Origin of the sequence: Enterovibrio coralii (assembly GCF_001559595.1) — a bacterium.
In the GTDB taxonomy this organism is placed as follows: Bacteria; Pseudomonadota; Gammaproteobacteria; order Enterobacterales; family Vibrionaceae; genus Enterovibrio; species Enterovibrio coralii.
On sequence record NZ_LNTY01000055.1, the window covers coordinates 115,344 to 230,686 of the forward strand.

Sequence of the window (115,343 nt, forward strand, 5' to 3'; positions counted from 1 at the left end):
GCCAATCGGAGACACACGGCGATAGATAGAAAAGATGGTGCCAACGGACACATTCACATCAATGTTGGAGGAACCATCGAGCGGATCCATCAAGATGACGTATTTGGCATTTCGACTGAGCTCAGAGTCAAAAATGACCGCTTCATCTTCTTCTTCACTGGCTACGCCACACACTTGATCGCGTGCAGCCATCGCCGCTTTAAACTTCTCATTGGCGTAAACGTCGAGTTTTTGTTGTTCTTCTCCTTGAACGTTTTCACCGCCAAATGCTCCGGTAATATCGGCCAAACCTGCTTTGTTGATCTCGCGGTTGACGATTTTTGCTGCCAGTCGAATGGATGAAAGGAGAGAGCTCAGCTCCCCGCTGGCATTCGGGTATTCATGTTGTTTTTCAACAATGAATTCACCCAGTGTACGCATATCGGACATTTCAGATCCTTTTGATGTCTGAGAATGGATTCTTGGGTAAGATGCTTTTAAAGCTGCAAGCAAAAAACATGAAAAAGCACCTGATAACTCGGCTGATTTCTCCATTGTTGACTGCAACTCTTGTCGCGCTTGGCTCAATTTCGCGTGAAAGTTCTGCAATAACTGGATAGAAAATCAACTTGTTACAAAGTTTATAGTGTAGAACTTTTTATTCGTAACGAAGTAATTTGGACGTATTCGGAACTGTGATCCGTAAACGAGGAAATGGCCGCTAAGGCGCATGTATTCTCACTAAACAGTTACGAACGCCCACTGTTTCTTGGCTGACTAGAACCTATGCATATACATATTTTGGGAATCTGCGGCACCTTTATGGGCGGCGCAGCGATTTTGGCGAGACAACTTGGTCACAAGGTGACGGGCTGTGATGCCAACGTTTATCCGCCAATGAGCACCCTGTTGGAATCTCAAGGGATCGACATCATTCAAGGGTATGACCCTTCACAACTCGACCCAGCTCCTGATTTGGTGGTGGTCGGTAACGCGATGAGTCGCGGTAACCCTTGCGTCGAGTACGTGCTCAACAAAAATCTCAATTACACCTCTGGCCCTCAGTGGTTGCTGGACTTCTTGCTCAAAGATCGTTGGGTGATGGCGGTTGCTGGCACACATGGTAAAACCACCACAGCAAGCATGCTGGCATGGGTACTGGAAGATTGCGGCTATGAGCGGGATACCTGATTGGTGGTGTACCGGGCAACTTTGGTGTGTCTGCGCGTTTGGGCGGGAGCATGTTCTTCGTGGTTGAAGCGGACGAATACGACAGCGCCTTCTTCGATAAACGATCCAAGTTTGTTCACTACCATCCACGTACGCTGATCTTGAACAACCTTGAATTCGATCATGCCGACATCTTTGACGATCTCGCAGCGATCCAAAAACAATTCCACCACTTGGTACGCACCGTACCGGGTATCGGCCGGATCATTGCGCCATCCAATGATGAAAACATTGCGGAAACGCTGAAAAAAGGCTGTTGGAGCGAGCTGGAATACGCTGGCGAAGACGGCATTTGGAAAGCGGAAAAACGTAAAGCTGACGGTAGCGAGTTTAATGTGTGGTTTGACGGTGATTGCGTCGGCACAGTGATGTGGGATTTGGTGGGTGACCACAACGTCAATAACGCGCTGATGACGATTGCAGCAGCGCGCCATGTCGGCGTGACGCCAGACTTGGCCTGTGAAGCCTTAGGCAAGTTCATCAACACCAAACGCCGTCTTGAGCACAAAGGCGATTTTGCGGGTGTCACCGTCTATGACGATTTTGCCCACCACCCAACGGCAATCAAAACTACGTTGGAAGGTCTGCGCGCCAAAGTCGGTGAGCGTCGTATTCTGGCGGTGTTAGAGCCACGCTCGAACACCATGAAGATGGGTGTTCACAAAGACGACATCGCGCCGTCACTAGATGCGGCAGACGAAGTGATCATGTTCCATCCTGAAGAGATCAAATGGAACGTCGCCGACGTAGCTAACCTGTGTAAAGCACCGTCATCGGTCTATCGTGACATTGATGCGCTGGTTGAAGGCGTTGTCGGCTCAGTAAACGCAGGGGATGTTATCTTGGTGATGAGTAACGGCGGCTTTGGTGGTATTCACGGTAAGCTGCAAGCGGCATTGGAAAATAGCGTTCAGGAAGTTCATGGCTAATTCAGATACCGATAAACGTATTACGCTGGCGTGGAGCGGCGCCTCTGGCGCGCCTTATGGGCTGCGACTATTGGAGTGCTTGCTAGCGGCCGATTACGAAGTCTATCTTCTGATTTCTTCCGCTGCGCGTGTGGTACTGGCCACTGAACACGGTTTGAAATTGCCATCTGGCCCTGACGCGGTGAAAGCGGCATTGGTCGAACACCTTAACGTGCCTACAGACAAGCTGGTGGTATGTGGCAAAGAAGACTGGTTCTCGCCCGTCGCATCAGGCTCAGCGGCACCCAAGAAAATGGTGGTGTGTCCGTGCTCTGCGGGATCGCTAGCGGCCATTGCTCACGGTATGTCAGACAACCTTGCTGAACGCGCAGCTGACGTGGTGCTGAAAGAGCGAGGCCAATTGCTACTCGTGGTGCGTGAAACACCATTCTCAACGCTGCATTTGGAAAACATGCTGAAGCTGTCGCAAATGGGTGTCACCATCATGCCCGCGGCACCGGGCTTCTACCATCAGCCTAAAACCATTGAAGATCTTGTCGACTTTATGGTGGCGCGGATCCTCGATCATCTTGGGATTGAGCAGGTGCTGGTGCCAAGGTGGGGATACGATCAAAGAAGCTAATGCGCAGCATCTTGGATCCAATAAAAAGCCATTCGGATGAATGGCTTTTTTGATCGCGTCTTCGCTTATTTGGTGTAGCGGTTCATCTGCATGGTCGAAGCATCAATCTTGTCCATAAAACCTGCTGCGGCAGGTGCCTCCATAAAGCTGTTCATTGACGCTTGGGCGTCACCTTCGCTCGCCCAATGCACGACAACTAACCATTCTCCGTTCTGACCTTTCGCCGATTCTCGACTCAAAAAACCAGGCTGTTTTGCAACGTGCTCAATTTCGACTTGTTTATCGAGTGGTGCAAAGGTTTCGTAGCTGACGCCATCTTTGAGTTTGAAGGTCGCGATTTCAATCACTTCCGCCATGCTGAAGGTTGACGCAAGCAGCGTGGCCAGTGCAGCACCTTTAGTAAGTTGAGCAATACTTTTTCTCATTGTTTTTCTCCAATCCCTGTTCGCAAAATTGTTCCGAGATATCAAAACGACCTGAGATTTCAGGCTATTTGACGATAAGACTTCTCGTCTGATGATTAAGTTACTCAGCAAGACCATGTTGATAAATGGCTATAGTGTTTAGTGACTATCAACAAGGTGTTGTCAGTATGGATAAGCTCGAAACCATGAAGGTGTTTATTGCGGTGGCGGAATTAGGGTCTTTTGCCAAAGCAGCGGACAGGCTTGGGTTCTCTCCACAATTGGTCAGCAAATACGTCGCGGCGTTAGAGGAAAATCTTCATACTCGGCTGCTGCACCGAACGACGCGGAAAGTGAGTTTGACGGACGCGGGGGCACTCTATTTTCAGCGTTGTCTGCAGGTGTTAGATGACATTACTGACATGGAGCATTCGCTGCTGGCAGAGCAGGTGCACTTAAGCGGTGAGTTAACCATTGCTGTACCAGTGTCTTTTGGCGTGAGGCATTTGCCCAAGCTGTTGTTGGACTTTCAGCGGCAGCATCCTGAGATAAAGATTGTCTTGAAACTGTCGGACTCAAAAGTGGATCTGATCGATGAAGGTGTGGATCTTGCGCTTCGCATTGGGCATTTGGAAAGCAGTTCGCTGATCGCGAGAAAGCTTGCGCCAGTTCGTATGGGGATCTTTGCCTCGTCCGCCTACCTGTCAAAACACGGCACACCGAAAACGCCGAATGATCTGAAGCATCACCGGTATCTGCAATACAGCTACTCGCACGCCAACATGCTGTTCTCTGAGTTCGACGTCATTGGACAGGATTTTGATTTTCCTGCGATGCTGGTAGCCAACAACGGCGACCTGTTAGTGAATGCGGCAGTGGAAGGGGCAGGCATCGCTATTCAACCTACTTTCATTGCCAGTGAGGCGTTTGCCAATGGGAAATTGGAAAAGATACTGAATGGGTATGAGCCTAAACCTTTGGCACTTTATGCCGTCTACCTCGCGCGCAAGTTTTTGCCGGGCAAAATTCGGGTTTTTATCGACTTTGCCAGTCAGTATTACGGCGAGCAACCTTACTGGGACCGGCCTTTTGGCAGTGAGTAGTGAGCAGTGAAAAAGGGCCATATAGGCCCCTTTATGTTGCCGCGTTTTGTCGCTTGGAAACGCACTGTTGGCTCAGCCTTGCGGCTTTAAGATCAATACATTGACCTTAGATTGTTCGAGCACCTTCGAGGCGACAGAGCCGATGATGAGCTTGTTGGCTTTTGAACGCTTATGGCTTGGCATAATAATCAAATCGCAACCTAATGCCTCAGCGGTTTTCACAATCGCCTTGTAAGGCTTGCCTTCAGCAACCGATAAGTCATAAGCCACACCTTCTGGCATCATGCGTTCGGCAAATGCTCTTAGGTTGTTGCGAACATCCTGCTTCATTTGACGTGCAGCATCTTCAGGGAAGTAAGATTGCACCATGGAGTTATGGATCCCCGGCAGCGCGGTGAGAAGGTGCAAGGTTGCACCCGTTTGTCCTGCCAGCCAAATCGCATGATCTACCGCTTTGTCTGCAAAGCTCTCATCATTCAAATCAACAGGGACAAGAATGTGCTTATACATGAATGACTCTCTCTATGTGTCGTGATGAAAGGGACCCGAAGGCCCCGGTAAATTACGCGGTTTGTTTCGCCCTGCGGCGTTGGTTCCACGCCAATGCGCCCAATAGCAAGAAGGTCGGTACGAATACCCATTCCTTGGATGGACGATCAGCAGGCGTGCTGACTTGAACGATTTCCCAGTCAAAGTCGATGCCCGCTTTAGAGGCAGGGCTACCCCACTGAACCATATCTACCACTTTCGCACCGTCTTCATCACGAAGCTCCAGACCCGTTGACATAACGCGCGCTAAACCTTCAGCTTGTGCCATGTCGACTGGCAGATGTACGTGTTTGGTGACGATATCGCCATCGATAGTTTCACCACGTACTTGCAGGTTCAACGTTTGACCATCAGGAAGTTTTTCAGCCACCTCGATCACAGCTGAACCCGGATAGTCGTTTGTTGGCGGATGGATTTGATCCCACCAATAATCCGGACGGAACAAGGAGAAAGTGATCAGCAGTAGGAAGAGGGTTTCCCACCATTTGTTTTTGGTAAACCACCAACCCTGTGTGGCTGCGGAGAACACCAACATGGCGACCGTGGCAGACACAATCGTCAGTATCAGATGAACGGGGCCACTGATGTCCATCAACAGCAATTGGGTGTTGAAGATGAACATAAACGGCAGAATTGCAGTACGAATATCGTAGGTGAAACCTTGAATACCGGTACGGATCGGGTCGGACTTGGCAATCGCCGCGGCCGCAAAGGCTGCAAGGCCAACAGGCGGCGTATCATCGGCCAGAATACCGAAGTAGAACACGAACAAGTGCACGGCAATCAGTGGGATGATGAGGCCTTCTTGCGCGCCCAGCGTCACAATAACCGGTGCCATCAGTGTCGATACAACGATGTAGTTTGCCGTTGTTGGCAGACCCATGCCCAAGATAAGACTGATGATGGCAGTAAACAGCAGCATCAACATGATGTTGCCGCCCGAGATGAACTCAACAAAGTCTGTCATCACCAGACCAATGCCGGTTAGCGTGACGACACCTACTACGATACCTGCCGCGGCTGTCGCCACACCGATACCAATCATGTTGCGTGCACCTGCGACAAAACCTTCTGCTAAGTCGACAAAGCCGTTTTTGAGGGCTTCACCAAAGTTTGATTCGCCTTTAAAGAAGGCAATCAGCGGACGCTGAGTCACAACGATAAACATCATGAACAAGGTCGCCCAGAATGCAGAGAGACCCGGTGAGAAGCGCTCAACCATCAGACACCATACCAAGACCACGATAGGCAGCAGGTAGTAAAGACCTGAGCGTACGGTTGGACCTGGATCTGGCAGCTCTGAAAGGTCGGTATCTGCGGGGTCTTCTACCGCCTCTTTTTTGTATTGCGAGGAGTAGCGAACCAGTGCGACGTAAGCAATAAAAATAGCTACAGCAATAATTGGACTTGCCGCGGCGCCAAACACATCTTTGGTCCAGCCGATGCCGTAGTAAACCGCAAAGCTCATTACGCAGATGCCAATCACGATGGTGACAAAGCTCAGAAGAGATTGCACAACGGTCGATTGGTGACGACGAGGAAGGCCCGTCATGCCCGCCTTACACGCTTCAAGGTGAACGATATAGATAAGGGCGATGTAAGAAATGATCGCTGGCAGAATCGCAGCTTTAATCACTTCGATATAAGGAATACCCACGTATTCCACCATCAAAAACGCAGCCGCACCCATGATAGGTGGCGTGAGCTGTCCATTGGTTGAAGCCGCTACTTCTACTGCGCCAGCTTTAGTGCCAGGGAAACCCACACGCTTCATCAATGGAATGGTGAATACACCGGTCGTGACCACGTTGGCGATGGAGGAGCCAGAAATCAGGCCGGAAAGCCCCGATGCCACCACGGCCGCTTTCGCTGGGCCGCCACGCATATGACCAAGCATGGAGAAGGCGACTTTGATGAAGTAGCCGCCAGCACCCGCTTTATCGAGCAGTGCACCAAACAAAACAAACAAGAACACGAAAGACGTAGATACGCCAAGTGCCACCCCGAATACCCCTTCGGTGGTTAGCCACATGTGCGACATCGCTTTATTTAGGCTTGCACCTTTGTGCGCGATGACGTCCGGCATATGAGGACCTGCAAAGGTATAAATCAAAAATACCAGTGCAACCACCATCAAAGGTGGCCCCAACGCCCGTCGTGTGGCCTCAAGCAGCAGGATCATCCCTGTGACAGCAACGACGATATCAAAGCTTGTTGGCGCACCTGCGCGCGATGCAAGCTCTGAGTAAAAGAGGAATAAATAGCCTGCAGAGAAGCTTCCAGCGAGCGCAAAGACCCAATCTTGCAGAGGGATGCGGTCACGCGGTGAATTCTTTAGAGCAGGGTAGGCGGTGAATGCCAAGAAGATAGCAAACGCCAAGTGTATTGAGCGCGCTTCGGTATCATTAAGCGCAACGGTGAATGGTGAGGCATACCAAAGCTGGAATATTGACCAGCACAAAGGAACAAACCAAAGGATTCGTCCCGGTATCCCGGATGGAGCACGGGCCCCGGTGTCCGCTTGTGCGACAATATCCTGCGCTTCTTGCGGTGTCTCGGTCGTCTTCGTCATGCCATTGTCCTTTAATTGGCAAGTAAAAGTGTAAAAACACCTGACATCAGAGGCTGACAATTCCAGTTTGACTGGCTTATCTTCACAGCGCGTTTTCTACGGCTTTTTTCTCCAGCTAATGACACTCGGTGTAAGGCGATGCCTTTTTTAAGGCTCAGTTTATTTTGTGAAAATTGGCTTTCTTTAATAAGGATGATAACAAATCCTTTTCCGAAATTTAAAACCGGAGAAATATTTTGTCATGACATTTCACATCGAAATGAGGTGTGAGGGTGGAGAAAAATACGAAAGTACCAATTGTGAGACAGTTATTGGTAAAAGAGGGGAGTAGTGCTGGATAAAAAAATAGGCAGAGCGCCTTGTATGGCAGTCTGCCCAGATAGTTTGTTTAAAACGAAATTAGCGGGTGTAGTCAAACAGACCGCATACAGCGTCAAACAGTTGAGATGTGGTGGTGGCACGTGTCGGTGTGATGAAGATGGTATCGTCACCCGCGACCACACCCAGAATGCCTTCCGCCTTGCCGAGTGAGTCAAGCAGACGAGCGATAAGCTGTGCAGCACCTGGACCCGTGTGGATCACAACAAGTGCGTCGTTGTAATCAATGTCCATCACCAGCTCTTTCAGCGGGCTGCTTGTGGTTGGTACGCCCAGCTCAACTGGCAGGCAGTACACCATTTCCATCTTGGCATTACGCGTACGCACGGCACCGAATTTCGTCAGCATGCGAGAGACTTTCGACTGGTTAATGTTTTCAAAGCCTTGCGCTTTCAGTGCATCGACGATTTCGCCCTGCGAGCTGAATTTCTCTTCTTTTAAGATCGCTTTAAACGCTTTTACCAATAGATCTTGTTTATCTGAATTGCGCATATGTCTTCTTTCTTCCCCATGTCAGGATGGCGCATTTTTGCATAGTGATTCAGGCTGGGGCAATAAAATCAGCAGTAAAGTGACGCACCTATCACCTTTCAACCCGCCTGTCTGGCCGAAGGCGGAAAAATGAGAGGCTGGCTTATCCTTAGAGTGATAAGCTTGTCGACATCCTTCCCAGCCACGTATGATGCATTCAGGTTGAAACACACGCACATATGCATCGCGAAAAAGTAAACCATATTACGGGCCATGTGCGTTAACCAAAGGTCTGAATTAAAAATCGTACATAAGGAGAACGAAATGAAAGTTGCTGTGATTGGCGCCGCTGGTGGCATTGGTCAAGCTTTAGCCCTGCTTTTGAAAAACCGTCTGCCTGCGGGTTCAGATCTGGCATTGTATGACATTGCCCCTGTAACTCCGGGTGTTGCTGTAGATCTTAGCCACATTCCAACCCCTGTAACGATCAAAGGTTACAGCGGTGAAGATCCATCTCCAGCACTGGAAGGTGCAGACGTGGTTCTGATCTCTGCAGGTGTCGCGCGTAAACCAGGTATGGATCGTTCAGATCTGTTCAACGTGAACGCGGGCATTGTTCGTTCTCTAAGTGAAAAAATTGCTGACGTGTGCCCGAAAGCACTGATCGGTATCATTACTAACCCAGTAAACACCACAGTTGCTATCGCAGCAGAAGTGCTGAAAGCGAAAGGTGTTTACGACAAGAACCGTCTGTTCGGTGTAACGACACTGGACATCATCCGTTCAGAAACCTTCGTTGCTGAGCTGAAAGACAAAGATCCAGGTCAAGTGCGTGTTCCTGTAATCGGCGGTCACTCTGGCGTAACTATCCTGCCTCTGCTTTCTCAAGTTGAAGGCGTCGAGTTTACGGAAGAAGAAGTGGCAGCACTGACGCCTCGTATCCAAAATGCTGGTACTGAGGTTGTTGAAGCGAAAGCGGGTGGCGGTTCTGCAACGCTTTCTATGGGTCAAGCGGCATGTCGCTTTGGTCTGTCTCTGGTACGTGCAGCACAAGGCGAAGAAGGTATCGTTGAGTGTGCATACGTGGAAGGTGACGGCAAGTACGCTCGCTTCTTCGCGCAACCAGTACGCCTTGGCAAAAACGGTGTGGAAGAGATCTTGGATCACGGCCCACTGAGCGCATTCGAGCAAAACGCTCTGGATGCGATGCTGGATACGCTGCGTAACGACATCAAACTTGGCGAAGAATTCGTTAAGTAAGCAATGTCAGCGAAATAAAAAAAAAGCGGCCAATGGCCGCTTTTTTTTGTCTTTACTATTTACTACTGAATGGCAATATTGCTTCCATGGTTCGACCAAGGCGGTTCACCCACCAGTTGATCGCGTCTTTCGCATCATCCAGTGAATCGATCATGGTGGAGAGATCTTTGTTGCCGACCTCGCGATCGATAGCGGCGAAAAGAGGACGATCATCGTTGGCATCGCTGACTAATAGCTCAACGGTCGCGCTACCAACATTGGTGTGCTCGCCGGTCGCGATTTTTGAAATCGTAGAAATTCCGAGTCCTACAGGCAGCAGGCTGCTTGTGACAGCGAGGATAGGGTTTGGGGTTTCCACATTGCTGATCGCGATGCTAAGGCGCAGTGTGTTCGCTTCTGGCTTGTCCACAATGCGTTTGAATGGCGCAATTTTCTCTTTGAGTTTTACCGACATGTAGTCAGTCAATTCTTCGATTTGTTCGTCGCTCAGTGGGTTGTCTTCATTAGTGAGGACATAAATGCGGTCAATCACGACGGCATCATATTTTGCCAGCTTGCGCTTAAGTCTTTCCTCACTGCGAAGGCCAACGCGCGCCCACACAAGGTCTACACCGCCTTCTGGACCAGCTTGAAAGTCTTCGTAAGAGGTAAATTGGGTTGCTGGGATTCGGTTTCCTGCGGCGCATCCAAACAATAATGCGCTGCTGAGCACGGCGATCGCCGCTTTTCTAAGAGTTGGCTTCAAAACGTCTTCCTTAAACTCAAGGTATAAAAAAACGCACCACTGAGGGTGCGTTAGGTATTGCTTACTTTTTGCGGTGGACCGCAATGAGCGCGAGAGCTTTGAGTGCTTCTTTTTGCTCTGATTCGGGGAGCGGTGCCAATGCGTCTATGGCTTTCTGAGCTTCTTCTTCAGCACGCCCTCGTGTGTAATCCAATGAACCGACTTCTTCCATGCAAGCAAGGATAGGGTCTAGCTTATCCAGACCATTGCCTTGCTCGATCGCTTCGCGGATCATCGCCGACTGCTCTGGGTTACCGTTTGCCATCGCATGCAACAAAGGAAGCGTTGGTTTGCCTTCGGCAAGATCGTCACCGGTGTTTTTACCCATTTCCTCGCCTTGTGACGTGTAATCCATCACGTCATCAATCAGCTGGAAGGCAGTGCCGAGGTAACGACCATAGTCTTGCAGCGCGACTTCGATCTCTTCATTAGCATCAGCAAGGATCGCACCGATCTGCGTTGCTGCTTCAAACAGGCGCGCTGTTTTGGAGTAGATCACCTGCATGTAGCTTTCTTCGGTGGTGTCCGGATCGTTGCAGTTCATTAACTGCAGGACTTCACCTTCTGCGATCACATTGGTGGCTTCACTCATGACATCGAGGATCCTTAACGATCGAAGCTCGGTCATCATTTGGAAAGCACGGGTATAAATGAAGTCGCCGACCAATACGCTGGCGGCATTGCCGAACATGGCATTGGCGGTTGCTTTGCCACGACGTAGGTCAGATTCGTCTACCACGTCATCGTGAAGCAATGTTGCTGTGTGAATGAATTCGATAAAGGCTGCAGCGGTCACATGGCCTTCACCTTGATAGTTGAGTGCCTTCGCTGCCAAAACAGCAAGCATAGGGCGCAAACGCTTACCGCCGCCGCTGATGATATAAAAACCAAGCTGGTTAATTAATGCGACGTCAGAATTAAGCTGCGCAAGTATTTTTTTATCCACTTTTGCCATATCATCGGCAGTAAGTGCTTGGATGGTGTTAAAATCCATTGATGCGTCCGGTCCAAGGGAAGAATGCAGTAAGTCTGCTGTCTTTTTGGCGATGATAGTACACTAAAAATTCGCGCTCTACACTGTGCTAACGGTGGTAATTGAACGGGTTAATTACAGTGAACAGGTTTTCACCAATTTTCTTTCAATACCCCCTTGCCAGAAGGCGATTCTTGCCGTAGAATTCGCGCCCTATTGATGAATTAAATGCGCACCCCTCACTGCACACTTTTTGAACGCGGTAGGCTGTGCGGAAATGCGGAGAAAACCATGTACGCAGTTTTCCAAAGTGGTGGTAAACAACACCGTGTAAGCGAAGGTCAAACAATTCGCTTGGAAAAGCTAGACATCGAAACTGGCTCAACTGTTGAGTTTGATTCTGTTCTGCTGGTAGCAAACGGTGAAGAAATCACTGTTGGCGCACCATTCGTAGCAGGCGGTAAAGTAACTGCTGAAGTAGTTACTCACGGTCGTGGCGACAAAGTGAAAATCGTTAAGTTCCGTCGTCGTAAGCATTCTCGTAAGCAAATGGGCCACCGTCAGTGGTTCACTGAAGTCAAAATCACTGGCATCAGCGCTTAATTTAGGAGAAGAGATAAATGGCACATAAAAAAGCTGGCGGTTCTACTCGTAACGGCCGTGACTCAGAAAGCAAACGCCTAGGTGTTAAGCGTTTCGGTGGCGAATCTGTACTTGCAGGTAACATCATCGTTCGTCAACGTGGTACTAAATTCCACGCGGGCACTAACGTAGGTTGCGGTAAAGACCACACTCTTTTCGCTCTGTCTGACGGCAAAGTGAAATTCGAAGTTAAAGGTCCTAAGAACCGTAAATTCGTTAGCATCGAAGCTGAGTAATAGCACTCGATTCTAATTTCGAAGCCCTGCCTTACGGCGGGGCTTTTTGTTGTATATCCAAGTGACATTTGCGCTACGTCACATTTATGATGTGGTTTAGACGTGACTTGGATAGATAGCGCTCATCGGCGACTGAACAGCTAAACTCGCGACATTCGTTACTCAACGAATACATGAAAGGAACTCGTCACGCGAACGTCACACCTGTCACGATTCATTGAGACCGTGTACTTAGGAAGACGAATCTGAACGCAGAGTGGTTTTTGATCCTAAGATCTTTAAGATCATCAGCCAGAAGTACTCCATCAGGGTGCTGCTAATTCGCCATTGTTAACCCAATGACACGTAAGACCTTTTCTCGCGGAAAGGATGTGCAGGGTATGGAGAAGAATAAATGAAATTTGTAGATGAAGCGGTGATCCGCGTCGAAGCGGGAGATGGCGGTAACGGTACCGTTAGCTTCCGTCGCGAAAAATATGTACCGAAAGGTGGCCCAGATGGTGGCGACGGCGGTGATGGTGGTGACGTATATCTGTTGGCAGATGAAAACCTAAACACCCTGATTGACTACCGTTTTGAGCGTTTCCATGCGGCAGGCCGTGGCGAAAATGGCCGTGGTGGTAACTGTACCGGTAAACGTGGTGACGATCTGGTGCTGAATGTGCCAGTGGGTACGCGTGCGATTGACGAAGACACCGGCGAAACTATTGCTGACCTGACCCATCACGGCATGAAAGTGATGGTTGCGAAGGGGGGCTGGCATGGTCTGGGTAACACCCGATTCAAGTCATCAGTAAACCGTGCGCCTCGTCAAAAGAGTATGGGTACGAAAGGCGAACTGCGTCACCTGCGTCTTGAGCTGCTTCTGCTGGCTGACGTGGGCATGCTGGGTCTGCCAAATGCGGGTAAATCAACGTTCATCCGTGCGGTCTCTGCAGCGAAACCAAAAGTCGCGGACTACCCGTTTACGACGTTGGTACCAAGCTTGGGCGTTGTGCGCATTGCGGACAACAAGAGCTTCGTGGTTGCTGACATTCCAGGTCTGATTGAAGGTGCAGCAGAAGGTGCGGGTCTGGGTATTCGCTTCCTGAAACACCTTGAGCGTTGTCGTGTGCTGCTGCACATGATCGATCTGATGCCAGTTGATGGTTCGGATCCTGTGGACAATGCGTTCACCATCATTGAAGAGCTTCAGCGCTACAGTGACAAACTGGCTGACAAGCCACGTTGGATCGTCTTCAACAAGCTTGATCTGATGACAGATGAAGAAGCCGAAGAGCGAATGGAACGTGTTCTAGAAGCTCTGGCTTGGGATGAACCTTACTACGCGATCTCTGCGATCAACCGTGGTAACACCCAACAGCTGACTTACGATCTGATGGAATTCATCGATACTCTGCCTGCTGAACTTGAACAACAAGTGGAAGAAGAAGGCAAAGTGGAATTCAAGTGGGACGACTACCACGAGAAAGAAATCAAGAAACAGTCTAAGTTCGATGATGATGACGATGACTGGGACGATTGGAACGAAGACGACTACGACGTCGAGATCATCTACCGTCCGTAAATCAATGATTTCAAAAAACCGCCATGTATTGGCGGTTTTTTTTTGTCCAAATCAAAGTAATCCTTTCAGACCTGGCGTAAAAACGTAGCTCATACACAGTCACAAGGAGAGAGACGGGTGCAGGAAGTGATAGGGATGAGCGAACCTGTTCAACGGGAGATTTCACGGCTGGTTAGCCATACGGGGCAAATGCTACTTCAACACGGTGCTGAAAGTAAGCTGGTCAGCGACATGTGTTGTCGGCTAGGTGAAGCTTTGGGGCTTGATAGTGTGGAGCTGTCTTTGTCGGCTAGCTCGATGGTGATCACTACAATCACGCATCAACATTGTATTACCACGGCGCGTCGCTGCCCGGATCGCGGGATCAATATGCGGGTGATCACCGAGATCCAACGTATTGTGATCATGGCTGAAAAAGGCTTGCTGGATAAAGATGCGGTGAAAAAGCGTTTGAGCAAGCTTTCCCCTGAACGTTATAACCGCTGGCTTGTGGCTGTGATGGTCGCGCTGTCGTGCGCGAGCTTCAGTCGCTTATCAGGGGGGATGCGGCGGTATTTATGGTCGCGTTTGTGTCGTCATTTATTGGTATGTTAGTGCGGCAAGAAATCGCACATCGCCACTTCAATCCCTTATTAAACTTCGGGATCACCGCGTTTGTTACTACCTTAGTTTCCAGCCTGGGTGCAATGCATCAAGTCGGTAATCAGCCGTATCTCGCCATGGCCTCTTCAGTGTTAATGCTGGTACCGGGCTTTCCGCTTATCAATGCCGTCTCAGACATGGTGAAAGGCTATATCAATATGGGTATTGCCCGTTGGGTGATGGCAAGCTTGCTGACCTTAGCTACCAGCCTTGGCATTATCGGCGCGATGAACCTGACGGGTATCTGGGGGTGGTTATGATGCTGATTGTTGAACTGCTACACGACATGTTGTTTGCCGCCATTCCTGCCGTAGGGTTTGGATTGGTTTTCAACGTTCCAGCAAAGGCACTGAAGTATTGCGCGTTGGGCGGCGCACTGGGTCACGGTAGCCGATTTCTGATGATGCATTTCGGCGTCCTCATTGAGTGGGCATCTTTGGGCGGTGCAACCTTGGTAGGGATGATTGGTGTTTATTGGTCTCAACGATTGTTAGCACATCCCAAAGTGTTTACTGTCGCTGCGATTATTCCCATGGTACCAGGGGTGTATGCCTTTAAGGCAATGATTGCACTGGTTGAAATCAATAGTCTTGGATACAGCGACGCACTTTGGACCATGCTGATTAATAACGCGATAAGTGCGTTGTTCATTATCGCCGCATTGGCGATCGGCCTCGCTATGCCGGGCTTGTTGTTTTACCGCCGCCGTCCTGTGGTGTAGCATGTGTCGAGCTTTTTACTGGGACAGGGTCTAAAAAACGCAATGAAGATCAGTATGATTGCCGCGATGGCAAAAGGACGAGTAATCGGAAAAGACAATGCTATGCCTTGGCACCTGCCTGCTGATTTTGGCTGGTTTAAGCAAAACACAGTAGGCAAACCTGTGATCATGGGGCGCAAGACCTATGACTCTATCAGTCGCCCTTTACCGGGACGTCGCAATATTGTCATCAGCCGCAATCCAGAGTGGTCGGCAGAAGGCGTTGAAAGCGTGGTGAGTATTGATGATGCGCTTGCATTGGTCAGTGATGTTGATGAAGCCGTGATCATCGGTGGTGGTGCGATTTACGCAGCGTGTCTGCCGCTGGCAAATCGCCTTTACCTGACGTTTATTGATGCCGATATTGACGGCGACACCCAATTCCCTGATTGGGGAGAGGGTTGGACGTTGAGCCATTCAGAGCATTACACCGCGGATGAGAAGAACCGCTATGACATGGAGTTTACGATTCTCGATCGTTAACCAGCATGAATAGGGCAAGGAAGACTGAATCTTTGCCCATCTTCCCATCTCACCATGGTCAGTGACCCACCCCAGACGCAGCCGGTGTCTAATCCCATATAGTGGTCATTGATGACACCGCCCAGTGCCGCCCAGTGGCCAAAGACCAGTGTTTCATCAATCGCTTTACGTTGCTCGAATGCAAACCAAGGGACGAGGCTTCCGTCTGTTACCTCTTCAGGTGGGAGCTTACAAGCCATGTCTAGGCCGCCGTCTGTTGTGATAAATCGCATGCGAGTGAACGCATTGATGGTGTAACGATAACGTTCGATGCCTTCTAGGTGACTGTTCCAGATTGAAGGTTCATTGGCGTACATGTTTTGCAACAGCCACAGATAGTTATCGCTTTGAAGAACCGCTTCTACTTCCTTCGCATGGCCTTGGGCATCGGCTAAATCCCAGCAAGGTGGAACGCCAGCATGGGTCATTACAAAGCCTAGTGTGTCACCTCTAGGCATTGCTTCATGGATAAGCAGGGGTTGATGTCTTAGCCAAGTCAGCAGTTCGTCACGATCATCCGCTTCCAAAATAGGGAGGGTCTTGTCTTTGGCTTTTGGCTTCATGATCCCTTCTGATACGGCAAGAAGGTGAAGATCGTGATTACCCAACACGGTGTGGCCGTGCTCGCCTAAGCCCTTCACAAAACGGAGGACATCCAGCGAATCCGGTCCGCGTGCAACGAGATCGCCAGCGATGTAGAGATGATCTTGGGTTTTATCAAACTGAGCGAGGTCGAGTAGATCGCGAAGATCGCGATAACAACCCTGAATATCGCCAACAAGGTAAGTCGCCACGCGAGCTCCTGATATCAGTGAAGGATGTTGGGCATTGCCAGACGAAAAGGTGTGACTTCGATGTCGAACTCTTTCTCGATAGGGCCGAGCATGGTGTAGAAACCTTGCATCACACCAACGGGGGTCTCGAGAACGGTGCCACTGGTGTAGGTGTACTCTTCACCTGACTCGATAAGCGGTTGCTCTCCTACTACACCTTCGCCTTCGATGACCAGTTTTTTGCCGTTGGCATCGGTCACCAGCCATTTACGGCGGAGCAGTTGAGCTTCACGATCACCATTGTTTTCAATGGTGATCGTGTAAGAGAAAACGTAACGTTTTTTATCCGGCTCGGATTGTTCTGCAACGTAATGCGTGAGAACGCGAACCGTAAAATTGTTATTAACCATCCTTGTTGCGTTTCCTTCTGTTACTTGTGGTTAGCATCCATCCAGTTTGCCAGTGCCACAAATTGTGCCAGCGTCAGACTTTCCGGACGCACTGAAGGGTCGATACCCAGTGATTCCAGCGTTTCTGCATCTACTAATGATTTATAGCAGTTGCGGACAGTTTTACGACGTTGGTTAAAGCCCTCACGACAAACACGCTCAAGCCACTTTAGGCTCGTCGTTGGATGCGGCAGCTCTTTGTGTGGTATCAGACGTACAACGGCAGAGTCTACTTTTGGTGCTGGTTTGAACGCAGTAGGCGGCACTTCCAAGACGGGAACCACTTTACAGTAGTACTGCGCCATAACTGTCAGACGACCGTACGCTTTGCTGTTTGGACCCGCTGCCAGACGATTTACCACTTCTTTTTGCAGCATGAAGTGCATGTCTTTCACTGCGCCGGCAAAACTGAAAAGGTGGAACATCAAAGGCGTAGATACGTTGTATGGCAGGTTACCAAAAATACGCAGTGGGTTTTCTTCAGAAGCCAGCTGCGTGAAGTCAAACTTCATCGCATCGCCTTCATAGATGGTCAGTTTGTCAGCCAGCTCTGGGTGATGGCGCAGACGTTCAGCCAGATCGCGGTCAAGCTCAACCACGCTCAGCTTGTCGACTTCGCGCGCAACAGGCTCAGTCAGTGCGCCGAGACCAGGGCCGATTTCCACCAGATTCTCACCTGGTAGAGGGTTAATGGCAGATACGATACCGTCGATGATGTACGGATCGTTCAGGAAGTTCTGACCAAAACGCTTACGCGCGCGGTGGCCTAGATGGACATTATCGCTCATGCTTTTTTATCTACTAACTCGATGGCGTGGGATAGCGCGGTCCGCAGGCTTCCAGTATCCGCCGTTCCGGTACCTGCTAAATCCAATGCGGTACCATGATCTACAGAAGTTCGGATGAAAGGTAAGCCAAGCGTAATGTTGACTGACTTTCCAAATCCCTTGAATTTTAACACAGGCAGCCCCTGATCGTGATACATCGCGAGTACCGCATCTGCGTCTTTTAAGTATTTATCTTGGAAGAGCGTGTCGGCAGGCAATGGGCCAATTAGCTTCATGCCTTGCGCGCGAAGCTTCTCGAGCGCAGGCTCAATCACTTCGATCTCTTCACGGCCTAAACAGCCGTCTTCACCCGCATGCGGGTTCAAACCACAGACATAAATCTTAGGTTCTTTAATACCAAACTTAGACTTCATATCTTCGTTTAGGATTTCAATCACTTGGAACAAGCGTTCTTCAGTGATCGCTTTTGACACATAGGCCAACGGGATATGCGTGGTCACCAAGGCGACACGCAGGCCTTCAGTGGCAAGCATCATGACCACTTGCTGTACGTTGGCATGATGCTGGAAAAACTCAGTGTGGCCGCTAAACGACACGCCAGAGCGGTTAATTACGCCTTTGTGCACTGGGCCTGTCACGACTGCCGCAAACTCGCCTTGCATATTGCCTTCGGCTGCGCGAGTGAGCGTATTGAGAACATAACGGCCGTTTGCTTCATTGAGCACACCTGGTACCACAGGTGCATCTAATGGCTCGTCGCAAACGACAAGCACGCCAGACTCATGTGCTTTTGGTGCTGCATTTGCGTCGTAGTCTTCAAAACGCACATCCAGTCCAAGTAACGCAGCGCGCGCTTCCAGCATGCTTTTGTTACCACAAATAACAAGCTGGTGAGGCCAATTGCCATGCGCCAGACTCAATACCAAATCCGGGCCGATACCCGCAGGCTCTCCCGGTGTGATGGCGATACGTTGTGGTTTAGCTGTTGTCATCAAGATTACCTACTTGTTCAACATAAGCACCTGCACGCAACTCTTGAAGCCAAGCTTGAGCTTCTTCATTGAACTTACGGTTCAACAGGATGCGATAGGCACGGTTTTGCATAGCAGCATCGGTGCGATCGGCTTGGCGACGATCTTCAACTTCGACGATGTGCCAACCATGAACGGTTTTAAACGGTTCGCTGATTTGTCCTTCAGGCAAGGTATCCACTTTATCTTTGAACTCAGGAACGTAAAGATCAGACGTTTGCCAACCTAAATCGCCACCTTTTACCGCAGAGCCTGGATCGGCACTGTTAAGCTCTGCCAGTTCGGCAAAGGTTTTCTGGCCGCTCTTGATCTGGGCAATCATCTGATTGAGCTGCGCCTTTGCGCCTTCATCACTCAAGATAATAGACGGCTTGATCAGTATATGGCGCGCTTTAACCTCAGTAACGGCAACGGATTCTAGCCCCTTCACATCGTCAATTTTCAAAATGTGGTAGCCCACACCGCTGCGAAACGGACCAATGATGGCACCTTTACCGTTGTTACCAATTTGGTCAGCAAAGATGGTTGGCATTTCTTCCAAACGCATCCAGCCCCAATCACCGCCTTCTAGGGCTTTCGGACCTTTTGAAAAGGCTAATGCCAAAGACGCAAAGTTTTTGCCTTTTTTCAGGTCGGCAATCAGTTGGTTAGCTTTGGCAAGCGTCGCGTCGCGCTGCGCTTTGTCGGCATCTTCATCAACGCGAAGCTGAATTTGACGGATGTGGTATTCAACTTTTTCAAGGTTTTGCGCATTAAGTTCTGCCGCCAACGATTCCACTTCTTGAGGCAGGATGTTGATGCGACGACGAACCTGAATATTGCGCGCTTCACCAATGGTCATTTCTCGGCGGATTTGCTCGCGGTAATCTGACCAAGTGATGCCGTTTTTCTTAAGTTCACTACGAAGGGCTTGAACCGACATTTTTTTTTCTTTGGCGATGCTGCAATGGCTTGCTCAAGGCGGGTATCGTCGATACGAATACCCAAACGCTGCGCTTCTTGGAGTTGAAGCTCTTCAATAATGAGCTGATCGAGAATTTGCTGCTCAAGAACATCTTCTGGTGGCAAGGTGTCCGCTTTTGCGTTCAAGGCAACGGTTTTTTTCAATGCTTCAATGTCACTTGAAAGGACAACGCCCTCGTTAACAACAGTGACAACATGATCCAATTCTGTGGGTTCTGCAGATACAGATAACGAGCTGGCAGACATTGCCACGGCCAGTACTGCTTTCGTCCATTTTTTCATTTGCAATTCCAAGTTTAAAATTAGTTGTTCAGACCAAATGGGTTGCTATAACCCAGAGCGTTGCCACTTGCGGTGCTATAGCCAAAGCCTGCATCCGCTCCAATTCCGAGAAGGCTAAACGATAGAGTGATATTGTTGTCGTACAACTCTGGGTCATTAATATTGTTGCGAGTCAGCAGGTATTTGTTATAGCTCAATCCAATTGCCCAACATGCTGATGTGTAGGTAATGCCAAATTGGTTTTCTAACAACAAATCCTGAGTTAAATCGTGGAAGTACTGTCCTTGGACACTCAGATTTTTAGTCAGTGGGAAGCCTGCAACGAGACCAAGTTGCGAGATTCCATCTTCTGTGATCGAATCCAAGTCTTCGTTACCCGTCGTGCTGGCAATATAGTTCTTAGACACGTATCGATAACTTGTCTGAACGAAGGTTTCATCTTTACGATATTCAATAGTTGCGTTTCCAAATTGCATGTTACTGATATTGCTATCGTACTCGACAGAACCTCTAACAAAAAAGTTGTCGAAAAGATTTAACTCACTTTCTACGGCCCATGCTGAGTAGTCAACCAAAGTGCCATTGTTGCTATCCGGTCTGTCCAAGTAATAAATTTGACCAAAAGCGATATTGAATCTCTCTTTAAACCCATCATCAAAGAAACGCGTCGCAGCACCGACCGTGAATTGGTTTGCAGGGTTGATGTAGTCGATACTACTAAATTGATTCGCGCGGAACAGGCCGTAATAGTCCGTCTGCAGTCGCGCCGTGTCGTAACCACCGCCTGCATAATTCACAGGGTTGTAAATACCACTTTGATCGACATCGTGGATATAAAGATATTGAATTTGGGGCTCTAACGTTTGCGTATATGCTTCGTTTAACAGTGTGCCACTTCTTTCAAGCGTAATTGCCGCATGCAGCCTCGCCATTGGCACAACGCGAGACACTGTCTCTTCAAGCTTTTCACCATTAACACCCGTTACGCCTTCAATATTCGATTGGTCGTAATAGGTGTAATACAACTTGCCTTCTGCGGACGCACTGAGCCATGGCAAGTTATATGGCAAAGTGAACGTTGGTGCGAGGTTAACGCGAACAGCATCCGGCTTGGTATTGTCATCTGTTGCGAATTTGCTGACTTGGAAGGGCATTTGGAAGTCAACGCCATAAGCCAAATCAGTGTGGTAATAATTCATCGAAAGCTGGGGCAGCAAGCGATAGACCGAGGTATTCTCGCTTAAAGCCTGGAAGTTTCTTACCGACAGCGTACTGTCCCAATTGAGATCGCGATAAGACACGTCACCCGTTTGCAGCAGGGTATTGTCTTCACGGCTACCTACACGAGAGTCGGTATGGCGAGAAAAGTAACTGATATCGCTAACTTTGCTATAGTCGATATCGTATTTCCAATGGTCCTGTATCCCGTTATGACGCCAGTTAAAGCCCCAACTTTTATCGAACTCGGGATAGAGGCGATCTTCGCCCATGTATTCAACAACCATGGTCCCGATGCCAGCTTTTGTTAAATATCTTGGCTCAAATGACATAAATAAGCCACGATTCGACATGTATTTGGGCGTGATAACCATGTCGGCTTGCGGGTGAATGTTCCAATAAAAAGGTGTTTCAAATTCAATGCCATCGCTGTCGTTCCAGCTGATTGATGGGTATAAGAAGCCCGTCAATCGTCCATCTTCAACGGGAACGCGGAGGTATGGCATGTAGAAGACAGGTGTATCAAGGACTTCAAAGCGTGCGTTGTAGAGATCAGCGAATATATCGCCGTCCTCTTTTTCGATTTTGCCTGCCACAAAGCGCCAACTGTCATCTTTTTCTGGACAGGTGGTGTAGGTGCCGTCTTCCAATTCGTAGAAGGTGGTGCCGTTTTTAAATACGCGCTTGGCTTCACCACGACCCGGTTCACACATCATCTGGTAATTGATGTCTGTGAGTGTGGTGTCCTCGTTGTCGAGGTTGGTTTGAAGCGATTTACCTCTGATGGCAATATCACCGTCGTGGTAATACACGTTACCTTCAGCGGTAACCACGTTTTCAGGCTGGCGAAGAATGGCTTCGTCAGCGCGCACGGTGCGGTGGCCTTGTTTGACAACCACGTCGCCGCGATAAATCGACTTCTCGTTTGCTTTAGCTTCAGCAGAGTCTGCCACAATCGTGATTGGTTGATTGTTTATATCGTCTGATTGTTCGGCCTTGGTCAGACAGCGGTACTCAGGTGCAAGGCAGGTGCCTTTGGGAATTTCCAAGGCATTGGGATTGCCCTGTGTGACACTCGTTTCACCCGCTACCGCTTGGCCGTACAAAGCAAGCCAAATCATAGTGGATAAAAAACTTCTGGCAGTCAGTGACATTAAAACTCAATCCTGTTGTTGGTACGAAGCGCTGGTATACTCTTGCGCTGTGTCCTGGCAAATTTTGCTGAAAAATGTGGGTTATGATAATGCAATTCATCCCAGACAGCACCTGCTTGCTGGCGTAAACGAGAGAAATTAAACAAATAGAGTAAGAAACATGGCAGTTTGGGGAAAAGTGCTGGGGGCATTCTTTGGCTTCCTGCTCGGAAAATGGGTTGGCTTAGCGTTAGGCCTGTTTTTAGGGCATAAGTTCGACAAAGCGCGTCAAAATGCGGCTTTTGGCGGAGGTTTTTTGGGAGGCAATCAGCAAGAAAGACAACAAGCTTACTTTCATGCCACCTTTGCGGTGATGGGACACGTTGCCAAAGCAAAAGGCAAAGTCACTGAAAATGAAATCCGTCTCGCGTCGAATTTGATGGATCGCATGGGCCTTCAAGGCGACGCCCGCCGCGCTGCGCAAGATGCTTTCCGAGAGGGCAAAGAAAGCGCGTTCCCTCTAGAAGAAACACTTCAGGAAGTGCGTAAAAATTGCGGTGGGCGCTCTGATTTACTTCAATTTTTCCTTGAGGTGCAAATTCAGGCTGCATACGCCGATGGCTCAATGCACCCAAGCGAACGCCAAGTGTTATATACCATTGCCGGTGTCTTAGGTTTTTCTCGTCAGCAGTTAGAACAACGGCTGATGATGCAAGAAGCCGCGTTCAAGTTCTACCAGCGACAAGGTGGTTCTGGACAACAGCAGCAATGGCAGGGGGATTTCTCGGGTTCTCGTTTAAAAGATGCGTTCAAAATTTTGGGTGTTGAAGAGGATGCCAGCAGTCAGACGGTGAAACGTGCTTACCGTAAGCTGATGAACGAGCACCACCCGGACAAGCTTGCTGCGAAAGGTCTGCCACCTGAAATGATGGAAATCGCGAAGCAAAAAGCGCAGGAAATACAAGCCGCTTACGATCTGGTGAAAAAAGAAAAGGGCTACAAATAGCCCTCTTATATTTTTCGCAACGTTGTTGAGGCTCAAAGTGTGTTTTGGGCCTCACCGTTCACAAAGGCATTGATATTGTCGACCAGCTGATTGGCCAGTGTTTGAATGCTGGAGTCTGAACCCCACGCGACATGCGGTGTGAGAAGAAGGTTTGGCATGCCAGCATTGGCCAGCAGTGGGTTGGTATTGTCCGCTGGCTCTTGCGTAAACACATCCACACCAGCACCTGCAATCTCACCATCTTTAAGTGCCTTCACTAACGCCTGTTCATCCACTAAGCCACCTCTACCTGTGTTGACCAATATGGCACTGGTTTTCATCGCCTTGAGTTCATCTGTACCAATCAGGTTTTGAGTTTGCGCGTTTAGCGGACAGTGAAGCGTTAGGACATCTGCTTGTTTGAGCACAGCTTCAAACGGAACGTATCCCTCTCTCACCGTGTTTGCGTTTTTGTGCTCGGCGAACAGCACTTTCATGCCGACGGCTTTTGCTAAGTTCGCGACAGCTTGCCCCAAACTGCCACCTCCAATGATGCCGAGTGTCGCACCGGCGATGTCACCAATGGGATGCGTAAAAAAGCAAAATTGATTTTTCTCTTTCCAAACACCGAGTTCAATATCCCTGTGGTAGGCATTCAGGCTGCGACGCAGTGAAAAAGCCATGGCCATCACATGCTCCGGCACGGATTGCGTGGCGTAGCCGCGAATGTTACAGACGGTTAGCGAGTGTTTGTGGCACCAGTCGATATCGACGTTGTTATATCCCGTCGCGGCAATGGCGATGAGTTTGAGATTGGGAAGTGCGGAAAGGATCTCTGGGGATAAAACGACTTTGTTAGTAATAACAATGGTTGCGTCTTTGAGCCGAGCGATAACCTCTTCGGGACGTGTTTCCTGATAGGTGGTCCACTGATGTTCAAAGCTTGGTACTGGGAGAGTGATATGAGCCGGAATCGTGGCTCTATCAAGAAAGACTATCTTTTCCATGGCGGACTTCCTTATTCAACGTCACCCATCGATGATGCCCGTATCCGCGCGATTACACCAGTAAACGCGCTGGAATTTGGTTTTTGGCTTAGTTTGATTGGCCGTGTTGCTCTCTTTTACCTTTCACTTTCTCGGGCGGCATCAGGCTTGCGTCGGCTTCAATACCGCGCTGAACCAAAATGTTGCTGGGTGCGCCAGAATAGAATTCACACGGTGCCGCCAAGTGCATGGGTTCGCCCGTGCCTGGATGGAGAAAGCAAAGCTCTCCCGCATGCAGTTGTAAGCGTGGCGAGTACCTCAATGCTTGAGGATGGGCGTAAAATTCATCGCCAACGATCGGGTGTTCGAGTGCCAACATGTGTACGCGCAGTTGATGGGAGCGGCCCGTGATTGGCAGCAAGCGAACCAGCGTGGTTTTCTTCTCACGTTTCACCACTTCATAGTCAGTGACTGACGGTTTGCCGTGCTCAAAGCATACCATTTGTTTGGGACGGTTAGGCCAGTCGCAAATCAGAGGAAGATCAACGCGACCTTCATCTTGCTCAACGCTGCCCCACACGCGCGCGTAGTAAAGTTTGTGCGTCACACGCTCTCGAAACTGCGCCTTTAAATGACGTTCTGCTTTCTTGTGCTTAGCAAAGACAATCAACCCTGAGGTCGACATATCAAGGCGGTGAACCAGCTCTGCTTCTGGGTACTCACTTTTAATGCGAGACCAGGCACTGTCATAGTGCGCAGGATCGCGGCCTGGATTAGTTAGTAGGCCACTTGGTTTGTTGATCGCAATGATGTCGTCGTCCTGATAAATAACGTCCAACCAAGGTTCCGTTGGTGGGTTGTAGATAAAGTCGCTGCTCATTATTTTGCTCGAAAGTTAGACGGCCGGAAGTGTAGCACGACAACTTTGAAAGGGAAGGGGAAGAAAAAGAAAGGCACCGCCGAAGCAGTGCCTTAAGGACAGGTAAATAGCCTAGTGCTTATATAAGCGAATGCTTATTGGTGGCTCACCACGATAACGCGCAGCGAGTCCAACTGAACCTGAGCTTGACTGATGTAGCGCGAAGTTCGCCCATTTGAGATTCAATCGCTTCCAGTTCGTCATCACGGATATTCGGGTTAACTGCTTTCAGAGCTTGCAGGCGATCCAGCTCTGCACGCAGTTTCGCGGTCATCTCTGCTTCAGCCGTTTCACGGATAGTGATCAGTTGTTTCTCCGCAAACGGTTCAGACAGTTCAATCAAACCGTGAATTTGCTTCTGCACAGAAGATACCAGCTTGCTTGCAAGGTGGCGGTTCACAGGGCTCAGTTGGCGGTGGAAGCTATCAAATTCAACCTGCGCCGCCAAGTCGTTGCCTTTGGCATCCAACAGCACGCGAATTGGGGTTGCTGGTAAGAACTGATGAATTCCCGAGCTCTTTGGTGCTTGTGCATCTGCGACATATACCAGCTCTAGGAACAAGGTGCCGACTGGCAGGGCTTTGTTCTTCAACAGTGATACCGCTGTAGTACCTACATCTTCCGACAGCAGAAGATCGATGCCACCTTGAATCATTGGGTGTTCCCAGCTGATGAAATGCAGATCTTCACGTGACAGCGCAGTATTACGGTCAAACGTGATGGTACAGCCTTCGTAAGGGAGACCAGGGTAGCTCGATACCAGCATGTGCTCTGAAGGTGTCACGACAATGGCGTTTTCGCCTTTGTCGTCTTGGTTCAGGCCGACGGTGTCGAACAAACCCAAAGCAAAGGTAACAAGGTTCGTGTCACCGTCCAGTGAACGGATGGTTTCAGCCAGTGCCTTGGCGTCATCGCCGCCGTTTGAATGCATTTCTAGAAGACGGTCACGGCCTTTCTCCAGCTCAGCCTTCAAGCGGTGGTGCATTTCTGCACTGGTTTCAATCAAGGTGTCTAGCGACTCGTCGATGCTACCTTTTGCCAGCAGTTGCAGAAGATCGTCTTGCACATGTTCGAAGATAGAGCGGCCTGTTGGGCAGGTTTCTTCAAACGCATTTAGCCTTCGTTGTACCAACGTGCCAGCAGTGCTTGAGAAGTGCCTTGCATGAACGGAACATGAATTTCGATATCACGCTTTTGACCAATACGGTCAAGACGACCGATACGCTGCTCAAGCAGGTCTGGGTTCATCGGTAAATCGAACATCACCAGTTGATTCGCGAACTGGAAGTTACGACCTTCAGAGCCGATTTCAGAACAAATCAGCACCTGCGCACCCGCTTCTTCTTGTGCAAAGTAAGCAGCGGCTTTATCGCGCTCAAGAATCGACATGCCCTCGTGGAACACTGTGCACGGATGCCTTCACGCTCACGCAGTGCTTGCTCAAGTGCCAGTGCAGTTTGAGCGCGAGAACAGATAACCAGCACTTTTTCCTGACGGTTTGATTTCAGCAGATCTAGCAGCCAGTCGATACGTGGGTCAAAGCCCCACCAGCTCGCGTTTTCGCCTTCAAACTGTTGGTAGATATCCTCTGGGTACAGCCACTGAACCGCTTTTTGTTCGATGCTTTGATTACCGCCGCCCATGATGCCAGCTACACGCATTGCTGTTTGATACTGCGAAGCAATGCCAGCGGGTACAGGTTCAGGTGACGCTGAGGGAAACCTTGAATCGCCGCGCGGGTGTTACGGAACAGTACGCGACCCGTGCCGTGACGGTCCATCAGGTTGTCAATCAGTTCATGGCGAGCATCACGACGTTGTTCTTCGTCCACATCGTCGGCTTCTACGATGCGCAGCAACGGCTCTACGTCTTGCTCAGACAAGAGTTCAGTGATGCTGTTCTTCGCGTCGTTGCTAAGCTTTTCGTTCGACAGCAGTTGGCTAACCGCATCAGCAACAGGTTCATATTGCTGCTCTTCTTCGACAAACGCTTGGTAGTCGTAGAAACGGTCTGGGTCGAGCAGGCGCAAACGAGCGAAGTGACTTTCGCGGCCAAGCTGCTCTGGCGTTGCCGTAAGCAGCAGCACGCCCGGGGTGTTCTCAGCAATGCCTTCAATAACTTGGTATTCGCGGCTGACTTTGTCTTCGCTCCACTCTAGGTGGTGCGCTTCGTCCACGACCAATAGGTCCCACTCGCCTTCTGCCGCTTGTTCTGCGCGCTTGCGGCTCTTGCGTAGGAAGTCCAGAGAACACAGTACCAGCTGCGCGGTATCAAATGGATTATCTGCATCGGCAAACGCTTCAACACAACGCTCTTCGTCAAAAATGGAGAAATGCAAATTGAATCGACGAAGCATCTCTACCAGCCATTGGTGTTGCAGGGTTTCTGGTACCACAACCAGCACGCGTGATGCACGACCAGACAGCACCTGCTGGTGGATGATCATGCCCGCTTCGATGGTTTTACCCAGACCGACTTCGTCCGCCAACAATACGCGAGGTGCGTGGCGGCGACCGACTTCGTGCGCGATAAACAGCTGATGAGGGATAAGGCCTGCACGCATGCCACAAAGACCACGCATAGGGCTCTTGTGTTGCTCGTATTGGTTTTTCAGCGCACGGTAACGCAGCGCGAAACGGTCCATACGGTCAATTTGACCTGCGAACAGCTTGTCTTGAGGTTTGTTAAAACGAATTTGGTGACTTAGCAGGATTTCACGCAGGACAACGTTCTCTTCGCCGGTGTCGGTACGCTGACCCACGTAGGTCAGAATGCCATTGTCTTCTTCAACGCGTTCAACGGTCAGAAACCAACCTTCATGGCTTTCAATGGTGTCACCCGCATTAAACATGACTCGAGTGATCGGCGCATCGTTACGCGCATACAAGCGGTTTTCTTCGCTGGCAGGAAACATCAGGGTAACTGTACGCGCGTCGAGGGCAACAACAGTTCCCAGACCTAAATCGCTTTCAGTATCGCTGATCCAACGTTGTCCGAGGGCGTATGACATAAAGGGAGAAACCTCTGGTTAAAGCTGACACAAATTGGAAATAAGCCGTGTGGCTTGTAGGGCAATTGCCCTTGCGTGCCTATCCGAGAACTACAGTGTAGGTCATCATGAGCACGGAGAAAATGGTTGCCAATGGTACTTGAAGATGTGAACGCGGTCACGGTCAAAGTAGGAAAAATGGCAGATGTAACATATGGGTAACAAATTAATGAAAATGTGGAGTAGACAACACGTTAAGACTGAAATTTGTCTTAGGATTAAGAAAGAAGCCCGATAGCTGTGTCGCATAGCCAAATGGCACAGTCATCAGGCGACGTGGGGAAACTCACTCAGCCTAAGCAACCAAGGAGGTGCCTATGGGCGATGCCGAACGGAAATTCTTTGTGCTGGACACTAACATCCTGCTTCATGAACCTTTCGCCATCTATTCCTTTCAAGAACACGACGTGGTCATTCCAATGACCGTCCTCGAAGAACTCGACCGAATCAAAGACAGCAAACGTGATGTTGCTCGCGATGCCCGTGTTGCTATCCGTGCGCTGGAAGATATCTTCAAAGATGCAACGCCTGATCAGATCTCCGAAGGCATTGTCGTCGGCAAAGAAGGTAACACCGGAACGGTATCCATCCTTGCTGACTTCGAAATTAAAGAAACCGTGCAGGCATTTGCGGATAAAGCGGGCGACAACCGCATCCTCAATGCTGTGCTTTACCTACAGGCAAAACGCTCGCCGCGTATGGTGGTGTTGGTCACCAAAGACATCAACATGCGTCTGAGAGCAAAAGGTGCCGGTGTTCGCTACGTAGAAGACTACCGCACCGACCAGTTGATTGACGATGTCAGTCTGTTGACCAAAGGCTTTCAGGTCTTTGAAGGCAGTTTCTGGGATCAAGTCGGTCAAGTGGAGTCGCAAAACAGTGGACGTACAACGCTTCACACTATGCCTCGAGACATGATTGAAAACACCTTTGTGAACCAATACATTCTTGATGAAAGTGATGAATTTGCAGGGCGTGTTGTTGGCCTTGAAGCCGATAAACTTCATCTGAAAGACATCAGTCGTGAACGCTTGATGCATCGCGAAGCTTGGGGAGTGCGACCAAAAAATATTTATCAGGGCATGGCAATGGATGCGTTACTGGATCCCCATGTCGACCTCGTCATCCTTACCGGTCCTGCTGGCTGTGGTAAAACCATCCTAGCGATGGCTGCCGCTTTGGAGCAGGTGGTGGAAAAAGGGATGTACGATAAAATCATCGTTACCCGAAATACACCGGAAATCGCAGAGTCCATCGGCTTCTTACCGGGTACGGAAGAAGAGAAGATGCTGCCTTGGCTGGGTGCGGTAACGGATACCTTGGAGGCGCTACACAAGAACGATGAGTGTGCAGATGGCTCTATGCGTTACATCATGGATAAAGCCAACCTGCAATTTAAGTCCATTAACTTTATGCGCGGTCGCTCGATTCAAAATGCGTTTGTGATTTTGGATGAGTGTCAGAACCTAACCGCGTCCCAGTTAAAAACCATTATCACGCGTTGTGGCGAAGGAACGAAAATTGTTTGTTCCGGTAACCTTGCGCAGATAGACAGTCCTTACCTGACACCTGTAACGTCGGGCCTGACGTACATTGTAGAAAGATTTAAGAACTTTGAAGGCAGTGCGTGTGTGTACCTTAATGGGGTCGTGCGTAGCCGCCTCGCAGAGTTTGCTGAAGAGAACCTCTAACAGGAACCGTAAGGAAAAGGGCAGCCGTTTGGCTGCCCTTTTGTGTTTATGCCCAACGCCTTTCAATCACGTTTGCATCGATATCTATGTTATTGAACATATTATTGGGTTTGTTTGCACGCATACGAGTCGTGGCAATCGTCACTAAGGTTTCGCCGTCTTCGCCATCGTAAGGGTAGCAGGCAATGCCTTCGCTGAATTTGACCGGGATGTTTTGCTGGTCGATGTGCAATGGGCTCAACTGCAGCACCTTTTGAAGCTGCTTGATACGCTTCAATGCTTGGCTGCTTTCCGTTAAATCGAACAACACACCAAACTCACCGCCACCCAAACGTGCAACCACAGTGCTGCCACTAAATTGCAGACGAACCAGTTTTGCCAGATGTCTCAGTGCCATATCACCAACATCCTGACCAAAGCTTTCATTGATTTGTTTGAGGCTATCGATATCAAGCACAGCCACCACATACGGCGATGGGGAGAAACGCTTTTCAGCCAGTAAGTTGTAAAACTGATGGCGTGTCTTGGCACCGGTGAGCGCATCGCTTTGTACGGCACATTCCAAACGTTCTTCCGAAGATTTCAAAGCCTCAACGGCAGATTTCAGCTCTTCCGTGCGACTTTTCAGCAGCTTACGGTAGAAGAACAAGCCCACCACCATCAACACCATAAAGCTGACCAAGATAGTCAGTTGTGCGTGCTTGTTCAGCCAAGGTAGCGCGTAATGCAGTTTGTTTTGCGGCAGCCACTTGTCGTAGATTGCTTTAACGTCATCTAAGTCAATCTTATCCAGACCGTTTTCGATGCTAGCAAGGCTGTCGTGGGAGTCTTTGTTCACCGCAAAGTGAAGTGGAAAAGAGTAAAGCTTGCGGCGAGCAGTAAATTCACCCGAGTTTCCGGTGTGGCGCATGTCATAGAGCGCGGTGCTCAAGTCATCGATAAACACATCGACGTCACCACGATACGCAGCGTCATTGAGCGAGCCAAAGGTCGGGAAAAGCTTAATGTTTTCTTCTGGCATGCGAGACATCAAAAAGGCGTGCTTGGTGCTGTCTTTTACCGTGCCAACAACCGCAGAGTCCAAAAGGTGAAGATCGTCAAAAGGCAGGTCTTTCTGGACAAAGAGGCTAACGTTGTAGTGACGCAGCGGGAGCTCACGAGAAAAGGACAGTGTTTTCGCTCTTGAGCCTGTATAGCCTAAACCGCCATGAACCACATTTTTAGTGTTCGCGACGTATTGAAGCGACTCGCTCCAAGGCAACAGATTAAATTCGATATCAAGGTTGTTTACCTTGGCGTAGAGGCGCCAATAATCAACCATAATGCCATCAGCTTCACCATCTCTATTGATAAAAGAGAACGGCTGCCAAGTGGAGGATCCCGTCACGATCAAAGGCTTGGATTCTGCCATTGATGAGATGGGAAATAGATAAGATAGCAACGTCAGTGAGATTGCGGCGAACTGGCGGGCGCTTGGCATAAATTTAAAACTCGATGGACCAACCTGTCTAGATTCTCTGTCGTGGATTATACGCAAGCGGCAGGGTTCTGGGAAATGGAAAAGTGGTTTTTTGTCAATGTCTTGATCTGTGTTAATTTGCAACCATTATCGCAAATTCGCGTACTTCAATTTGATTGAAGCACGCGAATGTTGGAGCTAGTTAGAAAAGTTCGACATCGTCTTCTGGGACAAGGGATTGCAACTCGCCCGCAGCAATCAAATCTTCATAGAAGGCAACTTGATTGCGACCGTTCTGCTTCGCTTTGTAAAGTGCTTGGTCTGCAAAGCCCAGTACTGTGATGGCGTTGAGTTCTTGATCGTTAATCGAGGCAGCACCCATGGAGATTGATACGTCTTTCGCTTGCCCATAATCACGCTCGTTTACGCTCTTAATGAAGCTGCGAATCGTTTTCTCCATGTCCTCACGCGGTTGAGGATGCATGATGACGACGAACTCATCGCCGCCGTAGCGGAAGAGAATATCCTCTTCATCGAAGGCTTGTTTCATCAGCGCGGTGATAAGCAAAATCACTTCGTCCCCGAATACGTGGCCAAGGGCGTCATTGATCTGTTTGAAATGATCTATATCGAAAATGCACACCCAATGGTGATGGCTTGGGTCATCTGTGATGCTGCTACCTTGGATCAAGAAACGATCGAGCAGCAAATCAATCTTAGTCGTCAGGACTTTGCGGTTGTAGAGACCTGTTAAGCCATCTCGTTCACTGGCAGAGATGATCTTCTGATAGTTCTCGTAGACTTTTGCCAACCCTTCAATGAGTTGTACTTCATCGCCCTTGAGCTGATCGGTTTTACAGAACACGACACCGTGGATTTCTTCTTTCTCGCCGTAGCGAATAGGCACGGCAAGCAAGGATTGGTTTTCAGCTTTACTGAATTCAACGACATTTTCGCCGGTTGCGATGCAATCACGCAAAATTCGCTCAATGGCATCTTTCTCTTCTTCATAGAGAAAAATGTCAGAGCAGGCGACAACCAGAAACTCGGGAGACGTCTCTGGGTTGTAGTCCAACACCAAAACCTGATTCGCCGGCGTAAGTTGAAGAACCGTTGTTATCAGGCTTTCAGAAATGGTATCGGACTCCGTTTGCGCAGTAATGTCTACCACTGAGTCCAGCACATCGATACTGGTTACAGTCACAATCGCATCTCTCTTTTGATATGAATGTCTTAAAAACAAGTATAGATGCGGTTGATTGATGCGCAATGTTTGACCAAGGCGCGAGTTTTATCTCTATGAAAGATAAGCGTTTATCTTTTCGTTTTTGACGCTAAGTTCTGAAATATCAATATGATGAGCAACTCGTCCTTGGTCGATGATTAGCACCTTGTCGGCAATGGCGACGGCATCTTCTGGATGGTGGGTCACCATTAAGATGGTGGTGCCAAATTGCGTTGCCAGCAGCTTCACCTGAGACAGCATGTCTTTGCGCAGCGAGGGATCCAATGCCGAGAACGGCTCATCCAGCAAAAGAAGAGGGCGTTCTCTGACCAAACATCTTGCTAGGGCAACGCGCTGCTTTTGGCCACCAGAGAGCTGGCCTGGGAGTCGGTCAAGGTAAGTATCCAAACCCACAGCGGCAGCCGCTTTTTGGATACGCTGCTTATCTTCGCTTGTCAGTGAAAGGCGAGGGCTGATACCCAGCGCAATATTGTCAAACGCCGTTAAGTGGCTGAAGAGGTTATGCTCTTGAAAAAGCACAGACAGTGGCCTTTCGTGAGCAGGCTTTTGGGTGAAGTCTTCGTCATCAAACAATACCTTGCCGCCACTCGGCGGTAACAGACCGCAGAGCAGCGTCAGAAGTGTGCTCTTTCCTGCTCCGCTTGGCCCTAAAATCGCGGTAATTGATCCCGCTTCTGCCATGAAAGAAAAAGACAGTGCCTCAGTTTGGTACTGATAGGACAACTCACTGACGTTAAGCATGACGTTTCCTCGAGATAAACGCTTCAATAAGGGCATAGCTGCCAAGCTTAATCCAAACAGCACCAGAGATGCTGCTGCGCCTGCTTCCATTTGGTAACTGCCAACGAGATGGAACAGGTATAAAGGCAGAGTTTGAAAATCTTGACTGCCTACCAGCGCAATCGCACCTAAGTCTCCGGTAGATAACACGAAACTGATGGCAAGTGCTCGACCGATTGGTGCGCGAAGAGCACGCCATTCAATAAGACGGAGTCGATTCAGCCCTTTTATACCTAAGCTGTTGCACAAGCTTTGATATTGCTGAGCAAGCTGAAAAGCGGGTTGGCTGAGCACTTTCACTATATACGGCAAAGCCATCAGGGTATTTACTGTCAGCACCAACCAATAGGGTGAGCTAAAGACATCAACGTGCTCTCGCAACATCAAAAAGAAGCCTGTGCCCAGTACGACACTTGGGACAACAAGCACTAAGGACGCTGTCATTTCGATGCCATCTGCACGGCGGGATTTGCCAGACAAGCGCCAAAAGCGACTGGTAAGGACAATCGTACTGCCAAGTGCAAACGCGCACATCGCCGTGCCTGCCGCGATCTTGATGGAATTTAAGGTTGCCGACCAAAGCGCAGGTTGGGTGAGAACGTCAAAGGCTTTGGGATTTAGACCACTTAACACCACAGACGCGAGCGGTGGCAGCACAAGAAGCAAAGCGGCACCAATCCAAAATCCATCCCACATCTTTTCTGGCGTGCTATCGAGCTTCATTGGCAGTGTGATATGGCTGTCTTTGCCTTGTTGAGAAATCGGGCGTGTGAAACGCTGAGCGACGAGATGAAACAAGCCGCAAAGCAGCAACTGCCACAGCGCGAGAATGGCACCAGTTTGCAAGTCAAAGTCGAAACGAATGGCTTGGTAAATTGCCAATTCAATTGTGGTCGCGCCGGGGCCGCCACCCAGAGCCATGACGGTGGCAAAACTGGTGAAACACAGCATAAACACCAGCCAATGGCGTGTGGCAATTGCTGACGCATGAAGGGCCATTCGAGCAATCGAAACTTGTGCCAGCCATGCATACCGAGTTGATAGGCGAGGCGTTGTTGATCGCTTGGGATCTGATCCAATGCCTGAACCAGAAGCTGAACGGAAAACGGCAGATTAAAGAAAACGTGGGCGAGCAGAATACCGGAAAGCCCGTAGATGCTGACATTCCAAGAAAGCCCGAAGATGGGCAGCCAATCAGCGAGCAAGCCGCTTTTGCCATAAATCGCCAGTATGCCGAACACGCCGACCAAAACCGGCAGCACGAGCGTCATGGAAAACAGGCGAAGCAATAGTTTCTTGCCGGGAAACTCGCGGCGTGACAGTGCATGGGCAACAGGAATCGCCAAGCCAACGGACAGCAGAGTAGACAGAAAGGCCTGCTTGATACTGAACAGCGTGACGTGTTGAAGATAAGGGTCTTGCCAAAGCGACCAGACATCGAGCGTCGGTGCTTGTGTTACCAAGGAAAATAAAGCGGCGCTAATGAGCACCGCTACCAATGCGGCCGAGATAACACCCGGCCATGTGCGAGAAGGGTTCAGCACGTTTTTTCTATCACTCAGAAAAGATTACTTCACCAGTGCCGATTGCCATTCACGGATCCAAGTGCGGCGGTTGTCTGCCACTTTCTCTGGAGTGAATTGCAAGCTCTTGGTTGGCACTGACAGGGTTTCAAAGCCTTGAGGCAGAGTAATGTCTGTCACTGGGTACATCCACTGACCTGTTGGAACCGCATTTTGAAAACCATCGCTTAAGATGAACTGCATGAATTCATCAGCGAGTTTTTGATTGTCAGAGTTTTTCACCTTTGCGGCCACTTCTACTTGCAGGTAATGACCTTCTTCAAAATTTGCGCTGGTGTAGTTTGGGTTATTTTCCGCAATCAAATGGTAAGCCGGCGACGTGGTGTAAGAAAGCACCATGTCGGATTCGCCGTTCAAGAACATGCTGTAGGCTTCTGACCAGCCTTTCGTTACGGTAACAGTTTTCTTCGCAAGTTGTTGCCATGCGTTAGCGACATCATCGCCATAGACCGACTTCATCCAAAGCATCAGACCTTGGCCTGGCGTTGAAGTGCGCGGGTCTTGGTAGATCACCGAGATGTCATCACGAGATTCAACCAGCTCTTTCAGGCTTTTCGGCGGGTTTTCCAGTTTGGTTTTGTCGTAAACAAAAGCGAAATAGCCAAAGTCATAAGGCACGAACGTTTGGTTGTCCCAGCCATCCGGCAGGGTCACGGTTTTGGTATCAACATTGTGGGTTGTTAATAAGCCTGTTTTTTCTGCTTCTGCCATCAAGTTGGTATCGAGACCCAAAATGACGTCCGCTTTGCTGTTTTTCCCTTCAAGGCGCAGGCGGTTCAAAATGGTCACGCCATCTTCCAGCGCAACAAGGTTTAAGGTGCAACCGCACTGCTCTTCAAAGGCTTTTTTTACGGCAGGACCCGGGCCCCAATCAGCGGCAAAAGAGTCATAGGTGTAGACAGTTAGCGTGTCTTTTTCGTCAGCCATCGCGGGACCGGCCATGGTCATCGCTACCATCAAAGCTGAAAGGGAATATTTCATTCGAGCCTCACGTCAATGTGTGGCGAGGTTGAGGGTTGTCAGCAGAGGATCTGAGACATCTCATTCCTACGCCAGCATTATCTGGATCAGGTTTATGGGTTTAGCGTTCGCATTCTCAGCCGACGATGTCAGCACCCCACGAGATGACAGTATTGTAAACTAAAGGTTGTGATAGAGATAGCAAAGGGCACGTGCGTGCCCTTTGTGACTTGGAATATGGCGGTCTTTTTTATGGCTGGTTCAAGTCCCAGTCGTAATCGTACTTAATCTTGCCACTCCAGCCTTCAAGCTTTTGCCCGTCTCGAAATACATCGATAGCCTTCAAAACGGCTTGCTCGTTGTTGCCAAAATCGACGCCATACCATTCGTAGATTGATGACAATGTCAGGGTGTTACCGTCAATTTTTGCGCCTTTATCACTGTTAGTGAACTGTTTGGCGGCTTCATTAAGAAGCTCTTCGGTGTTTTCACCCGTAAAGGCGGTTTGTGCGAGGTTAGGGCAGCCGAGGCTGGCACAGTTCACTGCGTAATGGATGCGCTCGTCATTCCAAATCGGACGCAAAATGCGGTGCTCAATGTCATTGAGAGTGAGTTTCTTACCCGCAATACGCGTCACGTCATCATCCCAAGGACCGAAGCTTAAAAAGCCGCCGAGCTTGGTGATGGACTTGACCGGATATTCATCGAGGATCAGCTGAACCGTGAGGGCATTGTAAAGGTTAACCCAATAAGCAAACTGCTCGTCCTTGCTGTAATTTCTAGGATCCAACGACGTCAGGTCGACGATGTATTGGTCCAACAAGGCTTTGTCTGATGGCGTGACAGCACTGTAGTTAAAAAGGTTATGCTGACCTTTAACAACCACGTATTTATCGAGGATCTGTTGCCATTTTTGATGATCAAAGCTTGCCGCATTTGCTTCGTTGCTTTGGTTCCACATCGGCCACAAATCGCTTTTTGGCGCGGCAAATGCTTGGCTAGCAAGCAGCATCAAGGCAACAAAAACCGAAATGCCAAACGGTAAAGGCTTACGCATGGTGTTTTCCCTAATAAAGTCTCTCTACACAAAGACCCGACATTGTGAGATTTACTTTCTGCCTGAGTAGGTTTCAATCAGCCGAGCCCAGTTGCGACTTTTTGTTTCGTAGTCCTCGACGCAGAACGCATCTCTTTCCATGTCTTTCAGTTCGACATCGAGGATGTCTTTGTATTTATTTGGGTTGCTGCCGTAAATAAGGCACAGCGAGGCGGCGTAACGCTGCGCATCCAGACTATGCTCATCCCAAAAATCGCTTTGCTCAAAATAGTCTGTATCCAAATCTTCAAGGGCGAATAAATCGGTGGCAATAAAGGCAGCGTCGTCATCTTTAAAATCGTTCAAAAGCAGCACGGTGGCGAAGTTGTCGACCGCGTCTTCTTCCTTGCCGACGATCGGAATGTCCCAGCTATAGATGTATGCGTGACCATATTCGTGCAGCAGAGTATGAAGTAGCGCAAACTGCGTCGCTTGCTCGGGTGTTACGCCTTCAAGTGCGGGCTCTGCTGCCGCATAACGGCCATAAACTTCTTTTAAAAACTGATAGGGAATATGGATGGTGAAGGTCTCTGGATCAAACAAGGGGCCATCTTGGTCATCAAAGCGGATCGTCAGCTTGTCCTCGATGCGAAGATTCTGATTAGCAAATTTCACCATTTCAGTCGCGATCGGTTTTGCTAACTGCTGCCATTGTTTGTCATCACCAGTTGCCGAATCCATGTGAAGTTGCGTCGTGGCGTGAACGGTGAGCGAGAAGGTGAAAAAGAAAAACGAAACAAAAGCGCGCATGACAGATACCTTAAACCAATAAACCCGACTTCAAGATAGAAAAAACCGACCACAAGGGTCGGTTTTAACAATAAAAATCAGCGATCACGCAAGGAATGCTGGGATCTTACTTTCGTACTCCGCGATCTTGTCTTCATGCTGAAGCGTCAAGCCGATACTGTCCAAGCCATTCAGCAAACAGTGGCGACGGAATTCATCAATCTCGAACGAGTAAGACTTGTCGCCTGCGGTCACGGTTTGTGCTTCCAGATCCAGTGCGATCTCTGCGCCTTCATTGGCGTCAACAAACGTAAACAGCTCATCGACTTCTGCTTCAGTCAGGCGTACTGGCACCATTTGGTTGTTGATGGAGTTGCCGTAGAAAATGTCCGCAAAGCTTGGCGCGATCATCACTTTAAAGCCGTAATCTGCCAGTGCCCATGGCGCGTGCTCACGCGATGAACCACAACCGAAGTTTTCACGGGCAAGCAGCACGCTCGCGCCTTTGTAGCGTGGGTGGTTCAGGACGAACTCTGGGTTGTCTTGCTGACCTGCGTCATCCAGAAAACGCCAATCGTGGAACAGGTGCTTACCAAAGCCCACGCGGGTGACTTTCTGCAAAAACTGCTTAGGGATAATGGCATCGGTATCGACGTTTGCTGCATCCAGCGGTGCCACCAAGCCTTTGTGTTGTTTAATTCCTGACATGGTGACTCCTTATAAGCTGTTTACGTCAACGAAGTGACCGGCAACGGCTGCAGCTGCAGCCATGGCTGGACTCACCAAGTGCGTGCGACCTTCACGACCCTGACGGCCTTCAAAGTTACGGTTACTGGTGGATGCGCAGCGCTCTTTTGGCCCCAAACGATCGTTGTTCATCGCTAGACACATAGAGCAGCCCGGCAAACGCCATTCAAAGCCTGCTTCGATAAAGATCTTGTCCAGACCTTCTTGTTCTGCCTGTGCTTTTACTTGCTCAGATCCCGGCACAACCAGCGCCTGAACGCCAGAAGCCACTTTACGACCCTTGGCGATAGCGGCTGCTGCGCGCATGTCTTCGATGCGTGAGTTGGTGCAAGAGCCAATAAAGACTTTGTCGATGGTGATGTCTGTGATTTTCTGGCCCGCTTCGATGCCCATGTATTTCAGCGCGCGTTCGGCTGAGTGGCGCTCGATAGGGTCGCTGAAGCTTTCTGGTGCCGGTACGACATCGTTCACGCCCACAACCTGACCTGGGTTGGTGCCCCATGTCACTTGGTTGCTGATGTCTTTCGCTTCCAGTGTCACCACTGCATCAAAGTTTGCGCCTTCATCGGTCTTCAGCGTTTTCCAGTAAGCAACCGCCGCATCCCAATCTTCGCCTTTTGGCGCAAACTTGCGGCCTTCAAGGTAATCAAAGGTTGTTTGGTCTGGTGCAACAAGGCCTGCTTTGGCACCCAGCTCGATGGCCATGTTACATACCGTCATACGGCCTTCCATGGTCAGATCTTCGATGGCCTGACCGCAGAACTCAACTACGTAACCTGTACCGCCTGCGTGACCGACTTTGCCGATGATCGCAAGCACGATGTCTTTCGCAGTCACACCTTCAGCAACCTTGCCTTTGACCTCAATTTTCATGGTCTTAGCACGACCTTGTTTGAGGGTTTGAGTCGCCAGTACGTGCTCAACTTCCGAGGTACCGATACCAAACGCCAACGCACCAAACGCGCCATGCGTTGCTGTGTGTGAGTCGCCACAGACAATGGTAGTGCCAGGCAGGGTGATGCCCAGCTCAGGCCCCATGACGTGCACGATGCCTTGGAAAGGGTGGTTGATGTCATACAGGGTGACACCAAACTCTTCACAGTTCTTTGCCAGTGTTTCCATCTGAATCTTGGCCATCTCGCCAGAAGCGTTGATGTCCTTGGTTTCCGTGGAAACGTTGTGATCCATGGTGGCGAAGGTTTTGCAGACCTGACGAACAGGTCTGCCATTTTGACGCAAGCCGTCAAAGGCTTGCGGAGACGTTACTTCGTGCACCAAGTGGCGGTCGATATACAGCAGCGGGGTTTCGCCCGGTGCTTCAACCACCACATGGGCGTCGTAGACTTTTTCGTATAATGTTTTTGCCGACATTGCCATGTCATCCTTGTAATTAGTTATTCGCTTCCAGTGCGCTTAGGCTTGGCTCACGTACGCTGCAATCTTGTCACCCATCTCTGAGGTGGTCAAAGGTGTGGCATCACCTGCCAGATCTGCTGTCAGTTCACCCGCTTCCAGCGCATGGCTTACCGCCGCTTCAATCGCGCGTGCTGCCTCTTCTTCACCCAAGCTGTAGCGAAGCATTAAGGCTGCTGACAGAATTTGTGCCACTGGGTTAGCAATGTTTTTACCTGCGATATCCGGTGCTGAGCCGCCTGCAGGCTCGTACAAGCCAAACTTGCTGTCGTTAAGGCTTGCTGAAGGCAGCATGCCCATGGAGCCCGTGATCATCGCGCATTCATCAGAGATGATGTCGCCGAAGATGTTTGAACACAGCATGACGTCGAATTGCGACGGGTCTTTGATTAGCTGCATGGTCGCGTTGTCGATGTAGATGTGTGATAGCTCGACATCTGGGTAGTCTTTCGCGACTTCCTCGACCACTTCGCGCCACAGGATAGAGCTTTGCAGTACGTTCGCTTTGTCTACCGACATCACTTTCTTACGACGAAGGCGCGCAGATTCAAACGCGATGCGAGCAATACGCTCGATTTCATAGCGGTAGTAAACTTCGGTATCGAACGCTTTTTCTTCAGGGCCTGAGCCTTCACGACCTTTTGGCTGACCAAAGTAAATACCGCCAGTCAGTTCGCGCACCACGACGATGTCAAAGCCGCGCGCAGAAATGTCAGCACGCAGTGGCGAGAACGCCTCTAAACCCGCATGAATTTGCGCAGGGCGCAGGTTACAGAAAAGCTGGAAGTGCTTACGCAACGGCAGCAGCGCACCGCGCTCTGGCTGCTCATTCGGTGGCAGGTTTTCCCACTTTGGGCCACCCACAGAACCAAACAACACTGCATCGGCGGCTTCACAGCCTTTCAGCGTCGCGTCTGGCAGTGGTGTACCATGATTGTCGATAGCGATACCGCCAACGTCGTATTCTTCTTTTTCGAAGGTGATAGAGAATTTCTTCGCAACCGCATCCAGCACTTTGTGTGCTTGTTGCATCACTTCAGGCCAATGCCATCACCCGGTAGAACGGCAATCTTGTAAGTACCTGCCATGGTTAAACTGTCTCCGTTTTCAATGTTGCTTGTTCTTTGATTTGTGCGATGCGATCGGCGCGGTAGATGCTGTTGATTACGTGCAGCAGTGCTTGTCCCGATGCTTCAATAATGTCGGTCGATACGCCCGTACCGTGGTACTTGCGACCTTTGTAGTTGGCGATGATGTCTGCCTGACCCAAACCGTCTTCGCCTTCGCCTTTTGCGGTCAGGTCAAATTTGTCCAGCACGATGTCGTAGCCAGTGACGCGGTAAATCACTTGATACAAGGCATCAACCGGGCCGTTACCGATGGCAGCATCGCTGATGGTCTCGTCGCCACACTGCAAGGTTACGCTGGTGGTCGCCATCACGCTGCCACTTTGTACGCTCAGGTACTTCAACTTGTAGAAGTCATCTTCTTCTTGCAAGTTGTTGAAGAACATCAGTGCTTCCAAGTCGTAATCGAAGACTTGGCCTTTGCGGTCCGCCAATTTCAAGAAAGACTCGTACAGGGTATCCAAGTTGTAGTCAGACTCGCTGTAGCCCATGGTGTCCATGTGGCTTTTCACGGCTGCGCGGCCTGAACGGCTGGTCAAATTCAGGGCTTTTTGACCCAAGCCAATCGACTCAGGTGTCATGATTTCATAGGTGTTTTTGTTTTTCAGCATGCCGTCTTGGTGAATACCAGAACTGTGACTGAACGCATTGGTACCGACAATCGCCTTGTTTGACTGGATAGGCATATTACAAAGCTGGCTGACCATTTTGCTGGTGCGGCTGATTTCTTTGTGGTTGATGCCCGTATCCACACCCAGCAGCTCGCCGCGGGTTTTGATGATCATGGCAATTTCTTCCAGCGCACAGTTGCCCGCACGCTCACCGATGCCGTTGATCGTGCCTTCAATCTGACGTGCACCTGCTTGAACCGCTGCAATGGAGTTGGCCACCGACATGCCCAAGTCATCGTGGCAGTGCACAGAGATGATGGCTTTGTCGATGTTCGGTACGCGATTAAACAGGGTTTCGATAATGCCGCCGAACTCACCCGGTACGGTGTAGCCCACGGTATCTGGGATATTGACGGTCGTTGCACCCGCCTTGATGGCTTCTTCTACCATGCGGCAAAGGTTATCAATCGGTGTGCGGCCTGCGTCTTCACACGAGAATTCCACATCATCCGTATAGCGACGTGCGCGTTTAACGGCATTCACTCCCATCTCAACCACTTGGTCATAACTGCGGCGCAGTTTGTCTTGAACGTGGATGGTAGAGGTGGACAGGAAGGTGTGGATTCGGAAGGCTTCGGCAACTTTCAGAGATTCAGCAGCAACGTCGATGTCTTTATCGACCGCACGGGACAAGGCACAGATTCGGCTGTTTTTGACCGTTTTTGCGATCGTTTGAACCGATTCAAAATCACCAGGGCTGGAGACAGGGAAACCCGCTTCAATCACATCTACACCCAAACGCTCGAGCGCGAGTGCAATCTGCAATTTTTCTTTAACCGTCAAGCTTGCAGACAGCGCTTGTTCGCCGTCACGTAATGTGGTGTCAAATATGATGACTCGGTCTTTCATGGTCGTTCCCTCTGTTGCCGTTGAGTACCAATGTCGCAAACAGTTTTTAACTACTTACTGAGATTGATATGAGTAATCCGCACTGCTGGCAGGTCATACGAAAAAACCCGCGCTTCTGCGCGGGTTTTTAAAAGTCTTTTGGATGTTATTTTCTGTCCATGACCTACCCGCGCGAATTGTTCACGAGAAGTAGAAGGTCTAGGAGGAAAATACGCATCATCATTTGTTACAGAATCCTTTAATGGTCTGCACAAATGAATACCAAACCGTTCACTAAAACGTCAACATCAAAATAGAAAATAACAAGAATGCATTATTCAAAATGTTAACTTTGGTGAAAAACACCAAAAAATGACTGTGCTACTGGTTTTATTCTCTGCTTGATTTTGGCGTTCGGAAATTCATCACAAAACGGGGTATTGTGGAATTAAAGTTTGAGAAATGTGGCAGTTAGCCGCGTACTATTAATTCATCAGTGATGAATTAAGGTGCAACATGACCAAGCGACCAGGACGTCCGACAGGTGCTTCCCGAGCCAGAGAAGCCCTCATTGAAGAGGCGACACGCTATTTTCTCTCCAAACCTTACGACAAAGTATCCACGCGGAAGATAGCCGAAAGCGCAGGTGTGGATGTGGCTCTTATCCGCTACTACTTTGGCAACAAAGCGGGATTGTTCGAGGCCACGGTCAGAGAAAATGCGGCACCAACCATCGCCAAACTTCGACAAGCCATTCAAGACGGAAAGGTCGAGACGTTGAACGATGCGGTGGAAGCTTCTATCGGGTGATGTCGTCTGGGCCTAATCTGCCGTCTCTCATCTTTCGTAGCATGATGTTGGATGGGCAAGATCAGCAGCGTTTGGCGGTCGAAAAACTCTTTCATGACATCATCCTGCCGGTGCAACAGATGCTGTTTACTCGCTTACAGGAAAAGGGTGTGTTGCGTGAAAACATCGATCCTGAGCTTGCTAGACTGAGCTTTTTTAGCCTGATGGTATTGCCGTTTATCATGCCAAAAGGCATGGCTGAGCTTCAGGGCATATCCTTTAGTGAGGAGTACTTACTCAAACTTGCGCAGCACAACGCTTCACTGCTTCAAACCGGGATCTTTAACGTTCAGGGAGAACACACACGATGACGCTAAAAAGAAAGCTCCTGTTCTTTCCTGTGCTGGCGATTGGCATTGCCGTTCTGGTGATGGCCGTTAAAACCCGCCCTGATATTCCGGTGAAACCGTCTTTATCAAAATCGCGTGCTGTTGATGTGATGACCTTGCAGCAACAAGCCATTTCACCGCAAGTGACAGGCTTTGGGCGTGTCACGCCTAAGCTGATTTGGCAAGCCATCGCAGAAGTGAACGGCAAGGTCATCTATCGCCATCCAGACTTAGCCAAAGGGCAGCTTCTTGAAGCGGGTACTGTGCTGCTAAAAATTGACCCGACGGATTATCAAATCGCAGTAGCCCAAGCGGAAGTAGACGTGAACGCCAAGCAGGCGCGGCTCGCCAAGCTCAATTTAGATGAGAAAAACCTAAAATCGACCTTGGCCATTGAGAAGCGAAGGCTGGCACTGAGCAAAGATGAGCTCGCCCGAAAAACCAACCTGCAACAAAGGGGCTTAACCTCGCAGTCTGAACTTGATGCGGAGCAGCAGTCCTTTTTGTCCCAACAGACGCGGGTTCAGGATCTCGATGCGCAGCTCAATGTATTGCCTGACGAAAAGAAAATCACCCAAGCAGAGCTAGCGGCGAGTGAACTGGCTCTCCAGCAAGCTCAAAGAAACCTAGAAAAAACAGAGATTACCTTGCCTATCGACAGCCGCATCGCGGAAGTGAATATCGAACAGGATCAGGTGGTCACACCGCAACAAGTCATGCTGGTTTCTCACGGGTTGGATGATGTGGAGGTGGATGCGCAGGTGTCCATTCACGACATGCAGACCTTGATTGATAGCCTTGAGAAAAAAGGCGTGTCGAACAATCCGCCACTCCATGCGCTCACCGCACACGTCACGCTTTCAAGTGGTTCGTTCCAAGGTGATTGGAAAGCCAAGGTGGCGCGCCTTAGCGACACGGTAAACCTAAACCAAGCCACAGTAGGGTGATTTTAGAAATTCCGCTCAACGGCACCGCTGTAAATACAGATTCTCTTTTGCCGCCGCTGGTCAATGGCATGTTTGTGAAGGCCACCATAGAAGGACAGCCGCAAGCGCATTGGGTGATCCCGGAGCAAGCCTTACGTGGTGACAAGGTTTATCTGATGGAAGACGGTGTGCTAAACGTTGTGCCAGTGAGTGTTTTGTTCAGAAAAGAGGGACTGGTTGCGATTGATGGGCCATTGAGGGCAGGACAGACCTTGGTTTTGAACGACATTCTCCCAGCTGTGCCGGGTATGGCATTGCGCGCCGTTACCATGGATGGCATTGCGGTAAATATCGCGGATGAGGCGAAAGGGGATGCATCATGATCCGCTTTTTTGCTCGGCACCCAACCGCCGCTAACCTTTTAATGCTGACTCTGATTTTGCTGGGGTTGACGGCATTGCCACAATTAAAGCGTGAAACCTTTCCTGAATTTGCGCCGCCTTACATTCTCGCCAGCGTTGCCTATCCGGGGGCAAGCCCTGAGCAGGTGGAGCAGAACATTTGTCTGTTGATGGAAGAAGCCATTGATGGGCTTTCCAACATCGAAGAAACCCGCTGTGAGGCGCTGGAAGGAGCGGCATCACTGGTGGTGAAGCTCACGCCTAATGCGGATATCTCCCGCATGCTGGTGGACATTCAAACGCAAATCAACGCCATCAACAACTTCCCCAGTGATATCGAACCGCCAGTTGTCAGAGAGCTCGACTGGAATGAACCGGTTGTTGATGTCGCTATCGCTGCGGACACTGATTGGGTGGGGCTGAAAGCGTATGCAGAAGATCTCAAACAGACCTTAAAGCATGACTACGACGTGCCGCTGGTCACTGTGGCGGGTTTCTCTGATAAACAAATTCGCATCGAAGTGCGCGAGAGTGCGCTGCGTCAGCTTGGTTTGAGCATCGCTGATATCGCGGCAGAAGTGACGGCGCAGAACATCAACTTGCCCAGCGGTAATGTGGAGCTGGCAGACAAAAGCTTATTGATCCGTTTCGATGAAAGGCGCATTGGTGCAGACACCTTAGGACGTATCGTCGTGGCGGCGGACTCAGATGGAGGTGTGGTCAGGTTGCAAGACATCGCAACGCTGACCGAACGCTTTGAGCTTGATGAACAAAAAGTGTGGTTTGATGGTAAGCCGTCCGCCATTCTCAAGATCAGCAAAAACAAAGCGGACGATGCGTTGCGCATCAAAGATCGCGTCTCTGAATTTGTCGCCGATCAGCAGCTCATTGCACCCACTGGCGTGTCACTGAACCTTACCAATGACTTCTCCTCACTGCTTTGGGACCGTCTCACCATGATGACGCGCAATGCGTGGCAAGGGGTGATCTTGGTGTTCGGCGTGATGTGGATGTTCTTCTCGCTGCGATACTCCTTTTGGGTCGCAGCGGGGTTGCCTGTTGCTTTCCTTGGCAGTTTCTTCTTGATGGCGCAGCTTGGACTTTCCATCAACATCATGTCTTTGGTGGCGTTGTTGATGGCCATCGGGATCATGATGGATGATGCCATCGTGATTTCAGAATCCATAGCTTCGCACATCGACAGGGGACAAAAGCTTGAAGATGCCGTGGTCAATGGCGTCAAAAAAGTGCTGCCTGGCGTAGTGTCTTCGTATCTCACCACAGTGTGTATTTTCGGTAGCCTGATTTTCTTGCAAGGTGAAATGGGCGCGGTATTGCGTGTCGTGCCCATGGTGTTGATTCTGGTGCTGACGCTTAGTTTGATTGAAGCCTTTCTGATCCTGCCACATCACTTGCAACATTCACTTTCCAAAGCAGGGAAACCTAAGCCCGATCTGGCATTCAAGCGGGCATTCCTTGAGAAGTTCGAAGCCTTTCGACAAGGGAAATTGGCAGAGCTTGTTACTAAAGCGGTGGCGTGGCGCTATGCCTTTGTCGGCGGTGTGCTCGCGATGCTACTGATTTCGGTGTCTTTGCTGGTGTCAGGCTCGGTGCGTTTTGTGGGTTTTCCAGAGCTGGATGGTGACATCGCTGAAGCAAGGGTGATTTTGCCGCCAGGGTCATCGCTAGCACAAACCGAACAGGTGGTGGAGGCACTGGTGGCTTCAGCCAATCGAATCGGGGCGCGCTGGAGTGAGGAGAAAGAAGGTGGTGAGCCACTTATCGAGCACATGACGGAGCAATTCAATTTCAACGCTGATGCTGATGAAAGTGGTCAGCACATTGCAACCGTGAGGCTGGATTTGCGCAGTGCGGAAGAACGCACAACCTTGATTGATGACTTTATCGCTGAATGGGAAAAAGAAACGGGTGTGCTGACAAATCCTGTTTCGCTGGTGTTTAAACAACCTGCCATGGGGCCAGGGGGCAGAGACTTTGATATTCGCCTCCAGCACGATGATTTGGATGAGCTGAAAGAGGCGTCGGTCGCGATTCAACAGTTTATCGGTCAATTCCAAGGGGTTTCTGGGGTGCTCGATGACATGCGTCCCGGCAAAGAAGAAGTGAAAGTCACGCTGCGCCCTGGGGCAGAAGCGTTCGGCATCAATGGCCAGATGATTGCGCGTCAGCTTCGTGCCGCTTACTTCGGCCAAACCGCCGATGAAATTCAGGTAGGGCCAGAGAGCATTGAAATTGATGTGAGATTGGACAATGCCGACGCGGCGAGTCTGCAAAGCTTTGCCAACTTTCCGATAGTCATGCCTGATGGCAGCCAAGTGCCGCTTTCTACTGTTGCAGAGCTTAACTACCAACGAAATTTTGTCCGTATTCAGCGCATTGATGGCCTGAGAACCTTGAGCGTGTATGGCGATGTAGTACAAAGCCAAGTCAGTATCGGGGATGTGTTGCTACAGCTTCGCCAAGATGTGGTGCCTGATCTTAACGCGCAATACCCGGGACTGCGGGTTTTGTTTGAAGGGCAGAGCCGCGATTCTGCTGAAACCGGACGCTCAATGGGCGTGGGCTTTGCGCTGGGGCTGTTTGGGATCTTCGTGATTCTGAGTTACCAATTCCGCAGTTATCTCGAACCTTTCGTGGTGTTGATTGCGATTCCGCTTGCCTTGATAGGTGTAATCTGGGGACATTGGCTGTTGGGGCATCCCCTGAGTATGCCAAGCATCATGGGCTTTGTGTCATTGGCGGGCGTTGTGGTGAACGATTCCATCTTGCTGGTGCAATACATTCGCCACCACCTCGATGAAGGGGAAGATGTTTACAGCGCGGTAGTGAGTGCCAGTCAGGAGCGTTTTCGCGCTGTCTTTCTTACGTCGCTGACAACGGCTGCAGGTTTATTGCCCTTGTTGCTCGAAACCAGTTTGCAGGCTCAGGTGGTGAAACCGCTGGTGATTTCCATCGTGTTTGGCATTTTCACCTCGACACTGCTGGTGCTATTTATGATCCCCGCGGCTTATGCCATTTTGGCCGACTTTGGTAAGGTAAAACGTCACGAAGTATTAACGGTTTAAAAGGTACAAGATTGCAGTAGAAAACTTCATCAATACGTCTGCAAAGCGTCACGGATTTGTCATTCGTCCCTCCTAAGCTGATGTTGAATCATCGACAAATGGGGTGGATGAATGCGAAGTCTCGTTGCTATTCAAAGGGTCGACCATGCGTTTTCGTCCCTTTGCTTAAGTCATAGATTTAGTGCCGATATTGCGCGCGTTTTTCGTTGGGTGTCGAGAAGCGGTGACGGTCACCTTTACGCCGCAATCGGTGTGCTTTTGGCAATCAGTGATGGCCTGCATGGGCTGTCTTTCTTGCTATGCGGTCTGGTGGCGTTTGCCATTGAAGTGCCGCTTTATATGTCGCTCAAGCGCCTGTTTCGTCGCGCTCGGCCTCAGCACTTACCCTCTTTCATTACACCTTCTGATCTTTACAGCATGCCCTCGGGCCATACGGCAGCCGCCTTTGTCATGGCTGCGTTGCTGAGCCATTTCTATCCCGATTTCAATCACGTGTATTGGACGTGGGCAGCAGCCATTGGCCTGTCTCGTGTCTTGCTGGGTGTCCACTTTATTTCTGATGTTTTAGTCGGTGCGCTGCTGGGGCTTGGCTGTGCGGCGCTTGCATTGACCTTCTGAACGGATTGCCTTTGGCAAGGTGCGTTCGACGAACCGTGAGAGCCTGAATGAAAATACTTTATGGTGTGCAGGGAACGGGAAATGGTCACATCTCCCGAGCAAGAGCGATGGCAGAAGCGTTTGCTGGCCATGATGATGTTGAGGTGCAGTACCTGTTCTCTGGCAGAGAGGAAAGTGCGTATTTCGACATGGCCGTTTTTGGCAACTATCAATGCCGCAAAGGATTAACCTTCGTCAGCCATGCTGGCAAAGTCGATGTGGTGAAAACCGCCCAACAAAATGACCTGTGGCAGTTTTTCAAAGATGTAAAGGCATTGGATGTGCGCGACTATGACTTGGTCATTTCAGATTTCGAACCTGTTTCTGCGCATGCCGCCAAGCGACATGGAATTCCGTCGCTTTCAATCAGTCACCAATCTGCGTTTACGTTTGATGTGCCCAAACGCGGTCAAGGGCTGCTGGATAAGTTCATCATGCGCCACTTCGCGCCCACGGACGTCAAAATCGGCCTGCATTGGTATCACTTCAACCAACCCATTCTGCCGCCGATTGTCGATTTAACGGATAAAGCCGCGAGCCGAGGCAAGACGGTTTTGACGTATTTGCCGTTTGAGCGATTAGACGATGTGATTGAGGTGCTAAATCACTTCTCGCGTCGTTTTTGTGCTTTCATCCTGATTGCACCTTGCCGATACAACATAAGAATGTCGCAGTGCGGCCGCTTAGTAAGGCTGAATTCCACCAAGCACTGCAAGAATGCGGGGGCGTGATTGCTAACGGCGGGTTTGAACTGCCATCGGAAGCCCTTTCTCTTGGCAAAAAGCTCTTGTTGAAACCGCTAAATGGGCAGTTTGAGCAGCAAAGTAATGTCGCGACGCTCGACATGCTGGGACTGGCATCGGTGATGGACACGCTAGATAAGGGCGCCATTGGGGAATGGCTGGATCAGGCGGAGAGCCATCGCGTTGTGTATCCTGAAGTGGCGACCGCCTTAGCTGATTGGCTGGCGCAAGGCGACTTATCGACCTTACCCGCACTTCGGGATGCGTTATGGTCTCAAGTCAGCTTTCCTGATCATGTGACCGACCTACTGTCAGATTTTTGGCCAAGCCAAAGCCGAAAACGTGCCATGTTCAGCATGCGCCTATCTTATGAGATCAATATAAAAACCTAACTCATTGATTTTGTGAATGCTTTATTGATAAGTTTGTCGATGGCTGTTTTTATAGCTAACTGCATGAAAATACGTAGATAATCTTGCCTCTATTTAGGTTTTTAACCTTTTAAAGGGACAAGTTTTTATAACAATTTACTGGGGTCATATCACGCCGCCATGTTACTAAGTTCTTGGTCTGGTTACCTTGTGTTCAGTTTTCTTCGTTACACTGGGCCCGACTTGAACGAACGTTTGACGTACACATGGCTGTATGGAATGTGACTCTTTGCCTCTGCTCTTTTGTTTATATTCTTCTTTAGAGGCTGGAAGCATACCTGCGGAACGAAATGACGTTTTACAAAATCACTCTCCCGCCAAGGTTTAGGTATGACACAGAAAGAATCGGTTCAAAATTTGGACGACCGCACCGATTTGACGCTAAGAAGCGTCGATCTTAATCTGATCACTGTTTTTGATGCAGTAATGCAAGAACAAAACATTACACGTGCAGCGCAAAGTCTGGGAATGTCGCAACCTGCGGTCAGTAATGCTGTGTCTCGCTTGAAAGTGATGTTCAATGACGAGTTGTTCGTACGTAACGGCCGTGGCATCAAGCCAACGCAGCGCGCTCGTCAGCTTTTCGGCCCAATTCGTCAGGCTATCCAGCTGATTAAGAATGAATTGCCGACCTCCGTCTTTGTACCGGAAACCAGCACGCGTACCTTCAGACTGGCAATTTGCAGCCCATCTGACATGCGTTTTGCTCCTCAAATTCTCAACACCATCAACCAACTTGCACCGAACGTAAAAGTGCAGGTAGAAACCGAGTTTAATCGCGACATCGCTAACAAGCTTCGTTACCAAGAAGTCGACTTCGTGGTGGATTACCTTCACTTTGGTGAAAGCGGCTTCTGCAGCACGGAAATGTTCAACGACGAACTGGTGGTTGTGGCTAACAAAAATCACCCAAGACTGGGTGAGGCCATCTCTTCGAAAGAGCTGGTTAATGAAGCACATGCAGTATTGAAGCGTAATGGTGAGATGCAAGGTTATGCCGAAGTGCTGTACCGCGACGGTCGTTACCGCGAAGCCTACCAAGGCGTTAGCCTGAGCAACATTCTTTACGTGGTGAGCCAGTCTGAGCTGATTGCTGTGGCTCCTCGCTGGATGGTTGAAGGCGGTCAATACCGCGATAACCTCAAAACCTTGCCACTGCCAAACGACAATAACCGTATTAGCGGCTATCTGAGCTGGCACGCGTCGGCTGAAAAAGACAAAGGTCACCTCTGGATGCGTGATCAACTGTTGTCCATTTGTGGCAACTCATTGGTGTAAATGTCACCAAAATGTGTTCAAAGCCAGCGCAAGCTGGCTTTTTTGTCGCTGCTGAAAATCCAGATACAGTCTGTTACAACTTAATTTACCATTGAGAGAACAGGTGTACTCTGAAATGAACGCTGTTCGTTATTTTTTCTGTCTACAATTCCACCGATCTGCCGTGGCTTTTTCTTGTAATTAACTGGTGAGTCATTACACTGCGTGCATGCTTTTAGCGTACATGTGTTCGCTAATTTTTTGAAAGCCCCATGAGCTGTTTTCCAACGGGGCGAAATGTGCTGAGAGAGAATTGAATGGCGCTGGAATTTCATATCGTTAACCGCATTCGCGAGCAAGTTAAAGCGCGTGGCGACAAGACTGCATTGCGTTTCCAAACCGGTAAGGGTTGGGGCGACATCAGCTGGCGTGAGTTCGGTGAGCGTATTGATAGCATTTCACGTGCGATGCTGGTTTCAGGACTGGCAGTACAAGACAAAATCGGTATTTTTTCGAACAACTGTGCAGAGTGGACGATCGCAGATATTGCTGCGCTTCAAATCCGCTGTGTACCTGTGCCTATCTACCCGACGAATACGGCAGATCAGGCTGCATATATCTTAAATGATGCGGGCGTTCGTATCCTGTTTGTGGGCGACCAGGCACAAGCGGATGCAGCGATGTCTATCGCTGATAAATGTCCTTCACTGGAAAAAATCGTCAGCTTCAATGACGCTGTCGATTTCGCAGGCAATGAGCTAGGCATGAGCTGGGCGGCATTTGCGCAATTGGGTAACGACAACGTTGAGCCAGAGCTGCACTCACGCATCTCCCAGGCGGCGATGGACGACCTGATGACCCTGATCTACACCTCTGGCACCACGGGTGAACCAAAAGGTGTGATGCTGGATTACTCAAACGTTGCTGCGCAGATTGAAAGCCACGACATGGTTCTGGCGATCACTGAAAGCGATGTGTCTTTGGCGTTCCTGCCTTTGTCACACGTGTTCGAGCGTTGCTGGAGCTTCTACGTGCTGCATCACGGTGCGACCAACTGCTACTTGGCAGATACCAACGGCATCAAAGACGCACTGCAAGAAGTGAAACCTACCGTTATGGCCGCGGTTCCTCGTTTCTACGAGAAAATCTACAGTGCCGTACACGAGAAAGTGGCAACAGCGAGCCCAGTGAAAAAGGGCATGTTCCGCGCGGCGGTATACATCGGCAACTTGATGGCTGAAATTACCCGTAAGGGTAAGAAGCCAGCACCTTGGCTGAAATCCGCGCACCGTATGCTGATAAGTTGGTGCTAAGCAAATTGCGCCAACTGCTGGGTGGCAACATCAAGATGATGCCATGTGGCGGTGCGAAGCTTGAGCCTGCGATTGGCCGTTTCTTCCATGCGATCGGTGTGAACGTTAAGCTAGGTTACGGCATGACCGAAACCACAGCGACAGTGTCTTGCTGGGACAGCGGCTCGTTCGATCCAGATTCAATCGGTATGCCAATGCCGACGGCTGAAGTGAAGATCGGTAAGAACAACGAGATTTTGGTACGTGGTCCAATGGTGATGAAGGGCTACTACAACAAACCAAAAGAAACCGCAGAAACGTTCACGGAAGATGGCTTCCTCAAAACTGGCGATGCAGGCCACATTGATGCAGCAGGTAATCTGTTTATCACTGACCGCATCAAAGAGCTGATGAAAACCTCTGGTGGTAAGTACATTGCCCCGCAGGTGATTGAAGGCAAGCTGGGTAAAGACCACTTCATCGAGCAAATTGCGGTGGTGGCGGATGCACGTCACTTTGTGTCTGCGCTGATCGTACCGTGTTTCGATACGCTGGAATCTTGGGCGAAAGAGCTGAACATTAAATATCACGATCGTATGGAGCTGATTAAGCACAGCGAAGTGGTGGAAATGTTTGAAAAGCGCGTTGAAGAGCTGCAAAAAGAACTGGCGAAGTTCGAGCAGGTGAAAAAATTCACCCTGTTGCCTGCAGAGTTCTCAATGGCGCAAGGCGAATTGACCCCAACCATGAAGCTTCGTCGTAAAGTGATCCTTGAGCGCTATAAAAAGCAAATCGAGGCCATGTACAAGAAGCGTTCGTAATCGATATATTTGCAAAAAGCCCGGTGACTATCGCCGGGCTTTTTCTTTTCAGCTTTTTGATTTTTAGCGAGCCACTCGTAAAGCCCTTTTGTCTGTAAGTGCTTTCTTCATTCCTTTCTTTGTATTTCGTCTCAAAGCCGCAATTTTTGAAGTTTTCCATCGGCAAATTCTGTCTCATCGCGAACAGTAAATTTTGTTAACTGGCGCATTTTTAGTTTTTGATTCTGATTGTGACTGTCGCAACAGAGCCTTTGGTGATGAATTTCTATTCACTCAGAGTTTTAGTGTGATTTTCGGTTAACCAATAGACACATTTGCTAGCAAAGCGTTAAAGTTGTTGATGCTCAGACAGCCTCACGTTGCTGGTGTATAACCAGACGACTAGGGTTGTTTAAGTATTGCTACTTTGGTCCTTGTTACGACCGGGATCAAAAGCATAGCTGGCATGGAAGTCAGCTAACAGGCAGTTACGCCGACTTCCATCACTAGGCTACAAATAAGTCCTAATACTATGCATACATGGAGGCATATAGTGGAAATGTTGTCAGGAGCCGACATGGTCGTTCGTTCGATGATCGATCAGGGCGTAAAACATATCTTTGGGTATCCAGGCGGATCGGTTTTGGATATCTACGATGCACTACACGAAAAGAGTGATATCGAACACGTGCTTGTCCGTCACGAGCAAGCCGCCGTTCACATGGCAGATGGTTATGCCCGTGCAACCGGTGAAGTGGGCGTGGTGCTGGTAACATCTGGCCCAGGCGCAACAAACGCCATCACAGGGATTGCAACCGCCTATTACGACTCAGTGCCTCTAGTTGTGCTGTCCGGTCAGGTAATGAGTAACCTGATTGGTAACGACGCATTCCAGGAATGTGACATGGTGGGTATTTCACGCCCCGTTGTAAAACACAGCTTTCTGGTGAAAAACACCGAAGACATTCCAAAGATCATCAAAAAAGCGTTTTATCTGGCATCGACAGGCCGTCCGGGTCCTGTGGTTGTCGACCTGCCAAAAGACATGCTAAATCCGGCGAACAAGTTCCCGTATGAATACCCAGAAAGTATGTCGATGCGTTCTTACAACCCAACCACCAGTGGTCACAAAGGCCAAATTAAGCGTGGCTTGAAAGCCCTGTTGGAAGCGAAAAAGCCAGTCCTTTACATAGGCGGTGGTGCCATCATCTCTGAATGTGGCGAACAGATTAAGACGCTGGCAGACACACTGAATATTCCTGTCATCAGCACCCTTATGGGGCTGGGCGCTTACCCGAGCACGGGTGACAAAGCCCTAGGTATGCTGGGTATGCACGGTACCTACGAAGCGAACATGGCGATGCACAATGCCGACCTGATCTTTGGTATTGGTGTGCGCTTTGATGACCGTACGACAAACAACCTTGAGAAATACTGTCCGAATGCCAAGGTCATGCACATCGACATCGACCCTTCCAGTATTTCTAAAACCGTCTCCGCAGACATCCCAATCGTAGGCTCGGCAGACGTGGTGCTTAACACCATGATCCGCATGCTGACCGAAATGGGTGGCACAAACGATACGGATGCGATTGAAACGTGGTGGAACAGCATCAACGTATGGCGCGAGCGCCAGTGCTTGAAGTATGAAACCAACAACGAGCGCATCAAACCGCAGCAAGCGATTGAAGCGGTGTACAAGATCACCAACGGTGACGCGTACGTGGCATCTGACGTAGGCCAGCACCAAATGTTTGCGGCACTTTACTACCCGTTTGACAAACCACGTCGTTGGATTAACTCTGGCGGTCTCGGCACCATGGGCTTTGGCTTACCGGCAGCAATGGGTGTGAAATTTGCCCTGCCAAAAGCGGAAGTGATTTGTGTGACCGGTGACGGCAGTATCCAAATGAACATTCAGGAACTGTCGACGGCATTGCAATACGATATCCCCGTTAAAATCATCAACCTCAACAACCGCTTCCTTGGCATGGTGAAGCAGTGGCAAGACATGATTTATCAAGGTCGTCACTCGCATTCTTACATGGATTCTGTGCCAGATTTCGCTGCGATTGCAGAAGCTTACGGTCACGTAGGCATTCGCATAAGCGACCCTGCGAAGCTGGAAAGCGAGCTTGCACGTGGCATGGCGATGAAAGACAAGCTGGTCTTTTTCGACATCAGCGTGGATGAAACAGAGCACGTTTACCCAATGCAGGTACGTGGCGGCGCAATGAATGAAATGTGGTTGAGTAAGACGGAGAGAACATAATGCGCAGTATTGTATCGATTTTGATGGAGAACGAACCGGGCGCATTGTCTCGCGTGGTAGGCCTGTTCTCTCAGCGTGGTTATAACATTGAATCTTTGACCGTATCGCCGACTGACGATCCAACGTTGTCTCGTTTGAACATCACCACCACGGTTGTAAAAGCCTCCGAGCGTGAGCAGATTGAGAAACAACTGCACAAGCTTATCGACGTATTGAAAGTCAGCAATGTGACTGACTCTGAGTACATCGAGCGTGAACTGGCAATGGTGAAAGTCAAAGCAACAGGCTTTGCTCGCGCTGAAGTGAAACGCACTGCCGATATCTTCCGTGGCCAGATTGTGGATGTCACCAACTCGCTATATACGGTGCAGCTGACGGGTACCAGTGACAAAATCGAGGCGTTCATTGCCACAATGAAAGAAGTGACAGACATTATCGAAGTTGCGCGTAGTGGTGTGGTCGGTATTGCTCGTGGTGAGCGCGCGCTGCGTCAGTAAACTTTACGTTACGTCTTAAAAGAAAACCGACGGCGAAAGCTGTCGGTTTTTTTATGGGTGGCTAACTTGCATTTCATTGCTCAAAATGTAGACTGACGCACTTCAAATTTTGACATCACATTTCATCACCGAGAGGCTGAAAGTGTTCCGTACAATCAATAAAGCACTGGTAAGGGTAACGACCTTATCGCTAGTGGTATTGTCAGTGAAGGTAAGCTGGATTTATCTGGTTCCGATGGCTGTATTGCTACGCACCCACAAAACGGAATTGACGCGCTGGTAATGGATTGCCAATCAACGTCTATCAATCAGTAAGATAGGCGAAAAGCAGATACAAAAAAGGAGCCGAAAGGCTCCTTTTTTTATGCGCTGTACGGTTCGATTACAGAACGTGCACAGATGCAGTGTTAGTAGTACCTGAAGCAACCAGTGCGCCAGAAACCATAACAACGATGTCGCCTTTAGCAGCCAGACCTGACTCCAGAGCGATTTCTTTACCACGACGGTAGAACTCGTCAGTGTTTTCGAACTGATCAACAACTACTGAAGTGATACCTTTGCTCAGACACAGTTGAGCAGCAGTTTTCTCGTTAGTTGTTACAGCCAGGATGTTCGCAGTTGGGAAGTACTTACGTACTGAACGTGCAGATTTACCTGCTTCAGTTGCAACAACGATCAGAGGCGCGCTCAGTTTCTCAGAAGTATCTACCGCACCTTTACATACTGCTTCAGTGATGCGCAGACGTGGGCTGTCCAGACGTGAACCCAGCTCAGCTTTCAGAACGCCGTCAGTACGTGCTGCGATTTGCGCCATGATGGTTACTGCTTCAACTGGGTATTTACCCTTCGCAGTTTCACCAGACAGCATTACTGCGTCAGTACCGTCGATGATTGCGTTAGCAACGTCGCCTGCTTCTGCACGAGTTGGACGTGGGTTTTTGATCATTGAATCCAGCATTTGAGTTGCAGTGATTACAACTTTACGTGCACGGTTACATTTCTCGATCATCATCTTCTGAGCGAAGATTACTTCTTCTGCTGGGATTTCAACACCCAGGTCACCACGAGCAACCATGATACCGTCAGACAGTTCCAGGATCTCGTCGAAGTTGTCTACACCTTCTTGGTTTTCAATCTTAGAGATGATCTGGATGTTTTCGCCGCCGTTTGCAGTCAGCAGTTCACGGATTTCTTTAACGTCAGATGCTTTACGGATGAAAGATGCTGCAACGAAATCAACGCCTTGCTCACAACCGAATACCAGGTCGCTCTTGTCTTTTTCAGACAGTGCTGGCAGGTTCACAGAGATGTTTGGCAGGTTAACGCCTTTGTTTTCGCCCAGGTCACCGTTGTTCAGAACTTTACAGATTACGTCTGTGTCTGTGGTTTCCAGAACTTCCATCTCGATCAGACCGTCGTCAACCAGGATAGTCGCGCCTTTTTTCAGGTCTTGTGCGAAACCAGGGTAAGTAACCGCTACACGCTCAACGTTACCAACAACAGTTGCGTCAGTAGTGAAAGTGAAAGTTTGACCAGCTACCAGAGAAACGTCGCTGCCGCCTTCCAGTTTGATGGTGCGGATTTCAGGACCTTTGGTGTCCAGCAGGATTGCCAGTTGTTTGCCGGTGTTAGCCATCACTTCACGCCAGTTCGCAATACGCGTACCGTGCTCAGCGAAGTCACCGTGTGAGAAGTTCAGACGCATTACGTTCATGCCAGCGTCAGCCAGCTTGGTCAGCATCTCAACAGATTCAGTTTTAGGGCCAATCGTACAAACGATTTTGGTCTTTTTCATTGTAGGGTTCTCTCCGGTCGAACTTTTACCCAGTGGATAAACGTCGCTGTAGTCACGATATCAGGTGCTTGCCGTTTGTAATAAAACAACAAGTTACTGCGTGGTGAGCGGCAGGATTGCACGATGCTCTTACAGCGTTAATTTGGTTCATGACAAAAACAATTGTGTTGTCCAAATGTCTTCCACCATTTGCACAACACAACTCATCCATGACGAAGCGGGCACAGTATACACTCTTAATATGATGGAATTTTGATCGCAGGCAATGGAAGGTGCCTTATTCCTATTAACATTTCAGAGTCAGCGCGTTTGGCTGGATTTACGACCCAGCTTCGGGGCCGTAAATTTACCACAAAATGTTAGCCAAATCACTAACTGACGACGGAGATTAAAAAAGCCTTGAAAGTGCGAAATAACGCCGCTTTCTGTGCATAAAGTCGCCGAAAGGACGGTTTTTTGTAAAAAAGAGAACTGAAATTAAATAACAGAATGAAAAAAAATTTCTGAAATTACTTCCATCTACCTTGAGGAAGTAGAGCTAGATCTAGGTTATTGATATTCGTCATGTGAATGGGTGGTAACTGTATTCATATTTGAGACAATAGGTGTCCACTTGCAACAGGGTTGAACGAGGCCAATGGCTAGCTGGCACAATAAAGCGACATCTTGGATTCATTGCTTTGCCGTCAGTTTCAGCCTTTTTCTCTCAACAATTTCTCTTGCTGATGCTCATCCGGAGACACTCGTCGTAACAAACTCCCATAGCTGGAAACCTTTCTCGTACGTCGATAAGGGCGTGCCAAGAGGCTTATTGGTTGATTTTTGGCGCCTTTATGGCAACGTCAATAACACCACCATTGAGTTCGTGCTTACTGATTGGAATGACTCCTTGCTCGCCATGAAAAACGGTGAGCGCATCGTGCATGCTGGCTTGGTGTATTCCTCTGAGCGCGATGTCTATCTTGACTACGTGGTGCCGATTTTCGAACTGTCTACTTCGCTTTATGTCTTAAACGATGAGGAGGGGCGTACCACAGAGCGTATCTTGCCGTGGATGGAAATTGGCGTCGTCAAAGGCGGGTATGAAGAAGAGTACATCAAAACCCACCACCCTTTAGCGGTCACCGTTCCCTACAAAAACAATGCGGCACTGATTGATGCTGCTTTGAATGGGAAGGTCAAACGCTTGGTGATCGATACCCAAGTCGCTAACTATTACTTTTCGATGCAAAGCGACCAGCACCTTTTTTTACCCATCAACAAGGTGTACACCAAAAGCATTTCTGTCGCAGTGCCTGACGGCAACTATGCCTTGCTACAAGAAATCAAAGCCGGAATTAAAAAAATTCCAGATGCTGAGATCCGGCGTATCGAACAAAAATGGCTGAACACCAGTACACGTGACACCTTGCCGTCTTGGTTGCTACCTACCTTTGTGGCTTTTTTGATGGGTATGTTTGCAAGCTATGTGTATTTATTAAAGCGCACGGTAAAGCGAAAAACGCAGGCTTTACGCATTGCTAATAAGCAGTTGGAAGAGTTTGCTTATACCGATTCTCTGACGGGATTGCTCAATCGTCGGGGGCTTGAGAAGGTCTATCACAGTGAAAAGGTCGAACAAATCATGCAAAGCGGTGCTTTACCGTTGTCATGATTGACGTTGACCATTTTAAGCGTATCAACGACAACTATGGGCACCTCAAAGGCGATACGGTATTGAGTACCATTGCGCAATCGCTGCGGGAAAACGTGCGTGAGGCGGTGGCGATTTCTCGCTTGGGCGGCGAGGAATTGTGCCTTTTCCTGTCGATTTGCAATGATGCCAAGCTAGAGCTGACCTGCGATTATATTCGAAGTTATTTGGTGCAAATGGCGTCAGAGCAGATATCGATTTGCACGTGACCGCGTCCATCGGTGCCATCATGGTGGATGAATATCTGCCGAACATGAGACTAGATGTGCTCATCCACTATGCGGATTCGCTGATGTATCAGGCGAAGCGGGCAGGGCGAAATAAAGCCGTTATTGCCCGCTATTCGAAGATCAGTGCCCGCCTAAGCAGCGAGCCAGCATTTTAAGAAATGGCTTTCGTATCCGCGATCATCTCGTCTTGCATCATCGCGGCTTCCGTCGCATTAAAAACCAATCGGTTTCTACCCGTGTTTTTGGCTTTATACAGTGACTCGTCCGCGCGAAGCGAGACAGATAGCAAAGGTTCGTCTTGCTTGATCTGCGTGGCACCAATCGACACCGTACATTTGATCGCGATAGGCTGACGTGAGGTGTGGCTAACGCGCACGATAAACCCTTCAATTTCTTGCCTTAGGGCTTCCAAACGCTCAATGGCTTGCTGTTCGTCATCGGCCATAAACAACAAGGCAAACTCTTCACCACCAAGGCGTGACGCGCATTCGCCCTGCTCGGAAAATGACTCAATCAGCTTTGCGACTTGTCTCAGCACCTGATCGCCTACTGGGTGACCCCAGCTGTCGTTAATGCGTTTGAAGTGGTCAATGTCGACCATCGCAAGGAAACGTCCAGGCGCGGGTGTGAGGTGCGCTTTTTCAAATTGCTTAGACAAGTAACGACGGTTGAAAAGGTTGGTGAGGTCGTCGCGGTTTGCCATGTCTCGCAGCGTGCGTTCACGTCGGATTTGATCCGTCACAACGCTGATAAAGGTGCACATGGCTTTTTGACCATACCAATCCACCACCTTGTCGGTGATTTCGGCAATCATTGGATTACCTTTCATATCGGTATGGTTGATCACTTCTGGTGGTGTTGCTTGACCCGTCTCAATGGCCTTTTGATAGCGTCGCTGCGCTTCAGGCCAATGCGCTTCTTCAAACAACACACGAATGCTTTCCAACTTTAATACGTCTTCGGCGGTTTCATGGCCGCTGAACCGTGCAAAGGCATTGTTCGCATATTGAGGAACAAAATTGATGTGTATAACACAGGGGTTGGGGTGGATATCTAAGATATCTTTAAAGTTGGGCATTATTGGATAACTGCTGACGACTGCTTATTGTTCATTATTTTTATCGCGACCATGTACAACTGATCGGTGTAATTACGTCCAACTTTTTAGTGCGAAAACCACATGGAAGCAATGCTTTTTACAAAATTTTAGGTAGAGATGCACAAAATAGTCGTGCTACTTCATGGAGTAAGCGCAATATCATCGTATAAAAGCGATCAAATCTCGCCGTATAAATCGCAAGCGAAAGGCTGGTGTGGCGGCTAATTTGGCGGATCTGATGCTAATAATCTCGGCTTAAATTCGAATAAATTATTTCGTGGTCAAATGTATTTACGTTAAAGGATTTTATTTGATGCGTGAATACAGCTTGGATGGCGTGAAAAATCGTGTGGGCAGGTCAACATGGCAAAAAAACTAGGCAACATCAGTGCAACGCACAGTTAATATGCGCTAAGAGTGCTTGGACGAAAGCAAAGACACGCAAGCAACTTGGTTACGCAGTTTAAGGTGATTGAGCGTTGCCTGTTTCTCTAACAGGGATTTAATCAAAGTTTCTAGCGTCGCCCAGTTATCAATCTTGGTTGTTCCTAATGTGAAAGACTTTCCCGTTAACTTGCCGTAGAGGCGGAGCTTGATGTCTTTTGTCAGATAATGGATCTCACACCGAATCGTTGGTGCGATAGGGTCAAGATCAAACGCTATGGCAGTCGTCGGCACGTCACTACGTGCTTGTCCCATGTTCACGCGCAGAACAACGGGTAACCCTTCGTCTGTGGTAAACATGTATATGGGCACTACGCGATTCACGTTCCCACTGGGTAACAGCTTTTGGAGATAGTCGAGTCTGTCTAACATCGCTGTGTAACCTCACTAAAAGTAAGACTAATTGCATCCTAGCCTACAGTTTGACTATAGCCATAAAACGGCTGTTTGAAATTTGAAGCGCCCGGAATGGGAGCTGTGAATCATTGTAAACAAGTACTGATAAGTGTGTGGTTGGATAGAAAAAGGCGCGATGTGCTGTTTACGCTTTCTTTCTCAAGCATCTCTCGACTTTCGCCGAGAGATGTTAGCACCAATGGTTTATTGGGCGGACGGTTGGTCAATTGTGAAGGTAAAGAACTGGCTTGTGCCATTGTCATTATCACTGACCACATAACCCGAGACCTGATTGCCCGTTTGCTCACCCACTGCGATAGATTCTGCTTTAGTGATTAGCGGTTGACCGCCACTTTCCATTCGCTGGCTGTATTGCGTCAGATCGATACTGGTTTGATTGTTCAATGCATCAATCGGTAACACGCCGACGAAACTGCCTTGAATCGCACCATCGTTGATGCTGCTTTGGTTATTCCCTTCAACAGACGCGGTGTAAATCAGGCTATTGCCGTCTTGCCAGTAATCCGCACCAGAGAAGCATGCCTGAACGCCATTGATGCTCGGCAGATCGGCGCGAACCACATGCAACGACGGAATGGTGGTCGCTTTACCTTGCAGGTAATTCAGCATGTCAGTGGTTTTCATCATAAAGACGGCGTTTTTTCCTTCGTTACCACGGTTGAAGATGTAAACTTCATCCGCCGTATTCGCCATGCCTTCAATGTTGATTTTTTCTTTATCTGTAAAGCCTGCCGCTTTGTGCAAATCACTGTAGAAGCTCGACAGTGACAGCTTGATGTTGTCTCCACCGTTGGCTGGAATGAGGTAGGCGTTTTCGCGCAGATCCTTTTTGCTGCCAGAGCCCACAACGAAGTAATAAGGCTGATCGTTGTAGTTGAGAAGCGTCATGGCCTCAAAGTCTGGTTTGATTTTGTGGTCAATCCGGTTGTCTTTATTGACCGGGTAGCTGTCGATAAGCGTGGTGCCATCAATGGCAAAGTCTTGGTTTACGTCGAACAGCCATGGCGAGTCGTCGCCGGAAACGATGATGTCGTCTTCATTTACGACCATCGCGGAACCTGATGGCAGATTTTGGTTAATGGTTGAGTCTGCAATCGCAACGTCAAACTGCTCGGGCTGAGCCGGTGTTTGTGAACAACCATTAACGAAAATCGCAACAGAAGCGAGAAGGCCGACAGTGGCACAATTTTTAGTTGTCGTTTTCATTTCAATTCCTACATTCGTGAAATGTCTGTGAGCGACTCGAATGTACACCCAGCGAGAGGGCTTGGAAGGGGTGAAAACTTAGATTGAGAGAACAGCTTTGCCTTAGATATCGAGGGTGTAGGTTTAATAGTTATCTAAAAACAGAACGTTAAAGGTACTTGGGCAGGATGTGGCTCTGTGACTAAAAATATAAGGTCAACGCTATCTTGCGTGTTCTTCAAGCATCACCTGCCTTTCAGTCGCGATGGAGTTGGGTTAATGTTTATCAAAGAGTAAAGCGTATTTTCTCTAGGCAGCCTGTGTCGGCGGAAAACATCAGCATGAGCTTATTGCCTTCAACAATAAACGTACTCCATGCTCCTACCATACCTAACAGCGGGATTTTCTGAGCGGGTTCTCCATCGATAGGGTGACCAAGCATTTCGGCTGCTTGTTCTCGATTAACCATGGTTGTTAAGCCATACATGAACAGGCCATTCGAGTCAGGTGACAGTGAAGCAAACTTGAGGGTATGCGAGGCCTTATCGAAGGTGAATGAAATATTCTTTGATGGTGATAGAATATGGAAATTCTTAGCATCCGTGGTTACTTGTTCAGGCACGTTCCCACCGATAGCTGATAAAAAAGTACTATCTTTCATTAGCTCTTCATATGTTTCACCAAGCATTTCGCTGTATTTGATGTCCATCAGTACGCTTCTATGAGAATCGAATGTTTGATTTAATGCCGTCAAGTTTTGTGTTCTTGTTGTTATCTTATACATGCAAAGCACGGAAGAGCGCTGTAGCACTATCAAATGGCTTGAATCGGGACTCAGCCTGCTTGTGAGGTTGGCTTCGGCGATAAAAGTGTGTGTCCCAGCTAGTGCAACGGGGTGTGACTCGTGTAGTTACGACCCTTTGCCTTGGATGGGGAAAAAGCTTTTAGCCTTGGGTTTCACAGATAAAGATGTCCTTTCCTTCACTGTTGAATGACTCTCCAACGATGCGCTCTATTTGTGCTAGTTGTTCATGGTTTACATCAGCACAGTCACCCTCTAAATGAAAACCAAATATTTTGTGAACGTCTTCAGGTGTGAGTGCGGTTAATGCGCATTCTTCGAGTAACTCTTCAGTCTTTTTGTCAAAAAATTCGAGTTCAAACATTCTACTTCTCTACCTTTCTTTTTGGGTCTTTGGGCTTGGTTTGCTCACCTGTATTATGATCAAATTCACCGATATGATTTCCATTTTTATCATAGACCTCAACTTTTCCGTGTTGCGAATCCCATTCGTAGATACGATTTTTGTCTTTCCAGCGAGCTCTCTTCTTTCCTCCACCTTGTACAGAGGTTTTAGGTTTTACTTTCACTGCATCGGGAAAAGCTGGCAAGGGCGGTGAGCCTTTGGGAGTCGGAACATAATTCAGGCCAGCAATGGGTTTACTAAACACCAAATACAACGGGTCGATACCGCTTCCCGCAGGAAACGTTACAATCAGCTCAATGTGCTCAGCTTCGGGGTTTGGGGAAACAAGCGTAGTGAGCTCTTGCCCATCCTCTTCTATGGGACGTACAAGAATATTGGTGATTTCTAGGCCACTGGTGTCTGGGTATTCAGTTCCCGGCGAGAAAACGTTATCGCTGTCATCTGGGTACCAAGTCAGTGTTAGGTCGTCATCAACCTTTGCTTCGAAATTCGCACCCACAGCGTCTGCAGATATCCGCCTAACAGTATCCCCATAAGGACTGCCTTCTCCCGTGTGAATACCAAGAACTTGAGGGTTGCCGTTCTCATCTTGGTAAAGTCGAAAGCGCACGCGCGTCGTGGCTTCGGGTAATTGTGCAAGTTCTTCTTCTGTATAAAGGGTGCCGTCGCCCAGCTGAGATGGCCAAAATACCAGTGCTAAAAAGTTAGCGCGAGAGGCTGCGCTTTTTACCATATCTCCCGCTAACGCCCAGTTAAGAGGCATTCTAGCCGTCGTACCCGCGACCTTGCCAAGTGGCAATTGACCGTTAGCAGTAACTGCTTTTGCCGGAACCATGGCCGCTACGACACCAAAATTCGAGGCTTTTATTTCTTCGTCACAGGCTTGTGAATCGCCATATGGTCGCGTACATGACTTGGCAAAGACTTTAGGACCTTGAGGTGCTCTTGAAAAACTGTCTGATATCGACGGAGGCTTGGGTTGGAAGAGCGGTTCTACAATCACGGGTTCCGGTGTGTATGCTGGCTCAGCAATGGCGGAAGACGCTTGTTGTTGAGTGGCATGAGGTGCACCCATTCGCCTTTTGGTCGGTAAAAAACGTTGTTTGGCGCCATTGAACGCTTGGTCTGTAACCGTAATTTGGTTGCTGGTATTGGCGATCAATTTGCCATCAGAATACTTAAAAAGTGGGGCAACGGGGTTGTCTGACACCACTACCCATTCTCCTCGATCAAGAGATGATTGCATGGATATGCCGCTCAATCCTGAAGGCAGCATCGCCAGCAAATCGGACTCACTATAACGGGAAAGACTTCCTTCAATTCGAACTGCTTCACTGGCTGAGAGGCTATCCAGCCTGACTATCTTTCCCATTTCCTTGAAAGACCTACAACAAACCACTCCTTAGATTCTGTAAGCAATTCACGTACCCTAAAAGAGGTGTCATAAATTCAATGGGTTGCAATGTTCATGGTGTTATCTGGGCGGATAGTTGCTTGGTTCCGAGCGGGTAATTGCCCACATTGGCGATTGCTTGCTATGTCAGCCTGTTGGAACAAGGTGAGGGTTGGGGTTTAGTCTAGTGTGAGTTTGATGGTAGGGAACTGATGTGATATGGAAACAAAAAGCCCGAACAGCGTTAACTGTTCGGGCTTTTCCAAATTTGGTGGCCCCTCCCAGACTTGAACTGGGGACCAATCGATTATGAGGGGGATTTTTCATTATTTTTCAATGAACAGTGATGAACGCGAGTGAATGAATTACATCACTAAAATCAGTATCTTGTCATGATTTGTGTGGTTTGCTGTTGTTCATCGAAATCCATGGGAATATGATTAATTTGCTACATATGTGCTACACAGCGAGCGCGGCAAGTTGCAGGGAAGCAAAAAATCATGCCTCTAAAAAAGAAAATCACCACCACCACGATCAAGCAACTTCGTGTTGAAGATAAGCGGATCAATGATACCGACATTCACGGTTTCCATGCGCGGATTTCTTCGGCGGGGCGCATTGTCTACTACCTCTATTATCGTTTCGATGGAAAACAGGTGAATTTCAAGCTGGGTTCAGCCAATGAGATAACGCCAGCACAAGCAAGAGATCTTGCCAAAGAAAAAGCAGGGCAAGTGGCAAAAGGCAATGACGTACACGAAGAGAAAAAACAGGTACGGCAGGAAAACCAACGCCGAAAGCACTTAAAGTTACCGGTTTACCTCGATGAACGTTATCTGCCCTTTTTGATGACGCGAAATCCTAAAACCGCCAATCGCATCGTTAATCACATAAAAAGCCGTTTTGCCTTTCTGATGGATAAGGAGCTGGATCAAATCACTCCGTGGGAAATTGAGAAATGGCGAAGTGAACAGCGAAAGAATGGGCGTACACCTTCAACCATCAATCACAGTGTAAACTCGCTAAAAGGTGCGCTATCACGAGCGGTTGAGTGGGGGCTGATTGATTCCCATGAAATGCATAAAGTGAAAACCATCAAAGCAGATAACATTCGCGTCCGTTATCTCAATGAAAGCGAAGAAAAGCGGTTACGCCATGCTATCAAGTTGCGTGATATGAACGCCCGCGCTGCTCGGCGTTCAGCCAACGAGCACAGAGAAATTCGAGGTTATGAGCAATTTCCAAGTTTGGACGATGTCACCTTCGTTGATTACGTAGAGCCGCTAATTCTCCTTGCCATGAATACAGGCTTACGCCGTGGTGAACTGTTAAGCCTTACTTGGTCTGATATTTATTTTACTGAGCGATACCTTCAAGTGCGTGGCGGGAATGCCAAATCAAAGCAAGGGCGAATCATCCCGCTCAACAATGAAGTCTACAACTCGCTTTTCAATTGGCGAGAGCAAAACCAGAAAGAGACTTATGTGTTTGAAGGGAAAATGGGCGTACCGCTCACTGAGGTGAAAAAGCGTGGGGCATGATAACAAAAATGGCAGAGATTGAAGGATTTAACTTTCACGACCTTCGCCACCACTTCGCCAGTAAGCTAGTGATGGCGGGGGCAGATCTGAACACAGTTAGAGAACTGCTAGGTCATGCCGACCTTAAGATGACGCTAAGGTATGCTCACTTAGCGCCAGAGCATAAGGCGGCAGCGGTTAGTTTGATAGGCTGAGACTATATAGAGCTAATTTAAGCTGCAACGTTGTGTATAGGCTCTCCAAAATGATTGTGTATCGATATTGAAGTAACAGCATTTTCTGTTGCCGTTTTTAAAACATTTAAAATGCTTTTTGGGTGAGTGGCAATTCTGGTTTTCTTAATGATATAACCATCCAGATTTTTCAAATGATACTTCTGAGAGTTCAAGTCTAAAGCATACGCAAAACTAGAATTCGGATGTTTATCCGGTGCTCTAAGTACAACAGCATACCTAATGTCGAGTTTGAAAAAGTCTTCCCTAGTAATTTCTGGTGTATGAACTTTGCAGAACGAATATAGAGTTGAGACAGCCTCATGAATTTTTAGTCTAATGTCATCCTTTTTCGATTTCCCCTCTTTAAACTCTATGAAATACAATTTTGAATTTGTATAGAAAAGAGAGTCAGGTGACTTTTCTTTATTGCAGCAGTCTGGGTGACAATTCTCAACTGTGTCAAAGTTAAATCCTTTAACATTCGATTCAACGAAGTTGGCGCTAGCATCACAATTAAAGCTTAGCTCAGTGATTGTTGCTAATGAGCTTGGATAAACTTCCAACAATTTTCTATAAATTTTTTCTTCATTAGAAATCATCATAAAGCTCTTCGTTGAGTTCAAATAAAGGTGAGGAAAGAGTTTCAACTGCTACTGAAATGTTATTTGTCACATCTGTCAATGTCGAAGATTCAGTGTGTTTTTTTGCGAGGTAAAAGTTATGGTAAAGGTCATCCTTTACACAAAAACCCTTCAATGCTTCAAGGATATAAGGGCTATGAGTGGTAACAATTATATTTGACCCTAATCGAATTAACTCGCAAATAGCTCGAGCATACTCTACTTGCCACTTTGGATGTAAGTTGATCTCTGGTTCGTCTAATATAAGTAAAGAACGAGGGCTGGCATGCCCAGATTGTACTAATATATCAAATATACCCAGAGATTTTATTCCAGAGGCGACATTACATGAGTTTACTTTGTAAGTGCCACGATCCAATAAAAACTCAGCAGAGTCTTTATCATAATAAAGCCTACCTTTGTAGGTATTACTTAGCTTATGGTTTACATGATGATAAGAGTCAAATAAGTTGTAAGTATATATAGATTCTTTTATTTTTGTGGAAAGATCTTTTATATGTAGTGGTACTGTGAATCCAGGATGATTGTTTGACTTATCAAATAAAGTTCTAGCCATGTCTGTAAAAGAATGGAACTGAATTATTGATGGCGTATCTACAAAAGTAGCATCATCAAAGCTTAGCTCATCAAAATAAGCGAAGTGGTTAACACCCTCTTTTGACCATTGAATGTCAATTAAAGGAGAAACACCATCTCTAATATATACTTGGCTGACATCAATACTAGCACTTCCTTTAGGGTATATTTCCCCTCTGAATTCAGAGTAAAAAGCCTTTTTTACAGCTTTTGAGATTGCGGTGAACCTGTCTTCTGTATCAAAGAGAGTATCCCTAATTTCCTGCATGTCATGGCGGAAATTATTATAGTCTGACTTTGATATTGAATTATCAATATAAAGCTTTTTTAATGCTTCTATTCGTTCATATATCGCAGCTTCTTGATACAGTCTGACTTGGTCGTGCAGTCTTCTAGGGTGAAATAACACTCTTAATTCGGCATTTTGATTGATGTTAAGTTTTTTTCGTAAAGTAAAGTAAATTCTCTCGGCTATCGAGATGATTTTATATTCTTTATCTTCTTGTAGATCATCCTCATAACGCGAGATTGCTTTTACAAGAGAGAAAAGTATTTTCCCTACTGTACTCTTGCCAGTATCATTCTCACCAGCAATCACAGTTAGCCCACCAATTTTGACATCAGCCTCAGAAATTGTGCCAAAATTTCTAATCGAAATATCCATCGCTGCTCATTTTTTTGCTCTTTGATTGCTAATCACTATACTACATATCTGGCTGAATATAATACAGAATATTGATCTGCAGGTGTGCTACGTAGCATAGGAATAGGTGAAAGATGTCCTTTACGCTGCTAGTTCGCTCTGTCCTGTTGTGTCTATCTTCTATCTTCTATCTTCTGACGAATGTAGTGGTCAGCTGTTCGGCTTACAAACCTAAAGACCTTTCGACTTCTTAATTTTATACAACCATTGAACATTGACTTTGCGTGACTTGGAGAGAATACGAGTCAGATCGCGTGCTGTGACGTTACGTCGCTATCAACTTGCCTTAATCTAACCGGATGTAAAGTCGGTTTGGAAGGCGGCTCCTTAACCGAACCAACAAGAGTATTAAACCGGTCAACTTCGATTAGATTGACCTTTAGGCCTCCTCTTACGGTCAAAAAAAAATCGTTCGGCTTCTTAACCGACGAGGCCGGATAAACACTAGGACTCTAACCGAAACGGGTAGGCCTAAAGGTCTAACACTGTCGGCCTCTAGGCCTAAAGGCCAAAATGGAGCAAGGATGCAAAAAAGACGTTTCTATCGATTAGATGAAATCAGCGATGTAAGCACTGTTACTAAAGGGGATTTGCTCGAAGCAATAGATAATGACAAATTATCGTTGTGCGCATTGATTGAAGGAAAGAGTCTTGGTTATTTCCATATGTCAAATGTGCTTGCTAATGTTTTTGATTACAAAGGCGTGGTTAGGCTATCTCTTGAGGTTACTAAAAAACTACTGACTGAGGGGAAGGCGGATACCAATATTGTATCCATTCTTGAACCAGAAAAAATCGAGAACTGGAGACGGGTTGAAGTAGCTTATCCTGATGTAAGCACTGAGCGTTTCGAGCAGGTATTGGCTTTCACTCCACCGGAGACTCCTATTCGGGCTTATGCCTCTATTCAACAGATTGATGATTGGAGGGGGCATTTCAAAAACACTTTACGAAGGAAAATGCTGACTCAGGAAAGGGACACGAGGTTTTTTCTGCATTTTTTGACGATGTTAATAAAAAACGCCAAGTGATAGCCGCAAGAACTATTGAACTGAAGCAGCATCAATTACGTTTCGATTTAGATGCAATACAACGAATTTTTGATGCGGAATTCGTCGATAGAAAAAGTATATCTGCCTTAGTATCCATTGGAGATGAGTCTTTTGAACATCCAATATATGAAATGATTCGTCTCGTTCTTTTAACTGCTCCAGACTCCAAACCGAGACAAATTTGGAATGCCATTAAAACGGACTTTATCTCTGGTGGCCGAGTTTTAGATACAGCAGGTTTAGTTTCAAGTATGGATAGCGATAGTTTGGATTGGCTTAGTTCAGGTGTTAGAGACAGTATGACATTTGATTCATTCCGAGTGGCTACCTCAAAAATCCGCTCGGGAAAAATAAAAGGCAAAAAAGTGTAGCGAGTTCCGTAGCGAGGCATTTTGCGGATTTAACGTGTTCCTCAGTAATCAACGAGGAACACTACAGTGCATATTCAAAACGCGAATAAACGCGCATACACAGAGCAAGAAACTTCCGCCTATATCGCATGAGCCGTTCCTTTCTTCGTCAATCACGCATGGAAGGGCATCGCCTAAACCGAACTGAAGCACCACCATTTATCAAAATCGGTCGTGCTGTTCGTTATCTAAAAGAAGACCTCGACCAATGGCTTGATAGCCATCAAAAGCTAACTCACCTCGTCTGTGATGGAGGTGAGCATGCCTAACCCTACTAAGCCAAAGCTAAATAAACACCTTCGGGACATCATCCTAGCCCTTCAGGAAGGGCATTGGTTCGAGCTATGTAACTCTCCAAAACCGTCAATTCATGGTCGTTACGCCAGCTCTGAGGGATTTGGTATTAGAGTGATGCACCGAACAATTATCAAGCTGCAACGTGAAGGGATTTTGACTAGCAGAAAGGTTTTTTATTACGGCATTTCATGGCTTCGCTATGAACTCACCGAAGCAGGGAGGGCGTTAGATGTTAGCCATTCCTGAAAGCGAACTGGCGAAAATTGATTGGGATGACAGGGCGTTCGTAAAAGAGCGCCTTTCCTTATTGCCCGCCAAAGCACAGAAGATTCTATTCGCTCGTTACAAGGCAATCTCAAACAAGCAGGTTAAAAACACAGACCTACGTGAATTAGTTGATAGCCTAAAGGCAAAGCTTACCGTTTCCCCTGAAATGCTTAGTCTCAGCATGTCAGAAGATGAGCTTCGTGAAGAAGCCGAAAATCTGGTTGATGCTGCGTTGTCGATTCGTCGAGCCTTGATGGGCAACGAGGAAGAAACGCTTTCATCACTGACCGCACTTTGCCTCAGCTATGGAATCACGCCACCAGAAGAGAAGAAATACACGCTTGAAGGACGTTTACGGCGCTGTCGGATAAGTCTTGGTGGCTGCGTAAACTTCGCAAGGCATTGTGAGCAAACATAGAAACCACTATGCGCCACTTTGGGGAAGTGAATCGCTGTAAAGCTATCTATTGTTCGGACGAGACACTTACCGCCAGGGCTGCACAGAAATTCCATCAAACGGAATATCTTTCAAAGACTGTCATGACCAACCAACACGGCCAAAGCTTTAGCCTGTTGGAGCTTTCACAAAAGGGCGTATCAGACCCGAAAATCCGCAAAACCGAGTTGATGGTTCGTGCGCGTGGTTTCGAAGACCTCGCCAACGAGCTAGGCCATGTTGCTACCTTCCTCACCATCACTTGCCCATCAAAGTATCACCGCAGCTATGCGAAGACGGGAGACGATAACCCTAAATGGCAAGGCTACACGCCAGCAGAAGCCCAAACCTATCTGAACGAGAATTGGAAACTGGTTCGCGCCAAGTTGCAGCGTGAAGATGTACGCTTCTATGGTTTTCGCGTCGTAGAGCCACAACATGACGGCACACCGCATTGGCACTTACTGCTGTTTGTTGAACCTCGCCACTATGACACCTTGATAAACATCATGCGTGATTACGCAATGCGTCAAGATGGCGACGAGAACAGCGCAGATCAACACCGTTTCACCGAAGTGAGGATTGACCCTAATAAATGTTAAGCAACGGGTTATATCGCTAAATACATCTCTAAAAACATTGATGGTGAGAACCTTGAAGCGGGTGTTTACGGTGAAGACCCAAAATGCGCAGCAGCAAGGGTGGATGCGTGGGCGGCCTGTTGGAGCATTCGCCAGTTCCAGCAACTTGGCGGCTGTTCGGTGACTGTTTGGCGAGAATTACGCCGTTTAAAGGCCATCATGGGCGAAAGCAAGTTGGTAGCAGAAATCCATGAGGCAGCGGATAAAGGTTGTTGGAAGACCTTCACAGACCTAATGGGGGGTGTGTTCTGTAAGCGCACTGAACAGGCTATCGCGCCGCATTATGAGTTAGCCGTTGATACGGCAACAGGCGTTGTGAAAACTTCGATGTATAGCGAAGAGGAGCTTTTGAAGGTACTGAAAGGCATCTCAACGGGTGGCAAAACTATCATCACCCGAACCAACGAGTGGCATCTGTCCTAGGGACAGATGCGCTTTTACTTGGAGTTCTGTGAATAACTGTATTTTAGGCGTTTAATCAAAAAGCCCAAAAGGTATTTGGTAAACCGAAGCAATAGCATAACAACTGAGATGATGTACTTTAGAGTGTTTACCGAACATGACAGAATTAGCTTTATTACTCTCCGCTTTTCTTTACCTTCTCTTTTGTCCATTTCGATTACTTTTGTTGTCGTATTGGCAATCTTTGCGCCAATGAAAACGGCGAATGCTAAGAGGTACATCCATCTGTAGTGCTTTGAGATAGATACTGCTGCTAGTTTGTCGCTGAGTTTTTCCTGTTTGTATCTTGATTGGACAAGAGTCGGTATTAGACATTCAGATGCCAATGCTACTGGTCTTATCAAAACCTCTTTTATTGGAGTCTTGCTAGCTTCAGGGTACGCGTTGCAGTAGGTTGTTGGAGTTAGAATGCAATGGGCGGTCAAGGTAGCTATGCTTTGATTTTCTGTATGAGAACATAATAGGTCGTTGTATTGCTGCACTTCTATTCTGATTTGTTGTTTGATCTCATCTGAATTTGGGAGGTGTTTTACTCGGTACAATTCTTCTGTACTCTTTGGCCCGAAACTAGCAAACAAACTCGGTGTAGCGAGCCCGATATAGTTGTAGAGTGTGTTTTGAACTCTGGCAGACCACTTACACGACTCTATGTGTTCAAGGTTATTTGACTCGCAGTATTGGTCATAGGCTTTTAGTTGTATTAGAAAGAAGCTGCTTAAATCTTTGGATATTTGCCTCTCCTGATTGAGTTTAGCTGAGTCTGTGTTTACTCCAGTGTCATAAATGAAAATGACACCTGCGACTAGTGCTGCAGCATACCAAGCATGATCAAATAAGCCTTTAAACTTTTCACCTAAGCAAAAAGTGTCGTTAAGAACTACAAAAATCGACCATCCGCTTAAGCAAGCAAGTATAGCGAGAGCCAGATATCCATTGATATCACCCAATGAGCCTGTACCCATTAAATTATAGCTTTCAGGTGTGTAGTTAATGTTGGGCCACAGTCCCCACACATTCATTAGACCTGGCAGCACGATAACACCTACTGCTATCCATACCCCTTTTACTCGACCCAAAGCATATCCAGCCAAGAGAGTCATCAGCACTAAGAATAGGAAATAGATTGATAAGAGTATAAAGACTGCGAAGTTAGCTTGGGCAGGCGACCAATAGCTGCCTACTATACTTCCGTCTTCGGCGTACTCTAGAAAGTTTGTTGACACTAGTCCAAGTGCATCGAGGGTTTGAAGAACGTTGTAAGCTGCACCATATAGGAATGCAATATATGGCTTTAGTAGTTCGAACACTTTTTCTTCCCTTGATATTCAATATGTTACCTACGAATAGTTTTTTATACAGCAATGTCTAGTTCAAGGCGAGCAGGAAAAGTGGAGGGTGAATTTGCTATAACAGTGCTATAACGGGGCAAAAAAGCAAAAGGCCTGAGTGGTTATTAACCTCTCAGGCCTTTAAATTTGGTGGCCCCTCCCAGACTTGAACTGGGGACCAATCGATTATGAGTCGACTGCTCTAACCACTGAGCTAAGGGGCCGTGTAGGCGAACGATTATAGGGGATGGGGGCTAGGGTGTCTAGCCACAAGCGGCCTATGTTCGGTATGGTTTTTAAGCACTTAAACAAGAAAAAAGGCGAGCATGTGCTCGCCTTCTCATTTTTCGCTTAAATCGCGTCTGGATTACTCGTCCAGGAAGCTGCGCAGTACTTCTGAGCGGCTTGGGTGACGCAGCTTACGCAGTGCTTTCGCTTCGATCTGACGGATACGTTCACGCGTTACGTCAAACTGCTTGCCGACTTCTTCCAGCGTGTGGTCGGTGTTCATGTCGATACCGAAACGCATACGCAGAACTTTTGCCTCACGCGGTGTCAGACCAGCAAGTACTTCGCTGGTTGCCATGCGCAGGTTGTTCATGGTCGCTGAATCCATTGGCAGTTCGAGGGTGGTATCCTCGATAAAGTCGCCAGATGTGAATCTTCATCGTCACCGATTGGGGTTTCCATGGAGATTGGCTCTTTGGCGATCTTCAGCACTTTGCGGATCTTGTCTTCTGGCATTTGCATGCGCTCTGCCAGTTCTTCTGGCAGTGGCTCACGACCCATCTCCTGAAGCATCTGACGAGAGATACGGTTCAGTTTGTTGATGGTTTCAATCATGTGAACAGGGATACGGATAGTACGCGCCTGGTCTGCGATTGAACGGGTGATTGCCTGACGGATCCACCATGTTGCGTAAGTCGAGAACTTGTAACCGCGGCGGTATTCGAACTTGTCTACCGCTTTCATTAGGCCGATGTTACCTTCTTGGATCAGATCCAGGAATTGCAGGCCACGGTTGGTGTATTTCTTCGCGATAGAAATAACCAGACGCAAGTTCGCTTCAACCATCTCTTTCTTCGCACGGCGTGCTTTCGCTTCACCGATAGACATGCGACGGCTGATGTCTTTGATGCGTTCTACGTTCAGGCCGGTCTCGTCTTCAACGATTTTCAGCTTCTGAATACAACGACGCAGATCTTCTTCATACTGCTTCAGACGGTCTACATATGGCTTTTCAGTTGCCAGTGCAGCGTCCAGCCAGTTGTCAGAAGATTCGTTGCCGCTAAACAGTTGAACGAAGGTTTTCTTCGGCATCTTCGCTTGGTCAACACACAGGCGCATAACGATACGCTCTTGTGTACGTACGCGATCCATTGTTTCGCGCATTTCGTTAACCAGGCGGTCAAATTGTTTTGGTACAAGACGGAATTGCTTGAACACTTCTGACAGCTCAGCGATCGCCGTGTGCGTGTCATCGTGGAAGCGGCCGTGCTTGTTGATAGCAGCTTGCATCACTTCGTAAGACTGACGAAGTTCAGTGAACTTTTCACGCGCTAGCTCAGGGTCGATGCCTGCATCTTCTTCTGAACTATCTTCGTCGTCATCGCTGTCATCGTCGCCGTCATCGTCTTCATCATCCAACTGTTCTTCAGTCAGTTCTGAGCCGATGTGCGTCGCGGTAGGTGCGATGTCTTCTTGGCTTGGGTCTACGAAGCCAGAAATGATGTCAGTCAGACGAAGCTCTTCAGCTTCGACTTTGTCGAATTGGTCAAGCAGGTAAGAAATAGAGCCTGGGTATTCGGCTACAGAGATCTGTACTTGGTTAATACCATCTTCGATACGTTTGGCGATGTCTATTTCGCCTTCACGGGTAAGCAGTTCTACAGTACCCATTTCACGCATGTACATGCGGACTGGGTCAGTGGTGCGACCTATTTCAGATTCTACGCTGGACAGTGCTGCCGCTGCAGCTTCGACGGCATCTTCGTCGGCTACAGTTTCAGACATCATCAGCTCATCGGCATCAGGAGCAGTTTCCACTACCTGAATACCCATGTCGTTGATCATCTGAATAATGTCTTCTATCTGATCAGAATCGACGATGTCTTCTGGTAGGTGGTCATTTACTTCTGCATAGGTTAGATAGCCTTGTTCCTTACCTTTTGCGACAAGCAACTTTAGCTGTGACTGCGGATTTTGATCCATAGACGATATCCAACTTCGGGTCTGAGTGAAGAATTTAGTATGCGGAAACGCAAACTGCCAATTTTATCAAATCACAAGTGTGCTGGCTAGTTTCTATTCGGGCCGGTTGAGGATTAACAACTGCAATTCCCGCTTCTCTTCGACTGATAAGCCGACGGTATTTGATTTAGCTTGCAACTTGGCTATTTGTTGTTGGACACACTGAGCCAGAATCTTGTCCAGTGAGTCTAAAAATACATCTAAAGCATTGTCGTCCGTGATGGGAAGTTCCCAGCTAGCTAGTTTAGCTAACAATGCTTCTTGTTCAGTGCCTCGCCAATGTTCGAGCAGCTGTCCTGTCGTAATATTGGGACGATGTCGACAAAGTTCAAGCATGGTAGTGAACAAACTTAAACCCGGCATAGCAACTTCTTGCAGCCCTTCGAGCGGTGGCACGGATTCGACGTAACCCGGATTCTGCAAAAGCAGGGTGATGACTTCACGCATTGGGGTGCGTTTCATTTCCGGCAGCGGCTTGCGCGTTTGCGTCTGCCCGTGCTCGCTGATGAGCTTGGACAGCTGCGCTTCGTCCGGCAGGCCGAGCTTTTGTCCGAGCATGTTGCGCAGGTATTGGCGCAAGGTGCCACCCGGCACTTTGTCAATCAAAGGCACGGCCAGTGTGGTTAACTTGGCTTTGCCTTCGCGGCTGCTGGTGTCGACTTGTTCCATCAGGTTGGAGAACAAAAACTCTGACAGTGACATGGCATTGCCCATGCGCTGCTCAAAGCCTTCTTTGCCTTCCTGACGCACGATGGAATCTGGGTCTTCGCCGTCTGGCAGGAACATGAATTTAAGCTGTCTGCCGTCAACGAGGTGAGGCAGGGCTTGTTCCATGGCGCGCCATGCTGCGTCGCGACCTGCGCGGTCACCGTCGTAACAGCACACCACGTTAGATGTTTGGCGGAACAGGGTTTGAATGTGCTCAGCCGTGGTCGATGTACCCAGCGAGGCGACGGCGTAATCAACGTCAAACTGCGCGAGGGCAACCACGTCCATGTAACCTTCTACAACCAAAAGCTGTTGTGGTTCACGGTGCGCTTGCAGCACTTCATAAAGGCCGTAAAGCTCACGGCCTTTGTGGAATATAGGCGTCTCTGGGGAGTTCAGGTACTTAGGTGTGCCTTCGCCAATTACGCGGCCACCAAACCCTATGACTCGTCCACGACGATCACGAATGGGGAACATAACGCGACCACGGAAGCGGTCGTAGCGGCGTCCGTTGTCGTTTTCGATCAGCATGCCGGCAGACACCAGTGCTTGCTGGCTGGCATTGTCTTGACCGAAGCGCGAGCGCACTTGATCCCATTCGTCAGCGACGTAACCAATCCCGAATTTTTGTACGATCTCGCCAGACAGTCCGCGACCTTTGAGGTAATCAATGGCATGTTGGCCAGCGGTGTTACGCAGGCTGCTTTGGTAGAACTTGGCGATTTGTCCCATCATCTGGTAGAGGTCGCGCTTTTGATCACTTCGAGCGTAAGGGCCTTTCGGACCATTGCCGTCATTTTCACGCGGAACATCTAAGCCAAGTTGGGACGCCAGCTCTTCAATGGCTTCGACAAACTCTAAACGGTCAAACTCCATGACGAAGTCGATGGCGTTACCGTGCACACCACAACCGAAGCAGTGGTAGAACTGTTTGTCTGGGCTGACAGAGAAAGACGGGGTTTTTTCGTTATGGAAGGGGCAGCAAGCACCGTAGTTTTTGCCTTGCTTCTTGAGTTTTACCCTCGCGTCGATCAACTCGACTATGTCCAGTCGGGCCAGAAGATCGTCAATGAATGCGCGTGGGATTTTTCCTGCCATAAACCTATATACGTAAGCTATTTAGAGAAGAGATTAGTCTCAGTATTTGCTACTGAGCGAATACGAACAAGCCGCGCACTCCAAAAATGGATAGCACGGCTTGTTTGCAGGTTGGATAAAACTTACGCCAGATTCGCTTTAACGAGTTGGCTGATTTTACCCATGTCAGCACGGCCCTGAACTTGTGGTTTCAGGATGGCCATGATTTTCCCCATGTCTTGCATGGAGCTTGCGCCTGAAGTTGCGATGGCTTCTTTAACCAGAGCATCAACTTCTTCATCGCTGAGTGGCTGTGGCATGAATTCTTCCAATACGGAAATTTCAGCCAATTCCACGTCAGCCAGATCATCACGGCCCGCTGACTGATATTGCGCTACGGAATCACGACGCTGTTTCACCATCTTTGTCATCACTGCCAGCACTTCGTCTTCGTTCAGAGTTTTCTGACCGTCAACTTCTTGCTGTTTAATCGCAGCCATGATCAGGCGGATAGTGCCAAGACGAGGTTTGTCCTTCGCCTTCATCGCCGCTATTTGTTCGCCTTTAAGACGCGCAATCACTTCCATATCGCAATCCTGTATTAATCGTAATTAGTACAGGCGAACGCGACGTGCGTTTTCGCGAGCCAGCTTCTTCAGGTGGCGTTTAACTGCAGCTGCTTTAGCGCGTTTGCGAACGGTAGTCGGCTTTTCGAAGTGCTCACGACGGCGAACTTCAGAAAGGATACCTGCTTTTTCACAAGAGCGCTTGAAGCGACGCAGTGCTACGTCGAATGGTTCGTTTTCACGTACTTTAACTACTGGCATGTGCCTTTCACCTCAGGGGTTATCTAGTTAACGCTGGTGACAAAATGACCAGCTTTGATTAAAAATGGTGCGGAATTCTAATCCGATACATGGGTGCTTGTAAAGCATAACTGGTGAATTTGATCGTGCCCATGTAATATTGCCGCCTGTTTTAGAAAAGACAGAACGAATAGTAACGAAATGAGCTGAGGTGTTATGCGAATTCTGGGCATCGAGACATCGTGCGACGAGACCGGCGTTGCGATTTATGATGATGAAAAAGGGCTACTGGCTCATCAGCTGTACAGCCAGGTAAAGCTGCATGCTGACTACGGTGGCGTGGTTCCAGAGCTGGCATCTCGCGATCACGTGAAAAAGACCATTCCGCTGATCAAAGCGGCGATGGCAGAAGCGAATCTGACACCAGCGGATTTGGATGGCGTGGCTTACACGGCAGGTCCCGGTCTGGTGGGTGCCTTGCTGGTAGGTGCAACCATTGGTCGCAGCCTTGCGTATGCGTGGAATGTCCCTGCTGTTGCGGTTCATCATATGGAAGGTCACCTTCTGGCACCAATGCTGGAAGATAACCCGCCGCCGTTCCCGTTTATCGCGGTGCTGGTATCGGGCGGTCACACCATGCTGGTCGAAGTAAAAGGCATTGGCGAATACCAAATCCTTGGCGAGTCCATTGATGATGCTGCGGGTGAAGCGTTTGATAAGACAGCAAAACTGATGGGCTTGGATTACCCAGGCGGTCCGTTGCTGTCGAAATTGGCAGAGAAAGGTGACAGCAGCCGCTTTACTTTCCCGCGTCCAATGACAAACGTGCCGGGTCTGGACATGAGCTTCTCTGGCCTGAAAACCTTCACGGCAAACACCATCGCAGCAAACGGCAATGATGACCAAACCCGTGCAGACATTGCTCGCGCGTTTGAAGATGCTGTGGTTGATACGCTAGTCATCAAATGTAAGCGCGCCCTGAAGCAGTGCGACATGAAGCGCATTGTGATTGCGGGCGGCGTGAGTGCGAACCGTCACCTTCGCGCTAAGCTGGAAGATCTGGCGAAGTCTATCGGTGGTGAGGTGTATTACCCACGTACTGAGTTTTGTACCGACAACGGCGCGATGATCGCGTACGCGGGCATGCAGCGGCTGAAAAATGGCGAGCACAATGACTTGGGCGTAAAAGCGTTCCCACGCTGGCCGATTGATACCCTTAAGCCTATCAAGGCGTAAGCGTTTCACGAGCAATAAAAAAAGAGGCGACATCGCCTCTTTTTTTGATCCTATCTTTTTATTACACGATTTATTAACTTTCCGCTTCTTCGCTTTCTGCCTGTTTCTTCTTTTTATTCCAAATCTTCTGCTCGCTACCGTTGATGAGTCTTTTAATGTTTTCCTGGTGTCGGAAAATGATAAGACACGACAACATGGCCACAGGCATAGTGAATTGTGGTTTAACCAGCCAAGTGAAAAGCGGTGCGAAAAGCGACGCCAAAATGGCACCGACAGACGAGTAGCCCGTGACAAGAAGGGCTGCTAACCAAGTACCTAACATCATACCGGTGAGATCGAGCCCGATAGGTGCAATGGCACCGAGTGCGGTAGCAACGCCTTTACCACCGCGAAAGTGGAAGAATATAGGGTAGATGTGGCCCAAACAGGCCGCGATACCAATCAGGCCTAGCAGGAATGGGTTGATGCCCATTAAATAGCTTGCCCAGACCGGAATGGTGCCTTTTAGCATGTCGCAAAGAAGGACAAGCCCAGCCGCAAGACGTCCGCCAAGGCGGAACACATTGGTGGCACCTGGGTTACCAGAACCTTGCTCGCGAGGGTCGGGGAGACCGTAAATTCGACAAATAAGGACAGCACTGGAGATCGAGCCCAGAAGGTAGGCAATTACAATCATCAGCATTCCAAGTGCAGTCATTTGGTCTTCCAACGTGAACATTCGCTAGGGCGGCGAGAACTTGCTATAGTTCGCGCACCAGACACAAAGTATCCAATTTATAAGGAATACTTTGTTTCTTTAACGCTAAATTAAAGCGTTAGTTCAGCGATGTTACGTGCTTTTGCGCTTAATGGGTATCCGACCTCTGAATTTTTTGAGTGAACATGGATTTAGTATTTATTGAACAGCTCGAAGTGATCACGACAATCGGTGTGTATGACTGGGAGCAGCAGATCAAACAAAAGTTAGTGTTTGATATCGAAATGGCGCATGACAACAAGCTGCAGCGACAAGCGATGATGTGGCTTATGCATTGGATTACGCCGCTGTCAGTGGTGCGATCATTGATTTGGTTGAAAATGGCCGCTTTTTGCTGGTTGAGCGTGTTGCAGAAGAGATTGCGACGCTGATCCAAGTACAGTTTGGTGTGCCTTGGGTACGCGTAAAAGTCAGCAAGCCTGGCGCCGTGCCACAAGCACGCACTGTAGGTGTTGTGATTGAGCGAGGTACACGGTGACACAAGTTCTGGTGAGTGTAGGGTCGAACATCGAACGTGAGCACCACATCCGCGAAGGGATTGCGGCACTGAAAGAGCTGGATCCGAATTGCCGTTGCTCGCGCATTTTCGAAGCGGTGCCTGTCGGATTCGAAGGGCCTAATTTTTATAACTTGGTGGTTGAGCTGCACACGGATCTGAGCCTTGAGGGCATTATGGATGCGCTGCGCGAGATTGAATCTCGTTGGGGACGTGAGCGTGATGCGATTAAGTTCCGTGACCGTACCTTGGACATTGACTTGCTGACCTACGGCGAGTTGAGCCAGCCAGCAGGGCCAACCTTGCCACGCAAAGACGTGTACAAGTTTGCGTTTACTTTGTGGCCGTTGGCAGAGCTTTGCCCAGAACAAGTGATTCCGGGTGATAACCAAACCTATCAACAGGCGTGGGATGCGTTCAGTGAGGAACAGCCTCTTTGGCCAGTAACAGACTTCTCTTTTTAATATAACTAAGTGAATAACAATGAGTATGTTTGAAGCCTTTGCGCTGGCTTTGATTCAGGGATTGACCGAGTTCTTGCCTGTTTCCAGTTCTGCGCATCTTATTCTTCCGTCAGAAATTCTAGGTTGGCAAGATCAAGGTTTGGCGTTTGACGTGGCTGTTCACGTCGGTACGCTGCTTGCGGTGGTGCTCTACTTCCGCAAAGAAGTGACGCAACTTCTTGGTGCTTTCTTTCGCTCAATTTTCAAAGGTGAGCGTTCGGCAGATGCCACGCTGGCGTGGATGATTGCGCTAGCGACCATCCCGGCGTGTATCTTTGGCCTTTTCATGAAAGACATCATTGAGATTTACCTGCGCTCAGCGTGGGTGATTGCGGCGACCTGTATTATCTTCGGTCTCCTGCTGTGGTGGGTCGATGTCAAAGCCAAGTGCGAGATTGATGAGTACAAGACCACGCCAAAATCGGCGATCTTGATTGGTCTTGCGCAGGCGGCCGCGATGATCCCGGGTACGTCGCGTTCAGGCGCAACCATGACCATGGCACTTTACTTGGGTTACACCCGTGAAGCTGCAGCGCGTTTCTCCTTCCTGATGTCGATTCCAATCATTTTGCTGGCTGGCTCTTACTTAGGGCTGGGTCTGGTGCAAAGTGATACGCCAGTGATGTGGGCACCGATTCTGACGGGTGTTGTGGTGTCATTTGTCAGTGCATACATCTGTATTCACTGGTTCTTGAAACTTGTCACCACCATGGGCATGAAGCCGTTCGTGATTTACCGCGTACTGCTTGGTGTGGCACTGGCTGTGTTCCTCGCCACCCAATAAGTCAGGCGAAATAGCCATAAAAAAACGCTGCACAAGGGCAGCGTTTTTTGTTTCTGCAAATTGTCGCCAGACTTACTCAGGTTTGTGCGGTCTTTCTACTGCAAGAAAGGTTTTTACCGCGTCAATGCGTCGGTTAGTTAACTCTTCTCGAATCGCTGGGCCTTTAAAGCTTCTGCCACAATCGGTTTTACGTCAACCTGACTTGCTGCATCAAACGCCCCTAGCAGCCAATGAGCTTGCGGGTACTCTCTTTCTTCAAACCCGGTGCGACCTTGGTGGTCAGCTTGACTGGCAATCGCGAGTTGCGGCACTTTCTCTGGCTTTCGCCAGCAATCGTTGCGGTCAAACATCTTCACAAAGGTGGCGGCTTTGAGCTCACCCGCGTTATGAACGTTGGTGTGTTCGGCGCAAACGAGCAGAGCTGCATCGCGGTAGGCATTCGGCACGCGAATTCGCTCACACAAGGCTTTGATAGGCTTAAGGCCAAGTTTGGTGTGCAGCTTGTGGCTTGGCCATTCCGATTCCGGTGTCAGCCTTTGCCCAAATCATGCACTTGCGCGGCAAAACGAATAACAGGATCGTCGGACAGTTTTGTTGCCTGCTCGGCCACCATCAAGGTGTGAATACCGGTATCAATTTCTGGGTGCCATTGCTCAGGTTGAGGAACGCCAAACAAGCAATCGATTTCAGGTAATACAACGGCCAGTGCGCCACACTCTCGCAGGACCTTCAGAAACACTTCAGGGTTTTGGTACGACAGTGACTTTTCCCACTCCTTCCACACACGTTCTGCGGTCAAGGCGGCCAACTCACCGCTGTCGGCAATCTCGCGCATCAAGGTCATGGTCTCGGGTGCGACTGTAAAGCCCAAGTGCGCAAAGCGCGCAGCGAAGCGGGCAACACGCAACACGCGCAGCGGATCTTCGACAAACGCCGGGGAGACGTGGCGAAGCAAGCGATTTTCTAGATCAGCCTGACCACCGTAAGGGTCAACCAAGGTGCCATCTTTGGCTTCTGCCATCGCGTTAACGGTGAGGTCACGTCGCTGCAAGTCCTCTTCGAGCGTTACGTCAGGCGTGAAGTCGCAAACAAAGCCAGTGTAGCCTTTGCCGGATTTACGCTCTGTACGTGCAAGGGCATATTCCTCGTGGGTTTTCGGGTGCAAGAACACCGGAAAATCGGAGCCGACTTGCTGGTAGCCAGCATTGAGCATGGTGTCGATGTCTGCGCCGACCACCACCCAGTCTTTGTCCTTTACGTCCAGCCCGAGCAGTTTGTCTCGCACTGCGCCGCCAACAAGATAAGTATTCACAATTCAATCCAATACATGATCGATAATGGAAGTATGATATACCCATCTGCCCCATCGGTGCGAACCTGTGCTCGAATAGGGTGTCTCAGCTTTACAAGCATTTACCGCCAATATACGGTGACGGATTGGCGAAAAGGGATTAAGGACTCAGAGAAAGCCCCATGTATCAAGACTTCTTCAGGCTATCAGAATCACCGTTTGCAATCGTGCCAAACCCCAAGTTCTACTTCTTGAGTGAGCGACACAAAGAGGCACTTAGCCATGTGTTATCTGGCATTGAAGACGGCGGCGGTCTGGCACTTTTGACCGGGGAAGTGGGGACGGGCAAAACCACCACCATGAAGCATTGCTTGGGCGACTGCCAGAGCAAAGCCAAGTAGCCACCATCCTTAACCCAAGCATTTCTGTGTTGGAGTTGATGCAAACCCTGTGTGATGAACTGGGTATTGCTTATCAGCCTGAGGATGGCTTTAAAGCCCTCAATGATGCGATTTCTGCCAAGCTTTACGACAACGATGCCAATGGTATTCAGACCGTTCTTCTGGTGGATGAAGCGCAACATCTGATGCCAGATGTTCTGGAGCAGCTTCGCCTTCTGACCAACATCGAAACGGCAAACCGCAAACTGCTTAAAGTCATTTTGATCGGCCAGCCTGAGCTGCAACAACTGCTACGCCAGCCCCAGCTTCGTCAGCTTGCGCAGCGCATTACCGCTCGCTACCACTTGATGCCGTTGGTCACGGAGGAAGTCCGTCAGTACATTCTTCACCGCCTAAGCTGCGTGGGTCGTCTCGACAAATTGTTCGATGACGGAGCCATCAAGGTTATCGCCAGAGAGACAGGCGGTGTGCCACGCTTGATTAACCTTGCCTGTGACCAGTCCTTAAAGCTTGCCTATCGCGCGTCAAAGCAAACGGTGTCAGCGAAGATTGCCACGCAAGCGTGCAAAGACGTACTTGAGTGGCAAGATATGGCGACGCCACAAGCCAGCAATGGTGGACGCTATTGGCCGTATTACGTGGGTGCCATTGGGGGCGCAGCATTGTTGGCAGTAGCAATTCGATTTGGCTTAAGTGGCGAGGAGCCACCTGTTTTGGCCAGCGCACCCGTCACGCAGCCCCAGACGGTGGTTGAGGTTGTGCCGGTGTCGCCAAACTCGGTTGCAGCTCCCGTTACCGACGTTACTGTTGTTAATACGCCAACGGCTAATGAGCCTTTGGTTGCCACGCCAGTCCCACCTGAGACCCGCTCTCCGATGGCGGAAACCGCGCCTGCAAACGTGGTTGTTGCAGAGCCTACTGCGCCAGAGACCTTGTCTTTTGGCTCGCTGGTGAGCCAAAGCCTCAGTGCAGGCTCAGCCATGCAATCGCTTTATAAGCTTTGGGGCTTTGATGCCGATGTGCTGGCGGCGAGCTGTTCAACCGATGTCCGTGGCGACTTGGCCTGTTACAAGAGCAAGCTGCCGTTTGATCAACTGATGACGATCAACCGCCCTGCAGTATTGGCGATGAACGGCCCAGAAGGGCGCAGCTGGTTCACCTTGATGACAGGGAAAGGACAGGGACAGATTGAACTGCTGTCTGGCGATCAGCGCGTGTTGGTGAGCGAAGACTTCTTAAAGCAATACTGGAGTGGTGAAGCCCTTATCCTCTGGCGTCCGCCGCTGGGTAACAGCGCGGCGATTAAATCCGGTCAACGTGGTGAACGTGTTCGCTGGCTGGATCAGCGATTGAATTTGGTGCTTGGTAATACCGATCCGGTCTCGAACCGATTTGGCTCAACCCAGCGATCTAAAGTGCGAGAGTTTCAACGCTCAAACGGGCTGGATGCAGATGGTATTCCGGGGCCAATTACCTTTATGGTGTTGGACTCTGTTCTGGAAATGCCGGGGCCAACACTGACAACGAGTATTGATGCAACAGCCAATGAACGTGCTCTTATCAACGAGGGAAGCATTGTTGCCCTGCCGGAGACGGACTTGTTTACGCTGGCACTTAAACCCTTGCCGCAGGTGGTTTACCAAGAGGTAGTAGAAAAAACGCCAAGTACACCCAAAGAGCCAGAGGTTGTGACCATTTCATCCGGTACCATTGAAGCCTCTGAGCAGGCAAAAGCGCGCCAAGTGGATACGAGCGAGCTGACACTGGAAGACTTGGACCTTTCGGTATTGTCTCCAGAGCTGGCATTGAAAGTGGAATCGGCCATGAGTGCTGATAAGTCACGCGGGTTAGATGCAAAGCTTGAGCGCGCGCAGCCTGAGCAAAATGTGGTGTCGATTTCAGACATTCCGTCTGACATGCTAAACCGACTGCCGAAGCTGGATTTTCAAACCCATATTTATGCCTCAAATGAGAGCTCGCGTTGGGTGAAAGTGAATGGCACTGATTCGCGCGAAGGAGAGTTTATCGCTGATGGTGTGTTGCTTCGTGGCATTGAACCGCAGCAGGTGGTGGTGCAATTTGAAGATGCGTTGATTGCGATTCCTGCGCTGACGACGTGGTAACCATCACCCAACATATCGCTATATAACAGACAAAAATAAAGCCGCTTTCGCGGCTTTATTTTTTATGAAGCGTGAGAGCTTATGCCCAACCGTTGTTACGTTTCTTACGACGTGGGATCAGGTGAGGCAGGATCAGACCAAACAGCAGACCACCGCCAGCAACCATACCGCCGTACATGAAGTAGCGCATCAGCAGGTCATCTTTTTGGGTGTCGATACGTGCGCGCAGCTCGCGGATTTCGGTTTGCGCGTCGATCAGTTTCTGGTTCAGTTCACTGGTGTGTGATTCCAACTCTTTTACTTGAGAGTTACGCTGATCCAGAGACTCAATCAGCCCCTTGGTTTTTGCTTCCGCGTCGCCTTGTGCGCTTGCCAGAGCCGTCTTAACTTGCGTTAGCTCTTCTTCCAGCGCAGGTACGCGCGTTTTAAGGCCTGGTTGATTAGTGACGAACTTGGTTTCAACCCAACCTTTACGGCCGCGCTCATCAAGAACTTGTGTGTATCCAGCACCCTTATTGCGATCAACCACTGTCACTTTCGCGCCGGCATCGACACTACCAATGATGCGGAACTGAGTGCCCGGACCTGAATGCATGTAAGTGAAAAGCTCATCAGAGATGTAATTGTCCTGCGCATTCGCAGCTGGCGCAGCAAGCACCATCAAAACGGCTAGGGCAGAAAAAAGTCGCTTCACGGGTTATTCCTTTGGTTGGTCGTGAGAATATTTTTTTAGGTAACAAATACTAAAAAATTTTGGGGTTCAGGTACAACAAAAGGGAGGCGAAACCTCCCTTTTTTGACCAAAGGCTGACATCGCTGCACGAAAACGTGACGGAAATGCCTTTCTTATGCCCCGAACGCTGCTTTCATCACGTAGAAGAAGATGACAGCAAGCAGTGCACCCGCAGGCAGTGTTACTACCCAAGATGCCACAATGTTACGTACCACACCCAGATTCAGTGCGCCGATACCACGAGCGAAACCTACACCCAGTACCGCACCAACCAGTGTTTGCGTGGTTGAGATTGGCAGGCCAGTACCTGAAGCCAGTACAACGGTAGATGCGGTTGCCAGCTGCGCTGCAAAACCACGGCTAGGCGTCAGTTCAGTGATACCTGTACCAACCGTTGCCATTACCTTGTGACCCAGTGTTGCCAGACCTACAACGATACCAATACCGCCCAGTGGCAGAATCCACCAAGCAATGGTGCTTTTCTCAGCAACCTGACCCATGTGCTCAACCGTAGATACGATTGCAGACAAAGGACCAATCGCATTCGCCACGTCGTTAGAACCGTGTGCAAACGCCATCGCACATGCCGTTACCACCATCAGCAGGCTAAATACACGCTCTACACCTTGGTAGCCGTTTTCGCTCGCTGAATCGTCTTTGTATTTGCGGCCGATGTACACATAACCAAATGCCATCACCAGTGCCGAAATCACGACAGAGACCAGCACAGCTTCGTTGGTGGTCAGGTGAAGCCCCACATGCTTCAGGCCTTTTTTGATGGTCACCAGCGCGATGATCATCGAGGTCAGGAACATGTAAACAGGGACAAAACGTTTGGCATTGATAAGCGGCTTGTCGGTATCAAAAATGAGTCGCTGTGCGCTCACGAAAATAACATATGCAAAGACACCGGAGATCAACGGCGTGACAATCCAGCTGCCGACGATGCCTGAACAGAGCTCCAGTCAACCGCTTCAGTGCCTACAGAGACGCAAGCGAAACCGATGATCGCACCGATAATAGAGTGCGTAGTCGATACCGGCCAGCCCATGAAAGACGCAAGCAGCAGCCAAGAACCTGCTGCCAGCAGGGCTGACATCATGCCGTAAACCAGAATTTCTGGTTGATGGGCGTAGAGTGAGGTTTCAATAACACCTTTACGAATGGTGTCTGTCACTTCACCACCGGCCAAGTATGCGCCGGCAAATTCGAAAATCATCGCGATGATGATTGCTTGTTTAACGGTAAGTGCTTTCGAACCTACCGAGGTGCCCATCGCATTGGCAACGTCGTTTGCACCAATACCAATAGCCATCATGAAACCAAAAGCAGCCGCCACCAAAATAATAATGGTGCCGTAATTCGCTAGGATTTCCATTGTGTTACCTTGTTGTTTTGTTAGAGCCTAAGCACGTTTTCTTTGTGTGTGCTTAAGGGCTATGAACGAGACAGCATCAGTTCTAGTCGAGAACCAACACGTTGTGCCTGATCAGCGATTGCGCCGACCCATTCCAGAATTTTGTACAGGAACATCACATCGACCGGGTTGTATTGGTCTTCGATTGACATGAGTTTCTGACGCAATTGGATCTGCATTGAATCAGTATCGTCTTCAATGGTATCCAGCTGGTGGATCATTTCTTCAACCAGCGTGACTTCACGTCCCTTAAAGCCAGTTTCTAACAGTTCATCCAATTCACTGATGACACGTCGAGCTTGATCAGCTGCATCAAGGCAACGCTGCACGTAGGCAACAAAATCGACGTAAAGGAGGGATGGTATTTGGAGCTTGCGACCGATAACGCGGCCAGCAATGTCTTTTGCCAGGTTGGCAAGTTTGTCTTGTTGTGTGAGGAGGTCGAGCATGTCTGTGCGGTCGACAGGGAGGAAGAGACCGCGAGGAAGTTTGAGGCGAATTTCGCGTTTTAGCGTATCCGCTTCTTTCTCAATCGTGGAGATCTCATGGCGTAGTTGCTCTGCACGTTCCCAGTCGCCTTTCTCACACGCTTCGAAGAAAGGAACTAGCAGCGCACAACAGTCGTTTACGCGACTCACATGTCTTTGCAAAGGTTTCAAAGGGCTCTTTGCAAACAGCCCAATAATTGTATTTACTGGCATAGCCGTATCTACCTAAAAAGCCGCCCCCGAAAGGTTGGCTAAAATTCACACGATGGTGTTTAGGCCGCGAATGTTATCGCAATCACATTTGTAATGATACCGTTTCAGATCAATGAAAGACGCTTGCTCGTCTAAGCAATTCCCCATATCCTTGTTCTGCTATTGATTATGGGCCCCTTTATGGAAACTGAGATAGAGTTAAAATTTTTTGTCTCTTCAGATTTTTCACGCCAAATTCGAGACAAAATCTCCGACCTAAAGGTATTGCAGCAACGTCAACGACAGCTAGGCAATATCTACTACGACACCTCGGACTTTCTTTTGCGTCAACATGATATCGGTCTCCGCGTGAGACGTTATGACGACGTGTACGTTCAAACCTTGAAGACAGCCGGGCGCGTGGTTGCAGGTCTTCATCAGAGACCCGAGTACAACGCAGAGCTTGAAACGCCGGTTCCTGATCTCTCACTTATCCCTGAGGATGCATGGCCTGAAGGGCTAGATGTTGAGGCACTTAGCACTCAGCTGAATCCTTTGTTCTCTACAGATTTTGAGCGTCAGCAGTGGCTTCTCGCCATGCCTGACAGCAGCCAAGTTGAGCTGGCTTTCGACAGTGGTGAAGTCACCACAGAAGCGGGCGGCTACGACCCAATTTGCGAAGTGGAAATCGAGCTGAAGTCGGGTCAAACCGACGCGCTATTTGTGCTGGCACGTGAGCTGGCAGAAAACGGTGGCTTGCGTTTGGGTAACCTGAGCAAAGCCGCACGTGGTTACCGTTTGGCAACCGACTACCAAGGCGATGCAGTGACACCACTGACCATTGTGCAGGTAAACAGCCAAATGTCTGCTGAGCAGGCGTTTGTGAAGGTGCTTGAGCATGCGCTTGAGCATTGGCATTACCACGAGCAGATTTATGTTGAGCGTCCTGAGCAGGAAGCGATTTTTGAAATCTGCAATGCAGTGGGACTGATCCGTCAGGCATTGTCACTCTACGGTGGGCTGATCCCACGTCGCGCAAGTGCACTGCTTCGCCAAGAGCTTCAATGGCTGGAAGGCGAGTTGAGCTGGATTTACGAGTCGCGCTCGATTGAGCGTCTTTGTGAAGATAAAGGCTACTTCCTACGTAAGCTCAATGCACAGAAGCAGCTTCGTCAGAAACTCGAAGCGCGTTACGAAGCGTTGCCAGAGCGCAGTGAAGTGCTCGAGCTGCTTCACTCCTCGCGTTACTGCAACCTGCTACTGGATCTGAGTCGCTGGATTTTGACCCGAGGTTGGCAGCCATTCTTGGATGACAAATCCCGTGAAAAGTTGGCTGAACCAATCCGCAACTTTGCAAACCGTTCGCTCGCCCAATCTTGGGAAGAACTGCTAAGCGTGTTTGCTGTTAACAACGAGCTGGATCGTTTCGGTTATCTGGATCAACTGCCGCGTTTGAATCGCAACTTGCTTTCAGGTTGTTGCGTGGCGTCGCTTTACGATGTCGAAGATCGTGAAACTTTCCGTCTGCCATGCTGGATCTTCTGCAAGGTATCGAGGATATCATGCTGCTTGAGCCTGTTCGTTCGCTGGTGGATGATGAAGATATCGAGGAAGACGATCGCGCCCAGATTGAGAAATGGCTGAGAAGGAAAGAAGAGTCCTTGTTACATGCCATGATGCAAAGCCGCCAAATCGGCTTGACGCTCGACCCATATTGGGACATCTAATCGTAGAAAAAGCACCGTAAGGTGCTTTTTTCTTATCTGAAGCAGAGTGCTTGGCTGCCGAGCTTTATAGATATCTGCTTCGAACATGGCCTTTCACTTTCCCTTGCTGACCTACCAAGCTGTCTACCTGCGAAGACACTTTTTTGCAGATTGGTGATTTTGTTAACATTTATTAAAAAAATAGTCTTTATCAACACCATAAAATCCATACAAACGTCGATGTCTTTCTCGCCGAATGAGGTATAAAGGAAACCGCTTCCCAATATTGAGATTTTGGAGCACGAGCTCAAAACCGGGAGTGATTGAATTCAATACCGAATCAGACAGCCGATCCAGCTCCCACTTTTTGTCGCCGCTTGTTGGCGTGTATTCAATTCTTGGGTCGATGTGCCGATTAAATAGACGTACACATTATTGCTTGCGTTCCCGACGCTGATGCGGGGATTTCGTATCAATATCAAGGAGATTACTAAGAATGTCCCAGATGATATTCAAGCCTTGGGAAAAGGCTATCAGTAACATAAAGCTCGTTCCCAAACTGGTTTTGCTGATGGTGTTTAGTACCGTCCTTCTCAGCGCAAAGCAGCTGTGGGATGCGAATACCTTCCGTGATTCTGTCACACAAGTTACGGAGTCCAACAGCCGTAGCCTCGCGGTTCGAAGCGCAGAGCTTAGCCGAGAGCTGTTAGCTCAGCCTGATGGCAAAATTCTCCTTGAGCGCGTCTTGAATGCAGAAAACGCCACCAGTCAGGAAAATGACTACGTCTTCATGGTCAACAAGAACAGTGGTGAGGTACTCGGACACCCTCGTATCGCCGACTTTGATGGTTTAAACCTGCCACTCGAAAACGGCAACATGCTGTCAGAGCAGCTTCGCAATGAAAGTGGCGAGTTTATCTATCACCTTCAATCTGAAGCGCGTCACGGGATTGTGGTGCCTGTGTCAGGCACAGATTGGGTGAGCATTGCCTCAACACCGGACTCGGCGGCAAGCAACTATTATCAAGCCTATCTCACGCAAGTGGTTTGGCAGACGTTGGCAATGATTGTGGCTTCATGGTGATCTTGCTGGGTGCATCGAGCATGATGCTGCGTCAGATTAACTACCTGATTAACGGTATTCGCAACATGGCGGGTAAGAACTTGAGCGTGCCCATCGAAATGGATTGTCGCGATGAGTTCGGTGAGCTTGCCAGAGAACTTGAGAAAACCCGTTACCAATTGGCGGGCGTGATCAAAGCGCAGCGTAGCTCGTCAGAAGAGCTGTCTGAGATTGCTGAAGTCATGACTATCAGCATGGATGAAACCCGAGAGTCAGCCAAAGAGCAATTTGGTGAGATTGACCAATTGGCATCGGCGATGAGCGAAATGTCTTCCACGGTACAAGAAGTGGCAGGTCATGCGCGTGCGGCGTCCCAAGCAACCGAAAGCTCTCGCGAGCAGGCGATTGCCGGTCAACAGTATGTGGCGAACACCATAGGCACGATCAACAAGCTGTCTCAGGACATTCGTGATTCAGCGGGTGTGGTCAACCAAGTTGAAGAGCGCGTAGAGAAAATCAGCTCTGTGGTAGTGACCATCCAAGGTGTTTCTGAGCAAACCAACCTGCTGGCATTGAACGCAGCAATTGAAGCGGCGCGTGCTGGTGAAGCGGGCCGTGGTTTTGCGGTGGTTGCTGATGAAGTGCGTAACTTGGCGCAAAACACCCAGAAAGCGACGGTGGAAATTCAAGAGATGATCACCCAGCTGCAATCAGCGGCGCAGCAAGCCGTTGGCTTGATGGAGCAAAGCGTGATTGAAGCGGAGCAAAGCGTTGAGTCTGTGAGCAAAGCGGGTGAAGAGTTGAACCTGATTGTCACGCAGATTGACCAAATCAACGACATGAACTTCCACATTGCGTCTGCAGCAGAACAACAAGCGTCTGTTGCTGATGAGATGAACGCTAACCTTACCAACGTACGTGAGATTGTTCAGGCGTCGGTGATGGTAGTAACAGAGCTTGCCGAGACATCGGGCAGCATGCAAAACAACGCGGCGGAACTTGATCTGAAAATCAAAGAGTTTGCCGTGTAGACGCTACACAGAAATCGGAAGCCCACTCCATGAGTGGGCTTTTTTTATGGTATTTTAGGTGGAAATGTTCAGGCAATAGGAAACGGAACACATGGCGTTGCCCACGGAATTGGAAGCTGCGTGACACGCAGAATGGAACAGCTTGAAGAGCGACAGGCTGAAAACTTGGCGCAGTGGCAAGGCGAAGCGAGAGAGACCTTGTCCCGAACCCTTGCGCTAAGTGATTTTATCGCTGAGTCCATCATTCACGATGAGACCTTGTTGCCTTGGTTGCTAGAACGCCAAGTGCCTAAGCTTCGTGCTCCGCATTACCGCAAAAAACTTAAAGCCATTTTGGACACCCAATCCGATGAAAATGGCTTGATGCGAGAATTGCGTCGATTCCGTCGCCGTGAAATGTCCTGGCTCGCTTGGCATGATTTCAACAACACGCTGACCTTGGATGACAGCCTGTCTCATATCTCCAAGTTGGCAGAAGCATGATCATGGAAGCGTATGGCTGGCTTTACACCAAATGCTGCGCGGAGTGGGGAACGCCTTGCGATGCTGAGGGGAATCCGCAGCCAATGTTGATCCTCGGTATGGGGAAATTAGGCGGTGGCGAGCTTAACTTCTCATCTGATATCGACCTTATCTTCACCTACCAGAGAACGGGGAAACGCAGGGCGCGCGCCGCAGTATTGCTAATGCGCAGTTCTTTACCCGTTTGGGACAACGTCTTATCAAAGCGTTAGACCAACAAACCTATGACGGCTTCTGTTACCGCGTCGACATGCGTCTTCGTCCGTTCGGTGACAGTGGTCCTCTGGTCATGAGCTTTGCCGCGTTAGAAGATTACTACCAAGAGCAAGGGCGTGATTGGGAACGTTACGCCATGATCAAAGCGCGCGTGATGGGCAAAGAACAGTTTGCTTGTTACCAAACCTTGCGCCAGTTGCTGCGCCCTTTCGTATTCCGCCGCTATATCGACTTCAGTGCCATTCAATCGCTACGCCGTATGAAAGCCCTGATCCGAAGCGAAGCGCGTCGTCGAGGGGTGAACAACAACATCAAAATTGGTGCGGGCGGTATTCGAGAGATTGAGTTTATCGCCCAGTCTTTTCAGCTCATCCGTGGTGGGCGCGATCCGATCCTTCGAAAGCGCGGCCTTTTCATCACACTGGAAGCCATTCGCGAACTCGCCTTGTTGCCTGAAGCCGACGTGGATACTTTGGAAGCCTCGTATCGCTATTTGCGTCGCCTGGAGAACTTGCTGCAGGCTATCGATGATAAGCAAACCCAAACGCTACCAGACACGCCAAGGGATCAATGGCGCTTGGCGGTTGCCATGGGCGAGGAAAACTGGGAACAACTCATGGATACCCTTGGCCAGCACATGGCCGGCGTCCATGGCATCTTTGATGCTCTGATCGGTGATGAGGATGAAGGTGAAGACGAGCAGATCTCACCAGACTTTCGAGTGATCTGGGATGCTGCGCGCGATCCTGAATTGGTCGAGAAGATCCTGTCCGATATGTCTGCACCGAATGCGGAAGACAATGCGAAAGCTTTGTTGAGGTTCAAAGAAGAGTTGGCGAAACGCACGCTGGGCCCTCGCGGCCGTGAAGTGATGAATCGCCTGATGCCAGTGCTTTTAAGCCACATAGTGTGTCGTGAAGATGGCAGTGTAGTGTTAGCGCGCATCATCAAGCTTTTGATGCGTATCGCGACAAGAACCACGTATCTTGAACTCTTGGATGAGCACCACGGTGCAATTGTGCAGTTGGTTCGCCTTTGCAGTGCGAGCCCGATGGTTGCGGATCAGCTAGCGAGCTATCCGATCCTGCTCGATGAGCTATTGGATCTGCAGCATCTCTATAACCCGACCCCGTTCGAAGAATACGGCAACGAGTTGTTTGAGTTTCTCGCGCGTATCCCAGAAGAGGATATGGAGCAACAGATGGAGATGATCCGTCAATACAAGCAAACCCAGTTGCTGCGCATTGCGGCCGCAGACATCGCAGGCGTGTTGCCTGTGATGAAAGTGAGCGACCATCTGACGTATCTCGCGGAGGCCATTGTCGGCGCGGTCGTGAATCAGGCGTGGTATCAGATGGTGTCGAAATACGGTCAGCCATCTCACCTTGCTGGGCGCAATGGTCGCGGCTTCGGCGTGGTCGGTTATGGAAAGGTCGGCGGCATTGAGCTCGGCTACGGTTCTGACTTGGACGTGGTCTTTCTGCATGACTGCCCGGAAAACGTGTATACCGACGGGCCAAAAGAAATCGATGGTCGCCAGTTCTATCTGCGTTTGGCTCAGCGTATTGTCCATTTGTTCTCGACTCGCACTGCATCAGGTGTGCTTTATGAGATTGATACCCGTCTGCGTCCGTCCGGTGCGTCTGGCATGTTGGTGACCACGGTCGATGCCTTTGAAGATTATCAGAACAAGGAAGCGTGGACGTGGGAGCACCAAGCTTGGTGCGCGCACGAATGATCTACGGCGATGCCGCCTTGCAACAAGGCTTTGCCAAAGTACGCAAGTCGGTGCTGACCAAGGCGCGCGATGTTGACCAGCTAAGACAAGACGTGGCTGACATGCGCGTTAAAATGCGCGACCACCTCGGCAGTAAACAGGCAGATAAATTCCATATCAAACAAGATCCCGGCGGTATCACGGATATTGAATTCATCACCCAATATCTGGTGCTGGCTAACAGCCATGATGAGCCAGCTTTAACGCGTTGGAGTGATAACGTCAGGATCTTAGAAGACATGGCGCAAGCGGGCATTGTGAGTACACCGCAAGCGTTAGCGTTGCGCGATGCGTATGTGCTAATGCGCGATGAAATCCATCGTCTCAATCTGCTGGATGCATCCGTGGAAGTGGCGGACAGCGAGTTTACGGCGCAAAGAGACGTGGTGCGCGAGGCGTGGTCAATGTGGATGCAATCGAAGTAAGCTCAAACAGATAAACACAAAAAAGGCGCATGATGCGCCTTTTTTCTTGTCTGCCAGGGAGCTATCAATCATACAGTGATGGTTCGCCTTCAGGGCGGCTCTTGAAGCGGCGATGAAGCCACATGTATTGCTCTGGCGCGCGCATAATTGAACGTTCGACGAACTTATTGGTGTAGACCGCTGATGCTTCCGCATCATCGTAAGGGAAAGCTTCCATCGGTGGATCGAAGGTCAGCGTATAACCTGTGCCATCTCGGTCTCTCGTAAAGCTTGCAGAGCTGACGAGGCAATGACTTGCGTGAGCAAGAAGGTGAGTGCCAGTTGTGGTACAGGCTTTCTCTACCGCAAAGAAAGGTGCCCACGCATAACGGTGCCGACCGTAGTCATGGTCCGGTGCATACCAAACAAACTCACCTTCACGAAGACGACGGATCATTTGCTTTACGTCACGTCGCTCGATGAGTGAGTTCTCTCGACCACGTCCTCGATATTGGAACCAATCGTACACCGGGTTGGTGTTTGGGCGATAAACGCCATGGCCCGGAGTATGAAGGCCGAATGCACGACAGCCCAACTCCAGATTAAAAGAGTGAACGGCGGTAACCAAAACACCTCTTCCTTCTGCTTTGAGCTTTTCAATTTGCTCGAATCCCACGTATTTGACGTGCTTTTTCACTCGCCATGCCGGCCAGAACCATGCCATGCAAGTTTCAAAAAAGGCGAGGCCCATGTGCTCAAAGTTTTCGCGCAGCAGTGTTTCACGCTCTGCTCCTGTCATTTCAGGGAAACATAGCTCTAGGTTACGCTTGGCTATTTTTTTGCGGCTTTTGAAAAACTTCATAATAAGAAGTCCCAACTTTTTGCCTAAAAAGCGTTGCGTGCGGTACGGCAACCAACTCAGAAGGAACATTAAGCCAATGCCGATCCAAGTATGGAGATACTTTGGATGCAGAAACGACCATTGAAACGTTGGTGCGTCAGATTTGCTACTCATGACAGTTCGGTATTTCCTATCAAATATGCGAGTAAATTAAGGGCGTTATTGTATACCGAAATGTGGCTGTTATGCATATTTCAGTGACGCCAGAGAGCCTAATGTCAATTGTTAGACAGGAAAGGTTCAGGAGCGAACCCGTACGGCTGTTGCTTTATTGTCTTTATGGTAATATCGCGAGCAATATTTTATGGGCAGTGCCGGAATCTTATTATCGAAGACGGCACAGGCTTGCCCAACGCTTGAAAGATTAAAGCAAACGACATAGCAGGGGCGCAGACCCTTAGGCTTGGAGAATACGATGAAACTGACTTTGCCTGACTATCAGCTAGCGAATGTTCTGGTTGTTGGTGATGTAATGCTTGACCGCTACTGGTATGGCCCTACAGGTCGCATTTCACCGGAAGCACCGGTGCCAGTGGTACAAATCAATCAGACAGAAGAACGCCCAGGCGGCGCAGCTAACGTAGCAATGAACATCGCTGCGCTGGGTGGCAAGGCAAGACTTATTGGTTTGGTTGGTCAGGACGAACAAGCGAATGTCCTAAACGACAAACTGTGTTCACTGAAAGTGGATTGTGATTTCGTTGGTTTGGAAAACTTCCCAACCATCACAAAGCTGCGTGTCATGAGCCGTAACCAACAGCTGATCCGTTTGGACTTTGAGGAAGGATTCCACAACGTGGATCCTCAGCCAATGTTGGACCGCATTGAAGCGGCCCTGCCAAACACAAAAGCGATGATCCTGTCGGATTACGCCAAAGGTGCACTGGTAAACGTTCAGCCAATGATCCAACTGGCACGCCAAGCAGGCGTTGCCACACTGGTTGACCCTAAAGGCACTGATTTTGAACGTTACCGCGGCGCGACGCTTCTGACACCGAACATGAGCGAGTTTGAAGCGGTTGTTGGCGCATGTCATTGCGAAGAAGACATCATCGAACGTGGTCTGGCTCTGATTGAGAAGTTCGAGTTTGAAGCACTGTTGGTTACGCGTAGCGAAAATGGTATGACACTGCTGCGCGCAGGCCAAGAGCCGCTGAACCTGCCTACGCTGGCAAAAGAAGTGTATGACGTAACAGGTGCAGGCGATACCGTGATTTCTGTTCTGGCAGCCTCTTTGGCGGCGGGTAAACCAATTGAAGATGCATGTGCGCTGGCAAATGCAGCGGCAGGCGTGGTTGTTGGCAAACTGGGCACCTCGACCTTGTCGACGATCGAACTGACCGAAGCCGTTCACGGCAGCCATCAGTCAGGTTTCGGTGTAGTAACCGAAGAGCAACTGAAAGCGTCTGTTCAAATGGCGAAGGCACGCGGCGAGAAAGTCGTGATGACCAATGGCTGTTTTGACATTCTGCACGCTGGCCATGTGGCTTACTTGAATGAAGCCGCGAAGCTGGGTGACCGTCTGATTGTTGCGGTAAACACAGATGAATCTGTACGTGGTCTGAAAGGCCCTGGTCGTCCGGTAAACCCAACAGATCGTCGTATGGCGGTACTGGCAGGTCTGGGCGCGGTTGACTGGGTAGTGCCTTTCAACGAAGAAACCCCACAACGTTTGATCAGCGAAGTGCTGCCAAGCCTGTTGGTCAAAGGCGGTGACTACAAGCCTGAAGACATTGCTGGTGGCAAAGAAGTGATTGCAGCGGGCGGCGAAGTATTGGTTCTGAACTTCGAAGATGGTTGTTCAACCACAGAGATCATCAACTCGATTCTGAGCGGTCACAACAACTGATTGCATCAGATGAAAGATATAAAAAAGGCACCGAAAGGTGCCTTTTTTATTTGGAGTGTCATCTAAGTTTTGCGAGTGCGATTACTTAGGTGCAACCAGACCGTTGTTGATATCAACCAGATCTTGCTCGCTCAACGTACCTACCGCTTGGCGCAGTTGCAGTACGTTTAAGATGTAATCGTAACGTGCGTCAGACAGGTTACGGTTCGCATCGTACAGACCACGGGTCGCATCCAGTACGTCAACGATGGTACGTGTACCTACTTCAAAGCCCGCTTCGGTTGCTTCCAGTGCTGAGCGCTGAGAAACCACTGTTTGCTCATAAGCTTTCAGTGCACCGATGCTTGCATTGATGTTGTTGTAGAACGCACGGACATCTTTCACTGTGGTGCGGTAAGTGCCTTCCAGCTCTTCAGACGCCGCAACATAGTTGTATTGTGCTTGTTCTACGCCAGCATCAATTGCGCCACCTTGGTAAAGCGGCATAGAGAAGTTGATGCCACCCGTAAACTGGTTGTTAGTCGTGTCAGTGTTGCGTGTTTTGTTGTCTTGATCTGTGTAGCCGTAACCTGCGTTCAGCGTCAGCGATGGCAGGTGACCTGCTTGTGCCAAAGAAATACGCTCTTTAGCCGCATCACGGGTAATGCGTTGCGCCAGCAGCGTCAGGTTTTCTTGCTCAGCCTTTTTCACCAGCTCATCAACCACTTGCTCAGGACGGCTAGCAGAGAAGGACTTGGTGTTCAGCTCGAACAGATCGGCATGGCTTTGACCTGTGATTTCGCGAAGTTCCTCGTAGCTGTTCGCCACTGAGTTTTCAGACAGGATTTCTTGAGCCAGAACAGAGTCATACTGCGCTTGGGCATCATACACATCAGTGATGGCAGACAGACCCACTTCGAAACGTTGTTTGGTTTGTTCTAGCTGACGGCCTACAGCCGCTTTCTCTGCACGAACAAAGACCAAATCGTCTGCTGCTCTCAGTACGTTAAAGTACGCTTGAGACACGCGCAGGATCAGGGCTTGTTGTTGTGCTGCGTATGCTGCATCTGCTTGACGCGCTGTGATTTCAGCGATGTCCAGATTGATCCAGCTATTTTGGTTGAATAGCTGCTGACTTACGTCAACGCCCGCAGACAGGGTATTCGTGTCAAAAGGACCTGACGTGCTTTCTTCGCTGTTACGTGCGATGTTGTAACCCGCGGTCAGGTTGATTTGTGGCAATGTCGTACCGCGGTTCACGCCAACTTGCGCGAATGCTGCATCACGTGTCGCAGCAGATTGCAGAAGCGTTGGATCGCTTTGTTTTGCTTGCTCATATACTTGTAGCAGATCGTCTGCACTTGCAAACGGAGCAGCGGTGCCTAGCGCAACCCCGATAAAGATGGGAAGCAATTTCTTCATAGTAGGTAGTCCCTGAACTTGTCGTATTCTAATAAATTGCTGGTATACCCAAATTACCTGAACTCTGCATCTTCAGGTTGCTTGGGTATAGAGGTATCCGACTCTAGTGTAAACCAAGCTAGCTTACTTGAAACTGACAATGTGATGGTTTCTTGAGAAAAAGTGATTGTAAAACCATCAACGCAATAAATATATTCAAATAATTCTGCAATCCATACCAAAAAAGTAAAGGTTTTAGATTGCAGTCGCTTGCGCAACGCCTCTATCATTTGCCTCCATCCTTCAAGGTAGGGGAAGCTTTCGTGCCACAGACCACACAGTTTGACCAATTTGGAACGGGTGACGTTGAGATTGAAACGACCGACGTTGTCTATAATGGTTACTTTAAGATGGTAAAGTATCGCTTCCGTCATCGACTGTTCGCCGGTGGTTGGAGTGACGTGATTGATCGAGAGCTTTTCGAACGTGGTCATGCAGTTGCAATGCTGCCGTATGATCCGAAAACGGATGAAGTGGTTCTCGTTGAACAAATCCGTGTTGGCGCGATGGTGGCGAGTGACTCTCCTTGGCAACTGGAGATAGTGGCTGGCATCATCGATAAAGATGAAACACCCGATGAAGTCGCGATTCGCGAGACTGAAGAAGAAGCAGGATTGCACGTGCAGTCACTGATTCCGATGACGAGCTATCTATCAAGTTCTGGTGGATGTTCAGAACGCATTCATCTGTATCTTGGTATGGTGGATGCGTCAGGTGCGAAAGGTGTTCACGGGCTCCCTGAAGAAGGTGAAGATATTCTGGTGCATGTGGTTGAAAGATCACGTGCAATGGAGTGGGTAGCGAATGGTAAGATTGAAAACGCTGCCTCAATTATCGCATTGCAATGGCTGACATTGAATCGAGATAAACTCGACGCGCTGTCAGGAGAGTAGTTCACAGGACGTTGTATGTTGAGACGAGAGTATCAGGTTGATTTAAGTGCCCTGATGCGAATGTATGAAACAAATTACGCCAAGTTGGTAAGACTGATGCCGCGTCAAGATGACGTTGGCGAGTTCTGTGTATACGAAATCCAAGGGCAAGAGTTTCAACTCGATGTTGTTGAATCCACGCGATACACCACACTGATTGATATTTGGCAGCGAGGTGAGGTGCCAAGTTATTTGCGACCGAGGCTGACAGTTCGACTGTATCACGATGCACGAGTCGCTGAAGTGTGTACCAGCCAGCAGATTTCCCGAATTCAGCCGCGTTATGATTACCCGAATCCGCGCATGCACCAGCGCGATGAAAAGCGTCAGGTAAATGCTTTTCTCTCGGATTGGCTGGCGCTGTGCCTGAAAAACGGTATAACAAAGCACAACATAATTTATTAATATTCGCGTTTGAGTAATAACGCTAGTTTAAGATCAGGGTTTTCAAGACGTTGCGGATTTGCCATCTACCAAAACAACACAACCAGACCGTTAGGTTGTTGCAGATTACAGATACACACCTCTTTGCTGATCATGCCGGAAGCTTACTCGGCGTGAACACTTGTGCGAGCTTTAACGCCGTTGTTAATGAAATAGTCAAAGAAGGCGTAGACTTCGATGCGATCATTGCCACGGGTGACCTCTCTCAAGACCACACCGCTGAATCTTATCAGCGTTTTGTCGACGGCATCGCCCGTTGGAGCCAGCCTTGCTACTGGTTGCCAGGCAACCATGACTACCAGCAAGAAATGAAAAAAGTGTTGGAGCAATCGACACTTGAGCGTTGCGAACACGTGCTGGTGGGTGAACACTGGCAACTGATTATGCTAGATAGTCAGGTGCCAGGTGTACCACACGGCCGATTATCAGGCGAGCAATTAGCCTTGCTAGAAAACACCCTGCGCGATAACCCAGAGCGACATACGCTTATCCTTCTTCATCACCACCCATTGCCAGCGGGCAGTGCGTGGCTTGACCAACACAAATTGCACAACCAAGACGAGTTTTGGGCGGTTGTCGCTAAATACGACACGGTAAAAGGTGTGGTGTGCGGTCATATTCACCAAGCTTTGGATACGCAGCATCAAGAACGCCGCGTGATGGCCGCACCTTCAACGTGCATCCAATTCCAACCAAATTCTGACGACTTCGCGTTAGATCTGACGAACCCAGGATGGCGTGAAATTGCTTTGCACGCAGACGGTACAATTTCGACCACTGTTGGTCGATTGAAAGGAAATGAATTCCAGCCAGATATGACCTCATCTGGGTACTAAACATGCCACCGTTACTGATTTATATTCACGGGTTTAACAGCTCGCCATTGTCCGCAAAAGCCCAGCAGATGCGGGATTGGTGCGAAACGCACCGTCCTGACATAAAGCTGGAAGTTCCCCGTCTCGCCTGTTACCCTGCCGACGCTGCCAATCAGCTAAAAGCATTGGTAGGTGCGTATCAGGGTGACTATCGTATCGGTTTGGTAGGTAGTTCGTTAGGCGGATATTTGTCGACGTGGCTCAATGCGCAGTTTGGTTTCCCTGCCGTGTTGGTAAACCCTGCGGTGAAACCCTATGAGCTTCTTGTTGATTATTTAGGCCCTCAGGAGAATCCTTACACTGGGGAGCAATACACGCTAGGCGTTCAGCATATGGACGAGCTAAAAGCGTTAGATACCGAATCGATCCTGCATCCCGACACGATTTGGTTGTTGCAACAAGAAGGCGATGAAGTGCTCGACTATCGTCAGGCCGTTGCCAAGTATCAGGGATGCAAGCAAACAGTAGAAGCGGGAGGCGATCACGCTTTTGTTGGCTTCGACAGATACCCCGCTGAAATCATCCAATTCCTAGGACTGTGAGGGTAACTCACAGAATAACCTCGTCAGCACTGTCTTTATTTGACAAGCTGGCGGGGCATCACAGACCATGTGACAAACTTTAGAAAACCATTCATCTATGACAGAGCAAGTTTATAACGCGGGCTCCATTGAAGTTCTCAATGGCCTGGAACCGGTGCGTCGTCGTCCCGGTATGTATACAGACACGACCCGTCCTAATCACCTCGGTCAAGAAGTCATTGATAACAGTGTCGATGAGGCATTGGCAGGACATGCGCGCAAGGTAGAAGTCATTCTGCATGCGGATCAGTCACTGGAAGTTATCGATGACGGCCGTGGTATGCCGGTCGACATCCACCCTGAAGAAGGGGTGTCAGGTGTCGAACTGATCCTTTGTAAGCTGCACGCGGGCGGTAAGTTCTCAAACAAGAACTACCAGTTCAGTGGTGGTTTGCACGGGGTAGGTATTTCGGTTGTAAACGCCCTGTCTAAACGGGTTGAAGTCTCGGTTAAACGCGATGGCCAAGTCTACGAAATCGCGTTTGAGCATGGCGAAAAAGTGCAGGAGCTGACTGTCGTTGGCACCTGTGGTCGACGCGCGAAAGGCACAAGCGTTCACTTCTGGCCGGATGCGTCCTACTTCGACTCGCCAAAATTTTCGGTTTCTCGCCTGAAAAACAATTTGAAAGCCAAAGCGGTATTGTGCCCGGGCCTTGAGATTGTCTTTACCGATAAGAACACCAATGAAACCATCACCTGGTGCTATGAAAGTGGCCTTAAAGACTACTTGGCCGAAGGCGTTAAAGGTTATGAGTTGCTGCCTGCTGAACCGTTTGTCGGTGACTTCAATGCACCGCATGAAGCGGCTGATTGGGCGGTGATCTGGCTGCCGGAAGGCGGGGAGCTGGTGACAGAAAGCTACGTGAACTTGATTCCGACTGCACAAGGCGGTACCCACGTTAATGGTCTGCGTCAGGGCTTGCTAGATGCCATGCGTGAATTCTGTGAATTCCGCAACCTGTTGCCGCGCGGCGTGAAGCTGACCGCGGATGATATCTGGGAGCGCTGTGCCTACGTGCTGTCAGTGAAAATGCAGGACCCACAATTTGCCGGTCAGACCAAAGAGCGTCTGTCTTCACGTCAGTGTGCAGCATTCGTTTCCGGCGTGGTGAAAGATGCGTTTAGCCTGTGGCTGAACGAGCGACCGCAGCTAGCCGAACAACTGGCGGAAGTCTGTATCGCGAACGCACACCGCCGTATGCGTGCAGCGAAGAAGTTGTACGTAAGAAAGTGGCCTCAGGCCCAGCACTGCCAGGCAAGCTGACCGACTGTTCTATGCAAGATTTGGCGCGCACCGAACTCTTCCTCGTCGAGGGTGACTCGGCAGGCGGTTCTGCCAAGCAAGCACGCGATCGTGAATTCCAAGCCATCATGCCGCTTCGCGGTAAGATCCTGAACACGTGGGAAGTGTCTGCGGATCAGGTTCTGGCGTCTCAAGAAGTGCACGACATCTCTGTTGCGCTGGGTATCGACCCAGACAGCGAAGATTTGTCCGGCCTGCGTTACGGTAAAGTATGTATCCTCGCCGATGCGGACTCGGATGGTCTGCACATCGCAACACTGCTGTGCGCACTGTTCGTGAAACACTTCCAAGCACTGGTGAAAGCGGGCCACGTATATGTGGCGATGCCACCGCTGTACCGTATCGACTGCGGCAAAGAAGTGTATTACGCGCTGGATGACGAAGAGAAAGCTGGCGTCCTCGAACGCCTAAGCCAGAAGCGCGCCAAAATCGACGTACAGCGATTCAAAGGTCTGGGTGAGATGAACCCACTGCAATTGCGCGAAACCACGATGGATCCAAATACCCGTCGTCTGGTTCAGCTGACCATTGACGATCAGGAAGAAACCGATCGCATGATGGACATGCTGTTAGGTAAGAAGCGCGCAGAAGACCGCCGCCATTGGTTGCAAGACAAAGGCGACATGGCTGAGCTGACTGAAATTTAAGAAAGCATTTTAGAATCGGACGTTTTCAATGACTGATATCACTTATGACGGTGTCGAACAGCTTCCGCTAAGGAAGTTTACTGAGGATGCATACCTCAACTATTCGATGTACGTCATCATGGACCGTGCACTGCCGTTTATCGGTGACGGCCTGAAGCCAGTACAGCGTCGTATTATCTATGCGATGTCTGAGCTGGGTTTGTCGGCAACGGCGAAATACAAAAAATCTGCGCGTACCGTGGGTGACGTGCTGGGTAAATACCACCCGCACGGCGACTCTGCGTGTTACGAAGCCATGGTATTGATGGCTCAGCCGTTTTCTTACCGCTACCCGCTGGTAGATGGTCAGGGTAACTGGGGTGCGCCGGATGATCCAAAATCGTTCGCAGCGATGCGTTATACCGAATCGCGTCTGTCGCGCTTCTCGGAAGTGCTGCTAAGCGAATTAGGTCAGGGCACGGTTGAATGGCAGCCAAACTTTGACGGCACCATGAAGGAGCCGAAAACACTGCCAGCACGTCTGCCACACATTCTGCTGAACGGTGTGACAGGTATTGCCGTTGGTATGGCGACCGATATCCCGCCGCACAATGCCCGTGAAATGGCGAATGCGCTGGTGGCCTTGATTGACGAGCCGAAGCTGGATCTCGACGGTATTCTGGAGCATGTAAAAGGCCCAGACTATCCGACCGAAGCGGAAATCATTACCCCTCAAGTAGAGCTGAAAAAGCTGTACCGTGAAGGCCGCGGCTCAGTAAGAATGCGTGCGGTTTGGCACAAAGAAAACGGCGATATCGTGATCACCGCGCTGCCGCATCAGGTGTCTGGTGCTAAGCTGCTTGAGCAAATCGCCAACCAAATGCGCGCGAAAAAGCTGCCGATGGTTGACGATCTTCGTGATGAATCTGATCACGAAAACCCAACCCGTATCGTGATCGTGCCGCGCTCGAACCGTATCGACTGTGATCAGCTGATGAATCACCTGTTTGCTTCGACTGACTTAGAAAGAAGCTACCGTGTTAACCTGAACATGATTGGCCTTGATGGTCGTCCTCAGGTGAAAGGCCTGCAGCGTATTCTGACTGAATGGTTGGAGTTCCGCCGCGAAACCGTGCGTCGTCGTCTGCAATACCGCTTGGATAAAGTGCTGGCACGCTTGCACATCCTCGAAGGTTTGTTGGCTGCGTATCTCAACATTGATGAAGTGATTGAGATCATCCGCACCGAAGACGAGCCGAAGAAAGAGCTGATGAGCCGTTTTGGCCTCAGCGAGAAACAAGCAGAAGCGATCCTTGAAATCAAACTTCGTCAATTGGCGAAGCTGGAAGAAATCAAGATCCGTGGTGAGCAAGACGAGCTGAATAAAGAGCGTGAGCAGTTGGAGAAACTGCTGGGTTCTGAGCGTCGCATGAACACCTTGCTGAAAAAAGAAATCATTGCTGATGCAGAGAAATACGGTGACGAACGTCGTTCGCCATTGGTAGAGCGTGCAGAAGCGAAAGCACTGACTGAGCGCGACTTGGTGCCAAGCGAGCCAATCACTGTGGTGCTGTCTGAAAAAGGTTGGATCCGCCATGCGAAAGGGCACGACGTTGACCCTTCAACCTTGAGCTACAAGTCGGGCGATGGCTACATGGCTGCCGCGCGCGGTAAGAGCAACCAGCCTGCGGTGTTTATCGGCACCGATGGACGCAGCTATGCGCTTGAGTCGCACAGTCTGCCGTCTGCACGAAGCCAAGGTGAGCCAATCACAGGGCGCTTGAACATCACTGCGGGGACCTCCATTCGTCATGTGCTGATGGGGGAAAACAGCAACCTGATGTTGATGCGTCGGATGCGGGCTACGGTTTTGTGTGTAAGCATGACGATCTGCTGTCGAAAAACCGCAGCGGTAAAGCGTTGCTGAGTCTGCCGCAAGCCGCAGAGGTGATGCCTCCACAAAAAGTGGCGGATATCGACAGCGATGACATCATGGCGATTACCAACGAAGGCCGTATGCTGGTCTTCCCAGTGAAAGAGTTGCCGCAGTTGGGTAAAGGCAAAGGGAATAAGATCATTAATATTCCTGCTGCCCGCGCCAAAGCGCGTGAAGAGCTGTTGTCACAGCTGTTTGTGATTCCTAAAGGTGCAACGGTCACCCTGCATGCAGGTAAGCGTAAACTGTCACTGAAACCAACGGACGTTGATAATTTCCGTGGTGAGCGTGGTCGTCGAGGCTCTATGTTGCCGCGTGGCCTACAGCGTGTGACGGCGATTGAGATTTCGACGCCGCAAGAGGCGCCGGAAACGCCAGAAGAGTAATAGCGAAACCCTCCACTCGGAGGGTTTTTTCTTGGCTCAAGACACCCTTAAATTCGCGCGAATTCAGCCTGTTTTGATATATCGGTTAAAAATGTTTCGACAAAGAGTGATGAATTTTATTGTCGGACACGTATACTAGGGCCAGAAATTTTTAGCGCACACCTGTAAGCTTAAAATTAAAAGCGATTCTCAGGTAACAATTCCCAGACCTTTCCAGCGGTTAACTGGCGTTAGGAGATAAGAATGTACTTTATACTGCGACTGTTGGCTGTCGCGTTGTTTGCGATTTTCATGCTTGTATTCGGTTGTGGTTACTGCCTGTTCAGCCCTCGTAATCCAAAACACGTTTATACCTTTGGCCGAATGTTCGGCAAGCTGTCTTCTCTGTTTGGTATCAAGCTTGACCTGCGCCAATCTGACGCGTCAAAAGACGTCGGCACCTGTGTTTACATCGCTAACCACCAAAGCAACTGGGACTTGGTCACTGTGTCTAACGCCGTGCGTCCTGGTGCGGTTACCGTGGGCAAGAAAAGTCTGGCGTACATCCCTATCTTTGGCACCTTGTACTGGCTGACAGGTAATATCCTGATTGACCGCAATAACCGCAGCAAAGCGATGGGCACCATCGGTCAGGTGGTTGACCAAATCAAAGATAACGACGTGTCCGTATGGCTGTTCCCAGAAGGTACGCGTTCGCGTGGTCGTGGTCTGCTACCGTTCAAAACTGGCGCATTCCATGCGGCAATTGGTGCGGGTGTGCCGATCGTACCTATCGTGTGTAGCTCAACCGGTCACTTGGAAGTGTCTCGTCGCGACAACGGTCATATCATCGTGGAAGTGATGGATCCTATCTCGACGGAAGGCTTCACCAAAGACCAAGTGCGAGAGCTGGCGTCTCATTGTCATGATTTGATGGCAGCGAAGCTGGCAGAACTCGACGCAGAAGTAGCCGAGCTGAACAAGAAGTAATAAACTTCACATACAGATTGAGTCAAAAGGATACGCACATGCGTATCCTTTTGCTTTTTATGCTGAGCGTAACTTGTAAGAGAAGTAAGACAGATATGCTGAAAGATCAGGTAGTACTGGTAACCGAGAAGGGCGAGCCGATTGGGTTAGCAGAAAAGATGGCAGCGCATCAGGAAGGGTTGTTGCACCTTGCGTTTTCGGTGATGATTTACCGAGATACTCAAGCTGGCAGAGAGTACCTGCTTCAGCAACGTGCGCTCAGCAAATACCACAGCGGTGGTTTATGGACTAACACCTGCTGTTCTCACCCAATGCAAGGCGAAGCGTTTGAAGCCGCAGCGAAAAGACGTTTGTTTGAAGAGTTGGGTATCGAGATGCCGTTGGAGTTCGCCATGGGCGATCTATTTTGTTATCGCGCAGAGCTTGACAATAACCTGACCGAGCACGAACTTGATCAAATCATCTTGTGTAAAGCGGATGATGTGCCGCTAAACCCTAATCCTGATGAGGTGATGAGCTGGCGTTGGTGGCCCCAGCAAGAGCTTGTTTCTGAAATGCAGGCGTCTCCTGAGCGATTCACTGCGTGGTTTTCGCAAGTGGTTGAGAAGGTTGAAAACCAACTGCAGCATTAACGCGACATTTCGTCAGGAATAGAAAAGCACCGTCAGTCGGTGCTTTTTTGTTTTGGCTCCTAGGCTGGGATCAGCTCTTGGAAATGGTAGCCAGGGTGGTCCGGAATTTGGTTGCCCGCATACTTCTTCGTCACGACTTCCCCTTTTGTGAAAGCAACCGGCTGTTTGAAGTCAGGGCCATCGTACACAAAAGTATGGAACTCGCCGTTTTCACCACAAGGGTCAACGCCTTCTGGTAGGCTGTCTAGGAAGGCTTGGTCGAGCTCTCGACCGACAAAGTCTTTGCTGAGCTTGCTGCCGTCTACAGCCACTACTACTGCTTTAATGCCTAGCTCAAACAAGGTTTGCATCAAGGCGCGTGTGTCCTTTTTCCAAAGCGGAAATAGGGCTTTAACGTCAACGGTAGCAAGTTGCGCTTCGCGTTTGGCGCGAAGGTCTTCTAGGTAGATATCACCAAAAATGGCGTGGGTGCAGCCCATGTCTTTCAGCTCGGCAACCGCATTCGACATGATGGACTCATACTGCTCCATGGTTACGGTTTCTGGCAGCCAAACCGTTTTCAAAGGCAGCCCCAAGGCGTCTGCTTGCTTTTCTAACAGTGAAACGTGCACGCCGTGCATGGAAACGCGTTGGTGCGCTTCGTTGGCAGAAGTCAGTAGTGTCGTCACTTTTAGGCTAGGGTCACGAAGGGCATAGTAAAGTGCCATGGTGCTGTCTTTACCGCTGCTCCAGTTAAAGTAAGTATTGAGGATAGTCATCTCGGATATACCGTGTAGGAATGGCAAAATTTGGCATTAAAAAAAGCGCCACTTTGTCAGCAGCGCTTTCTCTGTAAAACGAATTACTTACGAACAGCAATCGCTTCGATTTCGATGCCCACATCTTTTGGAAGACGTGCAACTTCTACACAAGAGCGTGCTGGGTAGTGTTCAACACCGTGCTCATCAAAGAATTTACCGTAAACCTCGTTAACGGTGCCGAAATCGTTCAGATCTTTTACGAAAACAGTCATCTTAACGATGTCGCCAACTTTCAGGCCAGATGACTCAACAACCGCTTTCACGTTTTCCAGAGACTGACGCGCTTGCACAGCGATATCTGGAGAGACTTCGCCGGTCACAGGGTTTACTGGGATTTGACCAGAAGTCAGAACCATGCTGCCCAGATCAACACCTTGAATGTATGGACCAATCGCTGCAGGAGCGTGTTCAGTGTGAAGCACTTTAGTCATTTACCTATCCTTACTTTTATCATTTCACGGAAACAGGGTATACCCGCTTGAGGCTTTGGGTATAAGACGCTTAGTCTGCATCTTGCCAGCAATTACGTAAACCCAGAACATCACATTTTAACGCGGATTGTTTCTCGGTGAGTGCCTTAACCGCGATAAAAAAGCCGGTGCATGCACCGGCTTTTCCATTCAACTCAAAATCAGTGACTTTCGGTCATGATTTCGCGAGAGAACACCTTCTCACAGTATTTGCACTTGAGTTGGACGTCATCCGCTTTGGTGATCACGTTGAAGCTACTTTCCACGGCTTTCTCGTCGTGGGTGATACAGTTGGTATTTGGACAACGGAACACGCCAAGGATGCTGCTTGGCAGTGTCAGCGGTATTTTCGCAACCACTTCGTAGTTTTCAATCTGATTAACCGTCGCATTTGGTGCGTAAAGTGCCAGTTGCTGTGCCTGCTCTTCGGTCACAAAGATGTTTTCAATCTTGATCAGATCTTTCGCGCCAAGCGCAGATGATGGCAGGTTCAAACCTACAGTCACGCGCTCGTTAGTTTTATGAAGCTTGAACAGCTTCATCACCTTAAAGCCGACATTGGCAGGGATATGGTCGATAACGGTACCGTTCTTGATCGCTTCAACCTGTAGTTTGTGTTCTTTAACCATCTTGTTTTACTCCCGCCTTAGATGTTGCCGTTAATAACCAGTGCCAGCAGTGCCTGACGTGCATAGACGCCATTTTCTGCTTGCTGGAAGTAATACGCGTATGGTGTCTTGTCGACTGCAACCGTGATTTCATCGACGCGTGGCAGTGGGTGAAGCACTTTCAGGTTGTCGCGCGCATGTTCTAGCTGCGGTGTATCCAAGATGAATGCCGACTTGATGTGCGCGTACTCAGACTCATCAAAACGCTCTTTCTGTACGCGGGTCATGTACAGAATATCCAGCTCTGGCACCACTTCTTCGATGGTGGCGTGCAGGCTGTAAGGAATGCCCGCTTCTTCCAAGTCTTCCAGAATGTAGTCAGGCATCGCCAGTGCATCTGGGGCGATGAAGTAGAAGCGGTTGTTGTCAAACTTCGACAATGCTTGGGTCAGCGAGTGCACGGTGCGACCGTATTTCAGGTCACCGACCATGGCGATGCTGAGGTTATCCAGACGCCCTTGTGTTTCGTAGATGCTGAACAAATCAAGCAGGGTTTGTGATGGATGCTGGTTAGCCCCGTCGCCACCGTTGATGACAGGAATGCCTTTAGAGAATTCAGAGGCGAGGCGTGCTGCTCCTTCTTTAGGGTGGCGCATCACAAATGCATCAACGTAGGAAGAGATAACCTGCACAGTATCTGACAAGGTTTCGCCCTTTTTACCGGAAGAGGTGTTGCCACCGTCTGGGAAACCAATCACGGTGCCGCCAAGGCGTTGAACCGCGGTTTCAAAGGAAAGGCGAGTACGTGTTGAGGCTTCGAAGAAGCAGCTCGCCACGACTTTGTTTTTCAGCAGCGTAGGATTCGGCTCGGCCTTTAGCTTGCCCGCCGTTTCGACGATAAGTTCCAATTCTTCGCGGGACAACTCCGGGATGGAGATAATGTGCTTGTTGTACAGCGAGGTCGCCATGTCTTCTCTTCCCTCAATGGATGGTAGATTTTGGACAAAAAAAAGCCTCCAGATCTGGAGGCTTAATTTATAAATACATTAAAAACAAAAACGGCGGCCGATGCGAGATTCGGCAAGTTTTAGCAACTGAATGTGATACTAAATGTGGCATTCCGGTTCGTTTTTTTGACAAATTGCGAAGGATTATACGCCCATTTGCACACCTTGCAAGAACCAGTCGTTGAGAGCTTTATTAATGTATGTTTTGGAAAAGCATAAAAAAACCGCCCATTGGGCGGCTTCTAGCGAATATCAGTAATTTAACTACCCAGTGTCGCCACCATCACGGCCTTGATGGTATGCATGCGATTTTCTGCTTCATCAAAGACGATGGAATAGTCGGACTCAAACACATCTTCTGTCACTTCTAATCCATTCATGCCATATTTCTCGGCCACTTCCGCACCAATGGTCGTTTCGTCGTTGTGGAATGCAGGCAGACAGTGCATGAACTTCACGTGCGGGTTGCCTGTTGCTTTGATGACGTCCATGTTGACTTGATACGGCTTCATCAACGCCACACGCTCATCCCATGCATCTTTTGACTCACCCATGGATACCCACACATCGGTATAGAGGAAGTCACACCCTTTGACGCCTTCGGAAACATTTTCCGTTAAGGTGATTTGGCCACCAGTGGCTTGTGCAATGGCTTTGCACTGTGCAACCAACGCATCTTCTGGCCAGAATTGTTTGGGGGCCACAAGGCGAATATCCATGCCCATTTTGGCGGCTCCTACCATGAGTGAGTTACCCATGTTGTTGCGCGCATCGCCAAGGTAAGCAAAGGACATTTCATGGAGTTGTTTGCCGCGGCCGTGCTCTTGCATCGTCAGAAGATCGGCAAGGATTTGTGTCGGGTGGAATTCATCCGTCAGGCCATTCCAGACAGGCACACCAGCATACTGACCGAGTTCTTCCACGATAGCCTGGCCAAAGCCACGGTATTGAATGCCGTCGTACATGCGACCCAGTACGCGTGCGGTGTCTTTCATCGACTCTTTATGGCCAATTTGAGAACCTGATGGGCCAATGTATGAGACTTGGGCACCTTGGTCGAAAGCTGCGACTTCGAATGCGCATCGGGTACGGGTTGAGGCCTTCTCAAAGATCAGAGCAATATTCTTACCTTTCAGGCGCGGCTGCTCGCAACCTGCGTACTTGGCTTTTTTCAGCTCTGCAGATAAAGACAATAAGTGCTCAATTTCACGGGGGGTGAAATCAAGCAGCTTGAGAAAATTCCGGTTGCGCAAATTAAAAGCCATGATGAGTTCCCTTTCAAAAATCCTTGAGCGTCCGAATGGCGAAGAAAATAATTACTACGACAATAATCACAATTCTTACTGATTTGCGCATCAAAATGCAACCATGATGAATAATTAATTATTTTTATTGGGTTGATATTCAATTTTTATCGATGAAAAGAAAAAGGCCTCAGAGAGCTGAGGCCTTCATTACGCAGAAAAGTGAAACGGGGTTAGTCGAGGCCGTCTCGCTCAATCGGACAGCTCATACAGCGCGCGCCACCTCGACCTCGACCCAACTGATCGCCCGGGATGGGCAATACGGTGATGCCCGCTTTGTCATATTTCTCGTTGGTATAGACGTTGCCTCATACCCGATAACCACACCCGGACGTACTGTCAGTACGTTATTGGCATCATTCCACTGTTCGCGCTCAGCCTCAAAGCTGTCACCGCCAGTGGTGATGATATTAAGGTGCGGCAGGTTCAGGGCTTTTTCGATAGCAGTGAGGAAGTAGTCGACTTCTTTGACATCCACTTCGCCATTGCCTTTGTCGACCAAACGCCAGCATTGTAGATCTTTGCGCATGACCTGCGGATAGACAGAGAAGGTATCAATGTCCATGTGGGTCATTACCGTGTCGAGGTGCATACAAGAGCGGTGTTTTGGCAAGTTGATGGCAATGACTTCTTTTGCCTGTCCATGTTGGAACAAGCTGGTGGCTAAGGCTTCAACGCCTTGTGGTGTGGTGCGCTCTGACATACCAACTAACACGGTGCCGTTACCAATAACCAATACGTCACCGCCTTCAACCATGGTGTTGTCATAGTCACGTTGTTCTGCGCCCAGATACGTAATGAAGTCTTGCCCGGCAAACAGAGGATGCCAGCGATAGATAGCGCGGAGGTGGTTGGTTTCACGCTGACGCGCAGGCATGGCCATTGGGTTTAGCGACACGCCGCCATATACCCAGCAGGAGGTATCTCGGGTAAACAAATGGTTGGGCAGTGGGTCGATGATGAAATCTGTTCTTTCATGCATCGCTTGCATCATGGATGACGACTGGCGTGGGAAGTCGATGTAACTCAAGCCACCGAGCAGAATATGAGAAAGCTCGTCATCACTCAGCGTGCGGAGATATTCGCGAACATCGTGTGAGAACTGGTGACCCAATCGGTAATCACCGACCTGAACATTGAGCAGCCATTCTTTGGCTTCTGGCACGGCGAGGTTTGTGCTAGCAGATCATGAAGCAGTAAGACTTCAACATCTTGGTCGCGCAGCGTCTGCGCAAATTGGTCGTGTTCTTCGCCAGCGCGCTCGACCGCCAACACGTCATCGAACAGCAAATCTTTATAGTTGGAGGGTGTAAGGTGGTTCAGTGCACGCTCAGGGCGATGGAGCATAACCCGTTTCAGTTGACCGACTTCAGAACCTACATATAACTGACTCATTATCGTTTCTCTCTTGAATAATTATTAGTTCCCAAAAAACGCTGGCACCTTGCATCAGTGGGGGGAGACGTCACTGTGCTGTGAGGCCAAGGCTGATTGGGAAAAATGAATATAGAGCGACAGAATTCTGTAAGAAGGGCGTTGAGTAGCGAGAACGCCTGAATACGTGTCGTAAATCCATTTATCTCAATAACACTGCGATTCAGGCAGTTAGCGTGCCTACAGCCCGGTTGGGCCGACAAGGAATGCAGTTTCTTCCGTATCTAGTGCGTATCTATGCATCAAGCTTGCACACTATTCCAAAATATAGGGTTTTGTTGGCGCAAGATTTTGCGAAACTTTGGTTTCTACAGAATCTTGTGTTGTTATCACCCTGTTCTCAAATAATGACAAGCTTGTAGGTGAAGGTCAATTTTACTTTTGATTAACATGCGCCGGAACCTATCGGTGACATGTCATTTTCTGGCAATGGTCGCGCGAATTCGACGTGGTAATACATGCCATTCCGTGCGATAGTGCCACCGTCTTAATTCAGTCTGGAGTTTTCCAATGTCTTACGCTGACATTATTGAAGAACAAAAAGCGGAAACCCGCGAAATCATTGCTGCTTTGCTGGAAGATGGCAGCGATCCTGATGCGCTTTACACCATTGAGCATCACCTGTCTGCAGACAGCTTTGAAGAGCTGGAAGGCGCAGCAGTTGAAGCGTTCAAAATGGGCTTTGAAGTGCTGGAAGCGGAAGAGCTAGAGCTGGAAGATGGCAGCACCGTTATCTGTTTTGACGCAGTAATGGAATCGGCTT

89 protein-coding genes, 1 tRNA gene, 20 pseudogenes and 1 riboswitch (2 of these 111 cut by a window edge) are annotated in these 115,343 nt (G+C 49.2%); of the genes and pseudogenes, 54 read left to right on the forward strand and 56 right to left on the reverse strand.

The annotated features are described in order from the left end of the window. Positions 1-429: the 5' portion of a class 1 fructose-bisphosphatase gene (gene fbp / locus ATN88_RS20695; protein ID WP_067419596.1), read on the reverse strand. 588 nt of this gene lie to the left of the window's left edge; only the first 429 of its 1,017 coding nucleotides appear in the window; the start codon lies at positions 427-429; its stop codon lies off the left edge, out of view. A gap of 336 nt (positions 430-765) precedes the next feature. On the opposite strand from fbp, the pseudogene mpl reads away from it, so the two are divergent. Further along, positions 766-2,138 (forward strand): annotated as a pseudogene (gene mpl, locus ATN88_RS20700) (UDP-N-acetylmuramate:L-alanyl-gamma-D-glutamyl-meso-diaminopimelate ligase). After that, positions 2,131-2,760: a flavin prenyltransferase UbiX gene (locus tag ATN88_RS20705; protein ID WP_067419510.1), complete on the forward strand. Its 630-nt coding sequence runs from the start codon at positions 2,131-2,133 to the stop codon at positions 2,758-2,760. The pseudogene mpl and the gene ATN88_RS20705 overlap by 8 nt, the downstream one beginning before the upstream one ends. Positions 2,761-2,825: 65 nt before the next feature. Here ATN88_RS20705 and ATN88_RS20710 read toward each other — a convergent pair whose 3' ends face one another. Further along, entirely contained in the window at positions 2,826-3,185 is a 360-nt protein-coding gene (locus ATN88_RS20710; protein WP_067419511.1) for an antibiotic biosynthesis monooxygenase family protein, read from the reverse strand. A 167-nt stretch (positions 3,186-3,352) separates the two neighbouring features. Between ATN88_RS20710 and ATN88_RS20715 the strand changes: the two genes are divergently transcribed. Then, positions 3,353-4,267: a LysR family transcriptional regulator gene (locus ATN88_RS20715; protein WP_067419512.1), complete on the forward strand. Its 915-nt coding sequence runs from the start codon at positions 3,353-3,355 to the stop codon at positions 4,265-4,267. Between the two features lie 72 nt (positions 4,268-4,339). Here the strand turns inward: ATN88_RS20715 and ATN88_RS20720 are convergent, their stop codons facing one another. The 3 genes from ATN88_RS20720 to argR all read right to left on the reverse strand — a co-directional run bounded on the left by ATN88_RS20720 (position 4,340) and on the right by argR (position 8,258). Next, a complete protein-coding gene (locus ATN88_RS20720) occupies positions 4,340-4,777 on the reverse strand; it encodes a universal stress protein (protein WP_067419513.1) in 438 nt (145 codons plus the stop codon). Between the two features lie 52 nt (positions 4,778-4,829). After that, complete coding sequence (locus tag ATN88_RS20725; protein ID WP_067419514.1) at positions 4,830-7,388, reverse strand: TRAP transporter permease; 2,559 nt, start codon at positions 7,386-7,388, stop codon at positions 4,830-4,832. 399 nt (positions 7,389-7,787) lie between these two features. Next, on the reverse strand, positions 7,788-8,258 hold the full coding sequence (gene argR / locus ATN88_RS20730; protein ID WP_067419515.1) for a transcriptional regulator ArgR: 471 nt from the start codon (positions 8,256-8,258) through the stop codon (positions 7,788-7,790). Positions 8,259-8,561: 303 nt separating this feature from the next. Between argR and mdh the strand changes: the two genes are divergently transcribed. After that, positions 8,562-9,497: a malate dehydrogenase gene (gene mdh, locus ATN88_RS20735; RefSeq protein ID WP_067419516.1), complete on the forward strand. Its 936-nt coding sequence runs from the start codon at positions 8,562-8,564 to the stop codon at positions 9,495-9,497. A 55-nt stretch (positions 9,498-9,552) separates the two neighbouring features. Here the strand turns inward: mdh and ATN88_RS20740 are convergent, their stop codons facing one another. Both ATN88_RS20740 and ispB read right to left on the reverse strand, forming a co-directional pair. Next, positions 9,553-10,242, reverse strand: coding sequence for a DUF3313 domain-containing protein (locus ATN88_RS20740; RefSeq protein WP_067419517.1), 690 nt, complete (start codon positions 10,240-10,242; stop codon positions 9,553-9,555). Positions 10,243-10,303: 61 nt separating this feature from the next. Further along, a complete protein-coding gene (gene ispB / locus ATN88_RS20745) occupies positions 10,304-11,275 on the reverse strand; it encodes an octaprenyl diphosphate synthase (RefSeq protein ID WP_067419518.1) in 972 nt (323 codons plus the stop codon). 270 nt (positions 11,276-11,545) lie between these two features. Between ispB and rplU the strand changes: the two genes are divergently transcribed. The 6 genes and pseudogenes from rplU to folA all read left to right on the forward strand — a co-directional run bounded on the left by rplU (position 11,546) and on the right by folA (position 15,584). Beyond that, positions 11,546-11,857, forward strand: a complete 312-nt coding sequence (gene rplU, locus ATN88_RS20750; protein ID WP_002536481.1) for a 50S ribosomal protein L21 — start codon at positions 11,546-11,548, stop codon at positions 11,855-11,857. A 17-nt stretch (positions 11,858-11,874) separates the two neighbouring features. Further along, positions 11,875-12,132: a 50S ribosomal protein L27 gene (gene rpmA, locus ATN88_RS20755; RefSeq protein WP_002536479.1), complete on the forward strand. Its 258-nt coding sequence runs from the start codon at positions 11,875-11,877 to the stop codon at positions 12,130-12,132. Positions 12,133-12,526: 394 nt separating this feature from the next. After that, entirely contained in the window at positions 12,527-13,699 is a 1,173-nt protein-coding gene (gene cgtA / locus ATN88_RS20760; protein ID WP_067419519.1) for an Obg family GTPase CgtA, read from the forward strand. A 135-nt stretch (positions 13,700-13,834) separates the two neighbouring features. Next, positions 13,835-14,601 (forward strand): annotated as a pseudogene (locus tag ATN88_RS20765) (threonine/serine ThrE exporter family protein). Further along, the gene (locus tag ATN88_RS20770; protein ID WP_067419520.1) at positions 14,598-15,062 is read left to right on the forward strand and encodes a threonine/serine exporter family protein; all 465 of its coding nucleotides are present in this window, start codon (positions 14,598-14,600) and stop codon (positions 15,060-15,062) included. Before ATN88_RS20765 ends, ATN88_RS20770 begins: the two are co-directional and overlap by 4 nt. 42 nt (positions 15,063-15,104) lie before the next feature. Beyond that, positions 15,105-15,584, forward strand: coding sequence for a type 3 dihydrofolate reductase (folA, locus tag ATN88_RS20775; protein ID WP_067419521.1), 480 nt, complete (start codon positions 15,105-15,107; stop codon positions 15,582-15,584). Here the strand turns inward: folA and ATN88_RS20780 are convergent. The 6 genes and pseudogenes from ATN88_RS20780 to lptD all read right to left on the reverse strand — a co-directional run bounded on the left by ATN88_RS20780 (position 15,581) and on the right by lptD (position 22,281). Further along, positions 15,581-16,417, reverse strand: a complete 837-nt coding sequence (locus ATN88_RS20780) for a symmetrical bis(5'-nucleosyl)-tetraphosphatase (protein WP_067419522.1) — start codon at positions 16,415-16,417, stop codon at positions 15,581-15,583. The genes folA and ATN88_RS20780 overlap by 4 nt on opposite strands. Positions 16,418-16,431: 14 nt before the next feature. Next, the gene (apaG, locus tag ATN88_RS20785; protein WP_067419523.1) at positions 16,432-16,806 is read right to left on the reverse strand and encodes a Co2+/Mg2+ efflux protein ApaG; all 375 of its coding nucleotides are present in this window, start codon (positions 16,804-16,806) and stop codon (positions 16,432-16,434) included. Positions 16,807-16,826: 20 nt separating this feature from the next. After that, positions 16,827-17,633, reverse strand: a complete 807-nt coding sequence (rsmA, locus tag ATN88_RS20790) for a 16S rRNA (adenine(1518)-N(6)/adenine(1519)-N(6))-dimethyltransferase RsmA (RefSeq protein WP_067419524.1) — start codon at positions 17,631-17,633, stop codon at positions 16,827-16,829. Continuing rightward, positions 17,630-18,625 (reverse strand): 4-hydroxythreonine-4-phosphate dehydrogenase PdxA, encoded by a 996-nt coding sequence (gene pdxA, locus ATN88_RS20795; RefSeq protein WP_067419525.1) that lies wholly within the window; start codon positions 18,623-18,625, stop codon positions 17,630-17,632. Before pdxA ends, rsmA begins: the two co-directional genes overlap by 4 nt. Then, positions 18,612-19,831: pseudogene (surA, locus tag ATN88_RS20800) on the reverse strand (peptidylprolyl isomerase SurA). Before surA ends, pdxA begins: the two are co-directional and overlap by 14 nt. A 98-nt stretch (positions 19,832-19,929) precedes the next feature. Beyond that, positions 19,930-22,281, reverse strand: a complete 2,352-nt coding sequence (gene lptD / locus ATN88_RS20805) for an LPS assembly protein LptD (protein WP_067419526.1) — start codon at positions 22,279-22,281, stop codon at positions 19,930-19,932. A gap of 160 nt (positions 22,282-22,441) precedes the next feature. Here lptD and djlA point away from each other — a divergent pair, with 160 nt between their 5' ends. Then, a complete protein-coding gene (gene djlA, locus ATN88_RS20810) occupies positions 22,442-23,266 on the forward strand; it encodes a co-chaperone DjlA (RefSeq protein ID WP_067419527.1) in 825 nt (274 codons plus the stop codon). A gap of 32 nt (positions 23,267-23,298) precedes the next feature. On the opposite strand, the gene ATN88_RS20815 is transcribed toward djlA, so the two are convergent. The 3 genes and pseudogenes from ATN88_RS20815 to rapA form a co-directional block, all read right to left on the reverse strand. Further along, complete coding sequence (locus ATN88_RS20815) at positions 23,299-24,252, reverse strand: D-2-hydroxyacid dehydrogenase (protein ID WP_067419528.1); 954 nt, start codon at positions 24,250-24,252, stop codon at positions 23,299-23,301. A gap of 88 nt (positions 24,253-24,340) precedes the next feature. Further along, positions 24,341-25,111, reverse strand: a complete 771-nt coding sequence (rluA, locus tag ATN88_RS20820) for a bifunctional tRNA pseudouridine(32) synthase/23S rRNA pseudouridine(746) synthase RluA (protein WP_067419529.1) — start codon at positions 25,109-25,111, stop codon at positions 24,341-24,343. 134 nt (positions 25,112-25,245) lie between these two features. Then, a pseudogene (gene rapA / locus ATN88_RS20825) lies at positions 25,246-28,160 on the reverse strand (RNA polymerase-associated protein RapA). Between the two features lie 356 nt (positions 28,161-28,516). Between rapA and ATN88_RS20830 the strand changes: the two are divergent. Beyond that, the gene (locus tag ATN88_RS20830) at positions 28,517-29,890 is read left to right on the forward strand and encodes a PhoH family protein (RefSeq protein ID WP_067419530.1); all 1,374 of its coding nucleotides are present in this window, start codon (positions 28,517-28,519) and stop codon (positions 29,888-29,890) included. 46 nt (positions 29,891-29,936) lie between these two features. Here ATN88_RS20830 and ATN88_RS20835 read toward each other — a convergent pair whose 3' ends face one another. From ATN88_RS20835 to leuA, 11 genes and pseudogenes are all read right to left on the reverse strand, one after another. Continuing rightward, a complete protein-coding gene (locus ATN88_RS20835; RefSeq protein ID WP_067419531.1) occupies positions 29,937-31,370 on the reverse strand; it encodes a transporter substrate-binding domain-containing diguanylate cyclase in 1,434 nt (477 codons plus the stop codon). A gap of 181 nt (positions 31,371-31,551) precedes the next feature. Continuing rightward, a complete protein-coding gene (locus tag ATN88_RS20840; RefSeq protein ID WP_067419532.1) occupies positions 31,552-32,553 on the reverse strand; it encodes a GGDEF domain-containing protein in 1,002 nt (333 codons plus the stop codon). A gap of 93 nt (positions 32,554-32,646) precedes the next feature. Then, entirely contained in the window at positions 32,647-33,336 is a 690-nt protein-coding gene (gene thiQ, locus ATN88_RS25670) for a thiamine ABC transporter ATP-binding protein (protein ID WP_083539552.1), read from the reverse strand. Next, positions 33,329-34,919 (reverse strand): annotated as a pseudogene (gene thiP / locus ATN88_RS20845) (thiamine/thiamine pyrophosphate ABC transporter permease). The gene thiQ and the pseudogene thiP overlap by 8 nt, the downstream one beginning before the upstream one ends. A gap of 24 nt (positions 34,920-34,943) precedes the next feature. Further along, entirely contained in the window at positions 34,944-35,939 is a 996-nt protein-coding gene (thiB, locus tag ATN88_RS20850; protein WP_067419533.1) for a thiamine ABC transporter substrate binding subunit, read from the reverse strand. Positions 35,940-35,985: 46 nt separating this feature from the next. Beyond that, positions 35,986-36,088, reverse strand: a riboswitch (TPP riboswitch). A gap of 80 nt (positions 36,089-36,168) precedes the next feature. Next, entirely contained in the window at positions 36,169-36,975 is an 807-nt protein-coding gene (locus tag ATN88_RS20855; protein ID WP_067419534.1) for a DUF547 domain-containing protein, read from the reverse strand. A 51-nt stretch (positions 36,976-37,026) separates the two neighbouring features. Next, complete coding sequence (locus tag ATN88_RS20860; protein ID WP_067419535.1) at positions 37,027-37,764, reverse strand: DUF4344 domain-containing metallopeptidase; 738 nt, start codon at positions 37,762-37,764, stop codon at positions 37,027-37,029. An 84-nt stretch (positions 37,765-37,848) separates the two neighbouring features. Then, complete coding sequence (gene leuD, locus ATN88_RS20865) at positions 37,849-38,451, reverse strand: 3-isopropylmalate dehydratase small subunit (RefSeq protein WP_067419536.1); 603 nt, start codon at positions 38,449-38,451, stop codon at positions 37,849-37,851. A 9-nt stretch (positions 38,452-38,460) separates the two neighbouring features. Further along, entirely contained in the window at positions 38,461-39,861 is a 1,401-nt protein-coding gene (leuC, locus tag ATN88_RS20870; protein ID WP_067419537.1) for a 3-isopropylmalate dehydratase large subunit, read from the reverse strand. Positions 39,862-39,903: 42 nt separating this feature from the next. Further along, a pseudogene (leuB, locus tag ATN88_RS20875) lies at positions 39,904-40,991 on the reverse strand (3-isopropylmalate dehydrogenase). A gap of 2 nt (positions 40,992-40,993) precedes the next feature. Continuing rightward, on the reverse strand, positions 40,994-42,550 hold the full coding sequence (gene leuA / locus ATN88_RS20880) for a 2-isopropylmalate synthase (RefSeq protein WP_067419538.1): 1,557 nt from the start codon (positions 42,548-42,550) through the stop codon (positions 40,994-40,996). A 495-nt stretch (positions 42,551-43,045) separates the two neighbouring features. On the opposite strand from leuA, the gene ATN88_RS20885 reads away from it, so the two are divergent. From ATN88_RS20885 to ATN88_RS26250, 11 genes and pseudogenes are all read left to right on the forward strand, one after another. Further along, entirely contained in the window at positions 43,046-43,339 is a 294-nt protein-coding gene (locus tag ATN88_RS20885; RefSeq protein WP_067419539.1) for a TetR/AcrR family transcriptional regulator, read from the forward strand. Continuing rightward, complete coding sequence (locus ATN88_RS20890; RefSeq protein ID WP_157490782.1) at positions 43,336-43,689, forward strand: hypothetical protein; 354 nt, start codon at positions 43,336-43,338, stop codon at positions 43,687-43,689. The genes ATN88_RS20885 and ATN88_RS20890 overlap by 4 nt, the downstream gene beginning before the upstream one ends. Next, positions 43,686-45,016: pseudogene (locus ATN88_RS20895) on the forward strand (efflux RND transporter periplasmic adaptor subunit). The gene ATN88_RS20890 and the pseudogene ATN88_RS20895 overlap by 4 nt, the downstream one beginning before the upstream one ends. Then, entirely contained in the window at positions 45,013-48,120 is a 3,108-nt protein-coding gene (locus ATN88_RS20900; protein ID WP_067419541.1) for an efflux RND transporter permease subunit, read from the forward strand. The pseudogene ATN88_RS20895 and the gene ATN88_RS20900 overlap by 4 nt, the downstream one beginning before the upstream one ends. Before the next feature lie 111 nt (positions 48,121-48,231). Beyond that, positions 48,232-48,738: a phosphatase PAP2 family protein gene (locus ATN88_RS20905; protein WP_067419542.1), complete on the forward strand. Its 507-nt coding sequence runs from the start codon at positions 48,232-48,234 to the stop codon at positions 48,736-48,738. 47 nt (positions 48,739-48,785) lie between these two features. Continuing rightward, a pseudogene (locus tag ATN88_RS20910) lies at positions 48,786-49,912 on the forward strand (MJ1255/VC2487 family glycosyltransferase). Between the two features lie 369 nt (positions 49,913-50,281). After that, positions 50,282-51,229: a transcriptional regulator LeuO gene (gene leuO / locus ATN88_RS20915; protein WP_067419543.1), complete on the forward strand. Its 948-nt coding sequence runs from the start codon at positions 50,282-50,284 to the stop codon at positions 51,227-51,229. A 296-nt stretch (positions 51,230-51,525) separates the two neighbouring features. Further along, positions 51,526-53,321, forward strand: a pseudogene (locus ATN88_RS20920) (AMP-dependent synthetase/ligase). A gap of 532 nt (positions 53,322-53,853) precedes the next feature. Then, positions 53,854-55,572 carry an acetolactate synthase 3 large subunit gene (locus tag ATN88_RS20925; RefSeq protein WP_067419544.1) on the forward strand — a complete coding sequence of 573 codons (1,719 nt, stop codon included), beginning with the start codon at positions 53,854-53,856 and terminating at the stop codon, positions 55,570-55,572. After that, the gene (gene ilvN / locus ATN88_RS20930; RefSeq protein WP_067419545.1) at positions 55,572-56,069 is read left to right on the forward strand and encodes an acetolactate synthase small subunit; all 498 of its coding nucleotides are present in this window, start codon (positions 55,572-55,574) and stop codon (positions 56,067-56,069) included. The genes ATN88_RS20925 and ilvN overlap by 1 nt, the downstream gene beginning before the upstream one ends. Positions 56,070-56,211: 142 nt before the next feature. Beyond that, positions 56,212-56,352 carry a hypothetical protein gene (locus ATN88_RS26250; protein WP_198158433.1) on the forward strand — a complete coding sequence of 47 codons (141 nt, stop codon included), beginning with the start codon at positions 56,212-56,214 and terminating at the stop codon, positions 56,350-56,352. 99 nt (positions 56,353-56,451) lie between these two features. Here the strand turns inward: ATN88_RS26250 and pykF are convergent, their stop codons facing one another. After that, the gene (gene pykF, locus ATN88_RS20935; RefSeq protein ID WP_067419546.1) at positions 56,452-57,864 is read right to left on the reverse strand and encodes a pyruvate kinase PykF; all 1,413 of its coding nucleotides are present in this window, start codon (positions 57,862-57,864) and stop codon (positions 56,452-56,454) included. A 637-nt stretch (positions 57,865-58,501) separates the two neighbouring features. On the opposite strand from pykF, the gene ATN88_RS25675 reads away from it, so the two are divergent. From ATN88_RS25675 to ATN88_RS28435, 3 genes are read left to right on the forward strand one after another with little or no spacing between them, the layout of a single operon-like run. Further along, positions 58,502-59,518 carry a transporter substrate-binding domain-containing diguanylate cyclase gene (locus ATN88_RS25675; RefSeq protein WP_157490783.1) on the forward strand — a complete coding sequence of 339 codons (1,017 nt, stop codon included), beginning with the start codon at positions 58,502-58,504 and terminating at the stop codon, positions 59,516-59,518. Beyond that, the gene (locus ATN88_RS28430) at positions 59,515-59,766 is read left to right on the forward strand and encodes a GGDEF domain-containing protein (protein WP_067419548.1); all 252 of its coding nucleotides are present in this window, start codon (positions 59,515-59,517) and stop codon (positions 59,764-59,766) included. Before ATN88_RS25675 ends, ATN88_RS28430 begins: the two co-directional genes overlap by 4 nt. Beyond that, complete coding sequence (locus ATN88_RS28435; RefSeq protein ID WP_067419549.1) at positions 59,763-59,942, forward strand: nucleotidyl cyclase domain-containing protein; 180 nt, start codon at positions 59,763-59,765, stop codon at positions 59,940-59,942. The genes ATN88_RS28430 and ATN88_RS28435 overlap by 4 nt, the downstream gene beginning before the upstream one ends. Here the strand turns inward: ATN88_RS28435 and ATN88_RS20955 are convergent. From ATN88_RS20955 to ATN88_RS20980, 6 genes are all read right to left on the reverse strand, one after another. Further along, positions 59,939-60,865, reverse strand: coding sequence for a GGDEF domain-containing protein (locus ATN88_RS20955; RefSeq protein ID WP_067419550.1), 927 nt, complete (start codon positions 60,863-60,865; stop codon positions 59,939-59,941). The genes ATN88_RS28435 and ATN88_RS20955 overlap by 4 nt on opposite strands. Before the next feature lie 432 nt (positions 60,866-61,297). Next, positions 61,298-61,702, reverse strand: a complete 405-nt coding sequence (locus ATN88_RS20960) for a hypothetical protein (protein ID WP_232313457.1) — start codon at positions 61,700-61,702, stop codon at positions 61,298-61,300. A gap of 228 nt (positions 61,703-61,930) precedes the next feature. Continuing rightward, on the reverse strand, positions 61,931-62,953 hold the full coding sequence (locus ATN88_RS20965; protein ID WP_067419551.1) for a DUF6929 family protein: 1,023 nt from the start codon (positions 62,951-62,953) through the stop codon (positions 61,931-61,933). Between the two features lie 265 nt (positions 62,954-63,218). After that, complete coding sequence (locus tag ATN88_RS20970; protein WP_067419552.1) at positions 63,219-63,641, reverse strand: hypothetical protein; 423 nt, start codon at positions 63,639-63,641, stop codon at positions 63,219-63,221. A 235-nt stretch (positions 63,642-63,876) separates the two neighbouring features. After that, positions 63,877-64,098, reverse strand: a complete 222-nt coding sequence (locus ATN88_RS20975; RefSeq protein ID WP_067419553.1) for a DUF7683 domain-containing protein — start codon at positions 64,096-64,098, stop codon at positions 63,877-63,879. Between the two features lies 1 nt (position 64,099). Further along, complete coding sequence (locus ATN88_RS20980) at positions 64,100-65,512, reverse strand: colicin E3/pyocin S6 family cytotoxin (protein ID WP_083539553.1); 1,413 nt, start codon at positions 65,510-65,512, stop codon at positions 64,100-64,102. 521 nt (positions 65,513-66,033) lie between these two features. Here ATN88_RS20980 and ATN88_RS20985 point away from each other — a divergent pair. Both ATN88_RS20985 and ATN88_RS28440 read left to right on the forward strand, forming a co-directional pair. Next, positions 66,034-67,074 (forward strand): integrase arm-type DNA-binding domain-containing protein, encoded by a 1,041-nt coding sequence (locus ATN88_RS20985; protein ID WP_269748224.1) that lies wholly within the window; start codon positions 66,034-66,036, stop codon positions 67,072-67,074. A gap of 8 nt (positions 67,075-67,082) precedes the next feature. After that, on the forward strand, positions 67,083-67,268 hold the full coding sequence (locus ATN88_RS28440; RefSeq protein ID WP_269748225.1) for a tyrosine-type recombinase/integrase: 186 nt from the start codon (positions 67,083-67,085) through the stop codon (positions 67,266-67,268). 17 nt (positions 67,269-67,285) lie between these two features. On the opposite strand, the gene ATN88_RS20990 is transcribed toward ATN88_RS28440, so the two are convergent. Together ATN88_RS20990 and ATN88_RS20995 are read right to left on the reverse strand one after the other, a co-directional pair. Beyond that, a complete protein-coding gene (locus ATN88_RS20990; protein WP_067419554.1) occupies positions 67,286-67,891 on the reverse strand; it encodes a hypothetical protein in 606 nt (201 codons plus the stop codon). Continuing rightward, positions 67,878-69,170: an AAA family ATPase gene (locus ATN88_RS20995; RefSeq protein WP_067419555.1), complete on the reverse strand. Its 1,293-nt coding sequence runs from the start codon at positions 69,168-69,170 to the stop codon at positions 67,878-67,880. The genes ATN88_RS20990 and ATN88_RS20995 overlap by 14 nt, the downstream gene beginning before the upstream one ends. A gap of 563 nt (positions 69,171-69,733) precedes the next feature. On the opposite strand from ATN88_RS20995, the gene ATN88_RS21000 reads away from it, so the two are divergent. The 7 genes and pseudogenes from ATN88_RS21000 (at position 69,734) to ATN88_RS27845 (ending at position 72,735) form a co-directional block, all read left to right on the forward strand. Further along, positions 69,734-70,240 (forward strand): hypothetical protein, encoded by a 507-nt coding sequence (locus tag ATN88_RS21000; RefSeq protein ID WP_067419556.1) that lies wholly within the window; start codon positions 69,734-69,736, stop codon positions 70,238-70,240. Next, positions 70,237-70,632 (forward strand): hypothetical protein, encoded by a 396-nt coding sequence (locus ATN88_RS21005; RefSeq protein WP_067419557.1) that lies wholly within the window; start codon positions 70,237-70,239, stop codon positions 70,630-70,632. The genes ATN88_RS21000 and ATN88_RS21005 overlap by 4 nt, the downstream gene beginning before the upstream one ends. Before the next feature lie 66 nt (positions 70,633-70,698). Then, a pseudogene (locus ATN88_RS21010) lies at positions 70,699-70,940 on the forward strand (helix-turn-helix transcriptional regulator). Further along, the gene (locus ATN88_RS21015) at positions 70,933-71,214 is read left to right on the forward strand and encodes a hypothetical protein (RefSeq protein WP_067419558.1); all 282 of its coding nucleotides are present in this window, start codon (positions 70,933-70,935) and stop codon (positions 71,212-71,214) included. The pseudogene ATN88_RS21010 and the gene ATN88_RS21015 overlap by 8 nt, the downstream one beginning before the upstream one ends. After that, entirely contained in the window at positions 71,198-71,653 is a 456-nt protein-coding gene (locus ATN88_RS27835) for a hypothetical protein (RefSeq protein ID WP_232313458.1), read from the forward strand. Before ATN88_RS21015 ends, ATN88_RS27835 begins: the two co-directional genes overlap by 17 nt. An 8-nt stretch (positions 71,654-71,661) precedes the next feature. After that, a complete protein-coding gene (locus ATN88_RS27840) occupies positions 71,662-72,273 on the forward strand; it encodes a replication endonuclease (protein ID WP_232313459.1) in 612 nt (203 codons plus the stop codon). Positions 72,274-72,372: 99 nt separating this feature from the next. Then, positions 72,373-72,735: a hypothetical protein gene (locus ATN88_RS27845; RefSeq protein ID WP_232313460.1), complete on the forward strand. Its 363-nt coding sequence runs from the start codon at positions 72,373-72,375 to the stop codon at positions 72,733-72,735. Between the two features lie 14 nt (positions 72,736-72,749). Here ATN88_RS27845 and ATN88_RS21025 read toward each other — a convergent pair whose 3' ends face one another. From ATN88_RS21025 to rpsU, 6 genes and pseudogenes are all read right to left on the reverse strand, one after another. Beyond that, positions 72,750-74,081, reverse strand: a complete 1,332-nt coding sequence (locus ATN88_RS21025; protein WP_067419559.1) for a hypothetical protein — start codon at positions 74,079-74,081, stop codon at positions 72,750-72,752. A 169-nt stretch (positions 74,082-74,250) separates the two neighbouring features. Then, positions 74,251-74,326 (reverse strand) — tRNA-Ile (locus tag ATN88_RS21030). A gap of 143 nt (positions 74,327-74,469) precedes the next feature. Beyond that, positions 74,470-76,313: pseudogene (rpoD, locus tag ATN88_RS21035) on the reverse strand (RNA polymerase sigma factor RpoD). Positions 76,314-76,406: 93 nt separating this feature from the next. Beyond that, a complete protein-coding gene (gene dnaG, locus ATN88_RS21040; RefSeq protein ID WP_067419560.1) occupies positions 76,407-78,158 on the reverse strand; it encodes a DNA primase in 1,752 nt (583 codons plus the stop codon). A gap of 122 nt (positions 78,159-78,280) precedes the next feature. Further along, positions 78,281-78,724: a GatB/YqeY domain-containing protein gene (locus ATN88_RS21045; protein WP_067419561.1), complete on the reverse strand. Its 444-nt coding sequence runs from the start codon at positions 78,722-78,724 to the stop codon at positions 78,281-78,283. A gap of 24 nt (positions 78,725-78,748) precedes the next feature. Beyond that, a complete protein-coding gene (rpsU, locus tag ATN88_RS21050) occupies positions 78,749-78,964 on the reverse strand; it encodes a 30S ribosomal protein S21 (RefSeq protein WP_002537656.1) in 216 nt (71 codons plus the stop codon). Positions 78,965-79,159: 195 nt separating this feature from the next. Here rpsU and tsaD point away from each other — a divergent pair, with 195 nt between their 5' ends. Further along, on the forward strand, positions 79,160-80,179 hold the full coding sequence (gene tsaD, locus ATN88_RS21055; protein WP_067419562.1) for a tRNA (adenosine(37)-N6)-threonylcarbamoyltransferase complex transferase subunit TsaD: 1,020 nt from the start codon (positions 79,160-79,162) through the stop codon (positions 80,177-80,179). Between the two features lie 73 nt (positions 80,180-80,252). On the opposite strand, the gene plsY is transcribed toward tsaD, so the two are convergent. Beyond that, positions 80,253-80,876 carry a glycerol-3-phosphate 1-O-acyltransferase PlsY gene (plsY, locus tag ATN88_RS21060; protein WP_067419563.1) on the reverse strand — a complete coding sequence of 208 codons (624 nt, stop codon included), beginning with the start codon at positions 80,874-80,876 and terminating at the stop codon, positions 80,253-80,255. A 185-nt stretch (positions 80,877-81,061) separates the two neighbouring features. On the opposite strand from plsY, the pseudogene folB reads away from it, so the two are divergent. The 3 genes and pseudogenes from folB to ATN88_RS21075 all read left to right on the forward strand — a co-directional run bounded on the left by folB (position 81,062) and on the right by ATN88_RS21075 (position 82,719). Beyond that, a pseudogene (gene folB, locus ATN88_RS21065) lies at positions 81,062-81,414 on the forward strand (bifunctional dihydroneopterin aldolase/7,8-dihydroneopterin epimerase). Then, a complete protein-coding gene (folK, locus tag ATN88_RS21070) occupies positions 81,411-81,896 on the forward strand; it encodes a 2-amino-4-hydroxy-6-hydroxymethyldihydropteridine diphosphokinase (protein ID WP_067419564.1) in 486 nt (161 codons plus the stop codon). The pseudogene folB and the gene folK overlap by 4 nt, the downstream one beginning before the upstream one ends. A gap of 19 nt (positions 81,897-81,915) precedes the next feature. After that, positions 81,916-82,719, forward strand: coding sequence for an undecaprenyl-diphosphate phosphatase (locus ATN88_RS21075; RefSeq protein ID WP_067419565.1), 804 nt, complete (start codon positions 81,916-81,918; stop codon positions 82,717-82,719). Positions 82,720-82,791: 72 nt separating this feature from the next. Here ATN88_RS21075 and ATN88_RS21080 read toward each other — a convergent pair. Further along, positions 82,792-84,031, reverse strand: a pseudogene (locus ATN88_RS21080) (multifunctional CCA addition/repair protein). Between the two features lie 161 nt (positions 84,032-84,192). On the opposite strand from ATN88_RS21080, the gene ATN88_RS27850 reads away from it, so the two are divergent. Both ATN88_RS27850 and ATN88_RS21085 read left to right on the forward strand, forming a co-directional pair. Then, on the forward strand, positions 84,193-84,411 hold the full coding sequence (locus ATN88_RS27850; protein WP_232313461.1) for a hypothetical protein: 219 nt from the start codon (positions 84,193-84,195) through the stop codon (positions 84,409-84,411). Further along, positions 84,378-86,534: a general secretion pathway protein GspB gene (locus ATN88_RS21085; RefSeq protein WP_232313462.1), complete on the forward strand. Its 2,157-nt coding sequence runs from the start codon at positions 84,378-84,380 to the stop codon at positions 86,532-86,534. The genes ATN88_RS27850 and ATN88_RS21085 overlap by 34 nt, the downstream gene beginning before the upstream one ends. 79 nt (positions 86,535-86,613) lie before the next feature. Here ATN88_RS21085 and ATN88_RS21090 read toward each other — a convergent pair whose 3' ends face one another. The 3 genes and pseudogenes from ATN88_RS21090 to ATN88_RS21100 all read right to left on the reverse strand — a co-directional run bounded on the left by ATN88_RS21090 (position 86,614) and on the right by ATN88_RS21100 (position 89,385). Continuing rightward, positions 86,614-87,228, reverse strand: coding sequence for a TIGR04211 family SH3 domain-containing protein (locus ATN88_RS21090; protein ID WP_067419566.1), 615 nt, complete (start codon positions 87,226-87,228; stop codon positions 86,614-86,616). 152 nt (positions 87,229-87,380) lie between these two features. After that, positions 87,381-88,645 (reverse strand): annotated as a pseudogene (locus tag ATN88_RS21095) (inorganic phosphate transporter). A gap of 59 nt (positions 88,646-88,704) precedes the next feature. Further along, positions 88,705-89,385 carry a TIGR00153 family protein gene (locus ATN88_RS21100; RefSeq protein WP_067419567.1) on the reverse strand — a complete coding sequence of 227 codons (681 nt, stop codon included), beginning with the start codon at positions 89,383-89,385 and terminating at the stop codon, positions 88,705-88,707. 180 nt (positions 89,386-89,565) lie between these two features. Between ATN88_RS21100 and ATN88_RS21105 the strand changes: the two are divergent. From ATN88_RS21105 to glnE, 3 pseudogenes are all read left to right on the forward strand, one after another. Continuing rightward, positions 89,566-91,091: pseudogene (locus ATN88_RS21105) on the forward strand (CYTH and CHAD domain-containing protein). 475 nt (positions 91,092-91,566) lie between these two features. Then, positions 91,567-93,164: pseudogene (locus ATN88_RS21110) on the forward strand (methyl-accepting chemotaxis protein). 91 nt (positions 93,165-93,255) lie between these two features. Beyond that, a pseudogene (gene glnE, locus ATN88_RS21115) lies at positions 93,256-96,104 on the forward strand (bifunctional [glutamate--ammonia ligase]-adenylyl-L-tyrosine phosphorylase/[glutamate--ammonia-ligase] adenylyltransferase). 64 nt (positions 96,105-96,168) lie between these two features. Here the strand turns inward: glnE and lpxL are convergent. Further along, positions 96,169-97,098 (reverse strand): LpxL/LpxP family Kdo(2)-lipid IV(A) lauroyl/palmitoleoyl acyltransferase, encoded by a 930-nt coding sequence (lpxL, locus tag ATN88_RS21120; protein ID WP_067419568.1) that lies wholly within the window; start codon positions 97,096-97,098, stop codon positions 96,169-96,171. A gap of 301 nt (positions 97,099-97,399) precedes the next feature. Between lpxL and hldE the strand changes: the two genes are divergently transcribed. Continuing rightward, positions 97,400-98,833: a bifunctional D-glycero-beta-D-manno-heptose-7-phosphate kinase/D-glycero-beta-D-manno-heptose 1-phosphate adenylyltransferase HldE gene (gene hldE, locus ATN88_RS21125; RefSeq protein WP_067419569.1), complete on the forward strand. Its 1,434-nt coding sequence runs from the start codon at positions 97,400-97,402 to the stop codon at positions 98,831-98,833. Positions 98,834-98,914: 81 nt separating this feature from the next. Here the strand turns inward: hldE and tolC are convergent, their stop codons facing one another. Next, positions 98,915-100,234, reverse strand: coding sequence for an outer membrane channel protein TolC (tolC, locus tag ATN88_RS21130; protein ID WP_067419570.1), 1,320 nt, complete (start codon positions 100,232-100,234; stop codon positions 98,915-98,917). Between the two features lie 53 nt (positions 100,235-100,287). Beyond that, a complete protein-coding gene (locus tag ATN88_RS21135; protein ID WP_067419571.1) occupies positions 100,288-100,503 on the reverse strand; it encodes a hypothetical protein in 216 nt (71 codons plus the stop codon). Positions 100,504-100,536: 33 nt separating this feature from the next. Here ATN88_RS21135 and nudF point away from each other — a divergent pair, with 33 nt between their 5' ends. The 8 genes and pseudogenes from nudF (at position 100,537) to idi (ending at position 108,957) form a co-directional block, all read left to right on the forward strand. Beyond that, positions 100,537-101,166, forward strand: a complete 630-nt coding sequence (gene nudF / locus ATN88_RS21140; RefSeq protein WP_067419572.1) for an ADP-ribose diphosphatase — start codon at positions 100,537-100,539, stop codon at positions 101,164-101,166. Between the two features lie 15 nt (positions 101,167-101,181). Continuing rightward, positions 101,182-101,610, forward strand: a complete 429-nt coding sequence (locus ATN88_RS21145; protein WP_067419573.1) for a DUF1249 family protein — start codon at positions 101,182-101,184, stop codon at positions 101,608-101,610. 50 nt (positions 101,611-101,660) lie between these two features. Next, positions 101,661-102,485, forward strand: a complete 825-nt coding sequence (cpdA, locus tag ATN88_RS21150; protein WP_067419574.1) for a 3',5'-cyclic-AMP phosphodiesterase — start codon at positions 101,661-101,663, stop codon at positions 102,483-102,485. A gap of 2 nt (positions 102,486-102,487) precedes the next feature. Then, complete coding sequence (gene yqiA, locus ATN88_RS21155) at positions 102,488-103,066, forward strand: esterase YqiA (protein WP_067419575.1); 579 nt, start codon at positions 102,488-102,490, stop codon at positions 103,064-103,066. 97 nt (positions 103,067-103,163) lie between these two features. Continuing rightward, positions 103,164-105,055 (forward strand): annotated as a pseudogene (parE, locus tag ATN88_RS21160) (DNA topoisomerase IV subunit B). A 28-nt stretch (positions 105,056-105,083) separates the two neighbouring features. Continuing rightward, positions 105,084-107,356 (forward strand): annotated as a pseudogene (gene parC / locus ATN88_RS21165) (DNA topoisomerase IV subunit A). Between the two features lie 243 nt (positions 107,357-107,599). Next, complete coding sequence (locus ATN88_RS21170) at positions 107,600-108,325, forward strand: 1-acylglycerol-3-phosphate O-acyltransferase (RefSeq protein ID WP_067419576.1); 726 nt, start codon at positions 107,600-107,602, stop codon at positions 108,323-108,325. Positions 108,326-108,420: 95 nt separating this feature from the next. After that, positions 108,421-108,957 carry an isopentenyl-diphosphate Delta-isomerase gene (gene idi / locus ATN88_RS21175; RefSeq protein WP_067419597.1) on the forward strand — a complete coding sequence of 179 codons (537 nt, stop codon included), beginning with the start codon at positions 108,421-108,423 and terminating at the stop codon, positions 108,955-108,957. Positions 108,958-109,016: 59 nt separating this feature from the next. Here the strand turns inward: idi and ATN88_RS21180 are convergent, their stop codons facing one another. The 6 genes and pseudogenes from ATN88_RS21180 to arcA form a co-directional block, all read right to left on the reverse strand. Continuing rightward, positions 109,017-109,715: a Dph6-related ATP pyrophosphatase gene (locus ATN88_RS21180; protein WP_067419577.1), complete on the reverse strand. Its 699-nt coding sequence runs from the start codon at positions 109,713-109,715 to the stop codon at positions 109,017-109,019. Positions 109,716-109,798: 83 nt separating this feature from the next. Then, positions 109,799-110,188: a Rid family detoxifying hydrolase gene (locus tag ATN88_RS21185; RefSeq protein ID WP_067419578.1), complete on the reverse strand. Its 390-nt coding sequence runs from the start codon at positions 110,186-110,188 to the stop codon at positions 109,799-109,801. Between the two features lie 200 nt (positions 110,189-110,388). Beyond that, complete coding sequence (gene pyrI / locus ATN88_RS21190; RefSeq protein ID WP_067419579.1) at positions 110,389-110,856, reverse strand: aspartate carbamoyltransferase regulatory subunit; 468 nt, start codon at positions 110,854-110,856, stop codon at positions 110,389-110,391. Positions 110,857-110,873: 17 nt separating this feature from the next. Continuing rightward, a complete protein-coding gene (pyrB, locus tag ATN88_RS21195; protein WP_067419580.1) occupies positions 110,874-111,803 on the reverse strand; it encodes an aspartate carbamoyltransferase in 930 nt (309 codons plus the stop codon). A gap of 299 nt (positions 111,804-112,102) precedes the next feature. Then, positions 112,103-113,107: an ornithine carbamoyltransferase gene (argF, locus tag ATN88_RS21200; RefSeq protein WP_067419581.1), complete on the reverse strand. Its 1,005-nt coding sequence runs from the start codon at positions 113,105-113,107 to the stop codon at positions 112,103-112,105. A gap of 212 nt (positions 113,108-113,319) precedes the next feature. Further along, positions 113,320-114,541, reverse strand: a pseudogene (arcA, locus tag ATN88_RS21205) (arginine deiminase). 549 nt (positions 114,542-115,090) lie between these two features. On the opposite strand from arcA, the gene rraB reads away from it, so the two are divergent. Further along, positions 115,091-115,343, forward strand: the 5' portion of a protein-coding gene (rraB, locus tag ATN88_RS21210; RefSeq protein ID WP_067419582.1) for a ribonuclease E inhibitor RraB. Its footprint extends 152 nt past the window's final position; only the first 253 of its 405 coding nucleotides appear in the window; its start codon is at positions 115,091-115,093; its stop codon lies off the right edge, out of view.

Coding starts and splice junctions, on each gene's coding strand:
- ATN88_RS20980 (WP_083539553.1), bottom strand. CDS start 65,512: ATGGGAAAGATAGTCAGGCTGGATAGCCTCTCAGCCAGTGAAGCAGTT.
- ATN88_RS20815 (WP_067419528.1), bottom strand. CDS start 24,252: ATGGAAAAGATAGTCTTTCTTGATAGAGCCACGATTCCGGCTCATATC.
- argF (WP_067419581.1), bottom strand. CDS start 113,107: ATGGCTTTTAATTTGCGCAACCGGAATTTTCTCAAGCTGCTTGATTTC.
- rplU (WP_002536481.1), top strand. CDS start 11,546: ATGTACGCAGTTTTCCAAAGTGGTGGTAAACAACACCGTGTAAGCGAA.
- yqiA (WP_067419575.1), top strand. CDS start 102,488: ATGCCACCGTTACTGATTTATATTCACGGGTTTAACAGCTCGCCATTG.
- ATN88_RS20715 (WP_067419512.1), top strand. CDS start 3,353: ATGGATAAGCTCGAAACCATGAAGGTGTTTATTGCGGTGGCGGAATTA.
- ATN88_RS21000 (WP_067419556.1), top strand. CDS start 69,734: ATGCAAAAAAGACGTTTCTATCGATTAGATGAAATCAGCGATGTAAGC.
- ispB (WP_067419518.1), bottom strand. CDS start 11,275: ATGGATTTTAACACCATCCAAGCACTTACTGCCGATGATATGGCAAAA.
- tsaD (WP_067419562.1), top strand. CDS start 79,160: ATGCGAATTCTGGGCATCGAGACATCGTGCGACGAGACCGGCGTTGCG.
- ATN88_RS20965 (WP_067419551.1), bottom strand. CDS start 62,953: ATGAAAACGACAACTAAAAATTGTGCCACTGTCGGCCTTCTCGCTTCT.
- ATN88_RS20720 (WP_067419513.1), bottom strand. CDS start 4,777: ATGTATAAGCACATTCTTGTCCCTGTTGATTTGAATGATGAGAGCTTT.
- ATN88_RS20705 (WP_067419510.1), top strand. CDS start 2,131: ATGGCTAATTCAGATACCGATAAACGTATTACGCTGGCGTGGAGCGGC.
- ATN88_RS21015 (WP_067419558.1), top strand. CDS start 70,933: ATGCCTAACCCTACTAAGCCAAAGCTAAATAAACACCTTCGGGACATC.
- ATN88_RS20830 (WP_067419530.1), top strand. CDS start 28,517: ATGGGCGATGCCGAACGGAAATTCTTTGTGCTGGACACTAACATCCTG.
- ATN88_RS20970 (WP_067419552.1), bottom strand. CDS start 63,641: ATGGACATCAAATACAGCGAAATGCTTGGTGAAACATATGAAGAGCTA.
- ATN88_RS28430 (WP_067419548.1), top strand. CDS start 59,515: ATGATTGACGTTGACCATTTTAAGCGTATCAACGACAACTATGGGCAC.
- argR (WP_067419515.1), bottom strand. CDS start 8,258: ATGCGCAATTCAGATAAACAAGATCTATTGGTAAAAGCGTTTAAAGCG.
- ATN88_RS20725 (WP_067419514.1), bottom strand. CDS start 7,388: ATGACGAAGACGACCGAGACACCGCAAGAAGCGCAGGATATTGTCGCA.
- ATN88_RS21145 (WP_067419573.1), top strand. CDS start 101,182: ATGTTGAGACGAGAGTATCAGGTTGATTTAAGTGCCCTGATGCGAATG.
- lpxL (WP_067419568.1), bottom strand. CDS start 97,098: ATGAGTAGCAAATCTGACGCACCAACGTTTCAATGGTCGTTTCTGCAT.
- hldE (WP_067419569.1), top strand. CDS start 97,400: ATGAAACTGACTTTGCCTGACTATCAGCTAGCGAATGTTCTGGTTGTT.
- ATN88_RS21075 (WP_067419565.1), top strand. CDS start 81,916: ATGAGTATGTTTGAAGCCTTTGCGCTGGCTTTGATTCAGGGATTGACC.
- ATN88_RS21180 (WP_067419577.1), bottom strand. CDS start 109,715: ATGACTATCCTCAATACTTACTTTAACTGGAGCAGCGGTAAAGACAGC.
- apaG (WP_067419523.1), bottom strand. CDS start 16,806: ATGGTTAATAACAATTTTACGGTTCGCGTTCTCACGCATTACGTTGCA.
- rsmA (WP_067419524.1), bottom strand. CDS start 17,633: ATGAGCGATAATGTCCATCTAGGCCACCGCGCGCGTAAGCGTTTTGGT.
- ATN88_RS21100 (WP_067419567.1), bottom strand. CDS start 89,385: ATGCCAGTAAATACAATTATTGGGCTGTTTGCAAAGAGCCCTTTGAAA.
- leuD (WP_067419536.1), bottom strand. CDS start 38,451: ATGTCAGGAATTAAACAACACAAAGGCTTGGTGGCACCGCTGGATGCA.
- ATN88_RS28440 (WP_269748225.1), top strand. CDS start 67,083: ATGGCAGAGATTGAAGGATTTAACTTTCACGACCTTCGCCACCACTTC.
- ATN88_RS27840 (WP_232313459.1), top strand. CDS start 71,662: ATGCGCCACTTTGGGGAAGTGAATCGCTGTAAAGCTATCTATTGTTCG.
- ATN88_RS20860 (WP_067419535.1), bottom strand. CDS start 37,764: ATGCGCGCTTTTGTTTCGTTTTTCTTTTTCACCTTCTCGCTCACCGTT.
- folA (WP_067419521.1), top strand. CDS start 15,105: ATGAAGATCAGTATGATTGCCGCGATGGCAAAAGGACGAGTAATCGGA.
- rluA (WP_067419529.1), bottom strand. CDS start 25,111: ATGAGCAGCGACTTTATCTACAACCCACCAACGGAACCTTGGTTGGAC.
- ATN88_RS20975 (WP_067419553.1), bottom strand. CDS start 64,098: ATGTTTGAACTCGAATTTTTTGACAAAAAGACTGAAGAGTTACTCGAA.
- ATN88_RS20855 (WP_067419534.1), bottom strand. CDS start 36,975: ATGCGTAAGCCTTTACCGTTTGGCATTTCGGTTTTTGTTGCCTTGATG.
- ATN88_RS20990 (WP_067419554.1), bottom strand. CDS start 67,891: ATGATGATTTCTAATGAAGAAAAAATTTATAGAAAATTGTTGGAAGTT.
- pyrI (WP_067419579.1), bottom strand. CDS start 110,856: ATGGTTAAAGAACACAAACTACAGGTTGAAGCGATCAAGAACGGTACC.
- cgtA (WP_067419519.1), top strand. CDS start 12,527: ATGAAATTTGTAGATGAAGCGGTGATCCGCGTCGAAGCGGGAGATGGC.
- thiB (WP_067419533.1), bottom strand. CDS start 35,939: ATGAAATATTCCCTTTCAGCTTTGATGGTAGCGATGACCATGGCCGGT.
- pdxA (WP_067419525.1), bottom strand. CDS start 18,625: ATGACAACAGCTAAACCACAACGTATCGCCATCACACCGGGAGAGCCT.
- mdh (WP_067419516.1), top strand. CDS start 8,562: ATGAAAGTTGCTGTGATTGGCGCCGCTGGTGGCATTGGTCAAGCTTTA.
- ATN88_RS27835 (WP_232313458.1), top strand. CDS start 71,198: ATGTTAGCCATTCCTGAAAGCGAACTGGCGAAAATTGATTGGGATGAC.
- ATN88_RS20900 (WP_067419541.1), top strand. CDS start 45,013: ATGATCCGCTTTTTTGCTCGGCACCCAACCGCCGCTAACCTTTTAATG.
- leuA (WP_067419538.1), bottom strand. CDS start 42,550: ATGAAAGACCGAGTCATCATATTTGACACCACATTACGTGACGGCGAA.
- rpmA (WP_002536479.1), top strand. CDS start 11,875: ATGGCACATAAAAAAGCTGGCGGTTCTACTCGTAACGGCCGTGACTCA.
- ATN88_RS20960 (WP_232313457.1), bottom strand. CDS start 61,702: ATGTTAGACAGACTCGACTATCTCCAAAAGCTGTTACCCAGTGGGAAC.
- ATN88_RS20885 (WP_067419539.1), top strand. CDS start 43,046: ATGACCAAGCGACCAGGACGTCCGACAGGTGCTTCCCGAGCCAGAGAA.
- ATN88_RS20710 (WP_067419511.1), bottom strand. CDS start 3,185: ATGAGAAAAAGTATTGCTCAACTTACTAAAGGTGCTGCACTGGCCACG.
- leuO (WP_067419543.1), top strand. CDS start 50,282: ATGACACAGAAAGAATCGGTTCAAAATTTGGACGACCGCACCGATTTG.
- ATN88_RS21045 (WP_067419561.1), bottom strand. CDS start 78,724: ATGGAAGTGATTGCGCGTCTTAAAGGCGAACAAATAGCGGCGATGAAG.
- lptD (WP_067419526.1), bottom strand. CDS start 22,281: ATGTCACTGACTGCCAGAAGTTTTTTATCCACTATGATTTGGCTTGCT.
- ATN88_RS20995 (WP_067419555.1), bottom strand. CDS start 69,170: ATGGATATTTCGATTAGAAATTTTGGCACAATTTCTGAGGCTGATGTC.
- dnaG (WP_067419560.1), bottom strand. CDS start 78,158: ATGGCAGGAAAAATCCCACGCGCATTCATTGACGATCTTCTGGCCCGA.
- pykF (WP_067419546.1), bottom strand. CDS start 57,864: ATGAAAAAGACCAAAATCGTTTGTACGATTGGCCCTAAAACTGAATCT.
- ilvN (WP_067419545.1), top strand. CDS start 55,572: ATGCGCAGTATTGTATCGATTTTGATGGAGAACGAACCGGGCGCATTG.
- djlA (WP_067419527.1), top strand. CDS start 22,442: ATGGCAGTTTGGGGAAAAGTGCTGGGGGCATTCTTTGGCTTCCTGCTC.
- ATN88_RS20770 (WP_067419520.1), top strand. CDS start 14,598: ATGATGCTGATTGTTGAACTGCTACACGACATGTTGTTTGCCGCCATT.
- ATN88_RS20985 (WP_269748224.1), top strand. CDS start 66,034: ATGCCTCTAAAAAAGAAAATCACCACCACCACGATCAAGCAACTTCGT.
- tolC (WP_067419570.1), bottom strand. CDS start 100,234: ATGAAGAAATTGCTTCCCATCTTTATCGGGGTTGCGCTAGGCACCGCT.
- rpsU (WP_002537656.1), bottom strand. CDS start 78,964: ATGCCAGTAGTTAAAGTACGTGAAAACGAACCATTCGACGTAGCACTG.
- pyrB (WP_067419580.1), bottom strand. CDS start 111,803: ATGGCGACCTCGCTGTACAACAAGCACATTATCTCCATCCCGGAGTTG.
- idi (WP_067419597.1), top strand. CDS start 108,421: ATGCTGAAAGATCAGGTAGTACTGGTAACCGAGAAGGGCGAGCCGATT.
- leuC (WP_067419537.1), bottom strand. CDS start 39,861: ATGTCGGCAAAAACATTATACGAAAAAGTCTACGACGCCCATGTGGTG.
- ATN88_RS20905 (WP_067419542.1), top strand. CDS start 48,232: ATGCGAAGTCTCGTTGCTATTCAAAGGGTCGACCATGCGTTTTCGTCC.
- thiQ (WP_083539552.1), bottom strand. CDS start 33,336: ATGCTTAACGTCAGTGAGTTGTCCTATCAGTACCAAACTGAGGCACTG.
- ATN88_RS21185 (WP_067419578.1), bottom strand. CDS start 110,188: ATGACTAAAGTGCTTCACACTGAACACGCTCCTGCAGCGATTGGTCCA.
- ATN88_RS27850 (WP_232313461.1), top strand. CDS start 84,193: ATGTATCAAGACTTCTTCAGGCTATCAGAATCACCGTTTGCAATCGTG.
- plsY (WP_067419563.1), bottom strand. CDS start 80,876: ATGACTGCACTTGGAATGCTGATGATTGTAATTGCCTACCTTCTGGGC.
- ATN88_RS21170 (WP_067419576.1), top strand. CDS start 107,600: ATGTACTTTATACTGCGACTGTTGGCTGTCGCGTTGTTTGCGATTTTC.
- ATN88_RS20835 (WP_067419531.1), bottom strand. CDS start 31,370: ATGCCAAGCGCCCGCCAGTTCGCCGCAATCTCACTGACGTTGCTATCT.
- ATN88_RS21135 (WP_067419571.1), bottom strand. CDS start 100,503: ATGATAGAGGCGTTGCGCAAGCGACTGCAATCTAAAACCTTTACTTTT.
- ATN88_RS20955 (WP_067419550.1), bottom strand. CDS start 60,865: ATGCCCAACTTTAAAGATATCTTAGATATCCACCCCAACCCCTGTGTT.
- ATN88_RS25675 (WP_157490783.1), top strand. CDS start 58,502: ATGGCTAGCTGGCACAATAAAGCGACATCTTGGATTCATTGCTTTGCC.